We start from the raw sequence: 107930 nt of genomic DNA on the forward strand, positions 1-107930 counted from the left end.
GGTGGAACTCAGGCATTCATGATCGGAAAAGGCGGCATCGGGAACGATGCCGACATCGATGCCGAGTTCCGCCAGGGTCTTGCCGGCGAGGTCGCGTTGATCGCTTTGGACGAGGTCGGCGAAGATCTTGTTGGCATAGACGATGTAGCCATCGCGGTCGCGATGAATGACGAGGTCGCCAAGTGCGTCGATCAGGCCGCGAAAGCGCTCCTCGCTCTCCTGCATTTCCCACATGCGGTCGGCCAGCGTCTCGATCTCGGCGCGGCTGCGGGCGGTGGTCTCGTCGAGCAGGACCGCCGTGCGCTGTTCGCTCCGCCTGACGCGCAGATGCAGGGCAACGCCGGCTAGGCCGACTGCCAGCAATGCGACGCTGATAAAGATCGGTGCTCCGGTCAGATGCGCAAGGCCTGCCAGCACGACGATGGCGGCGAAGGCCAGCAACGGAAGGCCTTCGCGCCCGGCGGGTTCGGGCTCTGGCACCAGCGGCGGCGCGGCGACAAAGCGCCGCGTTGGCGTCGGCGCCGCATCGACGTCTTCGCCCGTGTCCACCTGTTGGCTGCCGGATTCCGCGATCATGCGAAACCCTTGCCAGATAGAGATTATGGAAAATTGCGGCGGATCGTTCGAATTTTAGCGGATGAGTGCTTTTCGCCCCGGCGGTGGTGGATTTGCCGGCACACGTGGCAATTCCGTCCGCCCTCTCAGGGCAGTCGAGCGGCTCACATATCCACGACGACGCGCCCGCGGATCTTGCCGTCGACGATGTCATGGGCGGCATCGATGATGCCGTCGAAACCGATGGTCGTCGCCAGGCTGGCAAGCTTCTGCAGATCGAGGTCGGTGCCGATGCGCCGCCATGCTTCGAGGCGGACTGCCTTCGGCGCCATCACCGAATCGATGCCCAGCAGCGAGACGCCGCGCAGGATGAAGGGGGCGACGCTCGCTGGCAGGTCCATGCCTCCGGCCAGGCCGCAGGCGGCGACCGCGCCGCCATAGGAGGTCATCGACAGGACGTTGGCCAGCGTGTGGCTGCCGACCGCGTCGACGCCGCCGGCCCAACGCTCCTTGGCCAGCGGCTTGGCCGGCTGGGCAAGCTCGTCACGCGATGTCACTTCGGCGGCGCCAAGGTTGATCAAATAGGGACTTTCGGCGTTGCGGCCGGTGGAAGCAACGACATGGTAGCCGAGGCTGGACAGGATCGAGACCGCGACCGAGCCGACGCCGCCTGCCGCCCCTGTCACCACCACCGGGCCGCGATCGGGCAGGATGCCGTGCCGTTCCAGCGCCATGACGCAGAGCATGGCGGTATAGCCGGCGGTGCCGACCGCCATCGCGTCATGCGGGCTCATCCCTTGCGGCAGCGGCACCAGCCAGTCGCCCTTGACGCGGGCGCGGCCGGCGTAGGCGCCGAAGTGGGTTTCGCCGACGCCCCAGCCGTTCAGGATGACCTTGTCGCCGGTGCGCCAGTCAGGATGGGAAGACGAGATGACGGTGCCGGCGAAATCGATGCCCGGCACCAGCGGCCAGCGGCGGATCACCGGCGCCTTGCCCGTGATTGCAAGGCCGTCCTTGTAGTTCACCGTCGTCGCCTCGACCGCGATGGTGACATCGCCTTCCATCAGGTCGGCCTCGGTGAGATCGGTCACGGCTACCGACTGCTTTTTCTCGGCGTCACGCGAAACGAGGATGGCTTTGAAGGTTTCGGGCATCTCTTTCTCCGCGATCTTGTTTGGCGACATGGACTGTGCGGCGATGGCCGCACGGGGTCAATCTTTGGAAGACTTGGCATTCGAAGGTCTGGGCTCGCGCCGCCAGCCGAACAGTTCGTCGAAGACGACCAGGGCCGCGCCCACCGAGATGAAGGCATCGGCCAGGTTGAAGACGGCGAAGGACCAGACCGGCGTATGGAACAGGATATAATCGATGACATGGCCGTATATGGCGCGGTCGATCAGATTGCCGAGGGCGCCGCCGACGATCAGAGCAAAGCCGGTGCGGGCAAGGATCTGGGACGGCGCGATCCGCGTCGCCAGGAACAGCACGAAGGCAACGACCGCCAGCGAGATGACAATCAGCCCGGTGTCGCCGAAGGTCGAGAACATCGAGAAGGCGATGCCGGTGTTGTAGGTGCGAAACAGCGCCAGGAACGGCACGAGATCGAGCTTTTCCTGAAAGGGCAGGCCGGTCTCGACCAGGTGTTTTATCCACTGATCGAGCGCTATGGCCGCGACGACGAGCAGCGCGTAGGGGGACCATGATCTCACGGGCGGGCAACCTTCATTGCTGGTCCACGATTGGTTCGAGCTTCAGCGCGCCGCGCCGGATCTCGAACAGCATTATGCCGGTGGCAACGGCAAGATTGAGCGAATCGGCGCGGCCAGCCTGCGGAATTCTAAACAGCCTGTCGCAACTCGCCGCCAGGCTTTCGGGCAGCCCCTGCTGCTCGTTGCCCATCATCAGCAATACCGGGCCGCGGGAAAAGTCGACCGAGCGGTAATCGACCGCGCCTTTCAGGTGGGTGCCGGCGACAAGGCCTGAAAATCCGCCTCGCCAGGCAAGGAAGGCCTCGGTCGTCGCCTTGGCCACCGGCACGGCAAAGATCGAACCCATGGTGGCGCGCACCGTTTCCACCGAAAAGGGATCGGTGGTGTCGCCGACCAGGATGACACCCTTGGCGCCGACAGCATCGACGGTGCGGATGACGGTGCCGAGATTGCCGGGATCGCGCACCCGGTCGAGCGCCACCCAGACATCGCCATTGTCGGCGCGGATATCCTTCAAGGCCAGGAATTTTTGCGAGAAGACCCCGACCACCATTTGCGGATTGTCGCGGCGGGTGATGGCGACGAGAACCTTTTCCGACACTTCGAGCACCGTGCCACCGGCGGCAACGGTGCGTGCAGCGACCTTCTCCACCGCGGCGTTGCCGCGCCCGGCCTTGGCGAAAACCAGTGTCCTGATCTGCCAGCCGAGATCGAGCGCATCGATGACCAGCTTCAGCCCCTCGGCCATGAAGGCATTCTGCTGGTCGCGGAATTTCTTCTGGGCGAGCGCCTTGATGTCCTTGACCAGCGGATTGGCGAGGCTGGTGACTTCCTTCACCAGCCCGGGTGCGCCTGCATGCCGCTCGTTCATTTCAGGCCACCCAACGCGAAAACAATGAGGTCGAAAGCGCCCGGCCGGCGGACTTTTCACGGATGATGAGCTCTCCCGATTCGACCGTGCCGCCCATGCCGGCAAAGGTGTCGCGCATCAAGGCATGGATGGCGAAGAAGGAGGCGCGGATCGAATAGGCGGTGAGCACCATGGCGAGTGGTTTCGGTGTCAGGATCGCGCGGCAAAGGTCGGTCAAGTCAGGCAGGTCCTCGAACAACTGCCAGACCTCGCCCTTCGGGCCGCGGCCATAGGCCGGCGGGTCGAACAGGATGATGTCATAGCGGCTGCCGCGGCGCTCCTCGCGCTCGGCGAATTTCACCGCATCGTCGACGATCCAGCGGATCGGCTTGCTGCCGAGCCCGGCCATTTCCTGGTTTTCGCGGGCCCAGCCGATCGCCTTCTTCGAGGCATCGACATGGGTGACCTCGGCGCCGGCGCGGGCCGCCACCAGCGAGGCAAGACCGGTATAACCGAACAGGTTCAGCACCTTGACCGGCCGCTTGGCCGCAGTGATCAGCCCGGCCATATGGTCCCAGTGCGAGGCCTGCTCCGGAAAGACGCCGACATGGCGAAACGAGGTGAAACGGCCGAGATAGTCGATGCCGTCATGCTTCATCGGCCAGGTTTCGCCGAGCGGCGTCTTCGGGAACCGCCAGCGGCCGATGCCTTCCTCGTCGGTATCGCCGGTAAAAATGGCGTCGGCTCGCTCCCAGTCCTTTGCCGGCAAGGCCTTTTGCCAGATTGCCTGGCCCTCGGGCCGCACGATGCGGTAGGGGCCGTATTGTTCGAGCTTCTGCCCGGCGCCGCTGTCGAGCAGCGCATAATCGGCATTCGGCGCCACTTCGAGGATCACGGGGAGGTGCTCGGTGGGCAGGGCGCCATCGCGCCGGGCAAGGATGCGCGGCGCCGATTTCGGCTCGGAGCGGTCGTCGGCTTTCGCCTCAAGCCGCTCGCGCGGCTGCGGTTCCGGTCTGGCGGGAGCGCGGCCGGCCTGCGGACGTGGCTGGTCCCCCGCACCCTTCGCGGATTGATGCGGACGGTTGTCGCGGCGTTTGTCGCGAAAAGACTTCAAGCGTGAGCAACTCCGAGCGGCGTGGCCGCTTTTGGCATGCGGACAGCGGCGGTGCAATAAGCGATGGCCGCAGGTCGATTGGCGCAGGCCTGAAGCCTTCGCGTTCGAAACAGTGCGGCGGGTGTTGCAGCATTGCGCTTGTTTTTCCACGCGCTTCGTTTATGAGGCCCGGATTGTTTTCTGGAATGGGAGCGAAAGATGACGAACATCTTCACCGCACACCCCTCGAGGGTTCCGGCGTAAGCCAGCATCTTGCTGACTGCCGCCGGTCGAACGGACGCCTGACGGCGTCCGATTTCTGACCTGTATCCAGAAGTGTTCCATCATGGGCAATTTGATTGGGGGCTCAGGCTCCTCTTCGCCGCGCGTTGTCGCGACGGCGCATATCCAGCATTGTTTTTCACCGCGTACCTGGATCGAAGGAGCAGCACTTCAGCAGCTGAAAACCGTTGCGGCTCTGCCCGGCGTTACCTCGGTTGCGGCGTTCCCCGACCTGCATCCCGGCAAATATGGGCCGACCGGGATTGCGGTGTTGTCGGAACGGCTGCATCCGCAGCTGATCGGCAATGACATTGGCTGCGGCATGTCGCTGTTCGAGCTCGATCTGCCGCTGCGCAAACTCAGGATCGACAAGGCCGTCGAATGCCTGCGCCAGATCGAAGCGGAGGATATCGACCCGCATGCGGCGCTCGCTGGCGCGGACCTGCCGCTGGATCTCTACCCCGATGCCTTGGGCACGATCGGCGGCGGCAATCATTTCTGCGAGCTGCAGGCGGTCGACCAGGCGATCGATGCGGCTGGTGAAAACCTGTTCGACCGCCAGAAGCTTTATCTACTGGTGCATTCCGGCTCGCGTGGGCTTGGTGCCTTTGTGTTCGGGCAGATGCTCGACCTTCAATCCGCGTTCATCGCCGGGCTTGATCCGCAGTCCGCCGAGGGAAGGAACTGGCGCCGCCAGCATGATCTCTGCGTCACCTGGGCATCGCTCAACCGCAGGCTGATCGCCGAGCGTGCGGCAAGCGCCTTGCGCAGCGAAGTTCGGGTGGTGGCTGATGTACCGCACAATCTAGTCCGCGACCGGGCCGATGGTTTCGTCCATCACAAGGGGTCGGCCGCGGTGCGGATGGGAGATATCGCGCCGATCGCGGGTTCGCGTGCCAACCTGAGCTATGTCGTGCGGGCGCTCGACGGAACGGGTCCATCGCTGGGCGGCATTTCGCATGGCGCCGGGCGCAAATACGACCGCGCCACCATGCATGGCCGCACGAGGCGCAACAGGTCGGAGCGCGACGCCTTGCTGAGGAACGTGTGGGGAGGGCAGCTGATCTGCGATGACCGTAACCTGGTCATCGAGGAAGCGGCTTCGGCCTACAAGGACGCTGGGCAAGTGGTGCAAGATCTCGCCGATGCCGGCTTGGTCGTGACGCTGGCGGCGATGAAACCGCTGGTGACTTACAAGAAGGCGATAGACGGCCCGCTCGACCGGACGCGCAAGAAGCCATCGCGTGAACGCGCATCGAGGAGGGCGGATCATGGCCGCGATTGACATGCTTCTCACATCGGGCAGCGGGCCGGTGGAATGCCGCATCGCCCTGATGGCTCTGGTCGACATAATCAAGAGCGAAGCCGGCAGGCTTGGCTATGCGATCGAAGTTACGCTTGGTCACGAACCGGACCGGCATGGCGCCAAATCCGCCATACTCAGCCTTGAGGGGCGCAACGCCGAGGCACTTGCCGAGGAATATTGCGGCACCGTCAAGTTCGTCTTCAAGAGCCCGGTGCGGCGGGGCCACAAACGGCAGAACTGGTTCGTCGGCGTGCAGACCGTGGATTTGGCGGTGGCCGCCGCCGTGTCGGTCGCACTGTCCGATGTCCGGTTCGAAACCTTGCGGGCTGGTGGTCCTGGCGGACAGCATCAGAACACCACCGACAGTGCGGTGCGTGCCGTTCACCTGCCGACAGGCATTGTCGTCACGGCACGCAACGAGCGATCGCAACACCGCAACAAGGCGATCGCACTGAGGCGGCTGGAGGCGATGTTGCGCGTCCTTGCCGACCGTGAAGTCGACATGTCGAAGACGCAGATGTTCGTCGCCAACAAGGCCTTGGAACGCGGCAACGAAGTCAAGGTATTCCATCTCTGATGTCGCGGCTTGGACCACTGCACACGTCCGAACGAGATGCATTATCGTGGAGACAACAAAGGCCGGAGAATCATGTCCCGCTCTGAACGCTTGCTCGACCTGATCCAGACGTTGCGCCGGCACCGCCGGCCGGTGAGCGGGCAGGCGTTGGCCGATGAACTCGGGATTTCGATCCGCACGCTCTACCGCGACATCGCCACGCTGCAGGGCCAGGGCGCACCGATCGAGGGTGAGGCGGGACTGGGCTATGTGCTCAAGCCCGGCTTCATGCTGCCGCCGCTGATGTTCAGCGACGAGGAGATCGAAGCCATCGTGCTCGGCTCGCGCTGGGTCGCCAAGCAGCCGGACCAGCGTCTGTCGGCGGCCGCCGCCAACGCGCTGGCCAAAATCGCCGCCGTGCTGCCGGATGATTTGCGCGAGGATCTCGATGCGAGCACGCTGCTGGTCGGGCCTCCCGCAGCAGTCATCGAGGGCATCGACCTCGGCCTGGTGCGGCAGGCGATCCGCAACGAGCGCAAGCTCGGCTTTTTGTACCGCGACGCAGGCGGCGCGGCCTCCGAACGGGTGGTCTGGCCGTTTGCGCTGGGGTTCTTCGACAAGGTGCGGGTCGTGGTGGCGTGGTGCGAGATGCGCCAGGATTTCCGGCATTTTCGCACCGATCGGATATCCGGCCTCAACGCCACCGACACGCGCTATCCGCGCCGTCGCCAGGCACTGCTCAAGGCATGGCGGGCAACGCTCGACAAGCCGCGCAGTTCGTGACCGCGTGGCTCGTGACGACTGCTGCCAGAATCTGACAGTAGCTCATTCTATGGTCGCCAAGTTGAAACACTGAACCTTGGAGAGCAGACATGATCGCCCCGAATTTCGTCATCCTCTATGTCGATCAGCCGCAGCGGAGCGGCACCTTCTATAGCGCGCTGCTCGGTCGCGAGCCCGTCGAAAGTTCGCCGACCTTCGTGCTGTTCGTGCTCGACGCGGGCTTCAAGCTCGGCCTCTGGTCGCGTCATACGGTGGAGCCGGCCGCAGCCGCGGCAGGCGGCGGCGCCGAAATCGTCTTTGCGCTGGATACGCCGGACGCAGTAGATGCCGCCCATGCCGACTGGGCCGGACGAGGGCTGAAGATCCTGCAGACGCCGACCGACATGGATTTCGGCCGCACCTTCGTCGCGCTCGATCCCGACAATCATCGCCTGCGCGTTTACTGGCCCTCCGATGGGGAACAAGCCAATGGGGGACAGAAATGAGTGCGCATTGGATTGCGGTGGCGTCGGCCGAACATGTCCGGCACGGGCGCCAGGGCGGCTTCATGCAGGTCAATCACGGCAAGGCAGCACCCCTGCGCCGCGTCAAGCCTGGTGACGGCATCGCCTATTATTCGCCAACCACCATTCTCGGCGAAAAAGACGGCCTGCAAGCGTTCACGGCAATCGGCACGGTGCGGGAAGGCGAGCCCTATCAGGGCGATATGGGCGCCGGCTTCACGCCGTTCCGCCGCGATGTCGCCTGGGCAGAGGCAGAGGAAACATCGATCAAGCCGTTGCTCGACAGACTGGACTTCAGCGCCGGCAAGTCCAACTGGGGTTATCAACTGCGCTTCGGCCTTTTCGAAATCAGCGCGCATGATTTTTCGCTGATCGCAGAGGCGATGGGCGCCAAACGGCTGCGGCGGTGAACTAAGCCACGAGCGCCTTGTAGACGGCAATGCCGGCGGCAAGGTCCTCGAGGGCTGCGCCAACCGACTTGAACAGCGTGATCTCACTGGCGCTCTCGCGACCCTTCTTCTGACCGCGCGTCAATTCGTGCAGGTCGGCGACAATGGCGTCCGGCTTCAGCACGCCGGAGGCCAGAGGCTGGACGATGTCGCCAGCCTCCTTGGTGGCGCCGGCGCGGGTGTCGACATAGACGCGGGCAAGCGCGATCGCGTCATCATCGCTTTCGCGCATCGTCGGGGTAAAGCCGCCGACCAGGTCGACATGGCTTCCCGGCTGCAACAATGCGCCCTTGATCAGCGGTGTCGTGGTGATCGTCGCCGAGGAGACGATGTCGGCCTGCCCAAGTTCGGCATCGAGATCGCTTGCCGCGCTGGCCGTGAAGCCTTCGGCGCGCAGGTCGGCTGCGACCTTCTCGGCATTGGCAGGGGTGCGGTTCCAGATGCGGATGGTCTTGATCGGCCGCACGGCGCAATGCGCCTTGGCGAGGAAGGGCGACAGCGCGCCGGCGCCGACCACGAGCAGCCGCGAGGCGTCCTCGCGGGCGAGATAGGAAGCGGCCAGCGCCGAGGCGCAGGCGGTGCGCCACTGCGTCAACCGTTGGCCGTCGATCAAGGCTTCGGGTTCGCCGGTGGCGCCATTGAGCAGCAGATAGAGCCCCATCACCGCAGGCTTGCCGATGGTGTTGTTGTCAGGCGAGACGGTGACGATCTTGACGCCGATGTGACCACTGGCCGATGTGCCGGCAGCGTTGAAGTCGGTCCATGCCGGCATCAAAAGCAGTGTCGAGGCGGCGCCGTCGGGCCGTTCGACCGAGTGATGATGTCTGACCGGCTGCACCGCACCGTCACGAAACGCGGCGCGCAGCGTGTCCACCAGTCCGGAAAAGGTCAGTGCATGATCGACCTCGGCGGCCGAAATGGTCAGCATGGAAAACTCCGCGGAAAGAAAGCTGCCGACCGGCGGTTCAAGTGGTCGGCTTTGGCAATGCCGATCCTTGGGCCGATCCTTGGGCAGATCCCTGTGGTGCCGCCGGCGCGCGGCTGACCGCCTGGCGCAGGTTCTCGGCTTCGACGCCACGCTGGCGCGCCAGCTTGCGGTAGCGGCCCTGCTTGACCCAGGTTGCCAGGCTGCCAACGACCATGCCGATGGCGAGCGCCAAAAACAGGAAGATGAACAGCGGCAAGGTCAGCGTCAGCTTTGGATTGCCGGGGTTGAACGGGTCCAGCGTGAAGGCGACCAGTTCGCGATTGGCGACGGCGAGCGCGATCAGGATGATCGCCAGGGGCACGAAGACCACGATGAGCATGAAGCGATTGAACATGATGTTTTCCGTCGGAAAGGCTGTCTGGCGCTGACGCGGCGCCTACTTGCCGCCGTTCAGCCTTTCGCGCAGCTCCTTGCCGGTCTTGAAGAACGGCACCCATTTCTCCTCGACCTCGACGGACTCGCCGGTGCGTGGATTGCGGCCGGTGCGGGCGGGACGGTTTTTCACCGAAAATGCACCGAAGCCGCGCAGCTCGACGCGATTGCCTTCGGCAAGAGCGTCGGTGATCTCATCGAAGATCGCGCCGACGATGTTTTCGACGTCGCGCAGGAAAAGATGCGGATTGCGCGTGGCAATAATCTGCACAAGTTCGGACTTGATCATCAGACGGGTCCCCGTGAAAGCAGTACGGTCAAAATTATGAGGATGATTTTATTTGCTTTTTCACTTGCCCCAAACGGCATCTCAAGGGTGCCAGACGGAAACGAGACCGTCAAGAAACAAGCGGTCGGCGCCGAGTTCATGAATGACATCGCCGCTGTAGGCGGGCAGGCCGAGCGCGCTGCCGATGGTTTGCGCCATCGCTTTCGAGAACAAAAAGCCGCCGCGCCGTTGCGTATCCTTCCACTCGACGACCTTCAGTTTGGCATCGACGCCCTTGGTCGCCAGCCAGCCGACCGCCTCGGTCTCGCCGCCGACAGCATCGATCAGCCCGTTGGCGACGCCCTGGCGGCCGGTGAAGATCGAGCCATCGGCGAGCGCCAGCGCTTGCTCGCGGGTCATCTTGCGGCGCTCGGCGACGATGCCGACGAACCAGTCGTAGCTGTCGAGGATGAGCTTGCGGACCATGGCGCGCTCGTCGTCATTGGTCGGCTTGAAGGGAGATGGCGAGGCTTTCAGCGGCGAGGATTTCACTTCCTCAAGCTTGACGCCGAGCTTGTCCATCAGGCCGCTGACATCAGGATACTGGATCAGCACGCCGATCGAGCCGACGATCGAGGTCTTGCGGGCAACGATGTGATCGGCGGCGCTGGCGATCATGTAGCCCGCCGATGCGGCAAGCGTGCCGACTTCCGCGACCACCGGCTTGTCGGCGGCCAGCTTGCGCACCTCCTCATAGACCGATTCACCGCCGACCGTGGTGCCGCCAGGCGAATCGATCGACAAGATCACGCCTTTCACCTTCGACGACTGGCGGATGGTTTCCAGCCGCTTGATGAGTTCCTCGTCCTCGGTGATGGTGCCTTCGATCTTGACCTTGGCGATATGGTCGACGGCCGAGCCGGTGAAATCGTCGCCATAGAACCAGGTTGAAAGTGCAATCACCCCAAGTGCCACGATGCCGATGGCGGCAATCCGCCAGAATGTCAGCTTGCGCCGCAAGCGGCGGCGGTCGATCAGGTCGTCGGCTCTCAGTGCCATGGTCAGCCTTTCAGTCGGCGGGAGGAGACGCTTTTAGACCATCATCTTCCCATCTGGAAGCAATTCTCTTTTCCGGCTCAACAAGACAATCCGCGCGGACAGTCGAGTTGGCCATGCCGGATGCGCCATCGGGCAGGTCAGGGCGGGCTCCGCCCCTCTCCAGGCACAGGTCTCTTCACGTATTTGTGCAATCGCCGCGAGGTCCGGCGGCGAAGATCGGCATCTGATAAATTTTACGCCGCGTGTCTGTTTCTGCTATGAAGAACGGGCAGTTGTGCGGATCTCATTTTCATCTGTACAAACGCGGCTGTCACATTTTTGCAGTTTTCATGGGCTTGTGCTTGCTTGCAGGCGGCGGCGTCCCACCTATAGGCGGTGCTCGCGGGTGGGCAAGGGGTTAGAAGAAAGCGTTGAATGTTAGCGCGACCGATTGAATCGACCAACGCCGAGACGGAGTTGGCTCCCCCGGCGGACGTCCGGATGCGTGGCGATGCTTTCGACCGCGCCCAGCGTCATTCGCGCCGCGTGCGCGTTCTCAAGTTTGCCGTGCCGCTGGCCGCGGTTCTGATCGCTGTCGCCTTCCCGGTCTATTCCTATCTGGCCGCGCCGGTCTCCGTCGCGGTCCAGGCGGAAGGCACCGCTTTTTCCAACGGCAAGCTGGTGATGGCCAATCCCAAGCTCAACGGTTTCACGAAGCAGAAGCAGCCCTATTCGATGACGGCACTGCGCGCCATCCAGGACGTCAGCACGCAAGGCATCATCGAACTGGAAGGCATCGACGCCAAGATCCCGGTCGGACCTGACAATATCGCGGCGATCAAGGCCTCGCACGGCACCTACGATCGCAACGGCAATACGATGAACCTGACCAGCGACGTTGACATCACCACAACTGACGGCATGCAGGCCAAGTTCAAATCGGTCTTCCTCGACATGGGCAAAGGCACTATGAAGACGGGAGATCCCGTCGATGTCAGCCGTGAGGGGTCACGGATCACGGCGGATTCGATGTCGGTCCAGGACAATGGCAAGGTTCTGGTTTTCGAGAACAAAGTGCGCGTCAACATCGATTCCGCCGCCTTGAAGACGGCAGAGGGAAACAGCGGAGAAATCAATGCGGCTCAGTAGTTCGACGCGGCTCGCGGCTGCAACTTCGGCGTTGCTGCTGCTCGGGCTGGTGCCGTCATTGGCGCAGTCCACCAGCCAATCAGGTCTGAAACTGTCCGGCGACAAGCCGATCCAGATCGAAAGCGACAAGCTGGAAGTCCGCCAAGCAGAAAATGTCGCCATCTTCACGGGCAATGTCAGCGTCGTCCAGGGGCCGACGCTGATGAAGGCCGGCAAGATGACGGTGTACTACGTCAAGGACCCCAATGCCGCGGCCAAGGGCACGGAAGCCGCGGGCGCGGCGATGACCGGCTCGGCCAACATCGACCACCTGGAGATCTCCGACAAGGTTTACATCAAGTCGGACGCGCAGATCGCCACCGGTGACCAGGGCAGCTTCGACATGAAGAGCCAGGTTCTGGTGCTTTCGGGCAAAAAGGTCGTCCTGTCGCAAAACGACAATGTGCTGGTCGGCTGCAAGCTCGTCGTGCAGATGAAAACCGGCCTGGCCCAGGTTGATCCATGCGCTGGGCAACGTGTCCAGATGTCGATCACACCGCCGCCGAAATCGGGAGCGGCGAACCCCTGATGGCCAGCCTGTCGTCGCTGACGGCGCGTCTTCCGGGGCGGGCCGCCGGCAAGCTTTCGGCACCGGCCACGGTGACCGTCGATACGGGAAAGTTCAAGGGGACCCTGATCGCAAAGGGTCTGACCAAGAGCTACAAGGGCCGCAAGGTCGTCAGCGGCGTCACCATCGGTGTGCGCGCGGGCGAGGCGGTTGGACTGCTCGGCCCCAACGGCGCCGGCAAGACGACCTGCTTCTACATGGTCACCGGCCTGGTGCCGGTGGACGAGGGCACGATCGAGATCGACGGCTTCGACGTCACCTCGATGCCGATGTATCGTCGTGCGCGCCTCGGCATCGGCTATCTGCCGCAGGAGGCATCGATCTTTCGCGGCCTGAGTGTCGAGCAGAACATCCGCGCCGTGCTCGAAGTGGTCGAAAAAAGCCGCAAGGAGCGCGAACGCAATCTCGACGAACTGCTCGAGGAATTCCACATCAGCCATCTGCGCAAGGCGCCATCCATGTCGCTTTCCGGCGGCGAGCGGCGGCGCCTGGAAATCGCGCGTGCGCTGGCAACGCGGCCGGCCTACATGCTGCTCGACGAGCCTTTTGCCGGCATCGATCCGATCGCCGTCGCCGATATCCAGCAACTGGTGCGTCACCTGACGGCGCGCGGCATCGGCGTCCTCATCACCGATCACAATGTGCGCGAAACGCTCGGCCTGATCGACCGCGCCTACATCATCCACGCCGGTCAGGTGCTGACCCATGGCCGGGCCGACGAAGTCGTGGCAAACCCGGATGTCCGCCGGCTCTATCTCGGCGAGGGCTTTACGCTCTGAGCGTGAAATTTGTTTCCTGACACGATTTTTGGTGCCTTCACCGCGCTATTTCTCCGATTTTGCCGCCAGATAACGCTCCGGTAAGTGAGTTTTGCTAGCTATTGCCTTGACAAGCAAAAGCTGGGCCAGTTTCTATGGCCCGCTGCAAAAATTCCTGTCCGGAAGCCCGGATGCGTAGACGAGGCGTTTGAAACCAGACAATGGCGTTGGCGGCGAAACTACAGCTACGACAATCACAGTCGCTGGTGATGACGCCGCAGCTGATGCAGTCGATTCGGCTGCTGCAATTTACCCATACCGAGCTTGAGCATTTCATCGATGACGAAATCGAGCGCAATCCGCTGCTGGAGCGTGCGGAGCCGCAGGACGATGCCGCCAGCGACCAGTCGCAAAAAATCGAGGCGGAACCACAAGCCGCCGCCGACGACGGCGACTGGTTCGAAAACGAGACGCAGTGGAGCGCCGAGGCGATCTCCGACAAGCTCGACACGTCGCTGGAAAACCTGTTTCCCGACGATCCGGGGACGAGCGAGCGGCTCGGTCCCGACCTGACGGCGCAATGGAAATCAGCTTCCGGCAATGGTGCGAGTTCCTCATCCGAGGGCATTGATGCCGGCGACATGGCGGCCGCGGCGATCACGCTGCGCGATCATGTCGGCGAACAGGTGGCGCTCGCCTTCGCCGATCCGGCGGCACGGCTGATCGCCGCCGACCTGGCCGACGGCCTCGACGAGACCGGCTATCTGCGCGGCGACCTGGCCGAGATCGCCGCCCGCCTCGGCACGGACGCCGCGGCGGTGAGAAAGGTGCTGGCGGTGTGCCAGACTTTCGAGCCGGCCGGCCTGTTTGCCCGCGACCTTGCCGAATGCCTGTCGCTGCAGCTTGCCGTGCGGGACCGGCTCGATCCGGCGATGAAGGCGCTGGTCGCCAATCTCGAACTGCTGGCACGGCGTGATTTCCATGCGCTGAAGCGGATCTGCGGCGTCGACGAGGAGGATCTGCTCGACATGCTGGCCGAGATCCGTGCGCTCGATCCCCGACCGGGCATGGCGTTCTCGGGCGGCGCTAGTGACGCCATCGTCGCCGATGTCGAGGTGCGTGCCGCCAATGACGGCAGCTGGACGGTCGAGCTCAATGCCGAAACGCTGCCGCGCGTGCTGGTCGACCATATCTATTTCGCCCAGGTTTCGCCGCAGGCGAAGAACCAGGCTGAAAAGGACTTCCTCGCCGAATGCCTGCAAAACGCCAACTGGCTGACGCGCAGCCTCGACCAGCGGGCAAAGACCATCCTCAAGGTCGCCTCAGAGATCGTTCGCCAGCAGGATGCCTTCCTCGTCCATGGCGTGCGCCAGCTGAAGCCACTCAACCTGCGCACGGTGGCCGATGCCATCGGCATGCACGAATCGACGGTTAGCCGGGTCACCGCGAACAAATACATGCTGACGCCGCGCGGCGTGTTCGAGCTGCGGTACTTCTTCACCGCTTCGATCGCTGCGTCGGGTGGCGGCGATGCGCATTCCTCGGAATCGGTGCGTGACCGCATCAAGCAGCTGATCGATGAGGAAAAACCCGTCGACGTGCTTTCCGACGATGCGATCGTCGACATGTTGCGCGAGAGTGGCGTCGATATCGCCAGGCGCACGGTCGCCAAGTACCGGGAAGGCATGAATATTCCCTCCTCGGTGCAGCGCCGGCGCGAGAAACGGGCGCTGGCCAGCGCCGGGCGCTGACACGGTTCAATTTTCCTCAGGCCAGCACTTCATTGACAAGCCGCGGCGAAGTGGCTAGAAGCCCGCCCGCATGAGTGGGGCTAGATGCCCGCGTGTGGATGGTCCGTCACGACGTTGGCCTCGGGACGGTCAAAAGGGCGGCTTGTGATCAACCGGAAAGTTCGGATTTAAAATCGGCGCGAGTGACGCCGCAAAGCTTGTGCGCACGGACCACGAGTATAAACTCGGGCGAGTTTGAAGCCTGAGCAAGGAAGGTCAGTTTTCAGATGAATCTGCGCATATCGGGAAAACACATGGATATCGGCGATGCGTTTCGTACACGCATCAACGATCGTGTCGGCGAAGCGATCGGCAAATATTTCGATCGCGGCTTTGCCGGACACGTCACAGTCATCAAATCAGGTTCGCGCTATTCGGCGGATTGCATGATCCGGCTGGATTCAGGTGCTTCGCTGCAGGCCACCGGCGATGCCCAGGATCCGACGGTTGCCTTCGAGGCCGCCGCCGATCGCCTGGAAACGCGCCTGAGGCGCTACAAGCGCCGGCTGAAATCGCACAATTCAGGCGCCGCCAATGGTGATCCGACCGACATTGCCTACACGGTGATGGCGCCGCTGGCCGATGACGACGAGGATATTCCGGATAATTTCGCGCCGGCCATCGTCGCCGAATCAACCATGACGCTGAAGACCATGTCGGTGGCTTCGGCCGTCATCGAGCTCGACACCAAGGACAGCCCGGTCTTCGTCTTCCGCAACGCCGGAAACGACCATCTCAACATCGTCTATCGCCGGCCCGATGGAAACATCGGCTGGATCGACCCGTCCACGACCAAGGTCGCACAAGGATAAGAGCCGGCCGCACGAGGGGTGAGGACTGGTGACGGCAGGCGAACAAGGGATTTTCAAGCATGGATCTGAGCGATCTTATCAACGTTCCGGCGATACTGCCGGCGTTGAAGGCGAACTCCAAAAAGCAGCTGTTGCAATTGCTTTCCGAACGGGCAGCCGCGATTTCGGGCATCCCGGAGCGGGAAGTGTTCGACACCATCCTGCAGCGTGAACGACTGGGCTCGACGGGCGTCGGCAACGGCATCGCCATTCCGCATGGCAAGCTGGCCGGCGTGAAGCGCATCGCCGGGGTTTTCGCCCGGCTGGAGACGCCGGTCGATTTCGAATCGCTGGACGATCAGCCGGTCGATCTGGTGTTTCTGCTGCTGGCGCCGGAAGGGGCAGGCGCCGACCATCTCAAGGCCTTGTCGCGCATCGCGCGGGTGCTGCGCGACGCCGACACGGTGGCCAAGATCAGGGGGACGCGTGACGCCGCGGCAATCCACGCGCTTTTGTCGGATACCCAGGCCTCGCACGCGGCCTGACATTTTCTGATTGGAACATCCAGCCAAGGGCCGCCACGGGCGGCCCTGTCCATTTTAAGCCCCGCGCGCCTGACTTAGTGAATGGCGACCGTGGTGAGGTCGTTTTCCATGGCGCCGGCCAGCGCGCGGTCACGCGCATCCGAAAGCAGGATCGGCTGGCCATTGGCGGCAAACAGCGCCCACAGTTCCATGCCGGGCGCGATTTCACCGAGGTTCGGGAAACGGCCGAGCAATTCGTCGCTCGAGACCTTGCGCAGATAGGCGACCGAGCCCTCGCCGAGATGGGCGAATTCGCCGCTGGTCATGGTGAGATTTTCATCAGTTCTGGTCATTTCAAAGCCTCCTTGGCGCGAGGACGCCGCTCAAGGCCATCCCGCATGAGAGCCATCGGTAAAGATCAGTCTTTCACCGATATGTTTATTTTCCGTACCAGCCGTTCGGACTCCGGCCGATCAAGATCGATCGACAAAAGACCGTTCTTCAGTTCCGCCGCGATCACCCGCATGCCGTCGGCCAGCACGAAACAGCGCTGGAACTGGCGCGCGGCGATGCCGCGATGAAGAAACTCGCGCTCGGTATCGTCGGTTTGACGGCCGCGCACGACCAGCTGGTTTTCCTCCGTGGTGACATCGAGATCGCTTTCGGCGAAACCGGCGACCGCCAATGTGATGCGCAACCTTTCGGTCTTGCCGTCGGCGCCGCTGAGGCGTTCGATGTTGTAGGGAGGGTAGCTGTCGCCGGACTTCGCCAGGCGTTCCAGAGTCTTTTCCATGGCGTCGAAACCAAGGAGAAGCGGGCTGGAAAAGGGCGTCATTCGGCTCATGTTACACTGTCCTCTGTAGAGCGACATAAAGTGGAAAAACCCAGATGGCATTTTTCCCGGTGGTCTTGATATGGTCCGCCCCGCGACCAAGTTCAAGCCATCAAAAGACCCGCCCAAAAAGACCAGGTCGTGGACTCACAGGAATGATCGACATGGCGCTTGAAACGGCCAGCAGATGCAAGGAGAAGCGCGCAGGTCGGGATTGTCTTCCCCGGTCGAGCGGTTCGACTTGGCAGCCCGCAGCCGCTTCGGCGTCATCCCGGATTCATCCCAAGTCCATGGCTTCGCCAAACAAGGAATTGAAATGCCTCAATTACGCAAGATCATCATCGACACGGATCCCGGCCAGGATGACGCCGTCGCCATATTGCTGGCGCTCGGCAGCTCCGAGCTGGAGATCGTCGGCATATCAGTCGTTGCCGGCAACGTGCCGCTGAAGCTTACCGAAAAGAATGCCCGCAAGGTCTGCGAGCTGGCCGGCCGGCCGGACATCAAGGTCTATGCCGGCGCCATCCGGCCGTTGATGCGCGAACTGGTCACCGCCGAGGAAGTGCATGGCAAGACCGGTCTCAACGGGCCGCAATTGCCCGAACCGACGATGAAGCTGCAGGACCAGTATGCCGTCGATTTCATCGTCGAGACGCTGATGAAGGAAGAGAGCGGCACCATCACGCTTTGCGCGCTCGGCCCGCTCACCAACATTGCGCTGGCGCTGATCCGCGAACCGCGGATCGCACCGCGCATCAAGGAAATCGTGCTGATGGGCGGTGGCTTCTTCGAAGGCGGCAATGTCACGCCGTCCGCCGAGTTCAACATCTATGTCGATCCGCAAGCCGCCGACGTCGTGCTCAAATCCGGCATTCCGATCGTGATGATGCCGCTCGACGTCACCCACAAGGCGCTGACCACCGCCAAGCGCACGCAGGCCTTCCGCGAACTCGGCACCAAGGTCGGCACGGCGACCGCCGACATGCTGGAATTCTTCGAGCGCTTCGACGAGGAGAAATACGGCACCGACGGCGGGCCGCTGCACGACCCCTGCGTCATCGCCTATCTATTGAAGCCGGAGCTGTTCAAAGGCCGCACCTGCAATGTCAGCGTTGAAACCACCTCGGAACTGACCATGGGTATGACCGTCATCGACTGGTGGGGCGTCACCAAGCGGCCGAAGAACGCCATGGTGATGCGCGACATCGACCATGATCGCTTCTTTGCGCTGCTGGTCGAGAGGCTGGGGCGGCTTTAGTTCCCTGTTCCAGATGCATATCATCCGCCCAAAAGCACTTGCGTTTTTGGGCGGCGTGCATCAGGCGATTACTCGCGAAGCAGGCGATATGTTTCGGTGTCATTCCGGCGATGCTGCCGTTCGACCGAAACCTCCGAACCGATGGCTCGCGGTGATGTTGCGTCGCCGTACGCGAACACCAGCAGATTATTTTCGTAAAGGCGGATTCCGTAGAGATAGCTGGGTCTGCCACCGACATAACCCTCTGGGTTCGGAGGCGCATTGAGGACGTTGACCACCGTGCCTGTTACGCGCTCCACATTGACGATCGGGCTGCTTTGCCTTGCAATCAAGGTGCCGATTGCCACAGCGCATGCGCCCACAACTAGGCTGGTGATGACTATGCCCCGAAGATTTTCGCGAAGGGTCATGAAGGCAAGGCCATACCGCGCTTTGGCCATGGTTCAATCCGCAAACCGGTAGAAAACGAAGCCACTGTCGCGTGTCACGCGCTCGATGCCAACGCGTGAGCCGATCAGGGGCGGGCGATCGTCGTCGACGAGAACTAACGAACCGCTCTCAAGGGATAGCACGTAGACGCTGCGACCCTTGCCCCACTGAGCACTTTTGATCGTTGCCTCGACTGCCTCAACCGAATGGATCGGGCTTGCGTCATTGGTCCATTTGTTCAGAGCCGAGGGAACCATCACCGCGAACAGAGAGCCAACCAGGATCACGCCAGGCGCGTTCCTTTTCAAATCAGCATAAGTCCAAGACATAGATATGAATCCCCGGCGCGGATTCATGTGGTGGCGAGAAGGCTGATTTTCAATCAGCCCTCATCAGCCGTAGGTCTGCGACTACTTCGACCGTGAAAACGCCAGCCACAGGCCGCCGCCGACCAGGAAGCTGCCGCTGATCCTGGACATGAGCTTGATGCGGCTGGCCGACAGCAGGCGCCCGGCGCGGCCGGCGGCCAGTGCATAGGTCGAATCCGAGATGGCCGCGAAGATCATGGCAGTGAGGCCCATGACCACGATCTGCAACGAGTAATTGCCCTGAGGCGCGATGAACTGCGGAAAGAAGGCGCCGAAGAACACCAGCGTCTTGGGGTTGCTGAGCGCTACCAGCAGGCCCTGCAGGAAGAAGCCGCCGCGCGGTTTCCTTGCCGTTCCGTCGGCGTTCAGCGTGCCCTTGGAACGGAACATCTGCACGCCCATCCAGATCAGATAGGCGGCGCCGATCAGCCGTACCCATTCGAACCAATGACCCATGCCCGAGATCAGCGTGTTGAGGCCGATGCCGACGATGGCGATCATCACGGCAAGCCCGGCCTGCGTGCCGGCGACATTGGCGAGCCCGGCGCGGGAGCCATGGCGGATGCTGTTGGCGATGATCAGCGTAACCGTTGGGCCGGGCACCAGGATGATGACGATGCAAGCGAGGACATAGGCGGCGTAGAGTTCCAGCGACATGATTTTTCCTCAAGGATGCCGCCAGAGCGGCGCGGGCTGACGGCAATCAATGCATGGCAGCGCAGCCGGCGCAAGCCGGCACGCCAAGCTCTGCGATACGCCAATGCACCGGTTCAGGCGCCGGTCTGCCACGGCAGCGTTGCCTCATAGGCGGCTGCCGCCTTGAGCACTGCAAGATCGCCGCGTGGCCGGCCGATCAACTGCATGCCCATTGGCCGGCCCTTGTCGTCGAAGCCGACCGGCACGTTGACCGCCGGGCAGCCGCCCAGGGTGGCGAATGCGGAAACCTGCATCCAGCGGTGGTAGCTGTCCATCGCCCGTCCGGCGACCTCGCGCGGCCAGGGCGTGCCGACATCGAAGGGGAAGACCTGCGCGGTCGGTAGCGCGATCAGATCATAGCGGTCGAAGATCGACAGCAGCGTGCGATGCCAGGACGTGCGGATGACCGAGGCCGCGCGGATCTGCGGCGCCGTCTGCCGCATAGCGTTCTCTACCTCCCAGACGGCTTCCGGCTTCAGCAGGCCGCGCTTCGAGGGATCGTCGTAGTGGGTTTTGAGCGCACAGCCGCTGCTGGCCTGGCGCAGTGTGACGAAAGCCTGCCACAGCGCTTCGAAATCGAAATTCGGCTGCAGAGGCTGCCAGGGGAAGGAGGATGCATCCGCCAACCGGCCGAGCGCTGTCTCGCAGAGATCGAGAATCCCGGCTTCGACAGGCAGATGACCGCCGAGGTCGCTGAACCAGGCGATGCGGCCGCCAGTAGTCCCTGTCGCAAGCCCGTCGAGGAACGAGCCAGGTTTCTCATAGGACAATGGCGCTTGCGGATGATAACCCGCCTGCACGTCGAGCAGCAGGGCCATGTCGCAGACGTTGCGGCCCATCGGCCCATCGACACCCATCTGCGCATGAAAGACCTCGACGTCGGGTCCGCCGGGAACTAGCCCTTGCGACGGGCGGAAGCCAAAAACATTGTTCCAGGCGGCCGGGTTGCGCAGCGAGCCGCCAAAGTCGCTGCCATCGGCGACAGGCAGCATATCCAGCGCCAGCGCCACCGCCGCGCCACCACTCGAGCCGCCGGCGGTCAGCGCCGGATCGAAGGCGTTCAGCGTGGGCCCGAACACATTGTTGTAGGTGTTGGAGCCAAGCCCGAATTCCGGAACGTTGGTCTTGCCGATGATGATGGCGCCGGCGTTGCGGATACGCTCGACGAAGAAATCGTCTTCCTGCGGCACGAAGTCGGCGAAGATCGGCGAGCCGAGCGAGGTCCTGAGGCCAGTGGTCGAGGCGAGGTCCTTGATGGCGATCGGCAGGCCGAACAACGAGCCGGTTTCGGCATCTGCCCGTCTGGCATCGGCAGCGTCGGCCTCGCGCAGGATGTCGCCACGGTCGCGCAAGGAGACAATGGCGTTGACCAGCGGGTTGACCGCCTCGATCCGGTCGAGGAATGCCGTCACCACCTCGCGGACGGAAAGTTTCCTTTGGCGGATCGCGTCGGCAAGTGCGACCGCGGACAGGCGACAGATGTCGCTGGCCGGCGCCACGGCATGTTTCGTCTGAGGGCGCAGCATTTCAACGCGTTTCCTGCAATGCCTGGTCGACATCCTTGGCCAGCGGAATTGCCGGCTGGGCGCCTGGCTTCAGGCAGGCCAGCGAGCCCGCCGCGCCGGCGCGCGCCAGCGCCTGTTCGAGCGCCAGGCCGGACGACAGGCCGGCGGCGAAGTAACCGCAGAACGTGTCGCCGGCGCCGACCGTGTCGACAGGCGTGATCTTCATTGCCGGAACGGTCAGGAAATCGCTTGGCGTCGCCGCCATCACGCCGTCGCCGCCGAGCGTCACGACGATGGTGCGGCCGGTCTTCCCGGCATAGTCTCGCATGCGCGCCGCCCGGTCGCGACCATTGAGCGACAGCGCCTCGCCATAGAGGTCGAATTCGGTTTCGTTGGCGACTGCATAATCGGCCTTGGCAAGAAAGGCCGCCGCTTCGCCCTGGAAGGGTGCGGTGTTGAGCACGGTGATGGCGCCAGCCGCCCTTGCCTGGTCGAGCGCGGCACCGACGGTCGCCAGCGGGACCTCATGTTGCAGGAGTACGATATCGCCCTTTTTGAAGAAGGCTTTTGAGAGGTCGCCAGGCAATACGGACGCGTTGGCGCCCGGCACCACGGCGATGATGTTCTCGCCGTCGTCGCCGACCATGATCAGGGCTGTGCCTGTCGACGCAAAAGTCTCGGCGACGCCAGACAGATCGACCTTGCCGTCGCGCAGCAATGCCAACGCCTCGGCGGCGAAGCTGTCCTTGCCGACGGCGCCGACCATGCGCACCGGAGCGCCGGCGCGTGCCGCCGCCAGCGCCTGGTTGGCGCCTTTGCCGCCGGGCGCGGTGGCAAAGGTCGAGCCGGCTACTGTTTCGCCAGGGCTCGGCAAGCGGTCGACATTGGCGATCAGGTCGAGGTTGATCGAGCCGATAACGATAATCAAGCAAGGCCTCCTGCCAGCACGAATTCAAAAACTGGAGTGTCTTTTGAGCGTCCGGGCGAACGCAGGTCGTTCCTATTGCGCGGGAAGCTAGCCTGTAAGGCCGCGGCTTGCCAGACCACGCGAATGGTCCAGCTCGATTTGTGCCTATTCACAGCGCACGGTGACCGTGCCCTGGTAGTTGCCGGCGGGAAAGATACCGCTCGACTTGGTGGCGGTGAGGTCGACCTGCATGGGGTGGGTGCCGTTGACGACACGCTGCGGCACGCTTCCGGAGGTGTCGACGCCGGTGCCGTCGAGGCGGTAGACGGTGCTGAAGTTGACGTTGGTACCGCCGCCGCTTGGCGCTGACGAGAACGAGGCGGGCGCCGGCGCGGAAACGGAATAACAGTCGAGCAGGTTGAGCAAGGTGCAAAGCAGCGAACTGGCGGTGATGGTGGCGGTCGCACTCGACCCGCCTGCCTGTTTGGAGCCCAGGATGCTGATGGCAGGATTTGCGGTCATCGTTCCCGACGCCCCGACCATGATGGTGCAGGTGCCGATGATCGCCGCTCGCGCCGGAAGGCAGAGGCCGGCAAGTGCCGCGGTCGCAAGCAGCGCGCGGCTATTTCTTCTTCTTTTTCTTGCCATCGCCATTTCCGGTCCTGATGCTCCAGCCCTCGTTGGCCCATCCGGGTGATGCGACCGCGGGAGCGGGAGCGCTGGTGGCCACGCTCGCCGTCGGGCCGTCGGCGCCGAGGCCCATTTTGAGGAGTTTCAGCTCCAGTTGCAGGCGCTCGACCTCAAGCTCGTAAAGACGGCTGCAATCGACGCGCTTGGGCGAGCGCCCGATCGGGATCACCACGCGGCCGTAGGTGGCGAGGTCATTGTTCGACCGGTTGTTGCCTCTGATGACGCCGAGGTCGACATAGGCGCCGGTACCCGATACCGCCGAACGGCAGGTGGTGCCGTCGGAAGCGTGGACCTCGTCCTGCCCCTGAGGCAAGGTTACGCCGGGCAGGTTGAAGCCGCTCTCATTCTGGTTGAGATTGTAGACATCCTCGGCCAGAACCGGCGAAATCCCCGCAGACATCGCTGCAAGTGCGACTGTCAGGATTTGCGGTGCCCAAAAAACTTGCCGCATATCTGTGCCTTTATCTGCGTCTGTTGATTGGGAAAGGGGATGCTTTCGGTACAGATACGCACTTTGCGCTCGGCAGCGCCGCCGAAGGGCACGACCACAAGGACAGGACGGGAAGCCTGGGAAGCCAATTGGAAGGAACTCGGAGAGATCCTGGCGGCCACCGGCTGAAAATCCTGATCGTAGACGTGGATTTCGACCCTGATCTTCTGGTCGTAGGGATTGGCCGGGAATACGCGGACCGCGAAGACGTCAGTGAAGCTGTTGACCTCGCCTCGCATCGGCGACATCGACTGGGCAGCGGCGGCAATGGGCATCAGGCCGACGGCCAGCGCCGTCGCCAAGGTTCGAGCATGTGTCAAAGGCCCCTCCTTCCGAGAGCTTATTCGCAGCGCACAGTCACCGTTGCCTGATAGTTTCCGGAGGCGAAGCGGTTGCTGCCGCCCTTGGTGCCGGCGAGGTTGACCGAGACGAGGTCAGCGCCGGGTGTGCCGAGGCTGGTGGCCGAGCCGGTCTCGGCGATGGAGTGCGTACCGGCGGCGGAGTAGGTCGGTGTCCAGGTGGTCGACGTCGTGTCGGCAGCCGGCACAGTGGTGATGGTGACCGGGTCTACGCTGAGCGATACGCCTCCAGTGGTGGTCAGCGTGACCGTTCCGGCCAAGCCGCCGCTGTTGTGCGAGCTTAGCGACTGAAGATCGGGGCTCACCGTCATCGTGCCGTTGGTGGCGACCACAAGCGTGCAGGTTGCGGTGATCGTGCCATTGAAAATGACATTTTGCGTTGTGGCCAATGCGGACTGTTCAATACAGGCGACCAGCAGGGCTGCGCCGAAGACGGCGCGAAACGATGTCATCGAGACCTCCCATTAAGCCGGATAGTCCGAATTAATATGGGTCATCATCACTTTATCGTAGTTAATTTAGAGTTAACTTGAACAATTGCTTAAAATAACAATCGCTAAACCAGAGGTTGCTTTTGGTTGCAATCAAGAAAATCCGATGCAATAATCGCACTTATACTTGATAAGTCCGGCATTTATAGATTCTGCGGGGGGGTTCTTGGAAAATCGACATTCACGACGACACTTGCCCTGCTTCCCAACCCAGAATGGCTCGCTTGCGGGTCAGACCCCAGTGATAGCCGGTGAGGTCGCCGGACTTGCCGATGGCGCGGTGGCAGGGAACCACGAAAGAGAGCGGGTTGGCGCCGTTGGCGGCACCGACGGCACGGCTGGCGCTCGGCGCGCCGATGCTGGCGGCGATCGAGGAATAGGTGCGGGCCTTGCCCATCGGTATGTTGAGCAGCGCCTCCCAGACGCGAACCTGGAAGTCGGTGCCGATCATGACGACATGCAGCGGCTGGTCGGGGCGCCACAGCGTCGGGTCGAAGATGCGCGCCGCATAGGGCCCCGTCGCGGCCATGTCCTCGACATAGATGGCGTTCGGCCAGCGGCTGGACATGTCGGCGAAGGCGGCGCGTTCCTCGCCCGGATCGCTGAAGGCGAGGCCGGCAAGCCCGCGGTCGGTAGCCATGATCAGGGCAGTGCCGAACGGCGAGGGGTGGTAGCCGTAGCGGATGGTGAGGCCTGCGCCGCGCGTCTTGTAGTCGCCCGGCGACATCGCTTCATGGGTAACGAAGAGGTCGTGCAGCCGGCCGGGGCCGGACATGCCCAGCTCGAATGACGTTTCGAGCAACGGCATGCCTGAATCCAGCAGCTTGCGGGCATGGTCCAGTGTCACCGCCTGCAGGAAGGCTTTTGGCGACAGGCCGGCCCAGCGGGTGAAGAGTTTCTGCAGGCCGGTCGGAGTCTCGCCGACCTCTTCGGCCAGTTCTTCCAGCGATGGCTGGTCGCGATAGTCGAGGCTGATCTTCTCGATGGCGCGGCGCACGATTTCGTAGTCGCTGCCTTCGGGCGTGATGTCCTTCTTGAGAACGGCCGTCTGTGTGCTCATGGAACTGTCTCCTTGGGCAGGAATATCGCCCCTTGGGGCGTCGATCGCCACCCGAAACTTGCCTTCTTGCGGCGCGTACCCAGATAGACTCGGGTTTTCGAGAGCCTGTTCCATCCCGATGAGGTCGGGATGGGGCTCTGTCTGTTTGTATAAGCATGATCTTTCCCGAAAACCGGATTCCACTTTTCGGGATCATGCTCTGACTAGGAATCGCACATGGCTGGCGAGAAGATACATCTGACCGGGGAAAAGGGGACGTTGCTGTTGACGCTCTACGGCAAGGCTCTGGAGAGCAGGTTGCCGGATACGCTGCTCGGGGATCATTTCGCCGACGAGGCGGTGCGCAAGATCGACTACGATTTCTCCAGGCTCAAGGTCGACACCAATCTCGGCGTCGGCCTGGCGATCAGGGCAAAGACGCTGGATGTCCATGTTCAGGACTTTCTCGCGAGAAATCCCGACTCCATCGTGTTGCATCTGGGATGCGGGCTCGATACGCGCATATTTCGTGTCGATCCGCCACAGGGCGTGGACTGGTTTGATGTCGACTACCCTGAAGTCATCGAGCTCAGACGCAAGCTGTACCCGTCCCGGGCCCATTGCCATCTGATCGCCTCGTCGGTGACCGAACCGGATTGGCTGGCCTCGGTGCCGCGCAATCGCCCGGCCATCGTGGTGGCGGAAGGCCTGACGCCCTATCTAGCTGCCAACGAGGGACCACGCCTGTTTGCGCGGCTGGTCTCGCATCTTGCCAGTGGCGAACTGATGTTCGACGCCTACAGCCGTTTTGGCCTGAAGCTGCTTCGCCTCAATCCGGCCATCAAGGCGACGGGTGCCCAAGTGTATTGGGCGATCGACGATCCGCACGACCTGGAACTGGCCATCCCAAAGCTACGGTTCGTCGATGACATCTCGGCCTACAAGCCTGAACACGCCGCCCGCATGGGCTGGGTCGCGAAGCTGTTCGTCCGCCTTTGGAGACACATTCCAGCCCTGCGCAAGGTCGGCAGGCTGTTGCGCTACCGGTTCTAGATCAGCGTGCCTTGGCGGTCGCCAGCGCCCGCGAAAAGGCGGTGGCGAAGGTCTCGCGATCGTCGGGATTGAGGAACCCGCCGATCGGCACGTTCTGTCCCTGTGCTTCCACTGTCATCCTGGTGATGCCGATCTCGGCGTGACGGGCGACCGAAAACCGCGCCCAGAACGGGTTGAAGCGATGCGCTTCCGATTTTCCGGATGGCGCGGTCTTGCGGATGTCGAGGCTGGTGCGCGAGACCGACACCTCCTCGCGGGCACGCGCGGCACGATAGTTGGCGCGGAAAGCGATGTAGACGGCGACCACGTCGAGGCCGAGGAAGCCGAACACCGGCCAGGCGCCACGCGACAGGAAAAAGGCGCCTGTCACCAGCCAGCCGAACAGCAGCGCGCCCATCAGCAAGGCAAAACCGGTTTTGCCCAGGGACCGGTGCGGGGTCAGCAGCGCCTGAAAGAATGGCTCGTCGGCCTGAAATGAGGCGTTTGTGTCGCTCATGGCGGGATATTATAGGAAGGAAATGGCGAGCCCCAAGTCCAAAGAATCATCCATGCCCAAAAATGAGCTGTTGCCCGGCCGGCGCGACGGGACGAACGCCAAGCCGCGTCCGCGGCCGGTGCGGCGTTCGTCGCGCTACAGCGCGGCCGAAGTGCACGAGATCTTCCGGCGTTTTGCCGCCCAGCGGCCTGAGCCGAAGGGCGAGCTCGAACATGTCAACGCCTTCACATTGCTGGTGGCGGTGGTGCTGTCGGCGCAGGCGACCGATGCCGGCGTCAACAAAGCGACGCGGGCGCTGTTCAAGGCAGCCGATACACCGCAAAAGATGCTGGCGCTGGGTGAAGCCAAGGTTGGCGACTATATCAGAACCATCGGGCTGTGGCGCAACAAGGCCAAGAACGTGATGGCGCTGTCGCAAGCGCTGATCCGCGACCATGGCGGCGATGTGCCTGACGACCGGGATCAACTGGTCAAGCTGCCGGGGGTCGGGCGCAAGACCGCCAATGTCGTGCTCAACATGGCCTTCGGCCAGCACACGATGGCGGTCGACACCCACATCTTCCGCATCGGCAACCGGCTCGGGCTGGCGCCCGGCAAGACGCCGGAACAGGTCGAGCAGGGACTGTTGAAGATCATCCCGGACGAATACATGCGCCACGCGCATCACTGGCTGATCCTGCATGGCCGCTATGTCTGCAAGGCGCGCAAGCCGGATTGTCCGGCCTGCGTCATCGCCGACATCTGCAAGGCGCAGGAGAAGACGACCGATGTGCCGGCACCGCTGGTGCCGATAGCTCCGCTAGAAACGGTTGCCTCCGGCGATTAGTAGCCGTAGCCGCGTGCCATCGCCGCGGCGAAGACCGGGATCAACAGGAAGATGAATGCCTCGGCGCGGACAAAGGTCTTGACGGATGCAAGCTCGGCTGCCGGCACCAGGAACGAGGGATTGGCGCCTGCCTGCCTGTTCCAGGAGATGAAGCGGACGGTCGGGATGATCGACAGCAGGCCGACGATGCCAAACGCCGCCATCTTGGCCCAGAACATCCAGTTGTAGACGTAGAATTCCCAACCCTTGAGGCCATAGAAGACGCGGCCGATCCCGACGATGATGATCAGCGCGGCGATGATCCCATAATGACGGTCGATGCCGGCGAGCCGCTTGAGCGTGGCGGCGGCCAGGTCGCCGCGGATCAGCACGAATTCGGCGCCGATGATCCCTGCCAGGGAAAAAACCAGCAGATGGTGGACGATGGCAAGCACGAGATCGGTGGTGTCCATGCTTTTTCCCTGGGTTTGACGGCACAAGCCCGTGCCTGAAAGGATTGCGCTTGCAGATGCTGAATCAGCCTGTCGCGAAAATAGCATCGTCGCGCCGAATTCCCATAGCCGAGCTTGAGACCAGGTTGCCCGCATGGGTGTCCGTCGTATTTGTGGCGCGGCTTAGCGCGATTTTCTCGCCTGGAAGATGACATGCCCTGCCTTGGCCCTTGTCTGGCCCGGGCAATTTGCTACGCGCCGGGTGGATAAGCGAGGCAATCCCATGAACAATCCGCGAGCGACCATCGCCCCTGTGATCGAGACGCAGCGAACCATCCTGCGGGCACACCGGCTGGGAGATTTCGACGCCTATGCCGTGATGTGGACCGATCCCGTGGTCACCCGTTTCATCGGCGGCAAGCCGCGCACGCGCGAAGAAAGCTGGATGCGCTTCCTGCGTCATGCCGGCCTGTGGTCGCTGCTCGGCTACGGCTTCTGGGCGATCGAGGAAAAGGCGACGGGCCGTTTCATCGGCGAGGCCGGGTTTCACGACCTGAAGCGCGATATGCAGCCGTCGATCGAAGGCATTCCCGAGGCCGGCTGGGCGCTCGCTCCTGCCATTCATGGCGCAGGCTTCGCCACCGAGGTGGTTGGCCGCGTCCTGGCATGGGGCGAAGAGACTTTCGGGTCCGCGAGGACCGTTTGCATCATCGATCCGGAAAACGCCGCGTCGCTGAACGTTGCGACGAAGTGCGGCTACCGGGAAGTGGTGCGGACCACCTACCATGACGCCCCGACCATTCTGCTGGAGCGGCTGCCCTGAGCGGCGTCATCGACTGGAGATCCCCGCGCTACCAAGCATAGATCGCAGTGCGCCTGTCGCCAGCAATGGCGACGAGGCGGGCCGTGCCAAGAACCGCCGTGTGGTTCTGGTCAAATTTGAACTGAGGCAGCTCCGGCTGCGGCGCCTTCGACCCCACTACGACACGGCGTCTGCGGCGAGGCTCGCCTGCTCGAGCATGGAGGCGTCCTCGCCGAAGGCGCGGGTGGCGCGCGCCGCCGCCTCGAGCAGCGGGCGTTTCATGCGCTGAAGGAACGCGGCGTCGACGCGCGAGCTGGGGCCGGCCAGCGTCAAGGCGCCGAGCAGGGCCCGGCCCGGACCGAACACCGGCGCCGACACGCCCGCCGTCTCTGGGTCGCGGTCGCCGACGGCGAGACAGTTGCAGGTCTTGCGGATGGTCTCGTAGGGTTCGCCCTGCTGGCCGGAAAACGCCGCAAGCACGCGGCCGCCCGACCCAACCAGCAGAGGCAGCACGTCGCCTTCCCGTATCGTGTAGCGGATCGGGTGCTTGGATTCGACGCGGTAGAGACACGTGCGGACGTCGCCCGAGCGAACATAGAAAGCAACGCTTTCCCAGCTTTGCTCGGATAGGTCGCGCATGATCGGCAGCAGGATGTCGACTGCCACCACCGAACGCTGATAGAGCGCGCCGAGCCGGAAGGCGGCGGGTCCAACGCGGTAGCGGCCATCGTCCAGGCGCTCGAGCAACTGCCCGCGCAACAGGGAGTGCGCAAGCCGCAGGATGGTGCTCTTGTAGAGGCCGGTACGGGCCGCGATTTCGGCCAGGCTGAGCGACCGGTCGGCGGTGGTGAAGGCGTCGAGGATGGCGATCGCCCGATCAAGCGCGGCAACCCCTTCGGTAGCCGCGTGCCGGATGTCTGGATCAGCCGATCTGCTTGATGAGTCCATTGCGGTTCCCAATTCGGAAGGTCCTAAGCAGACACCGCTGGCTTCGCCAACGCGTCGTCTGCTTAGGTTTCTTTGTTTGCCGCAGGTTCTTGTCGCAAAACCGCGGGACACTTTTGCGGAACCTGCTTAGCGGAGCCACTGTGTCGCGCTGCCGATGAGTTCTGTCTAGTAGAATATCGTTCCCGTTGACAGAACTCGGTAACATCTGCTTGAACTCGATTACGGGTCTGGATTCAGGCGCGTTTTGGCAGGCACCAGAGGAGGTGTCGTGATCTGGAGGAATCCCATGCTGAACAGACGCAGATTTTTGATGAGCACGGCCGCGGCAGGCGCTGCCGGCTTTGCAGGACTACATCTCTCTCCCGCTTTCGCCGAAGGCGCGCCGCAGATCCAGATTTTCGTGCCGGCGGCACCTGGCGGCGGCTGGGACCAGACAGGGCGCACGATGGATCAGGTGCTGCGCAGCGAAAAGCTGATCTCCGGTTCGCAGATCACCAATGTCGGCGGCGCCGGCGGCACGGTCGGGCTGCCGCAGTTCATCAACCAATGGAACGGCAAAGGCAATTCGCTGATGGTTGCCGGCATGGTCATGGTCGGCGCGATCATCGCCAACAAGGCTGCCAACAATCTGACGCAAGTCACGCCGATCGCGCGCCTTACCGGCGAGTTCGAGGCCTTGGTGGTGCCGGCGGAGTCGCCGTTCAAGACGGCAGCTGATTTCGTCGCCGCACTCAAGGCCGATCCGACAAAGGTTCCTGTCGCTGGCGGCTCGGCCGGCGGTTCGGATCACATCCTGTTTGGGCTGATTGCCAAGACCGTCGGCGTGCCGGCGACAAACCTGTCCTACGTGCCGTTCGCCGGCGGCGGCGAGGCACTGTCGGCGCTGCTCGGCAATCAGGTGGCGGCCGGCATCTCCGGCTTCGGCGAGTTCTCCGAGCAGGTCAAGGCGGGCGCACTGCGGCTGCTTGCCATCTCGGCCGACAAGCGCCAGGACGGCATCGACGCGCCGACGCTGAAGGAAGCCGGCATCGATGTCGAGCTGTTCAACTGGCGCGGGGTCTTCGCACCTCCCGGCGTTTCCGATGCCGACAAGGCGGCGATGATCACGCTGGTCGAGAGCATGGCCAAGAGCGACGCCTGGGCGACCGAGTGCAAGAACCGCAACTGGACGCAGATCCTGCTCACGGGCGACGATTATGCGAAATTCGTTGCCGAGGATACGGCCCGCATCGAGGCCATCCTGAAAGACCTCGGGCTCGCCTGATCTTCCCAAAAGGGGGCGGCGCTCGCCGCCCCTTCTCGCATGGAATGCAAAGCCGGCACTGCGGTGAGGACCGGCCGTGCGGTGCCGGGCATCTTGGCCAGCTATCCTGGCCAGTATTCTTGGGGAGGACAATCATGAGCAGCAGTGACCAGCAGGCGGCGTCGTCGCGCCTTGCCGTGCCGGAATTGTTGATCGGCGTCGGGCTTCTGGCCTGCGCCGGCGCTGTAGCCTGGCAGACGCTGGCGATCCCGGTGTCGCCGCTCTACTCCAAAGTCGGCCCGACCGTCTTTCCCTACCTCACCATGGTCGGTCTTGTGGTGCTTTCCCTGTTGCTCATCCTCGCGGCGCTTCGCGGCGGCTGGCAACCGGAGGAGGAAAAGGAAACGCCGACCGACTGGAAGGCGATGGGTTTCGTCGTCATCGGCCTCGTCGCCAACCTGCTGCTGATCCAGCCGCTGGGCTTCACGGCGGCATCCGTCATCATGTTCGTTCTCGTCTGCTACGGCTTCGGCAGCAAGCGCACGCTGCGCGACGTAGGGCTCGGCCTGATCCTGGCGCTGGCCGCCTATTTCGGCTTCGCCAGGGCGCTCGGCGTCAACATCGGCGCCGGCTTCATCGAGAACCAGCTGAACACGGTGATCGATGCGATCATCGGCACGTTTGGAGCCTGACGCCATGGAAACGCTCGGCCATCTCGCACACGGCTTCTCGGTAGCCTTCACCCCAGTCAATCTTCTGTGGTGCCTGCTCGGCACCACGCTTGGCACCGCCATCGGCGTGCTGCCCGGTCTCGGGCCGGCGCTGACCATCGCCCTGCTTTTGCCGATCACCTACCAGGTGGCGCCGGAGGCCTCTTTCATCCTGTTCGCCGGCATCTATTACGGCGCCATGTATGGCGGCTCGACAACGTCGATCCTGCTCAACACGCCTGGCGAAAGCGCCACCATCGTCACCGCGCTGGAAGGCAACAAGATGGCGCGGTCCGGCCGCGGCGGGGCCGCACTTGCCACCTCGGCGATCGGTTCCTTCGTCGCGGGCACCATCGGCACCTTGGGCGTCGCCTTCCTGGCGCCCGTGGTGGTCAAATTCGCGCTCGCCTTCGGCCCGGCCGAATATTTCTCGCTGATGGTGTTGGCCTTCATCACGGTTTCGGCGGTGCTGGGCTCCTCGTCGGTGCGCGGCCTCACCAGCCTGTTCGCCGGCTTCGTCATCGGCATGATCGGCGTCGACCTGCAGACCGGCCAGCCGCGCTTTACCTTCGGCATGACCGAACTGCTTGACGGCGTCGACGTCATCATCTGCGCCGTCGGCCTGTTCGCCGTCGGCGAGACACTCTACATGGCTTCGCGCCGCTATGCCGGCAAGGACGAGATCGTGCCGCTGAGGGGCTCGCTCTACATGACAACAGCCGAATGGGCGCGTTCGTGGAAACCCTGGCTGCGCGGTGCGGCGATCGGCTTTCCGATCGGCGCCATGCCGGCAGGCGGCGCAGAAATCCCGACCTTCCTGTCCTACGCAATCGAAAAGAAGCTGTCGAACCACAAGGAGGAATTCGGCACGGTCGGCGCCATCGAAGGCGTTGCCGGTCCCGAGGCCGCCAACAATGCGTCCGCGGCCGGCGTGCTGGTGCCGATGCTGACGCTCGGCCTGCCGACCTCGGCGACGGCGGCGATCATGCTGTCGGCGTTCCAGAGCTATGGCATCAATCCGGGGCCGCTGCTTTTGACGACGCAGGGCGACCTCGTCTGGGGACTGATCGCCAGCCTGTTCATCGCCAACGTCATCCTCGTCATCCTCAACCTGCCGCTGATCGGGCTGTGGGTGCGGCTGTTGAAGATCCCGGCGCCGCAGCTCTATGCCGGCATCCTGGTGTTCGCCACGGTCGGCACCTATGGCATCTCGCAATCGCCTATCGACCTCGTCATCCTCTATCTCCTGGGGGCGGCCGGGTTCCTGATGCGGCGCTTCGATTTCCCGACCGCGCCGGTCATCATCGGCATGATCCTGGGGCCACTCGCCGAAACCCAGTTCCGCCGGGCGATGACCATCTCGAATGGCGACTGGTCGGTGTTCTACAAGCATCCGCTGTCGCTGACGCTGCTGACGCTCGCCTTCATCGGCCTGGTCGGGCCGCATATCTGGGCCTATGTCGAGCACCGCCGGCGGCGTGGACCGGAGCATGTGCCGGGCGATGCCTGATCGATTTGAGCTGTCATGACCGAATTGCTTTCCGGTATCCGCGTCCTCGACCTGACCAACGTCCTGGCCGGGCCCTATTGTGCCTATCAGCTGGCGCTGCTCGGGGCCGACGTGATCAAGGTCGAGGTCCCGCAAGGCGGCGACCTGGCACGCCAGCTCGGCGGATCGCCAACGCTCAACAGCGCCGGCATGGGCGCCTCGTTCCTGGCGCAGAACGCCGGCAAACGATCGGTGGTGCTCGACCTCAAGAAGCCGGCCGATCGCGAACGCTTCCTCGATCTGGTCGCGAGCGCCGATGCGTTGGTGGAGAACTTCCGCCCCGGCGTGATGGATCGGCTCGGCCTTGGCTACGAGGCGCTCAAGGCGGTCCGCCCCGGCCTTGTCTATTGCGCGATATCCGGTTTTGGCCAGACCGGGCCGATGCGTGACAATCCCGCCTATGACCAGATCATCCAGGGCCTGTCGGGGATCATGAGCATCACCGGCACGCCGGAGACGGCGCCGCTGCGGGTCGGCTATCCCGTCGCCGACACGCTTGGGGGGCTGGTCGGGGCGTTCGCAATCGCCTCGGCGCTGGTGCGACAGAAGACGAACGGCGAGGGCGCCTTTCTCGACGTCTCGATGCTCGAATGCACGCTCTCGGCGCTCGGCTGGCCGGTCTCCAACTACCTGACGGCAGCGGTCGATCCGCAGCCGATGGGCAATGAGAACATGACAGCGGCGCCGTCCGGCGCCTTTCGCACCGGCGACGGACTGCTCAACATCGCCGCCAACAAGCAGGAGCAGTTCGTGGCGCTGTGCCGGCTGATCGGGCGGCCGGAGCTGGCGGTGGATCCGCGCTTTGCCGAGCGCGAGACGCGCAAGCGCAACCGTGCGGCGCTCAAGGTCGAGATCGAGGACGCCTTGGCGGGCGCCGCGGCGGCAGTCTGGGAAGAGACGCTCAATCGCGCCGGCGTGCCCGCGGGCAGGGTGCTGACGATCCCGCAAGTGCTGGCCGAGCCGCAAGTGCTAGAACGCCAGGTGACCGCGAATTTCGAGGGCGTGCCGGGCATGGACAGGCCGCTGACGGTTCTGCGCGGCGGCTTCATGGTCGATGGCGCGGCACCCCTGCCGACGAAGCCGCCACCGGCGCTGGGCGAGCATATGGACGAGGTTTTCGCCGATCTGCCGCCGCGCGCCAAGGCAAAGGCACGGGCATGAGCACCGAGAAGAAGACCGGCCGTGAGCGCGGCGAGGAATGGTGGCAGACCGATATCATCGAGATGCGGCCCGGTGTCATCCGGCTTCGCGGCTATGAGATCCAGGATCTGATCGGCCGCGTCAGCTTCCCGGCGATGATCTGGCTGATGTTGCGTGGCGAGTTGCCCAGCGAGGACCAGGCGGCGCTGCTCGGCATTGCGCTGGGCGCCGCCGTCGACCATGGGCCGCAAGCGCCGTCGATCGCGATTGCGCGCATGGCTGCAACCTGCGGCGTCGGCATCAACAGCGCCATGGCCTCGGCCATCAACGTGCTCGGCGACGTGCATGGCGGTGCCGGCGAACAGGCGTTGACCTTCTACGGTGACATCGCTGTCGCGCTCGACGGTGGCATGACGCTGAATCAAGCCGTCTCGACGCGTCTCGACCGGTTCTTCGCCGAGGAGAAGGGTTATGTGCCAGGGCTCGGCCACCGTTTCCATCCGGTCGACCCGCGCGCGCCGCGCCTGCTGGAACTGACCCGCGCGTTTGCCGCGCGTGGTGTCGTCAATGGACGCTTCGCCGACATCGCCGAGGCGATCGAGGCGGACGTCGCCCGGCGCAAAGGGAAAAAGATACCGCTCAACATCGATGGCGCCACCGCCGTCATCTATGGCGAACTCGGCTTTCCGCCGCCGCTGACGCGCGGGCTTTTCGTGCTGTCGCGCTCGGTCGGCATCCTGGCGCATGCCTGGGAACAGTCGCAGCAAGTCGAGCGAAACAAAGGGCCGCTGCCGCGCGAATGGTTGTGGGCCTATACCGGCGCGCCGGTGCGTCCCTTTCCCGAAGCGGGCGACACGAGCGAGTGAAGTCCAGCCTCAGGCGAGGTCGAGTGGCTCGGGCTTGGCAATCATCAAGTTCGCCACCAGGGTCGAAAGGTCCGGCTCATCGATGAGCGTGGCCGCATCTGCGGCCGGCAGCCAGGCCCGCTGCCGCCGTTTGGCTTCCTGCCAGTCGGCCAGTTCCTCGGTGACCTCCAGCAGATAGACGATGACGTCGACCCGGACGAAGCGGTTGGCCAGCCGTTTCCAGTAGGAGTAGGTGCCCGCCGGCTCCTTCAGCGTCTTGCCGAGCACGCCGGCTTCCTCTCGCGCTTCGATGGTGGCCGCCTTGCGTCCGCTCTTGCCCTTCATCGGCCAGCCCTTGGGGACGATGAAGCGTCTTGTGGTTCGCGATGTGACCAGCATCACCTCGACATCGCCACGCGCGTTCAGCCGAAACGGAATCGCCGCCACCTGACGGATGCTCTCGCCCTTCTTTGCCTTGCGTACGGCCTTCTTCTTGGTGGCTATCATTCGTGAATCCAGTCGATGCAATGCCGCATAGCGCGACAAGGCATCGTTGCAAAACCAAAACTTTCGCGTGTGCCGAGAGACACTCCGAATACATAAGTCGGCTAATAAATGAAAAACGCCGGCTTGTCAGCGGCAATTGCTCAAGGCGGTGACGCCGATTATCTGCGTCGTGCAGCTTGGCGTGTATTGTGGCACCACCGGCTGCGGTTGCTGGACGATCTGGCGGTCCTGGGCACGATACTGCTGCTGTTGCTGCTGGTAGAGCTGCCGCTGCACCCGGTTCTGCAGGATTTGCAGGTCGTTCTGCCGGATCAGCGCGTTGTTGCCGTTGAGGGAATTGACGGCTTGCGCGGAAGCCGGCAGGCAAGCGCCGGCCAGCACTGCCGTCGCCAGCATTGCCGATGTGAAAACCATCGATGGTCGAAACGCCGACATCCGCTCTTTCCCGCGTGAAGAACTCATGGCCTTAATATAGGGCGTCTGTGCGGCTGTGCCATATCTTGGGGCTGATCGAAAACAATATCGGGTTGTCGACCGGCGAGGGCCACCTCACGGCGGCAGAGAATCTGCCTGACAACCTCGCATTGCACTTGACGGAGGTCGTCGATTCGCCGCTCTATCGGTCGGCGCCCGTCGTGAACTGAGTGGCGTCAATGGGCGCCGGCCGTCAGCTATGACGGCGCCTCCGGCGAAACGGTTTAAACAGAACGCGATCGGCGCGTCTCTCAAGGTCAGCATCCAGCTGGCCCCAGGCGGAGCCGGGCGGGAGGAGTCTTGATGAGGAAGTACGCGTATTTCGTGGCAATGCTGGGTGTAGCCTGCGTCGTCGGTGTGCCGGCCGTGGCGGCGCAAACCAAGACCGCGGCGGCGCCGGCCGCCGATGCGCCGCAACTGCCCGGTGGCGCGTCGGCGCTGTCCGAGACTCATGGCGACTGGACGGTCAATTGCCAGATTTCCGGCGCGACCAAGACCTGCAGCCTGTCGCATCAGCAATTCAACAAGCAAAACAACCAGCGCCTGCTGGCGATCGAACTGTCGAGCAAGACCGGCGAGGATGCCGCCGGTACGCTCGCCCTGCCGTTCGGCCTGGCGCTGGCCAAGGGCGTCAGCCTGAGCATCGACGACCAGAAACTGGATGGCAGCCTGCCATTCAACACCTGCCAGGTCGTCGGCTGCCTGGTGCCGGTGGCGTTCGATGCGACCCTCACGCCGCTGTTGAAGTCGGGCACCACCCTCAAGATCGATGCCTTCGCGGCAGACACCGGACAAGCGGTGACCTTTTCCATTCCGCTCAACGGTTTTGCCGGCGCCCTTGCCCGAACCGCCGAACTTTTGTCCAATTGATCGCAGGGTCATGCAGAGCCAAATGACCTGAAGTACACCGTCGTTCCAGCGCCGCTGGTCAAACGACGGTCGTCTTCAGCCGTTCGGCGATCAGGGCCGCGAGCCGTGCCGCCACCTCGTCCTTACTCATCTCTGGCCAATCCTCGACGCCGGCCCTGGACACGATCCGCACCCGATTGCGATCACCGCCCATCACGCCCGAAGGACCGATGCCGCTTTCGTGCGACACGTCGTTGGCCACGATGAAATCGGCGCCCTTCTTGCGAAGCTTGGCTTCCGCGTTGCGCAAGAGATCCTGTGTCTCGGCGGCGAAGCCGACCACAAGGCCGGGTCGCTGGCTGTGATGGCCAACCCCGGCGAGAATGTCGGGATTCTCGACCATGCGCAGCACCGGCGGTCCTTCGCCGGGGACCTTCTTGATCTTCTCACCGGCCGAGTTCTCGCTGCGCCAGTCGGCAACGGCGGCGACGAACACCGCGGCGTCCGCTGGCAGAAGCTGCTCCACCGCATCGCGCATCTCTTGCGCCCGTTCGACATGGATGGTCTTAACCCCGGCGGGATCGGCGATGTTGACCGGACCGGAGACGAGGCGGACATCGGCGCCGAGCCTGGCCAGTGCCGCCGCAATGGCGTGGCCCTGCTTGCCGGACGAACGGTTGGCGATATAGCGCACCGGGTCGATCGGCTCATGCGTCGGGCCGGAGGTGACGATGATCCTGCGTCCCGACAGCGGCTTGGGACTGACATCAAGCAGCGCCTCGATGGCGGCCACAATCTCCAGCGGCTCGGCCATGCGGCCTTCGCCCGCCTCATTGCTTTCGGCCATCTCGCCCCTGGCCGGACCGACAAAAGCGACGCCATCCTTCTGCAACGTCGCGCGGTTGCGGCGTGTCGCCGGATGCGCCCACATTCTTGGGTTCATGGCTGGCGCCATCAACACGGGCTTGTCGGTGGCGATCAGCACCGTCGAGGCAAGATCGTTGGCATGGCCGTTGGCAAGCTTGGCCATTAGGTCGGCGGTGGCGGGCGCCACCACCAGAAGGTCAGCCTCGCGTGACAGCCTGATATGGCCGACATCGTGCTCGTCATTGCGGTCGAACAGTTCGGTGAAGACATGATCGGCGGAGAGCGCGCCCACCGATAGCGTGGTGACGAATTCCTGAGCGGCTGATGTCATGACCACCCGCACCGCGGCACCTCGCTCGCGCAACCGGCGAATGAGATCGAGCGCCTTGTAGGCGGCGATGCCGCCGCCGATGATGAGCAGGACGCGCTTGCCGGAGAGGCCGCGCGGCAAGACCTTGCCTGCCGGTGCGGCAGCGGGAGTCGCTACGCCCTGCGAACTGGTCAGCTGGCGGAGGGTTTTCTCGATTTGGTCGATGCGGCCCGCAGAACCGATCTGCCCGTCAACGGCGGCCCGGATCATCACCCGCGCTTGCTCCTCCATGGAGCGGTCGTTCTCCGCCGCCAATCGGCGCAGCAGTTCCTTGACCTCATCGTCCAGGTTGCGGATCGTAATGCTGGCCATATGATTGCACTCTGCCGCAGTTTCTGAATGCAATGATAGCAATGCAATCAGATCGCTGCAAGTTGCGGCGCTAAACCCTGATGTTGCTGGGCGCTATATGATCTTCCAGGCGATATAGACCAGCGTCAGCGCGATCACCCATAGCGCCAGGCGGCCGGAGCGGCTGTAGCGCGCCTCGGCCTTGCCGATGGCGCGGGCGGTGGTCTCGTCGAAGCGCAGGCCGTGCTCGGCCATCAGGTCGATCTCACGCGACAGGCGATCTGTGCGCGCTGCAAGCTCGGGCGCCTGGCGGGCCAGCGTCAGCAGCGCCTTGGCGCCATCGCGCGCATCGACCATCATGCCACGCGGGCCAAGATTGCCGGCGATCCAGCCACTGACCACCGGCTCGGCCGTCTTCCACATGTTGAAGGCCGGGTCGAGCGTGCGCGCCACGCCCTCGACCACCACCATGGTCTTCTGCAGCAGGATCAGTTCCGGCCGCGTCGCCATGTCGAAGAGTTCGGTCACTTCGAACAGCAGGGTCAAAAGCTTGGCCATCGAAATGGTCTCTGCCGGCTGGCCGTGGATCGGTTCGCCGATCGCCCGGATCGCTTGCGCAAAGGCGGCGACATTATGCTGGCGCGGCACGTAGCCGGCTTCGAAATGCACTTCGGCGACACGCAGGTAGTCGCGGGTGATGAAGCCGTAGAGGATTTCGGCGAGGAAGCGGCGCTCCTTCTTGCCGAGCCTGCCGGCAATGCCGAGATCGACGGCGACGATGGTGCCGTTTGCTTCGACAAACAGATTGCCCGGATGCATGTCGGCGTGGAAGAAGCCATCGCGCAGCGTGTGGCGCAGGAACGACTGGATGAGGTTGGCGGCGATTGTCTTCAGGTCATGGCCGGCAGCGGCAAGACCGGCAATGTCGTTCATCTTGACGCCGTCGACCCACTCCATGGTCAGCACGTCGCGACCGGTGCGCTCCCAGTCGACGGATGGCACGCGAAAGCCCGGATCATCCTTGGTGTTTTCGCCGAGTTCCGAAAGGGCTGCCGCCTCGAGCCGGAGGTCCATCTCGATCCTGGTGGTCTGCGCCAACGTCTCGGTGACCTCGACCGGCCGTAGCCGGCGCGACGACGGGATGTACTTCTCCTGCAGGTGGGCGGCGAGGAAATAACTTTCGAGATCCTGGAAGAAGTGGCGGCGCACGCCCGGCCGGATGACCTTTACAGCGACCTTGGTTGCAGAGCCGTCATGGACGGTTTCGGCAGCGTGGACCTGGGCGATGGAAGCGGCTGCGACCGGGTCGCCGAATTGCGCGTAGAGATCGGCGACCTTGCGCCCGAGCGAAGCCTCGATAGCCGCGATCGCCTCGGCTCTCGGGAAGGTGTGCATCTTGTCCTGCAACATGGCGAGATCGAGCGCCATGTCGTTGCCGACGACGTCGGGCCGTGTCGCCAGGAACTGGCCTAGCTTGACATAGGACGGTCCGAGCCGGACGACCGCCTTGGCCAGCCGGTCGCTGCGCTCGTAGGCCAGTGCGCGGCGGCGCGTGAACAGCCGCGCCAGCCGCCAGCCGAACTTCGGCAGGCCGGACAACTCCTCGCCCGGCAAGGCGGCGACGACGCCTTCGCGCACCAGCACCCAGCCCGCCCGTACGAGCCGAAACCCAGCGCTGACGGTGCTCATGGCCGTGCCCGTCCTACCGGTTCTTCGAACCGGCATGGCGCACGTCGACTGTGAGAAATGCGGTCCAGCCTCAAAGCTTCCAGCCCGAATGAAGTGCCGCGATGCCACCGGAATAGTTGCGGAAGGAGACGCGATCGAAGCCGGCGCGGGAGATCATCGTCGCGAAATTCTGCTGGTTGGGAAACCTGGCGATCGATTCGACCAGATAGGAATAGGGCTCGCCGTCGCCGGTGACCATCTTGCCGATCTTCGGAATAGCGTTGAACGACCAGGCTTCATAGGCCTTGTCGAGCAACGGCATCTCGACTTCGGAAAATTCGAGGCAGAGGAACCGACCGCCCGGCTTCAGCACGCGGAACGCTTCACTGAGCGCGACATCGATGCGCGGCACGTTGCGAATGCCGAAAGCGATGGTGTAGGCATCGAATGTGGCGTCGGGGAAGGGCAGTTCCTCGGCATTGGCCTCGACGAAGTCGGTGTTGCCGGACAGGCCTTTCTTCTCGGCTCGATCGCGGCCGACGTCGAGCATCGAGCCATTGATGTCGAGCACGGTGGCATGGGCATTGCCGTGGCTCGCATCGACGATCCGGAAGGCGATGTCACCGGTGCCACCGGCAACGTCGAGCACGCGCCAGCCCATTCTTTTGGGAGGATGGAGCCAGGTGACCATGGCATCCTTCCACAGCCGGTGCAGGCCGACCGACATCAGATCGTTCATCAGGTCGTATCGGTTGGCAACCTTGTGGAAAACATCGTTGACCAGGGACTGCTTGTCGCCAGCCCCTACACGCTTGAAACCATAGGAGGTTTCCATGCCGCCCGCGGCCGTGGTTCTCTCAACTGACATTTTTTTGATCCGTCATAAAACCGGCGGGACCATAGCCGATCGATGGTGCGGGCGCTATTGTTTAAGGCGCGGTGTTCAGCCGCGCTTCCAGGTGTTGGATTTTCAAGACTTGGACTGACCGACGGGATGATTGAATGCCTTTGAAAGCGGAATTGCACTGCCACATTGAAGGGGCAGCGGCGCCTGAACTCGTCATCCGCCAGGCGCAGAAATACGGCAAGGATACCTCGCCCTATATCCAGAACGGTTCATTCGTCTGGCATGATTTCACATCCTTCCTCGCGGCCTACGATTTTTCCGCCGATCTGTTCCGGACGGAGGAGGATTATGCGCGGCTGGCCGACCATTATCTGACCAGCCTCGCCCGCGACGGCGCTATCTATTCCGAGGTGTTCACTTCGCCCGACCACGCCACGAAGGCCGGGCTGTCGCCCAAGGCCTACACCGACGCGCTTGGCGAAGGCATGGCCCGCGCCAAGGCCAAGACCGGCATCGAGGGCCGCATGATCGTCACCGGCGTACGCCATGTCGGCGTCGAGTCGATCGAGCAGGCGGCACGCTTCGCGGCGCGCTGCGGGCACCCGCTGGTCACCGGCTTCGGCGTCGCCGGCGACGAGCGCATCGGCGACATGGAGGACTATGTCAGGGCCTTCGAGATCGCACGCGAGGCCGGGCTCGGCATTACCATCCATGCCGGCGAACTGACAGGCTGGGAGACCGTCAAGGCGGCGCTCGATCACATCCGTCCCTCCCGCATCGGCCATGGCGTGCGCGCCATCGAAAACCCGGACCTTGTCCGGCGCATTGCCGATGAGGGCATCGTGCTGGAGTGCTGCCCCGGCTCCAACATCGCGCTCAAGGTGTTCGACAGTTTTGCCGACCATCCCTTTCCGGCCCTGCAGGCGGCCGGCTGCAAGGTGACGCTCAATTCCGACGATCCACCCTATTTCTGGACCTCGCTGAAGCGCGAATACGATACCGCCGCCGAGCATTTCTCGATGACCGAAAAAGCGCTGACCGCCGTCACCAGAACGGCCATCGAGGCCGCTTTCGTCGACCGAAAGACCAAGACCGCGCTTCTTGCCCGCCTCAACGGCGCCTCTCGCTGATTTCTTCCGACAAAGCTGTGGTCGGTGCTGGCCAAACGGTTCCTTGGCCGGCGTATTGCCGCTAGGGTTCACTCAAGCAGCTTGAAGCGCGGCGCGTCCGAAAGGGACCATGCGCGCACATTCGGGCGCAGGCATCAGGAGAACACCATGCAGGGCGTCACCGTCGTCGACCATCCGCTTGTCCAGCACAAGCTGACCATCATGCGCAAGAAGGAGACCTCGACGGCCGGCTTCCGGCGGCTGCTGCGCGAGATTTCGCTGTTGCTCGGCTATGAGGTCACCCGCAACCTCGAACTGACGACGACGACGATCGAAACGCCGATCGAGACGATGGAGGCGCCGACGCTGGAGGGCAAGAAGCTGGTTTTTGCCTCGGTGCTGCGCGCCGGCAACGGCTTGCTCGAAGGCCTGCTAGACCTGGTGCCGGCGGCCCGCGTCGCCCATATCGGCCTCTACCGCGACCATGAGACGCTGGAAGCGGTGGAATACTTCTTCAAGGCGCCGAGCGACCTCGCCGACCGGCTGGTGATCGTCGTCGATCCGATGCTGGCCACCGCCAATTCGGCGATCGCGGCGATCGACAAGCTGAAAGGGCGCGGCGCCACCAACATCCGCTTCCTTTGCCTGCTGGCGGCGCCCGAAGGCATCGAGCGCTTCACCAAGGCGCATCCGGATGTTCCCGTCTTCACCGCTTCGATCGACCGCCAGCTGAACGAAAAGGGCTACATCATGCCTGGGCTCGGTGATGCCGGCGACCGCATGTACGGGACCAAGTAGTACCAGGCAAAGTTGCCTGGTACGATTTACCAAATGTTTACGCAAAGGCGTGGTTTTGGCGTGCGTTAAAGCGGCAATCACCATCCGGGCTTATGGATCGGCCGTCACGAAGGCCGATCCATGCTGCGCAAACTTCTCATCCTTGGCGTTTTCGCCGGCACATCGGCATCGATACCGATCGTGTATCAGTCGAATCCGCAAATCATCGAGAACCTGCTGAGATCGCCGATGACGGGCAAGGCCGCGGTCGAAGCCCAGCCGGACGTCAATCTGGCAGCGGTGCCCGACAAGCCGGTCACACCGCTGCTGCTTGGCCGAAAGGTCATCGTTACGGCTGACGAGCGCGGACATTTCTCGTCGGCCTTCAAGCTCAACGGACGTCAGGTCGACGGCATGATCGACACCGGCGCCACGCTGGTTGCCATCAACACCTCGACGGCACGCAGGATTGGCCTGTCGCTGAACCCTTCCGACTTCAGCCACGAGGTCAGCACCGCCAACGGCTCGATCAAGGCTGCGGTGGCAATGATCGACCGCCTGCAGATCGGCAGCATCACGGTCAATGACGTCCAGACCATCGTGCTCGACGACAAGGCACTGCAGACCAATCTGATCGGCATGAGCTTCCTCAATCGGCTTGGCAAATTCCAGGCCGAGAATGGGACGCTGCTGCTCGTTCAATAATCTGCCGCGCGGAAGAATTCGCAATCAGCCGCGTGGAAGAATCCGCCGGATGACCGACTTGTCGGCGGCCGGCTTCGAAGCACCAATCGCATAGGCCGAAATCACGGCGGCGGCGGCCGCCTCGGCATCGGCCAACGAGCGGGCATGGATCAGCGCCAGCGGCTCGCCAGCCCGAACCTCCGCGCCGACCGGCAGCAGCCTGGTGATGCCGACCGCGTGATCGACCTTGTCGTCCGGCCGCGTGCGTCCGCCTCCCAGGCCAACCACGGCGAGCCCGATGTCGCGGGTCGTTATGCCGGTGACGAAGCCGTCTTCGGTCGCCTTGACGGCAAACTCGGTCGCCGCCACAGCCAAGTATTTTTCCGGTTTCTCGATGAAATCGGCGGGACCGCCGAGCGCGGCGACCATGCGCGCAAAAGTGGCGGCAGCGCGGCCGCTGGCAAGCGTCTCAGTGGCGCGCCGCATGCCATCCTGGTTCGACGACACCAGTCCCGCCGATTGCAGCATCTCGGCGGCGAGCGCCAGCGTCACGTCCTCCAGCCGACGATCACGAAGACGGCCTGTCAGGAAGTCGACGGCGTTGCGCACCTCGACCGCGTTGCCGGCGGCCGAGGCCAGCGGCTCGTTCATGCCGGTGATCAACGCCGAGGCCTTCAGGCCGGCGCCATTGGCGATCTCGACAAGGCTGTTGGCAAGCGCGGTCGCGTCCCGCGACTTTTCCATGAAGGCACCGTTGCCGACCTTGACGTCGAGCACCAGCGACTGCAGCCCGGCCGCCAGCTTCTTCGACAGGATCGAAGCGGTGATCAGCGGCACCGATTCGACCGTGCCGGTGACATCCCGGATCGCGTAGAGCCGTCGATCTGCCGGCGCGAGGTCCGCGGTCTGGCCGATGATGGCGCAGCCGGTTTCAAGCACGGCCTTGCGAAACAGCGCGATATCGGGCTCGCTGGTATAGCCAGGGATCGCATCCATCTTGTCCAGCGTGCCGCCGGTATGGCCAAGGCCACGGCCGGAGATCATCGGCACATAAGCGCCGCAGGCGGCGACGATTGGCGCCAGCATCAGCGAGACATTGTCGCCGACGCCGCCTGTCGAATGTTTGTCGGTCACCGGGCCGGGCAGGTCCGACCAGTCGAGCACGTCACCGGATTCGCGCATCGCCAGCGTCAGCGCCACCGCCTCGTCGCGGCTCATGCCGTTGAAGAACACCGCCATGGCGAAGGCGCCGACCTGGCCGTCCGAAACGGCCCCTTCGGTGATGCCCCCGACGAAGCCGGCGATCTCCTGCGCCGACAGCTTCAGGCCATCGCGCTTGCGTCGGATGATTTCCTGGGGAAGCATCAGCTCTCCAGCAGTCCGTCGCGGAACACGCGCTGCAGGATCGTTGCCAGCCGCGCGCCGCCGACCGGCGCCATGTCCTTGGTCTCCTGGTGCGAAAGCTCGGCCCCGGTCATGCCGGCCGCCAAATTGGTGATGACCGAGCAGGCGGCGACCCGAAGTCCGAGGAAGCGGGCAAGAATGACCTCCGGCACGGTCGACATGCCGACCGCATTGGCGCCCATGATGCGCGCCATGCGGATTTCGGCGGGCGTTTCGAAGCATGGGCCCGAGAACCACATGTAGACGCCCTTGTGAAGTGCTGTGCCGGTCGCCTTCGCCGCCCGTTCGATCGCCTTGCGGATGCCGGCGTCATAGGCCTCGGTCAGGCCGACGAAGCGGCTGTCGCTGGGCTCGCCGATCAGCGGATTGGTGCCCGAGAAATTGATGTGGTCCGATATGAGCATGACCGAGCCCGGCGGCATGTCGGGATCGACCGAACCGGCGGCATTGGTGAGGATCAGCTTGGTGATGCCGATACCGGCAAGCACTTCCAGCGCCGGCCGCATCGCGGCCGCGTTGCCGTGCTCGTAGTAATGGGCGCGGCCGGACAGCATCAGCACCGGCACGCCGGCGAACAGGCCCGCCACCACTTGGCCAGCATGGCCGGTGACGCCACTTCTGGGAAAGCCCGGCAGGTCGGCGTAGGAAATGCGGATCGGATCCTCGATCTGGTCGACCAGCCCGCCCAGGCCTGAACCCAGCACCAGTGCGGTCGACGGCGCCAGGCCGTCGAGCCTTTCGACGAGATGGTCGAGCGCCTTTTCCTTCATCGCAGCCAACTCTTCATTGCAGCCAGTTCTTCGTTCAACCAGGTCTTCATTTCAAAATGTCGCCGCGGAAACCGTAGGGCAGCATGTCGCCCATGGTCACGGTCTCGGCCACGCCGGCATTGTCGCAGAGATAGAGTTTTGTTTCCGGCCGGCAAAATTCGGCCAGCCGCTGCCGGCAGCCGCCGCAAGGCGAGCATTTCGCCATGCGTTCGGCAAGGACGGCGATTTCCACGATCTTGCCGCCGCCACCCATGATGTAGTGGCCGAGCGCGGTGGTCTCGGCGCACCAGCCTTCCGGATAGGAGGCAATTTCGATGTTGGCGCCGGCAAAGACGCGCCCGTCCTCGGTGCGCAAGGCGGCGCCGACCGGGAACTTCGAATAGGGCGCATAGGCCTTGGCCATGGCAGCTTTGGCCGCTTCGAACAGATCATGCGACATTGGTTCGTTCTCTCCGACGATCGTGTCCAAAACCCGGCGCCTACGCCGGTCAGCGCTTCGACCTCAGCGTTCCTTGACGTAAGGCACGCCGCCGGCGCGCGGCGGGATCGCCTTGCCGATGAAGCCGGCGAGCAGGATGACGGTGAGGATATAGGGCAGCGCCTGCATGAACTGCACCGGCACCTTGCCGATGATGGGCAGCGGCGAGCCTTGCAGGCGGATCGCCGCCGCATCGAGGAAGCCGAACAAGAGGCAGGCGAACATGGCGTTGACCGGCTTCCACTTGGCGAAGATGAGCGCGGCCAGCGCGATGTAGCCCTTGCCGGCGGTCATGTCCTTCACGAAGCCGCCATTCTGCACCATCGACAGATAGGCACCGGCGATGCCGGTCAGCACGCCGGTGCAGATCAGCGCCCGGTAGCGCAGCCAGGCGACCGAGATACCGGCGGTGTCGACGGCGGCCGGGTTCTCGCCGACGGCGCGCAGCCTGAGGCCGAAGCGGGTGCGAAACAGCACCCACCAGGTGAACGGCACCATCAGGAAAGCGAGATAGACCAGGATCGAGTGGCCCGACAGAAGCTCGGCATAGATCGGTCCGATGATCGGCACGTCGTGGATGGCGTCGGCACCCGGCCAGGTGATGGCCTCGAAGCGCTCGCCCGGTTGCAACGCCGGCGTGCGCCCGCCTTGCTGGAACCACGCCTGGCCGAGGATGATGGTCGATCCGGCGGCGATGAAATTGATCGCCACGCCAGAGACGATCTGGTTGCCGCGGTGGGTGATCGAGGCAAAGCCGTGGACCATGGCAAAGGCGACGGAGATCAGGATGGCCATGCCGAGGCCGAGAAAGGCCGAATGGAACACGGAAGCGGCCGCGGCACCGGCGAAGGCCCCGACCAGCATCTTGCCTTCGAGGCCGATGTCGAAGATGCCGGCGCGCTCCGAATAGAGGCCGGCAAGGCAAGCGAGCAGCAGCGGGACCGAGAGGCGGATGGTCGAGTCCAATGTCTGGACGATTGCGTTGAACACATCCATCTCAGGCACCCTTCCCCTTGACCGCTTCCATGCCGACCGATCGCGGACTGAACGAAGCGAACAGCGCCTGGATGTACGGCCTGAACATGTGCTCGAGCGCACCGGCGAACAGGATGACCAGACCCTGGATGATGACGATCATGTCGCGGCTGATCGCCGGCATTTCGAAGGCAAGCTCGGCGCCGCCCTGGTAGAGCATGCCGAACAGGATCGCCGCCAGCACGATGCCGACCGGGTGCAGGCGGCCCATCAGCGCCACGGCGATGCCGACGAAACCGGCGCCACTGACAAAGTCGATCGCGACATTGTGCTGGTCGCCCATCACGGGGTTAAGCGCCATCATGCCGGCCAGCGCGCCGGAGATCATCATGGCGGTGATGATGATGCGGGTTTCCGAAATACCGGCATAGCGTGCCGCCTTCGGGCTGTGGCCGTAGGTGCGCATCTCGTAGCCAAGCTTGGTGCGCCAGATCAGCAGCCAGACCAGGAAGGCCATGACCAGCGCCAGCAGGAAGCAAACATTGAGCGGTGCCGAGCGGATCTTGGCGCCGAACAGTTCGATGATCCAGTTGAGCTTCGGCAGTTCCGCGCCGGCAAGGAAGTTGCGCGTCTGCGGCGCTTGCGACCCTGCCGGCTTCAAGGGGCCGACCAGCAGGTAAACCATGATCGAAGCGGCGATGAAGTTGAACATGATGGTGGTGATGACGATGTGCGAGCCGCGCTTAGCCTGCAGATAAGCGGGGATAAGCGCCCACAACGCGCCCACGACCGACGAAGCGACGATGGCCAGCGGAAATGTCAGCCACCATGGCAGCACGCTGTCGAAGGAAAGACAGACGACGGCGATACCGAGGCCGGCGATGTAGGCCTGTCCCTCGGTGCCGATGTTGAACAGGCCGCAATGCGCTGCCACCGCCACCGAAAGCCCGGTGAATATGAAGGTCGTGGCATAGAAGAGGGTGAAGGCAATGCCTGTGCCCTTGCCGAAGGCGCCTTCGACCAGGATGACCGCGGCGCGCAACGGGTTCTCGCCGACCAGAAGCACGACGAAACCGGCGACGACGAAGGCAACGAACAGGTTGATCAGCGGGATCAGGCCGTAGTCGGCCCAGGCCGGCAGTTTGGCGTAAGGCGTGCTCATTGGGCGGCCTCCTGGTGCTCGACACCGGCCATCAGCAGGCCAAGTTCGCCTTCGGTCGCTTCCGGGCCGCGCTCGCCAACGATGCGGCCGGCAAACATCACCAGGATGCGGTCGGAGAGCGAGCGGATCTCGTCCAGCTCGACCGAGACCACCAGCACCGCCTTGCCCTGGTCGCGCATGGCGATCAGGCGCTTGTGGATGAATTCGATGGCGCCGACATCGACGCCGCGTGTCGGCTGGCCGACGATGAGAACACCCGGGTCCTGTTCCATTTCCCGCGCCAGCACGATCTTCTGCTGGTTGCCGCCGGAAAAGTTCGCGGTCTTCAGCCGGCAGTCGGCCGGACGGATGTCGTATTTGGCGATCTTGTCCTTGGCATCGTTGCGGATGGCATCGATGTTGAGGAACGGCCCTTTCAAATAGCGAGGGTCGTCGTGATAGCCGAGGATGGAATTCTCGTTCTCCTCGAAGGCCAGCACCAGCCCGACGTGATGGCGGTCCTCCGGCACATGGGCGAGGCCGCGGTCGCGCAATTCGCCCGGATCGGCGGCACCCGTCAGGTCGATCGGCTTGCCGTCGAGCATGACCGAGCCGGAAACGGCGTGCCGGATGCCGGAAATCGCCTCAAGCAGCTCGGATTGCCCGTTGCCGGCGACGCCGGCGATGCCGACGATCTCGCCGGCGCGAATGTCGAAGGAGATGTCGTCGACCATGGTGACGCCGCGCGTATCCTTCACCGTCAGGTTCTTGACCGCGAGCTTGACGGCGCCAGCATCCGCCTCGCCCTTCTCGACCCTGAGCAGCACGCGCCGCCCGACCATCAGCTCGGCCAGTTCCTCGACGGTGGTCTTCCTGGTCTCGCGCGTCGCCACCATCGTGCCCTGGCGCATCACCGACACGGTGTCGGTGATGGCCATGATCTCGCGCAATTTGTGGGTGATCAGCACCACCGTCTTGCCCTGTTCCTTCAGCTGCCCGAGGATGCGGAACAGGTGGTCGGCCTCGGCCGGGGTCAGCACGCCCGTTGGCTCGTCGAGGATCAGGATCTCGGCGCCGCGATAGAGCGCCTTCAGGATTTCCACACGCTGCTGCAGGCCGACAGGCAGTTCCTCGATGATCGCATCGGGATCGACCTCCAGCCCATATTCGCGTTCGAGACGGTCGAGTTCAGAGCGCGCCTTGGCGATGCTCCGCTTCAGCAGCGCATCGCTCTCGGCGCCCAGAATGATGTTTTCCAGCACCGAGAAATTGTCGACCAGCATGAAATGCTGATGCACCATGCCGATGCCGAGCGCGATGGCGTCATTGGGTGTCTTGATCGAGGCCGGCTGGCCGCCGACGTGGATCTCGCCGCTGTCGGCCTGGTAGAACCCATAGAGGATCGACATCAGCGTCGACTTGCCGGCGCCGTTCTCGCCGACAATGCCATGGATGGTACCGCGTGCGATCTCCAGATTGATGTCGCGGTTGGCGCGCACGGCGCCAAAACTCTTGTTGATACCAATCAACTCGATTGCGGCTTGCGCCATGCAGCCTGTCCCACTCTTATTTTTTATCGCTTGGTCAAAACGCCTAGCATGACACTCCGCCCGTGCCAATTGGCGGAGCATTGGTCACTCTCGACAAATCCCGGTGTGCTTGTCAATTTCCAACGTGGCCGGGGCCTTCACATTCGCTACTATGGCAAAGGTGAAATTGACATCGCGGCGCAAGGCGTCGCCATGCACTGCGCTGCGAGGCATTATGCTGCCAGACTGGGGACTTTGAATGATCATGCCCGCCGACCGGCTGACGACGCTGGAGATCCGCGCCGCCGAACAGGAGAAGACGATCGAAGAACTATCCGGCCAGATCGCCGAGCAGTGGAAGGTGATCGAGCGCATGCAGCGCAAGCTCGATGCGCTGACGGACCGCTTCCTGGCGCTGGAGGAGCAGGCGGCGCCGGACGTGCCCATAACCAAGCCGCCGCACTGGTGAGGAAGAAGGGGAGGGGGAAGTCATGGCCAGTGAAAGCGATCGCGTCGCGCGGGCCGGCGACTATGTGCTCGGCCTGATGAACGATGCGGAACGCGAACGGGCCGAGCGCGACCTGGAGATCGACGCTGCCTTCCGCGATGCGGTCGTGCAACTTGCTGAACGCATGCACCTCTTCGACCGCGCCAAACCGGCTGATGGCGAAGAGCGTTGGACGGAGATCACGCAGCGCATTGCCGACCTGCCGCAGATGCGCACCTTCGGTCTGGGCGGCAGCGATGCCAAATCACCGACGGTGATCCGAAGCCTGTCGCAGGCGCCGCACGGCTTCGGCCTGCACGCGCTTGGCGGCCGTCGCGGATTTGCCGTTGCCGTCGGGCTGATCGTGGTCTTCGCGCTGGGTTATCTGGCGGGCAAGCTATAGCCAACGCAAAACCGCCGGGCTTGCGCCCGGCGGTTTGCAGATAATGGCTGTACGTCCGTGCCGATCAATACGGGCAGGCGTTGTCGGCGGTGTAGTCGTGCACTTCGAGCTTGCCGGCGATGATGTCGGCTTTGGCCTTTTCGACCGCCGCCTTCATCTCGTCGGTCACCAGCGCCTTGTTGTTGTCGTCCATGGCGTAGTCGACGCCGCCTTCCTTGAGGCCGAGATTCTCGACGCCACCCTTGAAGGTGCCGTTCTTGCCGTCCAGGAAGGCGGTGTAGACGGCAACGTCGACGCGCTTGAGCATCGAGGTCAGCACCTTGCCGGGCTGCAGGCCGTTCTGGTTGGAATCGACGCCGATGCCGAGTTTGCCGGCATCCGCCGCAGCCTGGAGCACGCCGACGCCGGTGCCTCCAGCCGCGGCGTAGACCACATCGGAGCCCTGGTCGATCTGCGTCTTGGCGATCTCGCCGCCCTTGGCCGGGTCGTTCCAGGCAGCCGGCGTGTCGCCGGTCATGTTCTGGATGACGTCCGTCGCGCCTGCCGACTTGGCGCCGCCGACATAGCCGCATTCGAACTTGCGGATCAGCGGAATGTCCATGCCGCCGATGAAGGAGACCTTCTTAGACTTCGAAGCCATCGCCGCCATGATGCCGACGAGGTAAGAGCCCTCATTCTCCTTGAATACCAGCGAGCGGACATTGGGCAGATCGACGGCATCGTCGATGATGGCGAAGTTGAGGTCAGGATATTCGGCCGCGACCTTCTTCAGCGCATCCTCCCAGGCAAAGCCGGCCATGACGATGGGGTTGCGGCCGTCCTCGGCGAAGCGGCGCAGCGCCTGCTCGCGCTGCGAGGCGTTGGACACTTCGAACTCGACATAGGCGACGCCGGTCTCGGTCTTGAATTTCTCGGCGCCATGAAAGGCAGCCTCGTTGAAGGATTTGTCGAACTTGCCGCCGAGATCATAGAGGATGGCCGGCTGGACATCCGCGGCGAAAGCCGGAAGAACCATTGCGGTTGCGGCCAGGAGGCCGAGAACGATACGTTTCATGTGATCCACACCCTGTCGGTTATTTTTTCCGTTACGCGCCGCATGCCGGCCCGGTTCTTCGGCAGGCATACGACATCAGCCAGGAGTGTATTCCCCTCCCGCTCGGCGGCAATCTGGCACGGCCCGAAACAAAATTCACGCGGAATTTTGACCTTTTGGAAAAGCATGGCGCGGGCAAGCCGCACTGCGGCTCGATCCTTGCGCCAAGGGCGTCAGGCGGAGATGGCAGCCGGGATCCAAGAGATGCCGGTGCCCTTGAGGTTGCAAGTGCCGTGGGGGTTCTTCGCGAGATATTGCTGGTGGTCGCCTTCGGCGAAGTAGAATTCAGGCGCCGGCGCGATCTCTGTGGTGATTCTGCTATGGCCGGCCGCGCGCAAAGCAGTTTCGTAGGCATCGCGCGAGGCGCTCGCGGCCCGTAATTGCGCATCCCCGAATGTGTAGATCGCGGAGCGGTAGGTGGTGCCGACATCCTTGCCCTGGCGCATGCCTTGCGTCGGGTCGTGGCTTTCCCAGAACAGCTTCAGAAGCGCGGCATAGGAGACGATTTTGGGGTCGTAGACGACCAGAACCACTTCGGCATGGCCGGTAAGGCCGGTGCAGGTTTCCTGATGGGTCGGATTGGGCGTGATGCCGCCGGCATAGCCGACCGCAGTGACCCAGACGCCTTCGAGCTGCCAGAACAACCGCTCCGCGCCCCAGAAACAGCCGAGCCCGAACAGCGCCCACTCAAAGCCCTCGGGATAGGGACCCTTGAGAGGCTTTTTCAGGACCTGATGCCTGGAAGTCGTCGGGATCGCCCGGGCGCGGCCCGGCAACGCCTCGGACGGCTTCGGCAGATTGAGCTTCTTGTTCAGCATGTCGCTGAGAAAGAACATGCGCGGTCTCCGATGGTGGGACACAAGAAGTGGTCTATCGTTCGAGCATCGGGTTTTCCCAAGAACCGGTGCCCGCTTTTGGGTCCGCCCCTATATCTCTTTGTTTTGACGCAATTCCGGACGGAAAACCGTTTCACACTTTTCCTGGAATTGCTCTAGGTGGCGGCGAACTGTCCAGGGCGTCGCTGCCGCCTGTAGCCGATCGCATAGAGCAGGAGGGCCAGCACCGCGAACACGGCGAAGCCCGGCTGGTTGAGCACCCAGGCGATGGCGACGTCCCACAGCAGCGGACCGGCCTTGGTTCGCACCAAGGTTTCGAAGGCGGCCCGCGTGTCGGGCGAGACCGCCAGCCAACTGGCGTTGAGCGGGGTCAGCACCAGCGCCGAAGCCGCCACGGTGCGCGTCGCGTCGAGCACCGCCATGATGACGGAAATCGACAGCGCGACCATCGAGGCAAGACGAAAGAGCAAGCGAAACATTCAGGAACCTTTTCCTTCCGGCCAGTCCTCAAGCTCCTGCCGAGGGTCGTCCGGTTTCAAACGAGAGATAGAATGCGCGTGCCAGGTTCGCAATCGCCATACGCGAATTTGAAGTCCGGCCTATGCCGCCGGCTTGCGTTTGCGCCGATGGACGCGCCAGACGGCGAAAAGGCCACCAGCGATGGCGCCGACGACCAGCCCGGCCATGCCGATGAACACGGCAAAATAGCCGCAGGCGCCCTCGAAGCAGCTCATGTCGGTGGCATCGGCAATCACCGAGCCGGCGAAGAATCCACCCACGGCGCCGATGACAGCGCCGAGGATGATGCCGAGCAGGGCGGCGACAACCGAGACGAAGACAGGCGGGCTTTCGGTTTCAGGATTGGCGTAGACGGTCCCGGCTTCGGAACCGCGGCGCAGCAGATAAATGCAGAGAACCCCGATGGCGATCTCGGCAGCTGTGACCACAAGCGCCTGGCCTGAGAAGACGAAATCGGAAATCGTCAGCACATAGGCCTGCCTCGCCAGCAGCCAGATGATGGTGGCGATCTGCCAGATGGTGAAATGACGCGGGAAGCGGGCGGAGCGGCCGAAGGCGAGGCCGAGCAGATAAAGCCCCCACAGGATGGTGATGATGTCGACGGCGAGCCCGCTATGGACGAGATAGAAGACCCTGTCCGGCAGGCCGTAGTCGCCGACCAGTCGCCAGCCGGAGATCAGGCCGTAGACCGACCATGCCATGACGAAGACGAGCCATCCCGGCGGCACGAAGGACAGGCCGCTGTCCGGTCGCCTCGCTGGCGTCTGTCCATTGCTCGATGTCATGTCCGGACGATGCCCCCGCAAAGTCTTTCCACCACGAGACAGGCGACCCCGGGCGAAGTCAAGCGCCGCCAGCCTTGCGGCCTTGCCTGTGCACATCATTCGGGTGGCGGCGCCTCAAAACGGGGGCGCCGGCAGGCTCGCGAAACGCTGTGTGGCCGGCAAAGCGAATAGACTGCCGTTATGGCTTGGCATTCGGCGCCGGATCGACTAGATGAGCCCCGCGCCTGTTGCTTCGACGGCTCAGGTGCAGGGGAGAGGCGTTCGCTGGTTGGCGGCGCCGGCGCGGAGTTCCACGCCATAGTCCCAAGGGAGGTGCATCTCCCCAACCCGCGCGGCGAAACCGGCCGGCGCGACATGCATGGACGGAGAGGTGGCCGAGTGGTTGAAGGCGCACGCCTGGAAAGTGTGTTTACGGGAGACCGTAACGCGGGTTCGAATCCCGCTCTCTCCGCCAGATTTCTCGCATAACAGGCTGATTTTGTAGGGTATTTGTCGACGTCCTTTGCCTCCTTCCCAATGCGTTTCCCAAGGAAAATGCAACCGAAGGAGACCGGATTATGCACCGCTTTTCTGACCAGCCTGAAAGCCCAATCCTCGGGAGACTCTCCCGTCGCGCCCTATTTGTTGGAGCAATCGCCTCCGTTCCGGCCATTGCTTCAGCGGCGTCGGCGTCGCCCGTCCTGCCGCGCGAATTGCCGGTCCAGCGGGTCAACCGCCTCGCTCGGGAACTTGCCGAGGCAATGGATGACTGGTTGACCGACATCAGCCACTCTGACCATCCACGTGCCTTGTGGAAGGCACACGTCTGGCCGGCCTCAACTGGCCTCGGCATCTACTATGAAAACCACGATAGGGGCTTGTCATGAACGCGCACAAGCCCATCCTGCAGCCTCTCGGCATGCCGAAGGGTATGGATCCCCGCCAATGGCGCCAGTCGGTCGAGAAGCGCCTCAACGACTTTCGCGCCATGTCGCTGATCACCGCGCTCGATCTCATGGAAGTCGATTGCGACCTGGAGGAGACAGCAGACGACGAGCCGTCGCTCGGCTGCCTCGATGATCTGGAGCTCGACCACTGCGACGACGAGGACGGCGGCGACTTGGAAGGGTACTGCCCGGGAGACTACGGCGAAACCGTCATGTGGCCCGACGATCTGGAATCTCAGGAAGTGCTTGCGAGGAGCGGCATATGACCCTGCTCGATCCAGGCGCCGTACCACGTGCGATCAAGCCGAGCAACGACATGATCGTTCTGCCGTTCCTCCACGCTTACCGCAACAACTTCGGAATGATCCCTGTGCGCACTCAAGACGATTTCATGCTCGTCTCGCCGTCGCACTACGACCCTGAGCGCTACCCGCCGGGCTTGCATTCAATAGGTCCGACGCCCACCATTTTAGCCCGCTGCCTCAACGGTGGCGGGCTTTTCATTTGGCGGTGGGGACTAGCGGGATTAGCGGGCAAAATGCCGTCGCTTTCGAGTGTCAGCAGATATGGTAAGGTTGATTGTCGGCGAGTAGCAGAGGTCCAGCAACAATGACTTTGAGACGAACCAGAGCTTACGGCGCATCCGGCTTGGTTCTAGCGGTTTGCATTGTATTTGCTTGGCAGAACGCCACTGCCGCTCAAAATTGCGACGCAGCCGCGACGCCTGGCGTCAATTGGCAGGACTGTGACAAAAAGCTTCTCATCCTAACAGGAGAGGACCTGAGCGGGGCGAACCTGTTCGGTGTTGATTTCACGTCGACCGACCTCAGGAACAGCAATCTCCTTGCGGCGAATTTTGAGAAGGCAACGCTTGTGCGTGCTTCCCTGGCCGACTCGACCGCCAAAGGCGCCCGGTTCGACAAAATCGAGGCCTACAGGACCGACTTCAGCCGTATGGACGCGCAGGGCGCTGTGTTTACGAGCGCGGAAGTGCAGCGCTCGAATTTCCAGGACGCCAATCTGACCAATGTTGATTTCACAAAGGCGGAATTGGGGCGAGCGCAGTTCCATGACGCCAATATCAGCGGCAGCCGCTTTTCGTTTGCCAATCTCGCGCGGGCGGACTTCCGAGGAGCGACGTTCACCGCGCCGATAGACTTTGACCGCGCTTTTTTCTTTCAGACCCGTATCGAGGGCCTCGATCTTTCCAATTCGGCGGGTCTGTCCCAGTGGCAGCTCAACATGGCTTGCGGAGACGCCCGGACCGAGTTGCCTTCTGGCTTGACGAGGCCTGAAGATTGGCCCTGTAGCGAGCCATAGGCTCGGCGCCGTGTCGCTGCCGGGGCTGAAATCGTCATGCGCGCCCTTGCGGGGGCGAAGCTTGCTAAATCCGTGTCTTGCGGGAGACGCCATATTCAATCAAGCGATCGCGCATTTCATTCAGAGCTCTTGCATATGGCGTCTATCTGCTGTTTCGCTAGGGTTGTCCGGCGGCGGCGCCGGGGTGCGGCCTAAGAAGGCTTAGGCTCAAGTTCAGGAGGCGGCGCGTTCGGGTCGGGGCAATCAGACGATTGCTCACACGGAGAGGGCCTATCGCCAACGCCGCCATAGCGTTCCACAAGTTTTGCGAATCCGTAGGCGAAGGCGGACAGAAGCGCCAGGATAACCACTATTCGGACGGCCATACGGGATTGTAGCAGGTCATCCCGCATCCCTCAGATATTCCTCTCGATATGAGCCTCGATCGGATTTGGGCGCCGTAGTTCAAATCTTTTAGCTGCCATAAATGTCAGCACGATAGCGGCAGCTATCGTTGCAATCACGGTGGCGGTGCTGGCTAGACTTCTCACCATCACTCAAAGCCTACCGCCCGCTTCGGCTTCGGCGTGATTTCCTCGATCCGCGCCTTAACGTCGTCCTGGGCCATCGCCTGTTCTAGCGCCTCTGCTTCGGCCTTGTCCTTGGTGGTCAGCACTGTCCGCCAATGCGGCTTCTCAAACACGCCAACGATGTAAGTGGTCCTTTCGGGCTCAGGTCCGGCTGGCATACTTCACCTTGCCCCACTGGCTGCATTGAGGACACAAAGGACGGAAATAGGCCAGCTTGTCGCCGGGAATATTTCCGCAACTGGTGATCGTCAGGCTGCCGCCATTGAACCCCTCCAGGCTGTAGGATTCCCAGGTCCCGCTGAGGGGCTGATGGTCTTCTCGTAGTTTCAGATAACCGGTGCGACCGCATTCGCACACCAGCTTTTCCCGTAAAACAGTTGAGAGCACTTGGGACTGCCTTCCACGATTCGGCAAACAAGCCCGACCGTCCGTGCGACCCGTTCTTGATACGATGGCCGGTGCGGCCTTGGGGCTATCTTGGGGATGCGAAAGCCGCACCGGTCACTGCGGGAAGGGGTTGCGTTCCCCGCGCTGCCAAAACTATGGGCATATTAGAAACTTCGCAATTAAGCCTATTGGCGGGACTAAGACTGAAGTCCCAGCCCGCGCGCTACTCAGCCGGGGGCATCGCACCGGACCCATCACATTCCATGGGATAAACTCGACTTCCTTCCCGTCACTTCCCGAACGGCCTTCAACAGCCCCTCATGCAAGACACGCGTAGCGCGGTAGTGCTCGCAGTGTGGCGATATGAACGGCTTCACGATGCTCCAATGCAGCGCTTCCGCTGCCACGAGAAAGCGCTCGATTTCAGCCTGCGATAATGCTTGGCCGGTTTCGATCTAGCCATTGGCGAGCTCCGTTTGAAGGGTCGCTGCAACGAAGGGATGGCAAGTGCCGAAATGTGCAACGATGCTCAATCGCGTGCGTCTTCGGGACGGTTGACCCCGGCGCCGATCACGGTCAACCTCTGGCAATTCGGGCATCGTAAAAGGTCGGAAAATGAGGCGCAGACATGAATCGATGCTCGTTATGAGAACCGCGATTGCTCTGCTCTCCTGCCTGGCCATTTCGGCCTGCGGTATGGCCAAAGCCGCGAGGGAAACCGGGCAGACGTTCGACAAGTATGGGTGCCTTGCTCGTGACTTCAAAGGCCAACCGCCTTGCAAACCTGAAACTGCAGCAGCGCCCTGACGAGGCAAGCGCCATGCATTGGTGAGCCATTTTCGGGCACGGACAACCGAGGAAACCTCCGCCTGGCCAAGCTCGGAAGGGCCTATGAACAAGTCGTTGCCGACGTGGCGAAGCAGTTCGATCCTTCCGCCGAGGTGAAGGTCGGCGAGTGGGTAAAAGGGCCGGATGGCCTTAGAGAGGTCGACGTACTGATCACAGGCACCGTGGACGGCGTGACGAGGCAGATCCTGATCGATGCTGCCGATTCAAAGCGTCGCGATCTTGCCGCGGATGTCACCTTGATATGCAGCAACGCGGGCTTTTCGAAGGACGCCATGCGAAAGGCAGGTCGGGTGGGAATCGGCTTGATCGGAGTTATGAGAGAGCCCGACCCTAGGATTCGCTATAAGGTGTTCGACGAGAAACGATTTCCGGTCATTCTAGAGCGCTTTAGCCTAGACATAGTGCCCATTTTCATCGTTCGTGGCCCGCCACCATCATTCGACGACGCGTTGAAATCGCTGGTGATTTCTGACTAGCTTAGGTCTCCCTGCTTCTTTCCCTGCTTGGCTGGCCTGCTCAAGCAGAAAAGTCCACACCGTAAGGGAGTGGGCCAATCTGAACGAAAATCACAAGCCGGAGGAACCAGGAGCGGGGTGGAGCGTTTCCTCGCGTGCTCAAGAAAATCGCCCTAGCTACCGTCCTGATCCAGGTCGCCGCCGTTGCGGCGCTCATAACTCAGACAGTGCTCTTCACCTCAACCACCGCTACCCAAGCCGCGAACGTGCAGCCTGGCGAAACTGTTGCAGTCACAGGGAAAGAATGCGCTGAGGCGACGTGGCCAGATATTCCGGAACATTGCCTGAAACGAACCAAGGCAAGAGTGCGCACGCTCGTCCTGAGCGCAGGGCAATAGAAAAGCCCGCCATCGTGGTCTCACTGTCATGGGGAAGAGATCTCCGTTGCAGGGTTCGTGGTAACCAAGACTCTATTCGTGATCTCGGTGCCAGGCCTCAACGGGGGAACGATCTGCTCCGTCATGAGTTAGCACTTCATGATGTACACCCCGGAGCACAGTGGACGCGGCGCAATGGCCGATCTCATGATCTTGGAACTGGCCAAGGCCAGACAGCGCGTCAAGCGGGCGGAGTCCGCCCTCAGGCGCGCCAAGGAAATGCTGGATGAAGACTGCGGAGTCGGGATCAATCTCGCGCTCTGCGGCAGAATACGGGCCGCTCAGCGGCGTGTGATCGAGGCCCGAGAGCGCCTGACGAAGATCGATCCACCGGCATCGTAGTGCTCCATGATTTTGGGATTGTTGCCATGATGATCGCGACCTTCAACCTTGAAACCGCGAGAAACGGCGACGTATATCGCGCCGCAAGGCTTGCGATGCTGACGCAGCAGGTGATGCGGCACATCGAGCGCACGGACGCCTCGGCGCAGAAAGTCGAGCAAGTGCTGGCCACATTGGCTGAAGCAAACGCGCTCGTGCGGCGATAGGGCCACACGTCAAGCGCAATCGGCCAACGCCTCCAGAATCCCCGATCCCGGTTGTCGTTGCGCTCGATGGCTTCGGTCAGGCAGGTCAGCGATTGTCCGGCTAGCCGCAGCGGGAAGCATCACGCGGATCGTGGCGAACGCTTGTGCCGGCGCTGGGCAAGGTTGCATAGTCCAACAGGGACTCAGCAGGCTGTGCGCATCGGCTCGGAGCAATCGTGATTGGACTTTATGATCTCTGGCCCGCCTTTGTGGTCGTCGCGCTGCTTTGGCCGCTAGCAGGCTTGCCGCTGTTTCAGCGTGTCGGCTTCGAAGCGACCGCGGCCAGGGTCCGGGCGATCGACGGAATGCGTGGCTATCTGGCGCTTGCCGTCGCACTCCACCACGCCGTCATCTACCATGAATTCCTGACGACCGGCACATGGAAGTATCCGCCCTCCGCTTTCTACGGCCTGTTGGGACAAATGGGGGTGTCCTTCTTCTTCATCATCTCCGCCTATCTGTTTTGGGGGAAACTGCTATCGGCAAAGGCCTCCGTGGATTTTCCGACCCTGTTGCTCAAGCGGGCTTTCAGGATCGGGCCGCTCTACATTTTGGCCGTCGGCGTGGCGATGGCCTTGGAGGTCGTTGACGGCCGGATCGATTATTCGACCTTCGCAACCTACGAGCGGGCATTTTTCAATCTGCTGTTTGGTGTCTTTGGCTATATCCCGCTTTCGAGTGCCCGCGTCTGCGTCTTGGCCTGCGTAACCTGGACCTTGCCCTATGAATGGCTGTTCTATTTCAGCCTGCCGATCGCAGCCATATTCAGCCGGCACCCGGTTACCCGCATAGGATTGCCGGCCGTTCTGCTGGCTTTTTCCATTGTCATGTCAATGAGTGGAGGCAGCGGCGCCTACAGCTATCTGGGACTTTTCGCAGGGGGCATGTTGTGCGCGACGCTTGAAGCAAACGCGCTGCTGGTGAAGGTGCACCGGCACGTCCTGTCCGCCATCGCCCTGGCGCTGCTGGTGTATGTTTTTGCCACCTATAGGGTTGCTTACGCGCCGGGACCGATGCTGCTGTGCACCGGTGCCTTCTTCCTGATCGTCTCGGGCGCCGATTTCTTTGGCCTTCTGACTGCCAACCGTTCAGTGCGACTGGGCGAGATCAGCTATGGCATCTTTCTCTTGCAGGGGCTTGCCTTCGTCGCGATATTTTCCATCGCGCCCGTGCGGATCTTCGCCCTGGACAACGCCACCCAGTATTGGCTTGTGATCGTGATGGCGATGGTGCTTCTGCTCCTCATGGCGCTGGTCGCGCACCTTTTTGTTGAAAAGCCCGGCGTCTCGCTGGGAAACAGGCTTGCGGCAGTTCTTCGCCTGTCGAAGCAGCGTGAGACACGCGAGGCTCCAGTCGCGAGTGAAGCAAGGTCCTGGCGGATGCCGACCAGCCTCACACGACAATCCGCCGATCGCTCATAGCGCTTGTGCGGGCATCGCGATCCAAGGATGACCGCCGCCTTCATATAAAAGCGCACGGTCTGGAACCTCCTGCCACGCGGCGCGTTTCACCGCGTCCCGTTCGTGGACCAGCCCGGATATCTCTCCTGGCGCTGCGATAAATCAGGAGCCCGTTTCATGCACGACAAGCTGTTTCATTCACCGGTCGCACTGACCGTCGGCCTTGGCTTCAAGCGCGAGATTGCCTCGCTGGCCGAAATGCACGATTTCCTGACCAATTGGACGACTTCCCGCCGCGGCCCGCTTTATCGCAACGCGATGAAGGCATGTGATCTCGCGGTTCCGGGTTATGTGACCATCGAGCAGGCGCGCCGTGCGCTGGTCGAATTTGCCCAGGCTTCCGGCATCCTGTGGCCGGATCTCGAGCCGACCGCGGGTGTGCACGCAGTTGCCCGTGGTTATGGCGGTTACGCCGCCTGACGCGACCTCCCATCCTGGTGGCTAGTCTACACCAGCCATCGCAGGAAGCCCGGCTCGACCCAGCCGGGCTTTCGCTTTTTTACGAGCTATAGGAAATCACAGATGCGGGCTGTGTATGTTGAGCGACAATTATTACGTCGAACGTGCGCGTCGCCGTGGCGGCTTGGGGCCTGCCGACGCCGGCTCGTCCGCCGACTGCGCGGCAAGGCGCAGAGCTCTCAGCCTGGCCGTCTTTTCCTCTCGCGCCGCTCGCTCGGCGGCGGTCACGATCAGCGACTCATGCTTGGCGCGTTCGTCGCGCTCCGTATCGACTTTCGCGCGATTCATATGTCGGTCCTTCCGCTGCTGGGACGTCGGTTTCGGAACCGTTGTCACCTCAATCAGTCTCCGCATGGTGCAGCGGTGCGGCGGCGGTGACGATTACAAATGATGACCAGTGGAATCTTTCGGTCCGAGCCTTGGGCCGAGGCTCTCAGTCACACCACCCCGACGAGACGACCAGCGATGCTTCGAAGACATGGCGCCCGCTCTCGTCCCGCACTTTCACGGTGATGACCGTGCGATCGTTCTCGATCATCTCGTCGCGGACGATGTCGGGCAGTATGCGAATCGCCTCTCGCCGCAGGCGTTCGCGCGTTTCGAACACCTGCCCGTCATCGTCGACCGTCAGACCATCACCATTGTAGAGGTCGAGGTAGTATCTGGGCATGATGCGCTGGACCTCCTGGTGATGACGTGCGCGAGAGATTCAACCGACAATTCACGGACCGAACTGTTGTTCCACCTGAGGTGGCGTTTGCCGGTGAATAAGTGCACTCTAACAAATGTTAATGCCTGGCCCCGTCCGAAGACCTAGTGCTTCCGCAGCCGCCCCATGCTTGCGCCAAACGAATTGGCGATCGGCTCTGAGCCCCTTCGCTGGAGATAGCGGTGCTTGAATCCCTTTATCTGAACCTTGGCCAACACGACGCGCTCTCCGACGGCGAGAAAGCGTTGCTGGCCGGTGCCATGACCTTCGAAAGGCATTTTGCGACCGGACAGGACATTGTCGCCTCGGGATCGCGGCCGACTTACTCGACTTTGATCCTCGACGGCCTGGCGGCACGCTACAAGGTGCTGGAGAATGGCGGCCGACAGTTCACCTCATTGCAGGTGCCTGGCGACTTCGTCGATCTCCACGCTTTCCTGCTGAAGACTATGGATCACGGCATCGTTGCCCTGTCGCCTTGTCATGTCATGTTCGCCGATCACAGCCGGCTGCGTGCCATCACCGAGGAGGCACCGCATCTGACCCGGCTGTTGTGGCTGGACACGCTGGTTGATGGCGCCATTCACCGCGAGTGGATCGTGGCGATGGGACGCCGCTCCAAGACCTCGCATCTGGCCCATCTCGTCTGTGAACTTTTCGTGCGCTTGCAGGTGGTGCAACGCACCAACGGCATGAGCTTTCATCTGCCGCTTTCACAGGCCGAACTGGCCGACGTGCTTGGCCTCTCGGTTGTGCATATGAACCGCGTTATCGGCGCCTTGCGCAAGGTCGGCGTCGTCAACTGGGCGAACCACACGGTGACCATTCTCGACTGGCACCGGCTGCAGGAAATAGCCGAGTTCGACCCGACCTATCTCAGCATGATGCGGGAACCGCGCTAGCTCGTTCCTGGCGCGGCTCACCGATCATGAGTTTTGGGTTACGCCGCTTCGGCTGCAACGTTCACAGCCGATACCGCGATCTGCGTCAGGGCTTCGTCGGTGGCCTTCTCCTCCTTCAGCGTGGCTTCGAGAAGCGTCACCGCATCATTCAGGCCGAGTTCGCCGGCCCAGGTCCTAAGCGTGCCATAGCGCGAAATCTCGTAGTGTTCGACCGCTTGCGCTGCCGCGAGAAGGCCGGCGTCGAGCGCCGGAGATTCCTTGTATTCCTCCATGATCTCGGCGCCTTCCTCGGTGATGCCCATGATGGCCGCACACGTCTTGCCGACCGCCTTCTTGCCGATGACGCCGAAGACCTTCTCCAGCCTTGCGACATGGCCCTCGGTCTCGGTGCGATGCTTTTCGAAGGCCGCTCTCAGGTCGGCGCTTTGCGCGGCCTTGGCCATTTTCGGCAGCGTCGCCAGGATCTTCTTCTCGGCGAAATAGATGTCCTTCAGGGTGTCGTGAAACAGATCGTCGAGCATTTTCTGCTTTGCCATGGTCGTCTCCTGTGGTGAGCCCTCAGGTCGACAATCTCGCATTGGAAGTTTTGTTCCGCTCGTTCCGGCAATGACGTCCCCAGCGACCCAAATTTGTTGGCCCGGGGCCGGCCATGAGTCGGGCGAAAAACCTTTATAAAATTCCTATTTCTTTCCTTCCCGCCCCGTCTCGAACCTTTATGGCGATCGGGTCCATATTCCGCCTTGAGCAAAAGTTGGCGCCGTCACACCTGAAGTATGGCGGGCCGCTTTTTACGCAATCGCCGACCTGTTTACGCAATCGCCGACCTGCCTGTGGCAGGCGCTACGGTCGAAAGTAGAAGATCGGAAGCAAGGAACAAGCACAATGGACATCGTCGTTCTCGGGATCGGGATTTTGTTTTTTGCCCTGTCCTTCGCCTACATCAAAGCCTGTGACATTCTCTAACGCGAGGATCGCGAAATGCTCGTCGACTATATTCTCGGTGGCAGCGTGACGCTGTTCCTGCTCGTCTACCTGACATACGCCCTCGTTCGTCCAGAACGCTTCTGACGGCAATAGACGCAAGGTCCGGAAAGCTACAATCATGACACTCAACGGATGGCTACAGATCCTCGTCTACTGCGGGATCGTCGTTTTGCTGGTGAAGCCGCTCGGCGGCTACATGTACCGCGTCTTCAACGGCGACCGGACATTTCTTTCGCCGGTTCTAGGCCCGATTGAACGCGGGCTCTATCGCATCGCCGGCACCAGTGAACGCGAGGAGCAACACTGGACCGCCTATGCGGCAGGCATCATGCTCTTCAGCGTTGCCAGCTTCCTGGTGCTTTACGTTCTGCAGCGGCTGCAAGGCGTCCTGCCTTACAATCCCGCGGGCATGACCGCTGTCGAACCCAACCTTGCCTTCAACACCGCCGTCAGCTTCGTGAGCAACACCAACTGGCAGAACTATGGTGGCGAGAGCACGATGTCCTACCTCGTGCAGATGGCTGGCCTCACCGTGCAGAACTTCCTGTCGGCGGCGGTCGGCATCGCCATCGCGGTCGCGCTGATCCGTGGTTTCGCCCGTGCCTCGGCCAAGTCCATCGGCAATTTCTGGGTCGATATGACCCGCTGCACCCTCTATGTGCTGTTGCCGCTCTGCATCGTCCTGACCCTTGTCTACGTCTATCTCGGCATGCCGCAGACGCTCGGCCCGTACGTCAACGCCACCACGCTTGAAGGCGCGCAGCAGACGATCGCGGTCGGTCCGGTCGCCTCGCAGGTGGCCATCAAGATGCTCGGCACCAATGGCGGTGGCTTTTTCAACGCCAATGCCGCGCACCCGTTCGAAAATCCCGACGCGATCTCCAATCTGATCCAGATGGTGACGATCTTCGCACTCGGTGCTGCCCTGACCAACGTCTTCGGCCGCATGGTCGGCAACCAGCGCCAGGGCTGGGCGATCCTGGCCACGATGGGCGTCCTGTTCATCGCCGGTGTCGCCGTCTGCTACTGGGCGGAAGCTGGCGGCAATCCGCTGGTGCACGCGCTTGGCATCGACGGCGGCAACATGGAAGGCAAGGAGACGCGCTTCGGCATCGCCATGTCGGCCCTGTTTGCAGTCGTCACCACCGCCGCATCCTGCGGCGCGGTCAATGCCATGCACGACAGCTTCACGGCACTCGGCGGCTTCATCCCGATGATCAACATGCAGCTCGGCGAAGTCATCGTCGGCGGCGTCGGTGCCGGCTTCTACGGCATCCTGATGTTCATCGTCGTCGCCGTCTTCGTTGCCGGACTGATGGTTGGCCGCACGCCCGAATATCTCGGCAAGAAGATCGAAGCCAAGGAAGTCAAGATGGCGATGCTGGCCATCCTCTGCCTGCCGCTGGCGATGCTGGTCTTCACGGCCATCGCCGTGGTCCTGCCGAGCGCTGTGGCATCCATCGCCAATGGCGGGCCGCATGGCTTCTCCGAGATACTCTACGCCTATACCTCGGCGGCAGCGAACAACGGCTCGGCCTTTGGCGGCCTCAGCGGCAACACGCCCTGGTACAACATCACGCTCGGCATCACCATGCTGATGGGACGTTTCCTGGTCATCATTCCGGCGCTGGCCATTGCCGGCTCGCTGGTGGCCAAGAAGACGGTCCCGGCCTCGGCGGGCACGTTCCCGACCGATGGCCCGCTGTTCGTCGGCCTGCTGGTTGGCGTCATCCTGATCGTCGTCGGCCTGACCTTCTTCCCGGCACTGGCGATCGGGCCGATCGTCGAACACCTGGCAATGATCCATGGGCAGACATTCTGATGCCGCCCCGTCTTGGATAGAAGTCATGTCCTGGTTCAACACCACGCGTCGCAAGGCTCGGCCCAAGGCCGATAATGAGGGGGAGGCAACTCCCCCTCCCTTCCCGAGCGTATCCACGTTCCTGGGCATTGCGGCGGTCATGATCGTGATCTGGCTGCTGGTCTATGGGCCGCCCTTTTCGGCATCCGATCGATCGGTGCCATCCAACAACAGCGAAGCCGGAGCTCCAAAATGAGCCACTCAAAATCCGCGAGCATCATGGATGCTAGCATCCTCTTGCCCGCTATCGGCGGGGCCTTCAAGAAATTGAACCCGCGCACCCTCATCAGAAATCCGGTGATGTTCGTCGTCGCCGTCGTTTCGGCGCTTACGACCGTGCTGTTCGTCAGGGATCTGATCACCGGCGGTGGCGATTTCAGCTTCACGCTGCAGATCATCATCTGGCTGTGGTTCACCGTGCTGTTCGCCAATTTCGCCGAAGCTGTCGCCGAAGGCCGCGGCAAGGCCCAGGCGGATTCGCTGCGCAAGGCCCGCACCGAAACCCAGGCCAAGCTTTTGACCGGCGAAGATCGCACGAAATACAAACTCGTGCCCGGCACCAGCCTCAAGGTTGGCGATGCCGTGCTGGTCGAGGCCGGCGACATCATCCCGTCGGACGGCGAAGTGATCGAAGGCGTCGCTTCCGTCAACGAAGCGGCGATAACAGGCGAATCCGCGCCAGTCATCCGCGAATCCGGCGGCGACCGTTCGGCGGTCACCGGCGGCACACAGGTGCTGTCCGACTGGATCCGCGTGCGCATCACCGCGGCATCGGGCCATACCTTCCTCGACCGCATGATCTCGCTGGTCGAAGGCGCGGAACGCCAGAAGACGCCGAACGAGATCGCGCTCAACATCCTGCTCGTCGGCATGACGCTGATCTTCGTGCTGGCGACGGCGACGATCCCGAGCTTCGCTTCCTATTCGGGTGGCTACATCTCGGTAACCGTGCTGGTCGCGCTGTTCGTCACCCTGATCCCGACCACTATCGGCGCATTGCTGTCTGCCATCGGCATCGCTGGTATGGACCGCCTGGTGCGCTTCAACGTGCTGGCGATGTCCGGACGCGCCGTCGAGGCGGCCGGCGACGTCGACACGCTGCTGCTCGACAAGACCGGCACCATCACGCTCGGCAACCGCCAGGCGACCGAGTTTCGCCCGGTCAAGGGCGTCACCGAGCAGGAACTGGCCGACGCCGCCCAGCTCGCTTCGCTTGCCGATGAAACGCCGGAAGGCCGTTCGATCGTCGTGCTGGCCAAGGAGAAATACGCCATCCGCGCCCGCGACATGGCAACGCTGCACGCCACCTTCGTGCCCTTCACCGCGCAGACCCGGATGAGCGGCGTCGATATCGACGGCTCCTCGGTGCGCAAGGGCGCGGTCGATTCCGTGCTCGCCCATGTCAGCCAGTCGACGGTCGCAGCCCACGCCACACGGCCCGGCAGCGATACCGTCAGGGACCTCCAGGCGATCGCCGACGAGATCGCGAAGTCGGGCGGCACGCCGCTGGCGGTCGAGCGTGACGGGCGCTTGCTGGGCGTCGTCCATCTCAAGGACATCGTCAAGGGCGGCATCCGGGAGCGCTTCGCCGAACTGCGCAAGATGGGCATCCGTACGGTGATGATCACCGGCGACAACCCGATGACGGCCGCGGCGATCGCCGCGGAAGCCGGCGTCGACGACTTCCTCGCCCAGGCGACGCCCGAGGACAAGCTGAAGCTGATCCGCGACGAGCAGGCCAAGGGCAAGCTTGTCGCCATGTGCGGCGACGGCACCAACGACGCGCCGGCCCTTGCCCAGGCCGATGTCGGCGTCGCCATGAACACCGGCACGGTCGCCGCGCGCGAGGCCGGCAACATGGTCGACCTCGACAGCGATCCGACCAAGCTGATCGAGATCGTCGAGATCGGCAAGGCGCTGCTGATGACGCGCGGTTCGCTGACCACCTTCTCGATCGCCAACGACGTCGCCAAGTACTTCGCCATCATCCCGGCGATGTTCGCCGTGTTCTACGTCGCGCCGGGGCAAACGACCGGCCCGCTGCAGGCGCTCAACATCATGCATCTGGCGACGCCGCAAAGCGCTATCCTGTCGGCCATCATCTTCAACGCGCTGATCATCATCGCGCTGATCCCGCTGTCGCTGAAAGGTGTCAAATATCGTGCCATCGGCGCCGGCGCGCTGCTCAGCCGCAACCTGCTTGTCTACGGCCTCGGCGGCATCATCGTCCCCTTCGTCGGCATCAAGGCGATCGACATGATCGTCACCGCCCTCGGCCTCGCTTAAGGAATACGTCCATGCTCACCCAGATAAGACCCGCGATCATCATGATCGTCTTCTTCACGGTGCTGACCGGCCTCATCTATCCGATTGGCATGACCGGCATCGCCCAGGCGCTGTTCCCGCGCCAGGCCAATGGCAGCCTGATCGAAAAAGACGGCAAGGTCGTCGGCTCCGAACTGATCGGCCAGGCCTTTGCCAGCGACAAGTACTTCCATGGCCGCCCTTCGGCAGCAGGCGACGGCTACAACGCCGCTGCCTCCAGCGGCAGCAACCTCGGCCCGACCAACCCCAAGCTGATCGACCGCATCAAGGGCGATGCCGAAAAGCTGAAAGCGGAGAATCCGAATCAGCCCGTACCGATGGACCTGGTGACGACGTCCGGCAGCGGCCTCGATCCGCACATCAGCCCGGAAGCGGCCTACTTCCAGGTGGCCCGGGTGGCCAAGGCCAGGGGCGTCGATGAGGCCAAGGTCAAGGCGCTTGTCGACAGCCAGGTCGAGGGCAGGGAACTCGGCTTTATGGGAGAACCGGTGGTCAACGTGCTCGGTCTCAACCTTGCGCTGGACGCCGCGAAATAGTGAATGGTGGGTGCCGGGGATCGACACTACCCCCGGCGCCATCCATGATCGATGCTGATGCCGGACGACAGCCGCAACGAAACCAGACCTTCTCCCGACGCGCTGCTCGATCATGCCGAGCGGGAGGAACGCGGCCGCCTGAGAATATTCCTGGGTGCGGCACCCGGCGTCGGCAAGACCTACGAGATGCTGATGTCGGGCCGCGCCAGGCTGGCCGACGGCGTGGACGTGGTGATCGGCGTCGTCGAGACGCATGGTCGCAAGGAAACACTGGCCCTGGTCGAGGGCTATGAGGTCATTCCCCGCCGCAAGGTCGACTACAAGGGGCGCGTCCTCGACGAGATGGATATCGACGCCATCCTCGCCCGGCGTCCGGCGCTGGTTCTCGTCGACGAACTCGCCCACACCAACGCGCCTGGCAGCCGCCACCCCAAGCGCTACCTCGACGTCCAGGAAATCCTGACGCGAGGCATCGACGTCTACACGACGCTCAATATCCAGCACGTCGAAAGCCTGAACGATGTCGTCGCCCAGATCACCAAGGTCAGGGTCCGCGAGACGGTTCCCGATTCCATCATCGACCAGGCCGACGATGTCGAGATCATCGATCTCACCCCCGACGACCTGATCAAGCGGCTCGAGGAAGGCAAGGTCTATTTCCCCAACACTGCCCAGCGCGCCATCGAGAACTATTTCTCGCCCGGCAACCTGACGGCGCTGAGGGAATTGGCGCTGCGCCGCACCGCCCAGCGCGTCGACGACCAGTTGCTGATCCATATGCAGGCGCATGCCATTCCCGGGCCGTGGGCTGCAGGCGAAAGGGTCCTCGTCTGTCTCGACGCGCGCCAGGGAGGCTCGGCCCGCGTCCGCTATGCACGCAGGCTGGCCGACCGGCTTCGCGCGCCGTGGACGGCGCTGCATGTCGACAGCCCTCGCTCGGCCAGCATGCCGGAGGAGGACAAGGACCGACTCGCCACGAACCTGCGCCTCGCCCAACAGCTTGGTGCCGAGGTGACGACCATTCCGGGTCAGAATTTGGCGCAGGACATCGTGCGTTATGCGACGGCGAACAATTTCACCCATATCGTGGTCGGCAGGCCGACCCGGTCGCGCTGGCGCGAATTGATCGAAGGCTCGCTCACCTACGATCTCATCCGCAATGCCGGTGACATCAGCGTCCATGTCATTTCTGGAAACGAACGCAACACCGAGGCGACGTCGAGGAACGTCAGGGCGGCGGACGAGCAGTGGCAGTTCCAGATATGGCCCTATCTCAAGGCCACGGCCTATGTCATGGGCTCGCTCGCCTTCGCCGTCCTTCTCGACCAGTTCCTGGACGTTCGCAACCTCGCCATCATCTTTCTCGTCGGGGTGCTGGCATCGGCGGTGACCGGCGGATTGTGGCCGGCTCTCTATGCCTGTCTCGCCAGCGCGCTCGCGTTCAACTATTTTTTCCTGGAGCCGCGCTACACACTGACGATCCGGGATCCGGAGAGCATCGTTGCGCTCGGCGTGTTCCTGGTTGTCGCCGTCATTGCTAGCAATCTGACGGTGCGCGTCCAGCGTCAGGCGATCGCCGCCCGCTCGCGGGCGCGGGCCACCGAGGACATCTACCTCTTTTCAAAGAAGCTCGCCGGCGCCGGCACACTCGACGACGTTCTCTGGGCCACCGCCTTCCAGATCGCCTCGATGCTGAAGCTGCGGGTGGTGTTGTTGCTGCCGGAAGACGGAACGATCACCGTCAAGGCCGGCTATCCGCCCGACGACACGCTGGCCGAGGCCGACATCGCAGCCGCCCGCTGGGCCTGGGAGCATGACCGTGCCGCGGGACGCGGCGCCGACACGCTTCCGGGCGCCAAGCGCCTCTATCTTCCCTTGCGCACCGGGCGCACGGCAATCGGCGTCGTCGGCCTCGACAACGACAAGCAGGGTCCGTTGCTGACGCCCGAGCAGCAGCGCCTGCTCGATGCGCTGGCCGACCAGGCGGCGGTCGCCATCGAGCGCATCCAGCTCGTCGCGGACGTCGACCGCGCCAAGCTCGCGGCCGAGGCGGACAGGCTGCGCTCGGCACTTCTCACGTCCATCTCGCATGATTTGAAGACGCCGCTCGCCGCCATCATGGGCGCGGCCGGCACGCTGAGGGAATTCGCACCGGCACTTCCCGAACAGGACCGGGCGGAGCTGCTGACGACCGTGCTAGACGAATCCGAGCGGTTGAACCGCTTTATCGCCAATCTGCTCGACATGACCAAGATCGAGTCCGGCGCGATGGAGCCGAACTATGCTTTCCATTATGTCGGAGACATCGTCGGTTCCGCCCTGCAGAGGGCCAGGAAAATCATCGCTGAGCACAAGACCGAGATCGACATCCCCAGCGATTTGCCGATGTTGAAAGTCGACCCCGTGCTGTTCGAGCAGGCGCTGTTCAATCTCCTCGACAATGCAGCGAAATACGCGCCGCCCGGCTCGACGATCCGGATACAGGGCTGGACCGACAATGGTTCCGTTATCCTGCAGGTCATGGATGAAGGGCCGGGCATCCCTCCCGGCGACCTGGAAAGGATTTTCGATACGTTCTACCGAGTGCGCAAGCGCGACCAGGTCCGCGCCGGCACCGGGCTCGGCCTGTCGATCTGCCGCGGCTTCATCGAGGCGATGGGGGGCACGATCACGGCGGCAAACCGAACCGACCGTTCGGGCGCGGTCTTCACCATCAAGATGCCGAAACCGGCGAACCAGCCCGATCTCGATGCCGCCAATACGGACGACAACGAAATGGGTGACTTGGCATGACAAACTCGAACGTCAGGATATTGGTTGTCGACGACGAGCCGCCGATCCGCAAGCTGCTTCGTGTCGGGCTCGGCAGCCAGGGCTACGCGATCAGCGAGGCGCCGAACGCCAAGGCAGCGATCGAACTGATGGATGCGGAGAAGCCGGATCTCGTCCTGCTCGATCTCGGCCTGCCCGGCATGGGTGGCCACGAGCTGTTGCGCAAATGGCGCGACGACGGCCTCGACATTCCGGTGGTCATCCTGTCCAGCCGCACCGACGAGGCCGGCATCGTCCAGGCTCTGGAACTTGGCGCCGACGACTATGTCACCAAGCCGTTCGGGATGAATGAGCTGGTTGCGCGCATCCGCGTGGCGCTGCGCCACAAGTTCCAGCAGCAAGGTGAAAAGCCGGTGTTCCAGACCGGCGACCTGTCCGTCGATCTGGTCAAACGCATCGTCAAGGTCGAAGGCAAGGACGTCAAGTTGTCGCCGAAGGAATACGAGATCCTGCGTATCCTCGTGCAGCACGCCGGCAAGGTGCTGACCCATCATTTCCTTTTGAAGCAGGTCTGGGGCGATTCGACCGACGTGCAGTATCTCAGGGTCTATGTGCGGCAGCTCAGGCAGAAGATCGAGAAGACCCCCGACCAGCCGCGCTATATCACCACCGAGACCGGTGTCGGCTATCGACTGCGAGAGGTCGAATAGAGGCCGTTCGACGTGACGCTCTATCTCTTTGTTTCAAAGCAATTCCCTTAGGGAAAGCGCCAATCGCTTTTCCCGGGTTTCACACTTTCCTCGAATTGCTTTAACCAACAGCCTCCTGCAGGTGGTTTGCCGTCGACGATGTCCGCAAGGCCGCGAGGCAGCCCACAACGCCGAGCGGCACGAAGGCAAGAAACAGCCAGGACGCGACATTCGCGGCCGCGTCATGATTCAGTCCTTCTGAAAAGCCGCTGGCATTGGCAACGATCCCGGCAAGTGCTGCGCCCACAGCGTAGCCGATGCGCTGCATGGTTGGCACGGCCGCCGAGGCGATGGTCTGCTCGTCCTCCGGGGCGGAGGCAACGATGACGCGCGTCAGGAACGGCCAGGCGATGCCGAAGCCGCCACCCTGCAGCAGGGCGCAAAGCAGGATCAGCGGAATGGAGCCCAGCGGTATCGTATAGGCAAAGCCGGCGATGCCTGCCGCGATCATCAGCGCGCCGCCAACGATGATCAACCGCTCGCGGTGCGGTGGCGCATTGGCGACGAGGATCGACAGGATCGACCAGGCGATCGATTCGGCGGCGATGATGTAGCCGGTGGTGAGCAGCGGGATGTTGTGCAGGCTGGTCAGGATCAGCGGCCCGTAGACGCCGAAGGAACAGGTCGCCACCGAAAAGGCGGCGACCATGGTCATGCCTGCGCCGACCGGTGTACGCCAAGAGAACAGCCGCGCCGGAAAAAGCCGGGAGCGCGGCTTCAGCGCGTCGATGTAGAAGAACAGCACCAGGCCGATGAGGCCGAGGGCCATCAGCACCGACGAGCGCAGCAGGGCGATGTCAACGCCTGCCGAGGCGATCAGCACCACGGCGACGGCAAGGCAGCCAAGCGCGGCGAATGGGAAGGGCGGCGCCTTGCCCGCGGTCGCCTGCGGCCTGGTGGCCTCGGGCGTGTTGAGGACAATCAGGCTCGCCAGCGCCATCGCAGTGCCGCCGAAGGTGAAGATACCAAAGGCCCAGCGCCATGACAAAAGCTCGGTCATGATCGCGCCGAGAAGCGGGCCGCTGAAGGCGGCGACGCCCCAGATCGCCGACATGATGCCGAAAAGCTGCGGCCAGATGGCGCGCGAGAACAGCCGTTCGACCGAGACGAAGGCCAACGACACCAACGCGCCGCCGCCAAGCCCCTCGATCAGGCGGCCGGCAAGGAACAATTGCATGGAAGGCGAGATGGCGCAGATCAGCGCCCCGGTGGCATAGAGGAGGGCGGCAACCACCATGTTGGTGCGCAGCGCCACATAGCTCACCAGCCGTCCCGCCGCGGCGCCGGCGACGATGGCGCCGAGTTCATAGATGGCCAAAGACCAGCCGACGAGCTGGACGCCGGCCAGTTCGCCGACCATGGCCGGCATCACCGTCGCCACCATCGTCTCGTTGGTGGCGTGCAGCAGGATGCCGAGGCTGATGAAGCAGAAACGCGCCAGGTCGCCGCTTGCCCACAAAGCGCGCCAGTCGACCCTGTTTGTGCTGATTCCGGTCATTTCCACCCCTGCCTTCCATATCTCGATGCCAGCGCATGGCGCCAGAAGCCAGTATGGGTTTCCGGCAGGACCATGCGCAGGCGGGAGCGTGCATCGCGCGCCGCGTCGAGGGCGCCGCTCCAGTCGGGGCAGGCTTGTAAAACCTCAACCGGGGTTGAGCTCAAGCGAAATTTTCGAGATTTTTTCGGGAGGCGACCGGGCGATCAATTCTCGGTGCTGCGCAACTGGAACTGACTGACGCCGATAGCGAGGTTGATGCCGGTCTGCGTCTGCAGGCTGAGTGGCTGCAGGGTGAAGGCCTGCGAGGAGCCGCCGACCAGCAGATTGGCGCCGGCGCCGACGGCGGCCGTTACCTCGGCGCTGGCGCCGATATAGTCGCCGGCCAGCGCGCCCGGCGCGTAGATGTTCTTCAGCGGTGTCAGCACGATCCACTGCATCACCGTCTGCTTCGTGGTGCCGATGTCGAGGCCGTATTTGTTGACGGCGCCGAAATAGGCTTCCGGTGCAAAGGTCTTGTCGGCGGGGTTGAAGGTGCAGCTCAAATCCTTGCTCGAGCCGAAGATGAAGCCGGTGCCGCCGCCGATGGCGCAATCCAGGACGCCGAGTTCGATGCCCTTGTCCTGTGCATGCGCCGCTCCGGCAAGCGTGGTGGCGAATATGGCAGCAGCGATGGCTGTCTTTGGCATGCAGTCCCCCCAGCGGTTCGGAACCGCTCTATCTCTTTGTTTTGACGCAATTCCCTAGGGAAAGCGCCACGCGCTTTTCCTGGCAAAACCGTTTCACCTTTTTCCCGGTATTGCCTAAGAATCAAACGGCGCGGAACCATCCTATCTGGTTCCGCGCCGTAAATAGAGGGTCGTGGGAGCGCATGGCTCCATGCAATTACTTGAGCGAGTGGATCAGCTCCAGCGAGGTCACGGCCACGGCGAGGTTGACGCCGGTCTGTGCTTGCACGCTGAGCGGCTCCAGCATGAAGGCGCTGTTGAAGCCACCGACCAGCAGGTTGGCGCCACCGCCTGTCACCACGCTGGCCTCGGCATTGACACCATAATAGCTGCCGGCGAGATCGCCCGCATCACGTTCGCGCGTTGCCGCCAGCACGGCCCAGACGAGCTGGCCCTGATGCGTCTGGCCGACATCGACGCCGATCTTGGAGATGACGCCGGTGTAAATCTCCGACGGTCCGTGGTGGTAGGGGCGGAAGACACAGGACACGCCCTTGTTGGAAGCGACGATGTAAGAGGTGCCGCCATCAATGGTGCAGTCGAGCGTTCCGAGCTGCAGCTTGCCGGCGCTGGCAGGGGCGGCGGCGAACACCGTCGTGGCGAGGGCCGCGGCGCAGGCGAGTTTCTTGATCATGGGAGGGTCCTTTCGCAAATTGCTTGGAATAACGGCTTGGGTGGCCAGACCGTTCCCCTGAAAACTTGGCGCGAACAAGGCACGCGCCAACACCTTGCCGCCGGGGTTAATGCGCGGTTGCCGGATTGATGGGTTTTCAAGAGCCGCGCGCTAGTTCGGGCGCACAACGGGCAGCGCTTTGATTGGCGCCTAAGTCGCACCGCTGACGCGGGCGAGGCCATCCTTGGCCGGCTGGTAGGTCGGATCAAGATGCACGGCTTCGCGGTAGGATTTCCCCGCCTTGACCTTGTCGCCGCGCCGCTCGTAGATCAGCGCCTGATTGGCCCAGGCCTCGGCGTTCTTGCCGTCGAGCTTGATCGCCATGTTGAAGTCGGCAAAGGCGTTGTCTTCGTCGTTGGTGGCCAGATAGGAAAGGCCGCGGCCGTTGTAGGGTTCGGCGGCGTCCGGCGCTAGCGAGATGGCGGTCGAGAAATCCTCGATGGCGAATTTGTGCTGGCCCTGGCTCTGATAGATCAGGCCGCGATTGTGATAAGCGCGCGCATCGGTGGTGTCGAGCTGGATTGCCTTCTGGAAGTCGTTGAAGGCATCCTGGGTGCGACCCGCCTTGCGGTAGAGATTGCCGCGGCCGATATAGGCGGCGTCATAATTGCTATTGATCTGGATCGAACGGTTGTAGTCGTCGAGCGCGGCCTTCTGATTGCCGAGGAAGCGCTGAATGAGCGCACGGTTCGAGTAGGCCTGGTAGAAATTCGGGTTGAGCTGGATGGCGGTGTTGAAATCCTGGAGCGCCGCCTGGTACTGGCCGCCACGGCCATAAGCGGAGCCGCGCACATTGTAGCCTTCGGGATCCTTGGGATTGCGCTGAATCACCGCCGACAGCGAGGAGATGTTCTCGCTCGAGCCTTGCGCCTTGTCGATGTTGTTGAATTCGCCTGTAGGGCCCGCCGTCTGGCAGCCGGCCAGCGCCAGCCCGGAAAGCAGGGCTGCCGTCAGGGCAAAGCCGCGCAATTGGGTTCTGCGCTCCACGCTGATTGCGTTCATGTCTGCCCTGTCCTCACTTCAGTCGCGTCACTCGGGTCCGGGTCCCCCCTCCGGGCCGGGTCAAAATTGTCGTAAAGCGTTAGAGCGTCTTTTGAGCGTTCAAGTGGACGCATGTCGCCCTAAACAAAAAGGTGGCGGCGATTCCGCATCGCGCCACCTCTGGTATCCTTCGAAAAGGACGAAAAATTGGCGTTAGAACCGCGGCGGGCGCGGAGCACCACCTGCACCGCCGGCGGCGCCAGCAGCAACCGGACGCGGCGTCATCGGCAGCAGGCCTTCGCGCTGTGCGCGCTTGCGGGCCAGCTTGCGGGCGCGGCGCACGGCTTCGGCCTTTTCACGGGCGCGCTTCTCGGAAGGCTTCTCGTAATGGCCGCGCATCTTCATTTCGCGGAAAATGCCTTCGCGCTGCATCTTCTTCTTGAGCGCGCGAAGCGCCTGATCAACGTTATTGTCGCGGACGAGTACCTGCACGGGCAATCCTGTCTTTCGGGTTTGATATCAACAGGCAAGCGGCCATAGCCACAAGCCTCCGCGGCGATCTACACCACGAATTGTGGCGGCTGATAGCAGAATCAGGCCGCGCTGTCCACAGCCGAAATGAACATCAGCGGCAAACCGCAGCCGGTTTGCCGCTGGATCGGGAGCCGACTACGCCGTAGCGAGGTGAAGCCGCTCGAAATCCTCGAAGAACTCACCATAGTCGCACGTGATCTCCTCCCCGGCCGCGATGTCGCGGGTAGCGATGGCGCCGCCATACTGCGAAAAATCCGTATTCGGCCGTTCGGCGTGATTCATGAAACGCCCATTGTCGACCTCATAGACCATGAAACCGGGACGGTCCGGGCTTGGATAGGCATAGCGGTCGAGCAATTCCCTCAGATGCGAGGGGGCTGCCTCGTATTTTTCCATCGGAATCAATCGGTCGAAATCCGGATCGAGCCGCCAGATCGAGGCGCCTTTCCTGATCGGTTCGGCGGCGAACACGCCGACGCCTTCGATTGCACTCGCAGCCACGTAGGTTCTGATCAGCATCATGGTTCCAGGACCTGTATTGGCAAAAGACCCGTTTCGACAGGAAACGGCATCGCCAAATCGCACGGAAAAAGCAAGACCGGCCGTCCACCTTGCGACAATCAACATGCATCCTGGCGGGGAAAAGCCTTCACGTCCGGTTGATCGACACGCCGCCATCGGCAAACAGCGCGGCTCCCGTGGTGAAGCTCGATGCGTCGGAGGCAAGGTAGAGGGCCGAACGGGCGATCTCTTCCGGTGTCGCGATACGCTTCAACGCATGCAGGTTTTCGACGAAAGCTCGCGACTCAGGGGTCTTGAAGGTCGCTGCCGGCGTGTCGGTGCCGCCGGGCAGCAGCGCGTTGACCCGCACGCCCTTTGGGCCATATTCAGCGGCCAGCACCTGAGTCAGCCCGATCAGCCCGGCCTTGCTCGCGGCATAGCTGGTCATGCCGGGCATGCCAACGGTGTTACCGACGAAGGTGGAAGTGAAGATCAGCGAACCACCGCCGCGCTCGATCATCGCCGGCACCTGATACTTCGCGCCGAGAAACGCGCTGGTGAGGTTGGTGTCGAGCGTCTCGCGCCATCCATCCAGCGACAGTTCCGAAATCGGACCCATCAGGCCGACGGCGCCGGCGTTGTTGAAGGCGATGTCGAGCCCACCGAATTTTTCGACAGCCAGATCGACAAGGGCTTTCGCATAGGTTTCGTCGCGGACATTGCCGGCAAGGGCGACGGCCGTGCCGTCGGCGTCGGCTATCTCGGCCACCAGCGCATCGAGCTCGGCCTGACGGCGGGCAGCGACGATGACCTTGGCGCCTTCCTCGGCGAACAGTTTCGCGGTGGCGCGGCCGATGCCGGAACTGGCGCCGGTGACGATGGCGATCTTGTTGGCGAGTGCAAGCATCTTCTGCATCCTTTTCTTCGCCAGCGGCGCCGGCAATCGGGATGTTGATCGCAAGTTGGGCGCGCGCGAGCCACCCGATACGTGCGAAGGCATCTGCTAAGATTTCTTGACGCCGGGCGGACGCCAAGCTACCAAGCCGTCATTCAACATTGCGGGTGGACGCGCCACCCATTCCAATGACCCCCCAAGACATCATGAGCAAGTTGCTGGAGCCCGGCTTCGAAGGCGACAGTGCGTTGACGTTCGCTCTTCAATCGGAATTTCATAGAGGCTTTCCGTTCGAAAATCTTCGGCCGCTGCTGACGTCCGACAATCTTCATACCCAGGCCGCCGCCGCTTTCTTGGTGGCCGAGATCAGTTCCAAAATAAGCTACAAAATGAATTGCGTCGTCGCGGAGATAGCCGATCTGCTCGACAGTGAAGTTTCGGGCATCCGGTTCGACGCAATCGAGGCGCTTCTGGGATGCACGACGCCTGCGGATGGCGCCATTCTCGGTCGCGTCATGCTGCGGCTGGATGACGAGCATGCCGGCGTTCGATGGAGAGCAACCGAGTTCATCCGGTTCGCGGGCCGGTGGCAGTTACGGCTCGCGGTGGAAAATGCTGCCACGCTGCGTCCGGACTCGGCCTTCCCGATCCTGGCAAAGGCTCATGGTCAGCACTTCAGGGCAACGACCAAGGGGATACGGTGGCTGCTCGATCATCCGGACGCGCTTGTGCGGCGCTTCGGTGCAGCCGTCGCAGTCAGGCCACGCTATGTGGTCGACGAGCAGCTCCTGGCAATGGCCGAAGGGTCGGATGATGCCGAAGTCAGAGAGATCGCGGCCAGTTGTTATCATAGCCATCTGACACCGATCTACGCCGTCTGGTCGTCTGCACTGTTCAGGCAAGGCATGTCATCCGCGTGACTTGCTGAGTCGCATCGAGAGTCTGGCGATATAGGCCCCTGTATCGGCCCGAACTATTGCTTCAGCAGCCATCCTAGGCGATCGAGCGAGAACGCGTAGCTGATGACGATGAGCAGGGCGAGGATGATGCCCGTGGTCGTGTAGCCGGCCACGTAGAATCCGACGGCACCACCGAACAGGATCGTCAGTTCAAGCACCAGACGCACCGCACCCGGTACCGGCACAGGGGCGCGGCCCGACCGGCTGGGATCGTCGAGCACGGCGAAGGTCCCCCACAAGGCAGCGGCAATGAGGGGCAAGGCCAGGGCCAGGAGCCAGCGCCACAATCCATCGGAGAGACCCCAGCCCGACAAGCCGAAGCCGAGCAAGGCGGCAAGCTCCAGCAGGAAGCGCAACGTCAAATTCCACCAGGCGTTGCCCATGATCGTCCTCCAGAGTGTCGCGACGGCAATGTGACTGAAGGCAACCATGGCCACCAGATCGCGTGCGTCATTTTCGGCGCGGCGCAAAACGGCAAGCGCCGTCGCAAACAGCGCAAGGGTGGAAGCTGCGTTTCGCTAGTGATACACCTCGCGCGCCGGGGTCGATAGAATGCCCTGCCGCCATTTGCGAGGCTGGAACGTTGAAGAAATATTCGGTATTCGCCATCGCCCGGGAGGCCATGCGCGGCCACAAGGGCTGGGAGGAACAGTGGTCCTCGCCTGAGCCGAAGAAGGAATACGACGTCATCATCGTCGGCGCCGGCGGTCATGGCCTGGCCACCGCCTATTACCTCGCCACGGTGCACGGCATCACCAATGTCGCGGTGCTGGAAAAGGGCTGGCTCGGCGGCGGCAACACCGGCCGCAACACCACCATCATCCGCTCGAACTATCTCTATGACGAGAGCGCCGGCATCTACGACCATGCGCTGAAGCTGTGGGACGGGCTCAGCCAGGAGCTCAACTACAACGTCATGTATTCGGCGCGCGGCGTCATGATGCTCGCCCACAACGTGCACGACATCCAGGTGCTGAAGCGTCATGTCCACGCCAACCGGCTGAACGGCATCGACAATGAATGGCTGACGCCGGAGCAGGCGAAGGAATTCTGCCCGCCGCTAAACACCTCCAAGGATGCGCGCTATCCCGTCGTCGGTGCGGCCTTGCAGCGCCGCGGCGGCACGGCGCGCCACGATGCCGTGGCCTGGGGCTATGCCCGCGGCGCCTCGGCGCGCGGCGTCCACATCATCCAGAATTGCGAGGTCACCGGCGTCAAGCGGGCGGCCAATGGCGCAGTCATGGGCGTCGACACGACGCGCGGCTTCATCGGCGCCAAGAAGGTCGGCGTCGTTGCCGCCGGCCACTCGTCCGTCATCATGAACATGGCCGGCGTGCGCATGCCGCTGGAAAGCTATCCGCTGCAGGCGCTGGTGTCGGAGCCGGTCAAGCCGGTGGTGCCTTGCGTGGTGATGTCGAACACGGTGCATGCCTATATCTCGCAGTCCGACAAGGGCGAGCTGGTCATCGGCGCCGGCACCGACCAGTACGTCTCCTATTCGCAGACCGGCGGCCTGCACATATTGCAGCACACGCTCGACGCCATCTGCGAGATGTTCCCGATCTTCACGCGCATGAAGATGCTGCGCTCATGGGGCGGCATCGTCGACGTCACACCCGACCGCTCGCCGATCCTGGCCAAGACGCCGGTGCCCGGCCTCTATGTCAATTGCGGCTGGGGCACGGGCGGCTTCAAGGCGACGCCGGGCTCCGGCCATGTCTTTGCCCACACCATCGCCAAGGATGATCCGCATCCGATCAACGCGCCCTTCACCATCGAGCGCTTCCGCACCGGCCGACTCATCGACGAGGCGGCGGCGGCGGCGGTGGCGCACTGATGATGGCGCAGATGGCTGTCGCCATGCCGCTGATGCTGGCGGGGGAACAGGGCATGTTCCATTTTCCCTCGGCGGACGAAGTGCGCACGCAGCCGATCAGCCGCGCCGGGAACGAGGCCAACTGGCCGTTTTCCGTCGATGACGGCATCCTGGCCTGCGTGTGGAGCGGCGGCCAGAAGGTGGTCATGTTCCTGGAGAACATGCCTTCCGACCAGGATGAGGACGACACATTCGAGCCGCGCCGCGTCATCGTCACGACCGATCCGATGCAACTCACCATCGGCAACATGGCGTACCGCGACCTGTTTCGTCCGGCCGCAAGCGTGGAGGAGCGCATCCGGCTCGTCGCGCCTTTTGCCGCCATGGGCCAGAGGCTTTGCGACCAACCCGCCGGCGCTCATGTCGGCAACGGCGAATTGTAGGAACGAACCAAATGCTTCTCATCCGCTGCCCCTATTGCGAGGAAGAGCGCCCGGAACTCGAGTTCCGCAACGCCGGCGAGGCGCATATCGCGCGCTCGGCCAACATGGCTGGCGAGAGCGACGACGATTTCGAAAAGTTCTTCTTCATCCGCTCGAATCCCAAGGGCATCATCTATGAGCGCTGGCGGCACATGCATGGCTGCGCGCGCTTCTTCAATGCGGTGCGCGACACCGTCACCGACAAGTTCATCATGACCTACAAGGCCGGCGAACCGAAGCCGTCGAAGCTGCCCATAATCTCTAACGAAGTGGTTGCCAAATGAGCGGCGCGTTCCGCATTCCCGGTGCCGGTCGCCTCAAGCAGGCGAAGACCGCGCGGTTCAACTTCGATGGCCAGTCCTACACCGGTATCGAGGGCGATACGCTGGCCTCGGCGCTGCTTGCCAATGGCGTCCATCTCGTCGGCCGCTCGTTCAAATATCACCGCCCGCGCGGCATCCTGTCGGCGGGCGCGGAAGAGCCCAACGCGCTGGTCGAGATCAAGCGTGACGCGGCGCGCAAGACGCCGAACGTGCGGGCCACCGTGCAGGAGCTCTATGACGGGCTTGAAGCACAGTCGCAGAACCGCTGGCCGTCGCTGTCCTTCGACGTCGGCGCGGTCAACGACATCGCGTCGCCGCTGTTTTCTGCCGGTTTCTACTACAAGACCTTCATGTGGCCGAAAGCGGCCTGGAAGAGCCTTTACGAGCCGAAGATCCGCGCCGCGGCCGGCCTTGGCATTTCCCCGGATAAACCTGATCCCGACCATTATTCGTCGCGCTATGCGCATTGCGACGTGCTGGTGCTGGGCGGCGGTGCCGCCGGCATCGCGGCAGCACTCGCCGCGGCCGAGACCGGCGTGCGCGTCATCCTCGCCGACGAGCAGGCAGAGTTCGGCGGCAGCCTGCGTTTCGAGACCGGCGCCGGGATCGATGGCCAGGACGGTTTTGCCTGGGCGCAGGCGGCGATTGCTAGGCTTCAAGGCATGGGCAATGTCCGCGTGCTTCCGCGCACCACGGCCTTCGGCTACTACGCGCAGAATTTCGTCGGCTTGGTCGAGCGCGTCAGCGATCATCTCTCCGCCCCCGGCCACGACCTGCCGCGCGAGCGGCTGTGGCAGGTGCGGGCCAAGCGCGTGGTGCTGGCCTCCGGCGCTATCGAACGGCACATGGTCTTCGCCCACAACGACCGGCCGGGCATCATGCTGGCCGGTGCGGCGCGCACCTATCTCAACCATTATGGCGTCGCTGTCGGCAAGAATGTCGGCGTCTACACCGCCAATGATTCCGCCTATGCGGCGGCGATCGACCTTAAGAAGGCCGGCGTCAACGTGGCGGCGATCGTCGACCTGCGCGACCATCCGACCGGACCGGTGATCGACGAGGCGAGGGCGCTCGGCATCGAGGTCAATTTCGGCCGCGCGGTGATCCGCGCCGGTGGCAAATTGCGGGTGTCGTCGATGACCGTGCAGCCGAAGAATGGCGGTGGCGAACGCACCATCCCGGTCGATGCGATCCTGATGTCGGCCGGCTGGACGCCGTCGGTGCATCTGTTCTCGCAGTCGCGCGGCAAGGTCGCTTTCAACGACGAGACCAAGCGCTTCGTGCCGGGCACCTATGCGCAGGATTGCGTCTCGGTCGGCGCCTGCAACGGCACCGACGGGCTGTCGGCGACGATCGACGAGGCTTATGCGGCCGGCGAGAAGGCAGCGAAAGATGCCGCTGCTAAAACCGCCAAGAGCAACAAGCCGAAGGTCGACGCCTCAGAGAGCTGGTCGCGCGGCATGCTGGGGGCTGCCCCCGGCGCCGGGCCGGACACCACGGTCAAGGCCTTTGTCGATTTCCAGAACGACGTCACCGCCAAGGATATCCGCCAGGCGGTGCATGAAGGCATGCGCTCGATCGAGCACGTCAAGCGCTTCACCACCAACGGCATGGCGACCGACCAGGGCAAGACCTCCAACATGCACGGCCTAGCGATTGCTGCCGAAGTACTTGGCAAGCCAATCCCGGAAGTCGGCCTGACCACGTTCCGGGCGCCCTATACGCCTGTCACCTTCGGCGCGATCGTCAGCCACTCGCGCGGGCCGCTGTTCGACCCGACGCGCAAGACGGCGATCCATCCGTGGGCCGAGGCGCAAGGCGCCGTGTTCGAGGATGTCGGACAGTGGAAGCGCGCCTGGTATTTCCCCAAGGGGGGTGAAGACATGCACGCCGCGGTCGACCGCGAATGCGTCGCGGTGCGAAAGACGGCCGGCCTGTTCGATGCCTCGACGCTCGGCAAGATCGAAGTGGTCGGGCCGGATGCGGCCAAGTTCATGGAACTGCTGTACACCAATCCGTGGGAGAAGCTGGAGCCAGGCCGCTGCCGCTATGGCATCATGCTGCGCGAGGACGGCTTCATCTATGATGACGGCGTCGTCGGCAGGCTGGCGCCAGACCGCTTCCATGTGACGACGACGACCGGCGGCGCGCCGCGCGTCATGAACCACATGGAGGATTATCTCCAGACCGAGTTCCCGCAACTCAATGTCTGGCTGACCTCGATCACCGAGCAATGGGCAGTCATCGCCGTACAGGGACCGAAGTCGCGTGACATCATCGCGCCGCTGGTCGAAGGCATCGACATGTCCGACGAGGCGCTGCCGCACATGTCGGTGCGCGAAGGCAAGATCTGCGGCGTGCCGACCCGGCTGTTCCGCATGTCGTTCACCGGCGAGCGTGGCTTCGAGGTCAACGTGCCGGCCGACTACGGCCAGGCAGTCTGGGAAGCGCTGTGGGCCGAGGGCCAGAAGCATGGTGCGGCCGCCTACGGCACCGAGGCGATGCACGTGCTGCGCGCCGAAAAAGGCTACATCATCGTCGGCCAGGATACCGACGGCACGGTGACGCCGAACGATGCCGCTCTCGACTGGGCGGTCGGCAAGAAAAAGGCCGATTTCGTCGGCATCCGCGGCATGGCGCGGCCGGATCTGGTCGCCAAGGGCCGCAAGCAACTGGTCGGCCTCAAGACCAAGGACCCCAAGGTGGTGCTGGAAGAGGGCGCTCAGATCGTCGAGGATCCAAAGCAGGCGATCCCGATGAAGATGATCGGCCACGTCACCTCGAGCTATTGGTCGGAAAATTGCGGCCGCTCGATTGCCCTTGCGCTGGTCGCCGGCGGCCGCGACCGCATGGGTGACACTCTCTACGTGCCGATGCCGAACGGGGTGATCGAAGTGGAGGTTTCCGGCATGGTGTTCTTCGACGAGACGGGAGGGCGCCTCAATGGCTAAAGCCGCTGCAAAGAAGACGACTTCGGTTGCATCGCCTTCGGTCGAGCGCCGTCCGGCGCTAGCTGGACGCAGCACCGCCGCGACTGGCGCCAAGGTCGAGGTGCTGCCGCCGGCCGAGCGCATCTCGCTGCGCGCGCCGGAGGCTTCGACTGCCGCCCTTTCCAAGGCGCTTGGCGTGACCTTGCCGAAAAAACCGAAGACCTCGGCCACGAAGGCCGGCCGCACCGCTCTGTGGCTTGGTCCCGACGAATGGCTGGTTATCGATGAGGCCAGCAACGATCCGCTCGCCGACTGCGCGGCGGTTTCCGCCCTCCATTCGGCCGTCGGTATCTCGCATCGCAACATCGCGATCGGAGTGACGGGCGCCGGCGCGGCCGCGGCGATCAATTCTGGCTGCCCGCAGGATCTGTCGCTCGATGCCTTCCCGGTCGGAGCGGCTTCGCGCACGATCCTGGGCAAGGCCGAGATCGTGCTGTTGCGCACGGCGGCCGATGGCTTCAGGGTCGAGTGCTGGCGTTCCTTCTCGGACTATGTCTTTACTTTCCTGTCCGAGGGATCGCGAGACGCAGCGGTCTGAACTCGGAACGTTTTGCAGGGCACGCTCGTTCTGCATCCGCACGCCGAGGGAGAATGCCGATGCCGTCGAATTCCGCGCCGAAGTCGCCGGTCAAGAAGAGCCCTGCCGTTCGTTCGCTCGAACATGAGAAGCACGAGGGCTCGAGCGCCGAAGAAGAACTTGAGGAAGGCCTCGAGGACACCTTTCCGGCCAGCGATCCGGTGTCGATAACCGGGACGGCCATCCCCGGCGGTCCCGCGAAGCCGGGCAAGGCCAAGACCGTGGCCGGCCGCAAGAAGCGGACGAGGTAGTTTCCATCGGACCAGGCCGGATCGGGCCTTCTCAATCCCATCGGGCATGCTATTTAAAGCGCTTTGGGAGAGAAAAATGCCGACAAAAGCCATCGTTTGGGGCGAGAACGTCCACGAGCAGACCAATGCCGCCGTGCGCGACCTTTATCCCTTGGGCATGCATGGCACAATCGCCGCGGCGCTCAACCAGGACAAGGGTATCGAGGCGACCACCGCCACCTTGCAGGAACCCGAGCACGGCTTGAGCGAACAGCGCCTGGCCACCACCGATGTCCTACTGTGGTGGGGCCACAGGTCGCATGGCGAGGTCAAGGACGAGATCGTCGAGCGCGTGCAGAAGCGGGTGTGGGAAGGCATGGGGCTGATCGTGCTCCATTCCGGCCACTACTCGAAGATATTCAAGCGGTTGATGGGCACGCCCTGTTCGCTGAAATGGCGCGAGGCGGGCGAGCGCGAGCGCGTCTGGGCGATCAACCGCAGCCATCCGATCGCGCAGGGCATCGGCGAGTGCCTGGAGATTGGCGAGACGGAGATGTATGGCGAGCCGTTCGCGGTGCCGGAGCCGCTCGAGACGGTGTTCGTGTCCTGGTACGAGGGCGGCGAGGTGTTCCGGTCCGGGCTGACCTACCAGCGCGGCGCCGGCAGGATATTCTACTTTTCGCCCGGCCACGAAACCTACCCGATCTACCACAATGAGGGCGTGCAGCAGGTGCTGCGCAACGCCGTGCATTGGGCGCACAACCCGGCGCCGGCCTGGTCCGGCATCACCAATGCGCCGAACGTGCCGACGGACGCCGCCAAGGAGAAGATCGTCCAGAAAGGGCTGCGCCTGCATGCCGACGGTGACAAGGGCCTGAGTTGATGGGCCAGGCCGGGCTACGCGTCAGCGTTCGACTGGGCCAGTCCGGTGCCGCCAACCGAGGTGGCGTCGCTTAGACCAAACTGCTCGCCAGGCCGGCTTTCAATTTGCGCCGGCCTCGGCGTTTGATTTTGTCTCAAAATGTGCTGGGCACGATCCACGGATTGATGCTGATGCCGAGCCGCGGGCCCTTGCCGTCAGCGGTGTTTTCCGTGGAACCCTGCTTCTCGACCGAGCCGGTCGGAGCGCAATCGAGCTTCACATGGGTCCTAGTGTCGACGCAGGTCGCAGCCGGTGCCTGCTTGACCGGATGGGTGGCGCCGGCGGCGAAGGCCGAGCCCGAAAGTGCCAGCACGGCGGCGAGGGTGAGGAGTGTCGTTTTCATCGTCAGTCTCCGTTTTCGACCGTTGAATTTTTTCCGTACGTGTACGATACGGCGTACATATACGTCTGGCGATGCCGTCGTTCAAGTCAGAAACGTACATGTACGAATGAATTTTATTGAACTTTTATTGAACGCCAAAAATCGCGGCGTTCTGGCGCAGCCGAGCACTCCAACCGGACGTTGGTCGTGTTGTCAGAGCCTGTGAAGGATGCCGCTCAGCACTTGACCGGCGTTTCGGTCAGCGGCGGCACGGTCTGCGTGCTCAGCGTGGCAAGCGTGAAATCGCACATCCGCTTCACGAAAGCCTGCGGGTCGCCGAACGGATAGAACGGAAAGGTGATCAGCAGCGAGATCGTGCCGTGGCCGACCGCCCACAGCATGGTGGCGATGGCGCGCGGGTCGCCCTGCAGCTTGCCGGCGGCGACACAGGCCTCGACCCTGCTGATCAGCGCGTTCATCGCAGGGTTGCTCTCTTCCATGTCCTCGTAGCTCCTGCCTTCCGGCAGCTTGGTCTTTTCGGTCATGAATACGGTGCGGTATTCGTTGGGATTGCCGAGCCCGAAAGCCGCATACTCGGTCATGACCGCCTGCAATGCCTCGATCGGATCGTCGGACGAATGCTCCTCGATGCGGCGGGCAAGCGTCTCGAATGCATCCTCGGCCAGGGCGAACAGGATGTCCTGCTTGTCGGCGAAATAGGAATAGACCGACATCGGCGCGTAGCCGACCCGCTTGGCCAGTTTGCGGATGGTCAGGCCTTCATAGCCTTCTTCCTGGACGAGCTTGTGCGCGGCTTCGACCAGCTCGGAGCGCAGTTCGGCCCTTTGTTTCTCGCGGCGTGTCTGGACGCTCGGCGGCAAGATCTCGTGCCTTTGGTTGGTTGGTACCTGGCTAAATTATATACGCTGTACGAAAACGGACAAGGGCGCGACAGGTTCCCAAACGGCATGCTTCAGATCGCACCGATGCCGCCGTCGACGGCCAGCGCATGGCCGGTCATGAAGGAGTTTGCCGGATCGGCGGCAAACAGGATGGCGGTGGTGATTTCGTCGACTTCCGCCACCCGCTTCATCGGCACGCCACGCGTCAGCTCCGCCAACGCCTCCGCTTCCGGCGCGCCGGAGACGCGCACGAAGCTGTCGACCATCGCCGTCCTCGTGTGGGCGGGGCAGATGGCGTTGATGCGCAGGCCCTTGGTGGCGTATTCGACCGCCGCCGAGCGGGTCAAACCGATGACGCCGTGCTTGGCGGCGGAATAGACCGAGAGTTTCGGCGCGCCGGACAGGCCGGCGGCCGAAGCGATGTTGACGATGGCGCCGCCCTTGCCGGTCGCCTTGAACTGCCGCTCCATCTGCGGGATCTGATGCTTCATGGCATAGAAGACGCCGAGCAAATCGACCTCCAGCACGCGGCGGGCCTCGTCCGAGGGGACCTGCGGCAAGCGCACGAAGCTCTGGACGATGCCGGCATTGTTGATGGCGACATCCAGCCGTCCGAATTTCTCGACCGCCAGCCTGACCAGATCCTCGGATAGTTTTTCGTCGGCGATGTTGCCGGCAAGGGTCGCCGTTTCGGCCTGCAGCGTGGCTGCAAGTTCGGCCAGCGCCCTTTCGTCGATGTCCGACAGCACCAGCCGCGCACCTTCAGCGGCAAAGCCCTTCGCCGCACCCCGGCCAAGCCCGCCGGTCGCACCGGTGATCAGCACGGTTGCTCCCGCAAAACGGCCCATCACGCCTCCTTGCCGATCAATTTCGCGGCGAGATGCGAAAGCAGTTTTACCGCCTCGCCATAGGTTCTGGCCTTTTCGGGATTGGAGGCGTTGCCGTCCAATGCCCGCTTGAAAACGCCCTGGCATATCGCCGCCAGCCGGAAGAAGGAGAAGGCCAGGAAGAAGGTCCAGTCGCCGATGCCGTCCAGCCCGCGTCGCCGGCAGTAGGCGACGACATAGTCCTCTTCGGAGGGCAGGCCGAGCGCGCGACGGTCGATGCCGCCCAGGCCACGAAAGCCCGAGGCGTGGGGCAGGCGCCATTGCATGCATTGATAGGCGATGTCGGCAAAGGGGTGACCGAGCGTCGACAATTCCCAGTCGAGCACCGCCAGAACCGTCGGCTGGTCGGCGGCAAAAATCAGATTGTCCAGCCGGTAGTCGCCATGCACCAGAGAGACGCGGCCGTCGTCGGCGGGCCTATGCGTCTCAAGCCAGGCAATCAGCCGGTCCATATCGGCGATGGTACCGGTTTCCGAGGCGCGATACTGGGCGGTCCAGCGGGCCAGCTGGCGCTCGAAATAATTGCCCGGCCGACCGAAATCGACGAGACCCGCAGCCCCGACATCGACATCGTGCAGCGCCGCAAGCGTAGCGTTCATGGCATCGTAGATGGCGGCGCGTTCGTCGTTGTCGCGGGCCTCCGGCAGCGCCGGATCCCAGAGGATGCGGCCGTCGACGAAATCCATGACGTAGAACATACGACTGATCGGCGAGTCCTCCGCCGACAGATGCAGCATCCTGGGCACCGGCACGGCGGTGCCGGCAAGGGCGCTCATCACGGTGAATTCGCGGTCGACCTGATGGGCCGATTTCAGCAGTTGCCCGGGCGGCTTGGCGCGCAACACGTAGCGGCCGCTTTGCGCAGTCAAAAGGTAAGTCGGGTTCGATTGGCCGGATTTGAATTTTTCGATGGAAAGGAGCCCGGTGAAGCCGGGGATGCTGGCCTCGAGATAAGGCGCCAGTGCTGCCTGGTCGAGAACGTTCGGATCGTTCATGCCGTCTCGGGCTGGCGTTCGATCAGGGTCAGCGTGAGCCAGCGAGCGGTCAGTGCCGGTTTCTTGGAGCCTTCGATCTCGATCGTCACGTCATGCGCGGTCTGTACCCAGCCCGACGGCCTGACCTTGACGTCGGCCAGCACGAAACGGGTGCGGATGCGCGCGCCGGTCTTCACCGGCGCCAGGAAGCGCAGCGAGTCGAAGCCGTGGTTGACGCCCATCTTGCCGTTTTCCAACGGCGGCATGGTCTCGAAGGTCATCGCCGACAACAGCGACAGCGACAGGAAGCCATGCGCGATTGTGCCGCCGAACGGCGTCTCGCGCATGGCGCGCTCCGGATCGCAGTGGATGAACTGGTGGTCGTCGGTGGCGTCGGCGAACTGGTCGATCATGCGTTGCGTGACTACCCGCCACGGCGACACGCCAACTTCCTTGCCGACACTGGCCAGAAGTACATCGAGACTGATCGGTTCCACGCGGATGTCCTCCAGTTCACCCCCGGCTCCGGCCGGAAAATGTTATTCCTTGAACAAGGTCAGCCCATGCTGCACCGACTGTCCGCCGTCGATCGGCAGGATGGCGCCGGTAACATAGCTGCCTGCACGGCTGCACAAATAGAGTGTTGCGCCGGCAATGTCATCCGGTGCGCCGATACGGCCGATCGGAACGTGGTTGCCGACATGTGCGGCCTGTTCCTGCGTGCCGGTGGCAAAAGCCGTCATGCGGCTCTGGAAGGGGCCGGGGGCGAAGGCGTTGACAGTGATGCGGCGGGCGGCGAATTCGAGCGCCAGGGTACGCGTCAGATGATGAACCGCGGCCTTCGACGCCGTATAGGAATAGGCGTCGTCGGCCAGCGGCTGCGTGCCCATCACCGAACCAAGATTGATCACCCGGGCCGGATCGGCATCGCTGGCGGCGGCATCGAGCAGCGGCAGCAATTCGCGCGTCAGATGGAAGACCGCGGTAACATTGACACCGAGCACCTTCGCCCATGCGGAATAGGGAAAGCTCTCCAGCGGCGCGCCCCAGGATACACCGGCATTGTTGACCAGGATGTTCAGGTGGTCGGTCCGCGCCTTGACCTCGGCGACGAGTGCGGCAATGCCGGCTTCGCTGGAGACATCGCCGGCGAAGCCTTCGGCCCGGCCCGGTGCGCCAAGCCCGTTCAGTTCACCGGCGACCTTGATGCAATCCTCGCCCTTGCGCGAGGCGATCATGACGCTCGCTCCGGCCCTCACCAGCGCGGTTGCCGCCATGCGGCCGATGCCGGTCGCCGCTCCCGTCACCAGCGCGGTCTTGCCGGCCACCGAAAACAGCTCGTCCAGATAGCTCATCACAATCCTCCGCGCCCTACCTTGGTATGCGGGCCTCGGTGTGCAGGCAAAACAGTTCGCGTTGACAAGGCTATCCGAAGTACGGTCATCCTTGCCACGTGTAAAATGCCTGGCCTGCATGAAGGTTTAGCGATGACGGAGATGAATCTCGGCATGACCGAGCGGTTGAAGCCGATCCACGCGCGCGTCGCGGCCATGGTGCGCGACGAGATCATGCCGCTCGACAAGGAATTCCTCGGCGAAGTGGGCAAGCAAGGCGACCGCTGGGTCCATAGCGCGCGCCAGAGTGAAATCCTCGAAGGGCTGAAGAAGACCGCACGGGAGCGCGGCCTGTGGAACTTCTGGCTGACCGGCTCGGAGCGCGGCTACGGCCTGTCCACCGTCGAATACGCCTATCTTGCCGAGGAGATGGGCAAGGCGCATCTCGGCGCCGAGACCTTCAACTGCTCGGCGCCCGACACCGGCAACATGGAGGTGCTGGAACGGTATGGATCGGCCGACCACAAGAAGGCGTGGCTCGAGCCGCTGCTAGACGGCAAGATCCGCTCGGCCTACCTGATGACCGAGCCGGATGTCGCCTCGTCCGACGCCACCAACATTGCGATGCGCTGTGAGCGCCAGGGCGGCGACTATGTGCTCAACGGCGAGAAATGGTGGGCTTCCGGCGCCGGCGATCCGCGCTGCGCCATCTACATCGTCATGGTTAGGACCGGTGCCGACGAAGAGCCGAAACACAGGCGGCATTCCATGATCCTGGTGCCTTCCGACGCAAAGGGCGTGACCAAGGTCCGGGCCATGCAGGTCTATGGCGACGATGATGCGCCGCACGGCCACATGCATCTTCGCTTCGACAATGTGCGTGTGCCCGCATCGAACCTGATCCTCGGCGAGGGCAGGGGTTTCGAGATCGCGCAGGGCCGGCTCGGCCCCGGCCGCATCCATCACTGCATGCGCGCCATCGGCCAGGCCGAGATGGCGCTGGAGCTGCTGTGCCAGCGTTCCGTGCGCCGCGAGGCCTTCGGCCAGCCCTTGGCAAAACTCGGCGCCAATTTCGACATCATCGCCGAATGCCGCATGGAGATCGAGATGGCGCGGCTGCTCTGCCTGAAGGCGGCATGGATGATCGACCAGGGCGATGCGCGCGCCGCAGCACCCTGGATCAGCCAGATCAAGGTGATTGCGCCGCGCGTCGCGCTCAAGGTCACCGACGAGGCGGTGCAGATGTTCGGCGCGCAAGGCATCAGCCAGGACACGCCGCTGGCGCGCTCATGGACGCATCTGCGGACATTGCGCCTTGCCGATGGGCCTGACGCCGTGCATCGCCGCCAGGTGGCGCGGACGGAACTGAAGAAATACACGCAAGAAAAGGTTTGAGCGCCGGCATTCGTCACCCGGCGACGCCGGCAGGTCCGAGCAAGGAGTGTTCCGATGACCGTCCCCTCCGAAATGAAGGCGCTGCTGCTTGTCGGCGACGGCTACACCAGGACGCCTTCCGGCAGTGCGCTGGAAGCGATGGAGCCCTATCTCGAGCCGGGCAGCATCGCGGTGCCGATGCCGGGGCCAACGCAGGTGCTGATCAAGGTCAGCCTCGCCTCGATCAATCCGTCCGATGTCATGTTCATCAAGGGCCAGTACGGCCAGCCGCGCGCCAAGGGCCAGCCGGCCGGCTTCGAGGGTGTCGGCACCGTCGTCGCCGGTGGCGATGAGCCCTATCCCAAGAGCCTCGTCGGCAAGCGCGTCGCTTTCGCCACAGGCGTCAGCAACTGGGGCTCATGGGCCGAATATGCCGTTGCGGAAGCGGTGGTCTGCATCCCCCTGCTCGACACCGTTCGCGACGAGGATGGAGCGGCGATGATTGTCAACCCGCTCACCGCGCTCGCCATGTACGACATCGTCACAGAAGAGGGCGAAAAGGCCTTCGTCATGACCGCCGGCGCCAGCCAACTCTGCAAGCTGATCATCGGCCTGGCCAGGGAAGCGGGTTTTCGACCCATCGTCACGGTGCGCCGCGACGATCAGATCGCGGCTCTGAAGGAGCGTGGCGCGGCGTACGTCCTCAACGAAAAGGCGCCGGATTTCAAGACGGCGCTACGCGAGGTGATGAAGGCCGAACAGCCGCGCATCTTCCTCGACGCGGTCACCGGGCCGCTTGCCTCTGCCATTTTCGACGTCATGCCGAAGCGCTCGCGTTGGATCATCTATGGGCGGCTCGATCCCGAAGCCACGATCATCCGTGAACCCGGCCAACTGATCTTCCAGCACAAGCACATAGAGGGTTTCTGGCTGAGCGAGTGGATGCGCCAGTTTCGCGACCGCCGCGGCCCGGCGATCCTGGAAGCGCAGAAACGGTTCTCCGATGGGCGCTGGTCGACCGATGTGACGGCGGTGGTGCCGCTCGCCGAGGCAATGGCGCGGGTGCCGGCGGAACTGGCCAAGCCCAACGGCAAGGTGTTCATCCGGCCTTAGCATGAAGGTGCCCGAAGCTCGAACACGAAGCCTCCAGACGCTCTCGACGCCAAAAAAGGCGATGTCCGGCTGCCGCCGGTGCCGTCGGGGCACCATCCACTCTTTCAGCCCTCTATGCCGCGCCGCTTTGTCCGTGATATGCCGCCGCCATCGAATGCCTGACGGCGCGGGCAAGGGCCTGTTTCGGGGTGGTGTGGAGTGACTTGATGACGATTGCCAACCCGGTTTTCGACCGTTTGGGACTTAGCATGTGGATCGGAGCGTTCCTGATCGTTCTTGTCATGGTCCTGTGGTCGCCGGACACGCATTCGGTGCTGGGGGCCTACAGATTTGGCAGCGAGGAATTTCTGGCCGGCCGGCCGCTCTACAATCTTGGCTCCCAGATGGGGTATCTCTACGCGCCGGCTTTTGCCGCGCTCTATGTTCCGCTGCTGAAGCTGGGCCCCCATCTGGGCGGCCTGGTGTGGCATGCCCTCGGCTTCGCGGTGCTGACCTTTGCCGCAATGCGGCAGGTTCGCAAGCTCGGCGGTCAGCAACTGACCTGGCTGCTTTCATTCGGTCTCTTCCTCGCTCTGCCGTTGGCGCTCGGCGCGATCCGCAACGGACAATCGACAATACTGCTGACCGGCGCCTGCTGGCTCCTTACGCTTTCGGCGCTTGAAGGTCGGCGCGCCGAGACCTTCTTCTGGGCTTCGCTGGCCGTCATCGCCAAGCCGACCGCTATCATCATGCTGCTGTTGGCAGGAGGGCTGCGCCCCCGGCTGATCCCGGTGCTGGTGCTGGCGGTGCTGGTCGTGCTCGCCATACCTTATGCTTTCGCGCCAGCCAGTTATCTGAACGGCCAGTATCTTGATTTCGCCCGCATGCTGACCTCGATGGCGGTCGACAAGACCAGCCGCTTTGTTGCCTCCGATTTCACCGCGCCTTTTGCGGCGGCGGGGATGCCCATCGCGGAATCCGGCGCCACGGCGGTGCGCTTCGTGGCCGGCCTGTTGACGCTCTCGACCGTGCTCTGGTTCGATCGCAAGCTCGAACGGGGGACGGCCGGGCTGGCGATCTTCCTGACAGCCACTTTCTACATGTGCGTCTTCAATCCGCGCGTCGAGCCCAACACCTATGCGATGATCGCCGTGCCTGCCGGGCTCGCCATCGCCCTTTTGTGGCGCGAGGAACGAGGCGGAGTCCTCGCCTCGGTGCTGTCGACGGCGCTGTTCGCGACCGGGCTGACCGGCGTCGAGCAACATGTGCATGCTTTCCTCTACCCCTGGTTCAGGCCGATCGCGATTGCTTTCATCGCCTGTTCCCTGATCTGGTGGTTCTGGGCCAAGGCGGGAGAAAAGGTGGTGAATGCGGGGGTCGCAAATGGCTGAGTCGCGGCCGGTACTCGATATCGTCGCGCCGTTCCTCAACGAGGCGCCGTCGGCATTGGCCTTCGCCGAGTTGCTTGCCGCGCTGGAGGCAGCGGTGGCAGAGCGCTTCGGCATGGACGTGCACAAGATCCTGGTCGACGACGGCAGCCGCGACGATGGCGCCAAACGGTTTTCGCAGGTGCTGACGGGGTCATGGGAGATCGTCCGCCTCAGCCGCAATTTCGGCAAGGAAGTGGCCGTGCTCGCCGGCCTCGACCAGTCGCGCGGGGACATGGTGCTGATCATGGACGCCGACCTCCAGCATTCGATGGACATCAGCCTGAAGATGATCGCCGAGTTGGTGGAGCATCCCGACATCGATGTCGTCTACGCGCAGAACGACAGGCGTGAGGCCAGTTGGCGACGCAGTCAGCTGGCGCGGCTTTTCTACAGCCTGATCAACAGCAGCCAGCGTTTCGACATTCCCGAAAATGCCGGCGACTTTCGCGTCATGCGCGGTGCCGTGGCGCGTGCGCTGACCAGCCTGCGTGACAAACGACGCTTCAACAAGGGCCTGTTTGCCTGGGCCGGCTTCCGCCAGAAGGCGTTGCCCTATTCGCCGGAGAACCGCGCCAGCGGCACGTCGAAATGGAGCCGGCTCAACCTGATCGCCTTCTCGTTGGAAGGTTTCACCTCCTTTTCCGTCATTCCGCTACGCTTGATCAGCCTCAGCGGGCTGCTTGCCGCATTTGCCGGCGCGGTCTACGGCGCCAAGGTGTTCTTCGAGGTGATCTTCTACGGCATTGCCGTTCCCGGCTATCCCAGCCTGCTGGTCGCCGTCGTCCTGCTCGGCGGCCTCAACCTGACCCTTCTCGGGCTGATTGGCGAATATGTCTGGGTCACGCTCAGCGAAAGCAAGGATCGGCCGGTCTATATCGTGCGCGATGTCGTACGCAGCGACGTCGCTCCCGACAGGTTGGCACCGGGCGCTCGCGAGGCATGACGCGGCGCATCCGCCTGATCGCCGACGATTACGGCCTGGCGCCAGGCGTTTCCGCCGCGATCCTTGACCTGCTCGATCGTGGGCGCCTGACCGGTACCAGCTGCATGACCGGCTTTGCGCAATGGGCGCAGGAGGCTGAGCGCATAAAGCCCCTGTGTGGCCGTGTCGCGGTCGGGCTGCATCTTACCTTGACCGACCAGCCAGCCGTCACCGGCCGGTCGAGCCTGGCGCCGGAAGGCCGGCTGCCACCACTCCGCTCGCTGGCATTGCCTGTTCTGCGCGGCCGCATCGACGACCGCGATGTGCATGCCGAACTCGACGCCCAGTACAGCCGCTTCGTCGAAGCACTCGGGCGCCGCCCCGATTTCGTCGACGGGCATCAGCATGTGCATTTTCTTCCCGTCGTGCGCACATGGCTGCGCGCGCGTCTGCACGACGAAGCCGACAGGCCGGCGCTGCGCGGCGCGCCGGCACTGGCCGGCACGGCGCCGAAAGTCGCCGCGATCGCAGCGCTCGCCGTCGGGTTCAACCGGTCCATGCAGCATGCCGGCTTCACCGTCTTCGAACCGCTCGCCGGCATCTATGACTGGCGGCGGCCCGAAAAGTTCGCATCCGTGCTGCAGGCCGCCGTCGAGGCATTGCCGGAACGGGGGCTGTTCATGTGCCACCCCGGCCATGTCGACGAGACGTTGCGCGCGCGTGACCCGATGCAAAGCGTGCGCGAGGTCGAATTCGCGGTCCTGGCATCGGACGATTTCGGCGCCAGCCTGGCCCGCGCCGGTGTCGCAATCATGGATGGCAAGGGATGAGCGGCGCCGACCAGCCCCGGCGTTCGACCGGCAACAAGATCGTCCGCTTTGCCATCGTCGGACTTGCCAACACGGCCATCGACCTTGCCAGCTTCTACCTGCTGCTCAAGCTGCAGATGCCGCCGGTGCCCGCCAACATCGTTGCCTGGTTCATCGCCGTCAGCTTTTCGTTCGTGGCGAACGGCTTCTGGGCGTTCGAGCGCAATCAAGCCATTCGGCTGCGTGACGCCTTCCTTCGTTTCGCCTCGCTAGGGGCGCTGATTTCGCTCGGTGTCTCCAGCCTTTCGATCGCGCTGTTTGCCGCTACCGTCGGAGTTTGGCCGGCAAAGATCGGCGGCGTCGTGGTGGCGGCGGTGCTGAATTTCCTCGCCGCGCGCTGGTCGATCGAAGGCCGGTTCTTGAGATAGGCACTGCGTATTCACGGGCGGAAAACCGCGACACACTTTCTTGGGATTTCTCTATTCGGCCGGTTCAACATTGGCATAGGCGGCTTCCTCGAGCTCGCGCTTCAGCCGCGCTTCCTCATGGGTCTTCGGCGTGACGAAGCGGCCCAGCAAGAGATAGGCGACCGGCGTCAGGAACAGCGTCGAGACGGTGGCAAGGCCCAGTCCGCCGACGATGACCCAGCCGAGCGCCACGCGCGCCTCGGCACCGGCGCCGCTCGCCAGCACCAGCGGCAAGCCGCCGAGCACGGTGCAGATCATCGTCATCATCACCGGCCGCACGCGGATGACCGAGGCCTGCTCGATCGCTTCGCGCACGCCAAGCCCGCGATCGCGCAGCTGGTTGGCGAATTCGACGATCAGGATGCCGTTCTTGGCCATGACGCCGACCAGCAGCACCAGGCCGATCTGGCTGTAGGCGTTGAGGCTGGTGCCCGAGAGCAGCAGCGCGAAGATGGCGCAAGCAAGACCCAGCGGCACCGTGGCCATGATGATGACGGCGCTGACGAAGCTTTCGAACTGGGCGGCCAGCACCAGCAGGATGATGACGAGCGCGAAGCCGAAGATGGTCACCATGCCGCTGTTGGTCTCGCCCAGCGTTGCCGCCTCGGCCAGCGGCAGGATGCGGCTGCCCGCCGGTAGCAGCGGCGTGGCGATTTCCTCGGCGCGGGTCAGCGCATCGCCGAGCGCGAAATCGCCGTTGAGGTTGGAGGTGATCGCCACCGACGGCTGCTGCTGCTCGCGCGATAGTGACGGCGGCACCGCACGCTCGGTCAGCGTGGCAATGGTCGACATCGGTACGAAGCGGCCGTCTGATGTCTTCAGGAAGATGTTCTCCAGGTCGGTCGGGTCGTTGATCGGGTTGGTGGTCGAGACCAGCTTCACGCCGTAGCTACGGTCGGCGATATAGACGTCGACGACGTCGTTGCCGTCGAGCATGGCCTGCAAGGTGTTGGCCATCCCGGTGATGTCGATGCCGAGGTCGGAGGCGCGCTCGCGGTCGATGGCCACGGCCAGTTGCGGCTGCGTCGGATCGATCGACAGGCGCGGTGTCTGGAAACGCGGGTCCTTCTGCATCCCGGCGATGATCTTGACCGCCGCGTCGCCGAGCGCCTTGCGGTTATTACCGACCAGGGCGAACTGCAGCCCGTTGCCGGCACCGCGAATGCCGAGGCTGTTGGGCTGCACCGGGAAGATGCGCACGCTCGGCACTTGTTTGGTAAGCTGGCTGATCTCGGCCATGATCTCTTGCTGGCTGCGGCTGCGCTCGTTCCACGGCGCCAGCGTCATCACCATGAAGCCTGAGTTGTAGGAGCCGTTCTGGCCGGCGTTCTCGAACGTGCTGCGGATCTCGCCAGACTCGCGCATCGGCTGGATCAGCTTCTCGATCTTCTGCATCTGCTGCGTCGTGTAGTCGAGGCTGACACCTTGCGGGGCGCTGATGCGCAACAGCACGGCGGCGCGGTCCTCGGTCGGCGTCAGTTCCTGGCGGATGGTGCCGAACAGCGCGAAGGCGGTGCCGGCAAACAGCACCGCGACCAGAAGCACGATCCATGGCGCGTCGAGGCAAGCGTGCAGGGCGCGCTTGTAGGCTGAATTCAGCGCGCCGCCGATGCGAGCGCCGATGCCGTGGCCACTGTCATGGTGGAGCGAGGCGCTCGACAGCATGCGCGAGGCGAGCATCGGGCACAGCGTCAGCGCCACCACGCAGGACAAAAGCACCGACATGGCGAGCACGAAGCCGAATTCGCGGAAAAGGCCACCGGTCTGGCCGGGCAAGAACGAGATCGGCACGAAGACGGCGACCAGCGTCAGAGTCGTGGCAATGACGGCGAAGAACACTTCCTGAGCGCCGAGCACGGCGGCGGCGCGCGGGCCCATGCCTTCATTGCGTCGTCGCACGATGTTTTCGAGCACGACGATGGCGTCGTCGACGACCAGTCCCGTCGCAAGCACCAAAGCGAGCAGGGTCAGGATGTTGACCGAGAAGCCGGCCAGATAGATGGCGGCGATGGTGCCGATCATGGCAACAGGCATCGACAGTCCCGGGATCAGCGTTGCGCGCCAGTCAAGCAGAAACACATAGATGACGATCAGCACCATGGTCACGGACAGGCCGAGTGCGATCTCGACCTCGTGCACCGCGCCGTTGACGAAAACCGCGTCGTCGCTGGTGATCTTGATCGACATGCCCTTGGGCAGGTTCTCCTGCAACTTGGCGACGGCGGCCTGAACGCCGGTCGAGATGTCCAGCGTGTTCGATTCCGCTTGGCGGATGATGCCGATGCCGATGCCGGTCTTGCCGTCCGAACGCAGCGTGGTCTGGCCGACATCGGGGCCCAGCGTGACGGTGGCGACGTCGCGGATGCGCGTCGTGCCGCCGATGATGATGTTTTCGAATTCCTCGGGCGTGGTCACGTCCGCTGTCGTGCGGACGATCAGGTCCTGGTCTGTCGTGGTGATCGAACCGGCCGGGGAATCGAAAGCGACTGAGGCAAGCGCCGTCCTGAGGTCGGCGACGGTGAAGCCGAGGCTGGCGAGCTTGTTCTGGTCGACGTCGATCCGGAAAATCTTGTCGCGATAGCCATAGATCTGGACGTCGGCAACGCCGGGCACGGCGGCCAGTTCGTCCTCGATCTGGTCCTGGACCACCACCGTCATGTCCTGGATCGACATGTTGTCCGAAGTTACCGCCAGTCGCATCACCGGGTCGGAATTGGCGTCGGCCTTGACGATGCGCGGTGGATCGGCCGTGTCCGGCATCAGGTTGGCGACACGGCCGACCGCATCGCGCACGTCCGAGGCGGCGACGTTGAGGTCGACGCCGTCGTTGAACTCGATTGTGACGCGGCTCGAACCGAAGGAGGAAGACGACGAGATCGACTTGACGCCGGAGACGCGGGCGACAGCGCCTTCGATGGTGTCGGTCAGTTCACGGTCGACGGTTTCGGCCGCCGCGCCTGCGAAGGCGGTCGAGACCGTGACGACCGCGCGGTCGACGTCAGGCAGTTCGCGGATCTCGACGCCATAGAAGGCAGCCAGGCCGGCGACTGCGATCAGTGTGTTCAGCACGAAGGCCATCACCGGCCTGCGGATGAACAGGGCGGTAAAGCCGGTGTCGCTGGCGGCGTTGACAGGGCTGGTCATGAGCCTTGAGCGGCGTCCTCGGCGCGCTGCTCTTCGCCGGCGATGTGCACAGCACCGCCCTCACTGACGCTCTGGGTGCCTTCGGTCACCACCATGTCGCCGCTGTCGATCTCCGCGTCGATCAGCACGGTTTCGGTGTTGCGCTGGATGATGCGCACCGGGACCCGCCTGGCCTTGCCGTCCTCGATCTGCCAGACATAGGCGCCGTCCGAGCCCCAGAGGATCGCCAGCGGGCTGACGGCCGGATAGGTCTCGCCGGCGAACTTCATGGTGATGCCGAACGACATGCCGGCACGCAGCGAATCGGCCGGGTTGGCGATCTTGGCCTTGACCAGAAGGGTGCGGCTCTTTTCATCGATGTGGTTGTCGATGGCCGAAACGGTGCCGGTGTAGGCTTTGCTGGGATTGGCAATCGGCGTCGCCGTCAATTGCGCGCCGACCTTGACGGCGGCGGCGAAGCGTTCGGGCACGAGGAAATCGACAAGGATACTGGAGCGGTCGTCGAGCGTGGCGATCGCCGACTGGTTGGTCACATAATTGCCGGCGGCGATTGGAAGGATGCCGACGGTTCCGGCGATCGGTGCGATGATGGAGCGGCGCTGCAGGGCAAGTTCGGCATCGCGAAGTACCAGTTTGGCGACCGCCAGCACCACTTCGGCATCGGCGACGGCGACCGGTGTCGCTGCGTTGGAAGCCCGCAGCGATTTCACCCGGTCGAGCTTGTTCTGCGAGTCCTGTAAGACGAGCTTGGCACGATCCTGCGCGATCACCTCGGTCTCGGAATCGAGGGTGGCAATGATCTGTCCCTTGTCGACATGGCTGCCGGATTCGACCAGCAGTTCGGCAAGGCGGCCGGAACTGTATGGATTGACGGTCACCGAGGCATTGGCACGGCCGGTGCCGATCGCCTGAAGGCGGTCGTTGATGGTCGCCGTAGTGGCGGCCAGGGCGACCACGTTCACCCGCCGGTTGCCGCCATTGCCGCCGTTCGCCTGCTTCGTGCTGGCGGCACCGGTTTCAGCTGGGGGCGTTGCCGCATATACCCAGTCTATCCCCCAGCGTGCCAGCACCTCGGGTGCGCCCGGAAAAAAGCGCAGCCAGGCGGCTGAAGCCACGACCAGCACCACAAGCGCGAAAAGTATCTGTTTCCAGGCGGCCATCGGCACTCCGGTAGGCAAAACAATCCTTCCGTCTAAAGCGCGTCGCGTCGAAACGGATTCATGTGACGCGCTTTAGGTCTTTTGTTTATGCATGTCGCTATCTCAAAACCGGGGCCACTTTTGAGCGACATGCATTGCCGGTTTCCCGAAAGGAAGCAGACGCAGCGAGGCTATTCTAAGGCAAGAAGACGCCCCGATATCGCGCCTTTATGACAACTCGCCAGTGTCAGCGCACATTAAATCTGTGTAACGTTGACGGTCTAACGCAGACCTTCCATCTCGCGGATGCGCTTGGCGCCTTCTGCTTCCAGTTGCCTTGTGACGGCTCCGATCAGTGTTTCGGCGACGACGAAGAGGGCTGCCGAAGAGTCCCATGCCGACGGCACCGCGGTTCGTCCGGCAATGACGTGGCGGGCAAAGCGGGCGATCGGCGACAGCCACTGGTCGGTGAACAGCACGATCTGAACGCCGCGCTGGTGTGCCTTTTCGGCGAAGCGGAGGAGGCTGTCCTGGTAGCGCCTGATGTCGAAGATCACCAGCACGTCGCGCTTGCCCATGTCGATCAGCCGGTCGCGCCACATGCTTTCCTGGCCGGCGAGGTGAAAGACCTCGGGCTGGATGATGGCGAGGTGGGCGGCCATGTAACGCGCCAGCGGATCGGTGAAGCGACCGCCGATCAGGAAGGTCTTGCCGCGTCGGTCGGCAAGGCGGGCGGCGATGTCGGCAAGCTGCTTGTCGGACAGGTGCCTGAACGTCTCGCGCATATTGTCGAGCGTCGCTTCCAGCATCGGTGACGCGGTGCCGCCGCCGGGCGAGGGCGGGTTGAGCGTCCTTATGGCCGGCGATTGCAGCTGCGCCGCCAGTTCGTCCTGCAGGCTCGACTGGAATTCGGGGTAATTCTGGAAGCCGAGCCGGGCAACGAAGCGCAGGATCGTCGGCGACGAGACGCCAGCCGCGGCCGAGAATTCGGCAACCGTCTTGAGGCCGATCATCGGATAGCTGGCGATCAGGGTCTGGGCCGCGCGCCTTTCACTGGCCGGCATCGTGCCAACGCGGTCGGCGATCAGTTCGGCAATGCTGGAAATCATCTTTCCCCCGCCCCCGGACCGGAATGGCTAAACCCATCCGGCTCCGTCTGTTTGTCTTGGCCGCATTTTTGCGACGTCAGGTGATTCCACCTGGCTGCAAAATGCTTCGGCCCTGTCCACTGTCTTTTCCGAAATCGCATTTGACAAAACCGGGTAAACTGTATGAAATCATCCATAGGGACGCAATGAGACAAAATACGTAACATACGATACAGCGCTCCCCGGGGACGGCAGACTATGGAGCAAGCACGGCCCGCCAGCCTTGCATCGTCTGATACCGTGAGGGTGACCAACCCCGGCGGATCAAGCCCTTTCGTGCTGACCTGCGATCATGCCTCGAATTTCCTGCCGGCCGAATTCGGCACGCTCGGCCTTGCCGCCGAGGACCTGTCCCGTCACATCGCCTGGGATCCCGGCGCGTTGCCTGTTGCCCGCCGCATGGCCGAGGCGCTCGACGCGACGCTGGTCGAAACCCGCATTTCGCGGCTCGTCATCGACTGCAACCGTCCGCTGGATGCGCCCGATCTGGTGCCGCCGGTCAGCGAGACCACGACGATACCCGGCAATGCCGGCCTGTCGGACAAGCAGCGCGCGGCCCGCGTCGCGCTGTCGTGGCAACCGTTTCATGCCGCCATCGAGGAGATTGTCGACGGCAGGCTGGCGCGCGGGCAGGAAACCCGCCTGGTGTCCGTGCATTCCTTCACGCCGATCTACAAGGGCCGCAACCGGCCCTGGCATATCGGCATCATTCACGACGAGGACCGCCGGCTGGCGTCGCCTTTGATTGGGGCGCTGAAGCGGCTTGCCGGCGTCACCGTCGGCGTCAATGAGCCCTATTCGCCGGCCGACCGCGTCTATTTCACGCTGGAGCGCCACGCACGTTCGCGCGGCCTGCCGTGCGCGATGATCGAGATCCGCAACGACGAAATCGCCGGCGAGACCGGGCAGCGGAAATGGGCGGATCTGCTCACGGGCATTTTTTCGGATCTGGAGCCACAGGAGGCCGGATACACCAGATCGCATTCAGTCGGAAAGTCAGTTCAATCGGCCAGCTAAGAACCAACAGGGGACTTCCAATGGCAGCACCGGGTTACACTGAAGTTGACAAGGCGGAGGACGTAAAGGCCCTCCACAGCATGGGTTACGCCCAGGAACTGGAGCGGCGCCTCAGCCGCTTTTCGAATTTCGCCGTTTCCTTCTCGATCATCTGCATCCTTTCGGGCGGCATCAATTCGCTGGCCCAGGCAACGTCCGGCGCCGGCGGCATCGGCATCGGCATCGGCTGGCTGGTCGGCTGCTTCGTTTCACTGACCTTCGCGGTCGCCATGTCGCAGATCAGCTCAGCCTATCCGACTGCCGGCGGCCTCTATCACTGGGGTTCGATCCTTGGCAACCGCGGCACCGGCTGGGTCACGGCCTGGCTCAACCTGCTCGGCCTGATCACCGTGCTCGGCGCCATCAATGTCGGCACCTGGACGTTCTTCGTCGGTGCCTTCGGACCGGCGCTCGGCATCGAGGGCACGCTGACCAACCAGATGATCTTCCTGGTCATCATCACCGGCGCCCAGGCACTGATCAATCATCTCGGCATCAAGCTGACGGCGAAGCTGACCGACTTCTCGGGTTATTTGATCTTCTTCGGTTCGATCCTGATCGCGGTCGTTTGCCTTCTCTCCGCCGAGACCTGGGATTTCAGCCGGCTGTTCACCTTCCACAACTACTCCGGCGATGCCGGCGCCAGCGTCTGGCCGTCGGTTTCGAATGCCTGGGTGTTCGCACTTGGCCTCTTGCTGCCGATCTATACGATCACCGGCTACGATGCTTCCGCGCACACCTCCGAGGAAACCATCAAGGCAGCCTCCTCGGTGCCGCGCGCCATGGTCATGTCGGTGATCTGGTCGGCCGTCTTCGGCTACTTGTTCCTGGCCGCCTTCGTGCTGATGATCCCGAACATGGATGACGCCGCCAAGCAGGGCTGGAACGTGTTCTTCTGGGCCTTCGACCAGCGCGTCAGCCCCGGCATCAAGGAGTTCGTGTACCTCGTCGTGTTCGTCGCGCAGCTTCTGTGCGGCCTCGCAACCGTGACCTCTGCCTCGCGTATGATCTTCGCCTTCTCGCGTGACGGCGGCCTGCCGGGCTCATCGGCACTCGCCAAGGTCAGCCCGACCTATCGCACGCCGGTGGCGGCGATCTGGACGGCGTCGATCCTGTCGGTGCTGTTCGTCTGGGGTTCGACGCTGGTCTCGGTCGCCGGCACCTCGGCCTACACCATCGTCGTGTCCTGCACCGTCATCTTCCTGTTCCTGTCCTTCACAGTGCCGATCGTGCTCGGCATGCTGGCCTGGGGCACGCCGAAGTGGGACAAGATGGGTCCGTGGAACATGGGGCGCGGCGTGTTCATGCTGTTCGCGTTCCTGTCGATCGTGTCGATGATCCTGATCTTCGTCATCGGCATCCAGCCGCCAAACGATTGGGCGCTCTACATCACCGTCGGCTTCTTCATCTTGACGGCGATCGTCTGGTTCGCCTTCGAACGGAACCGCTTCCAGGGTCCGCCGCTCGGCGACATCATCGCGGCGCGTCAGGCAGCCATCAAGGCGGCGGAACAGGCCGTCGGCGAAACTGGTCACTGACATCAACCATCCTGGCCATGGCCGGCATCGCGCCGGCCATGGTTTTGTTTAACCCGTTCAAAAGCTCAAGCGCTGGAGTGCCAAAGGAATGGCCGGAAATTTCTCGTTCGATCAGTTGAAGAAAGCGGTCTCCAGCGGCGAGATCGACACGGTGCTCGCCTGCATCGTCGACATGCAGGGGCGGCTGGCGGGAAAGCGGTTCCTGGCACAGTATTTCGTCGATTCCGCGCATGACGAGACGCACGGCTGCAACTATCTCCTGGCCGCCGACATCGATATGGAGCCGGTGCCCGGCTACAAGGCGGCGAGCTGGTCGAAGGGCTATGGCGATTTCGTCATGAAGCCGGATCTGGCGACGCTGCGGCGCATTCCGTGGCTGGAGAAGACGGCGCTGGTGATCTGCGACGTGCTCGACCACCACACGCATGACGATCTGCCGCATTCGCCACGCGCCATCCTGAAGAAACAGGTCAATCGGCTGACGGAGCGCGGCTATATCGGCTATTTCGCTTCCGAGCTCGAATTCTATCTGTTCAACGAGACCTACGATTCCGCCCGCAAGAAACACTGGCAGGGTCTCGATACCGCCTCGCCTTACATCGGAGACTACCAGATCGGCATCACCACCAAGGAAGAAGGCGTCATGCGCCGGCTTCGCAACGAGATGGAAGCGGCCGGCATCCCGATCGAGAATTCCAAGGGCGAGTGGGGCCCAGGCCAGGAAGAGATCAATGTGCGCTATGCCGAAGCGCTCGACATGGCGGACCGCCACGTCATCCTGAAGAACGGTGCCAAGGAGATTGCCGAGTCCGAAGGCAAGGCGATTTCCTTCATGTCCAAGTACAATTACGGGCTGGCCGGCAATTCCAGCCATATCCACAATTCGCTGTGGAGCACCGACGGCAAGACGCCGCTGTTCTTCGACAAGAAGGCCGACTGGACGCTGTCGACGCTTGGCCAACAATGGGCGGCGGGACAGCTGAAATACGCCAAGGAATTCACCTGGTTCCTGGCGCCCTACATCAACTCCTACAAGCGCTTCCAGGCCGGCACCTTCGCGCCGACCAAGATCATGTGGAGCGAGGACAACCGCACCGCAGGCTTCCGGCTGTGCGGCGAGGGCACCAAGGGCATCCGCATGGAATGCCGCATCGGCGGCGCCGACCTCAACCCCTATCTCGCCTTTGCGGCGCTGATCGCCGCCGGCCTTGCCGGCATCGATGAGAAGCTGGAACTGCAGAAGCCGTTCGTCGGCGATGCCTACCAGGCGTCGCGTTTGCCGGAGATCCCGAAGACGCTGCGCGACGCCACCGAGACGCTGGCGAAGTCGAAGATGCTCAAGCAGGCGCTCGGCGAGGATGTGCTCGAACACTATGTCCACACCGCAAAGTGGGAGCAGTTCGAATACGACCGCCGCATAACTGATTGGGAACTGCACAGAGGGTTCGAGCGGTATTAAACTAGTTCGCGAACGTCGGCGCCGCCTCTCTCCGTACCCCTCCCGTGAAACACGGGCAGGGGATGCCCGCGCCGGAGCACTTCCCTTCTCCCCTTGACCATACGAGGCGAAGGTGCAGGGCGGGCAGATGAGGGGCGGCGCCAAGCCATAAGATTTTGTTGTAGAATGCGAGGACTTACAAAATGACCGAGACGGTCAAACTCAAATCCCCCATTGATGGCTCGATCTATGCCGAGCGGCCCGTGGCAACGGACCAGGCGATCAATGCCGCGGTCGAGCGCGCCAAGGCGGCGCAAGAGAAATGGGCCGAGACGCCGATCGTCGAGCGCGGCAAGTACATGCTGGCGATGCTGGAAGCGCTGGTCGCGATGACCGACGAGATCGTGCCGGAGATCGCCTGGCAGATGGGGCGCCCGGTGCGCTATGGCGGCGAGTTCGGTGGCGTCAAGGAACGCACCAACTACATGGTTGAGATCGCCGAGGCGGCGCTCAAGGCCGTGCCGGCTTCCAACCTGAAGGACGGCTTCAGGCGCTATGTGAAGAAGGACCCGCTCGGCGTGGTCATGGTGATCGCGCCGTGGAACTATCCCTATCTCACCGCCGTCAACACCATCGTGCCGGCGCTGATGGCCGGCAACGCCGTCATCCTCAAGCATGCGGCGCAGACGCTGCTGGTTGGCGAGCGCTTTCAACAGGCTTTCGACAAGGTTGGCCTGCCCAAGGGCGTGTTCCAGAATGTCGTGCTCAACCACGCGCAGACCGAGAAGCTGCTCGGTTCGGGCAAGATCGACCACGTCAACTTCACCGGTTCGGTCGGCGGTGGCCGCGCCATCGAAAAGGCGACGGCAGGTACCTTCATGACACTCGGCCTCGAGCTTGGCGGCAAGGATCCGGCCTATGTGTTGCCTGATGCCAAGATGGATCATGCGGTCGCCAATCTGGTCGACGGCGCCTTCTACAATTCCGGCCAGTGCTGCTGCGGCATCGAGCGCGTCTATGTGCACGAAAAGGTCTATGACGAGTTCGTCGAGGGTTTCATCGCCGAGACCAAGAACTATGTCGTCGGCAATCCGCTCGACCAGGCAACGACGATGGGGCCGATGGCGCAGGCGCGTTTCGCCGACTTGATCCGCGAGCAGAAGGCCGAGGCTCTGCGCAAGGGCGCGGTGGCGCACATCAACATGAAGGTGGCCAACGAC

General features: G+C 63.2%; 123 protein-coding genes, 1 tRNA gene and 1 pseudogene (2 of these 125 cut by a window edge). 63 read left to right on the top strand and 62 right to left on the bottom strand.

Annotated features, from left to right (window positions below):
- The 5 genes from AC1D08_RS18850 to AC1D08_RS18870 all read right to left on the bottom strand — a co-directional run.
- A protein-coding gene (locus AC1D08_RS18850; RefSeq protein WP_457151037.1) for an ATP-binding protein crosses the window boundary here: on the bottom strand, positions 1–576 show its 5' end (the start). It extends 1707 nt beyond the left edge of the window; only the first 576 of its 2283 coding nucleotides appear in the window; the start codon lies at positions 574–576; the stop codon falls past the left edge of the window.
- 143 nt (positions 577–719) lie between these two features.
- A complete protein-coding gene (acuI, locus tag AC1D08_RS18855) occupies positions 720–1709 on the bottom strand; it encodes an acrylyl-CoA reductase (NADPH) (protein ID WP_457151036.1) in 990 nt (329 codons plus the stop codon).
- 57 nt (positions 1710–1766) lie between these two features.
- Complete coding sequence (gene lspA / locus AC1D08_RS18860) at positions 1767–2264, bottom strand: signal peptidase II (protein WP_457151035.1); 498 nt, start codon at positions 2262–2264, stop codon at positions 1767–1769.
- 13 nt (positions 2265–2277) lie between these two features.
- Positions 2278–3135 (bottom strand): TrmH family RNA methyltransferase, encoded by an 858-nt coding sequence (locus tag AC1D08_RS18865; RefSeq protein WP_457151034.1) that lies wholly within the window; start codon positions 3133–3135, stop codon positions 2278–2280.
- Position 3136: 1 nt separating this feature from the next.
- On the bottom strand, positions 3137–4228 hold the full coding sequence (locus AC1D08_RS18870; protein WP_457151033.1) for an RsmD family RNA methyltransferase: 1092 nt from the start codon (positions 4226–4228) through the stop codon (positions 3137–3139).
- A 325-nt stretch (positions 4229–4553) separates the two neighbouring features.
- On the opposite strand from AC1D08_RS18870, the gene AC1D08_RS18875 reads away from it, so the two are divergent.
- The 5 genes from AC1D08_RS18875 (at position 4554) to AC1D08_RS18895 (ending at position 8047) form a co-directional block, all read left to right on the top strand.
- Entirely contained in the window at positions 4554–5774 is a 1221-nt protein-coding gene (locus AC1D08_RS18875) for an RNA ligase RtcB family protein (protein WP_477423741.1), read from the top strand.
- Positions 5761–6372 (top strand): peptide chain release factor H, encoded by a 612-nt coding sequence (gene prfH, locus AC1D08_RS18880; RefSeq protein WP_457153723.1) that lies wholly within the window; start codon positions 5761–5763, stop codon positions 6370–6372. The genes AC1D08_RS18875 and prfH overlap by 14 nt, the downstream gene beginning before the upstream one ends.
- 72 nt (positions 6373–6444) lie before the next feature.
- Positions 6445–7134: a helix-turn-helix transcriptional regulator gene (locus AC1D08_RS18885; RefSeq protein WP_457153722.1), complete on the top strand. Its 690-nt coding sequence runs from the start codon at positions 6445–6447 to the stop codon at positions 7132–7134.
- Positions 7135–7223: 89 nt separating this feature from the next.
- Positions 7224–7619, top strand: coding sequence for a VOC family protein (locus AC1D08_RS18890; RefSeq protein ID WP_457153721.1), 396 nt, complete (start codon positions 7224–7226; stop codon positions 7617–7619).
- Entirely contained in the window at positions 7616–8047 is a 432-nt protein-coding gene (locus tag AC1D08_RS18895) for an EVE domain-containing protein (RefSeq protein WP_457153720.1), read from the top strand. Before AC1D08_RS18890 ends, AC1D08_RS18895 begins: the two co-directional genes overlap by 4 nt.
- Position 8048: 1 nt before the next feature.
- Here AC1D08_RS18895 and lhpI read toward each other — a convergent pair whose 3' ends face one another.
- The 4 genes from lhpI to sppA form a co-directional block, all read right to left on the bottom strand.
- On the bottom strand, positions 8049–9014 hold the full coding sequence (gene lhpI, locus AC1D08_RS18900; protein ID WP_457153719.1) for a bifunctional Delta(1)-pyrroline-2-carboxylate/Delta(1)-piperideine-2-carboxylate reductase: 966 nt from the start codon (positions 9012–9014) through the stop codon (positions 8049–8051).
- Between the two features lie 37 nt (positions 9015–9051).
- Positions 9052–9408, bottom strand: a complete 357-nt coding sequence (locus AC1D08_RS18905) for a DUF1049 domain-containing protein (protein WP_457153718.1) — start codon at positions 9406–9408, stop codon at positions 9052–9054.
- Between the two features lie 42 nt (positions 9409–9450).
- Entirely contained in the window at positions 9451–9735 is a 285-nt protein-coding gene (locus AC1D08_RS18910; RefSeq protein ID WP_006200394.1) for an integration host factor subunit beta, read from the bottom strand.
- Between the two features lie 81 nt (positions 9736–9816).
- Positions 9817–10773, bottom strand: coding sequence for a signal peptide peptidase SppA (sppA, locus tag AC1D08_RS18915; protein ID WP_457153717.1), 957 nt, complete (start codon positions 10771–10773; stop codon positions 9817–9819).
- A gap of 414 nt (positions 10774–11187) precedes the next feature.
- Here sppA and lptC point away from each other — a divergent pair, with 414 nt between their 5' ends.
- The 6 genes from lptC (at position 11188) to ptsN (ending at position 16392) form a co-directional block, all read left to right on the top strand.
- On the top strand, positions 11188–11901 hold the full coding sequence (gene lptC, locus AC1D08_RS18920) for an LPS export ABC transporter periplasmic protein LptC (RefSeq protein ID WP_457154470.1): 714 nt from the start codon (positions 11188–11190) through the stop codon (positions 11899–11901).
- The gene (locus AC1D08_RS18925) at positions 11888–12469 is read left to right on the top strand and encodes an LptA/OstA family protein (RefSeq protein ID WP_095084711.1); all 582 of its coding nucleotides are present in this window, start codon (positions 11888–11890) and stop codon (positions 12467–12469) included. The genes lptC and AC1D08_RS18925 overlap by 14 nt, the downstream gene beginning before the upstream one ends.
- A complete protein-coding gene (gene lptB / locus AC1D08_RS18930) occupies positions 12469–13287 on the top strand; it encodes an LPS export ABC transporter ATP-binding protein (RefSeq protein WP_095084710.1) in 819 nt (272 codons plus the stop codon). Before AC1D08_RS18925 ends, lptB begins: the two co-directional genes overlap by 1 nt.
- A gap of 200 nt (positions 13288–13487) precedes the next feature.
- Positions 13488–15017, top strand: a complete 1530-nt coding sequence (gene rpoN / locus AC1D08_RS18935) for an RNA polymerase factor sigma-54 (protein WP_477423745.1) — start codon at positions 13488–13490, stop codon at positions 15015–15017.
- A gap of 266 nt (positions 15018–15283) precedes the next feature.
- A complete protein-coding gene (gene hpf, locus AC1D08_RS18940; RefSeq protein ID WP_095084708.1) occupies positions 15284–15868 on the top strand; it encodes a ribosome hibernation-promoting factor, HPF/YfiA family in 585 nt (194 codons plus the stop codon).
- Between the two features lie 59 nt (positions 15869–15927).
- Positions 15928–16392 (top strand): PTS IIA-like nitrogen regulatory protein PtsN, encoded by a 465-nt coding sequence (ptsN, locus tag AC1D08_RS18945; RefSeq protein WP_013529589.1) that lies wholly within the window; start codon positions 15928–15930, stop codon positions 16390–16392.
- 74 nt (positions 16393–16466) lie between these two features.
- Here the strand turns inward: ptsN and AC1D08_RS18950 are convergent, their stop codons facing one another.
- Together AC1D08_RS18950 and AC1D08_RS18955 are read right to left on the bottom strand one after the other, a co-directional pair.
- Positions 16467–16724 (bottom strand): BQ00720 family protein, encoded by a 258-nt coding sequence (locus AC1D08_RS18950; protein ID WP_095084707.1) that lies wholly within the window; start codon positions 16722–16724, stop codon positions 16467–16469.
- A 65-nt stretch (positions 16725–16789) separates the two neighbouring features.
- Positions 16790–17215 carry an Hsp20 family protein gene (locus tag AC1D08_RS18955; RefSeq protein ID WP_023760739.1) on the bottom strand — a complete coding sequence of 142 codons (426 nt, stop codon included), beginning with the start codon at positions 17213–17215 and terminating at the stop codon, positions 16790–16792.
- A 304-nt stretch (positions 17216–17519) separates the two neighbouring features.
- On the opposite strand from AC1D08_RS18955, the gene AC1D08_RS18960 reads away from it, so the two are divergent.
- Positions 17520–18461 (top strand): nucleoside hydrolase, encoded by a 942-nt coding sequence (locus AC1D08_RS18960; protein ID WP_457151902.1) that lies wholly within the window; start codon positions 17520–17522, stop codon positions 18459–18461.
- A gap of 68 nt (positions 18462–18529) precedes the next feature.
- Here the strand turns inward: AC1D08_RS18960 and AC1D08_RS18965 are convergent, their stop codons facing one another.
- The 10 genes from AC1D08_RS18965 to AC1D08_RS19010 all read right to left on the bottom strand — a co-directional run bounded on the left by AC1D08_RS18965 (position 18530) and on the right by AC1D08_RS19010 (position 25456).
- Complete coding sequence (locus AC1D08_RS18965) at positions 18530–18901, bottom strand: hypothetical protein (protein WP_457151903.1); 372 nt, start codon at positions 18899–18901, stop codon at positions 18530–18532.
- Between the two features lie 3 nt (positions 18902–18904).
- Positions 18905–19177, bottom strand: a complete 273-nt coding sequence (locus AC1D08_RS18970; protein WP_457151904.1) for a hypothetical protein — start codon at positions 19175–19177, stop codon at positions 18905–18907.
- A gap of 123 nt (positions 19178–19300) precedes the next feature.
- Positions 19301–19915, bottom strand: a complete 615-nt coding sequence (locus AC1D08_RS18975) for a LysE family translocator (RefSeq protein ID WP_095084705.1) — start codon at positions 19913–19915, stop codon at positions 19301–19303.
- Between the two features lie 113 nt (positions 19916–20028).
- Positions 20029–21480, bottom strand: a complete 1452-nt coding sequence (locus AC1D08_RS18980; RefSeq protein ID WP_457151905.1) for an amidase — start codon at positions 21478–21480, stop codon at positions 20029–20031.
- A 1-nt stretch (position 21481) separates the two neighbouring features.
- Entirely contained in the window at positions 21482–22387 is a 906-nt protein-coding gene (locus AC1D08_RS18985; protein ID WP_457151906.1) for a ribokinase, read from the bottom strand.
- Positions 22388–22531: 144 nt separating this feature from the next.
- Positions 22532–23014, bottom strand: coding sequence for a hypothetical protein (locus tag AC1D08_RS18990; protein WP_457151907.1), 483 nt, complete (start codon positions 23012–23014; stop codon positions 22532–22534).
- Positions 22989–23507, bottom strand: coding sequence for a hypothetical protein (locus AC1D08_RS18995; RefSeq protein WP_457151908.1), 519 nt, complete (start codon positions 23505–23507; stop codon positions 22989–22991). Before AC1D08_RS18995 ends, AC1D08_RS18990 begins: the two co-directional genes overlap by 26 nt.
- Positions 23474–23866: a hypothetical protein gene (locus tag AC1D08_RS19000; RefSeq protein WP_457151909.1), complete on the bottom strand. Its 393-nt coding sequence runs from the start codon at positions 23864–23866 to the stop codon at positions 23474–23476. The genes AC1D08_RS18995 and AC1D08_RS19000 overlap by 34 nt, the downstream gene beginning before the upstream one ends.
- 20 nt (positions 23867–23886) lie before the next feature.
- On the bottom strand, positions 23887–24357 hold the full coding sequence (locus AC1D08_RS19005; protein WP_457151910.1) for a hypothetical protein: 471 nt from the start codon (positions 24355–24357) through the stop codon (positions 23887–23889).
- Positions 24358–24577: 220 nt separating this feature from the next.
- On the bottom strand, positions 24578–25456 hold the full coding sequence (locus AC1D08_RS19010; RefSeq protein WP_457151911.1) for a methylated-DNA--[protein]-cysteine S-methyltransferase: 879 nt from the start codon (positions 25454–25456) through the stop codon (positions 24578–24580).
- 216 nt (positions 25457–25672) lie between these two features.
- On the opposite strand from AC1D08_RS19010, the gene AC1D08_RS19015 reads away from it, so the two are divergent.
- On the top strand, positions 25673–26488 hold the full coding sequence (locus tag AC1D08_RS19015; RefSeq protein WP_477423748.1) for a class I SAM-dependent methyltransferase: 816 nt from the start codon (positions 25673–25675) through the stop codon (positions 26486–26488).
- 1 nt (position 26489) lies between these two features.
- Here the strand turns inward: AC1D08_RS19015 and AC1D08_RS19020 are convergent, their stop codons facing one another.
- The gene (locus AC1D08_RS19020) at positions 26490–26984 is read right to left on the bottom strand and encodes a DUF2244 domain-containing protein (protein WP_095084698.1); all 495 of its coding nucleotides are present in this window, start codon (positions 26982–26984) and stop codon (positions 26490–26492) included.
- A gap of 22 nt (positions 26985–27006) precedes the next feature.
- On the opposite strand from AC1D08_RS19020, the gene nth reads away from it, so the two are divergent.
- A complete protein-coding gene (gene nth / locus AC1D08_RS19025; protein ID WP_457151913.1) occupies positions 27007–27810 on the top strand; it encodes an endonuclease III in 804 nt (267 codons plus the stop codon).
- Here the strand turns inward: nth and AC1D08_RS19030 are convergent.
- Positions 27807–28262 carry a DUF2214 family protein gene (locus tag AC1D08_RS19030; protein WP_457151914.1) on the bottom strand — a complete coding sequence of 152 codons (456 nt, stop codon included), beginning with the start codon at positions 28260–28262 and terminating at the stop codon, positions 27807–27809. The two genes, nth and AC1D08_RS19030, sit on opposite strands and share 4 nt — an antisense overlap.
- A gap of 262 nt (positions 28263–28524) precedes the next feature.
- On the opposite strand from AC1D08_RS19030, the gene AC1D08_RS19035 reads away from it, so the two are divergent.
- Positions 28525–29064, top strand: a complete 540-nt coding sequence (locus AC1D08_RS19035) for a GNAT family N-acetyltransferase (protein ID WP_457151915.1) — start codon at positions 28525–28527, stop codon at positions 29062–29064.
- A gap of 156 nt (positions 29065–29220) precedes the next feature.
- Here AC1D08_RS19035 and AC1D08_RS19040 read toward each other — a convergent pair whose 3' ends face one another.
- Entirely contained in the window at positions 29221–29991 is a 771-nt protein-coding gene (locus AC1D08_RS19040) for an IclR family transcriptional regulator (protein WP_457151916.1), read from the bottom strand.
- A 286-nt stretch (positions 29992–30277) separates the two neighbouring features.
- Here AC1D08_RS19040 and AC1D08_RS19045 point away from each other — a divergent pair, with 286 nt between their 5' ends.
- The 5 genes from AC1D08_RS19045 (at position 30278) to AC1D08_RS19065 (ending at position 35499) form a co-directional block, all read left to right on the top strand.
- A complete protein-coding gene (locus AC1D08_RS19045) occupies positions 30278–31255 on the top strand; it encodes a Bug family tripartite tricarboxylate transporter substrate binding protein (protein ID WP_457150941.1) in 978 nt (325 codons plus the stop codon).
- A 134-nt stretch (positions 31256–31389) separates the two neighbouring features.
- Entirely contained in the window at positions 31390–31926 is a 537-nt protein-coding gene (locus AC1D08_RS19050; RefSeq protein ID WP_095084692.1) for a tripartite tricarboxylate transporter TctB family protein, read from the top strand.
- Positions 31927–31930: 4 nt separating this feature from the next.
- A complete protein-coding gene (locus tag AC1D08_RS19055) occupies positions 31931–33454 on the top strand; it encodes a tripartite tricarboxylate transporter permease (protein ID WP_457150940.1) in 1524 nt (507 codons plus the stop codon).
- Between the two features lie 15 nt (positions 33455–33469).
- The gene (locus tag AC1D08_RS19060) at positions 33470–34654 is read left to right on the top strand and encodes a CaiB/BaiF CoA transferase family protein (RefSeq protein WP_457150939.1); all 1185 of its coding nucleotides are present in this window, start codon (positions 33470–33472) and stop codon (positions 34652–34654) included.
- The gene (locus AC1D08_RS19065; RefSeq protein ID WP_457150938.1) at positions 34651–35499 is read left to right on the top strand and encodes a citryl-CoA lyase; all 849 of its coding nucleotides are present in this window, start codon (positions 34651–34653) and stop codon (positions 35497–35499) included. The genes AC1D08_RS19060 and AC1D08_RS19065 overlap by 4 nt, the downstream gene beginning before the upstream one ends.
- A gap of 9 nt (positions 35500–35508) precedes the next feature.
- Here AC1D08_RS19065 and AC1D08_RS19070 read toward each other — a convergent pair whose 3' ends face one another.
- A complete protein-coding gene (locus tag AC1D08_RS19070; protein WP_457150937.1) occupies positions 35509–35985 on the bottom strand; it encodes an NUDIX hydrolase in 477 nt (158 codons plus the stop codon).
- Positions 35986–36111: 126 nt separating this feature from the next.
- A complete protein-coding gene (locus AC1D08_RS19075) occupies positions 36112–36420 on the bottom strand; it encodes a hypothetical protein (RefSeq protein WP_457150936.1) in 309 nt (102 codons plus the stop codon).
- A gap of 342 nt (positions 36421–36762) precedes the next feature.
- Between AC1D08_RS19075 and AC1D08_RS19080 the strand changes: the two genes are divergently transcribed.
- Positions 36763–37329 carry an invasion associated locus B family protein gene (locus tag AC1D08_RS19080; RefSeq protein ID WP_457150935.1) on the top strand — a complete coding sequence of 189 codons (567 nt, stop codon included), beginning with the start codon at positions 36763–36765 and terminating at the stop codon, positions 37327–37329.
- Between the two features lie 58 nt (positions 37330–37387).
- Here AC1D08_RS19080 and coaBC read toward each other — a convergent pair whose 3' ends face one another.
- The 3 genes from coaBC to ubiE all read right to left on the bottom strand — a co-directional run bounded on the left by coaBC (position 37388) and on the right by ubiE (position 41372).
- Entirely contained in the window at positions 37388–38857 is a 1470-nt protein-coding gene (coaBC, locus tag AC1D08_RS19085; RefSeq protein WP_457150934.1) for a bifunctional phosphopantothenoylcysteine decarboxylase/phosphopantothenate--cysteine ligase CoaBC, read from the bottom strand.
- Positions 38858–38950: 93 nt separating this feature from the next.
- The gene (gene ubiB / locus AC1D08_RS19090) at positions 38951–40525 is read right to left on the bottom strand and encodes a 2-polyprenylphenol 6-hydroxylase (RefSeq protein WP_457150933.1); all 1575 of its coding nucleotides are present in this window, start codon (positions 40523–40525) and stop codon (positions 38951–38953) included.
- Between the two features lie 70 nt (positions 40526–40595).
- Entirely contained in the window at positions 40596–41372 is a 777-nt protein-coding gene (gene ubiE, locus AC1D08_RS19095; protein WP_457150932.1) for a bifunctional demethylmenaquinone methyltransferase/2-methoxy-6-polyprenyl-1,4-benzoquinol methylase UbiE, read from the bottom strand.
- Positions 41373–41506: 134 nt separating this feature from the next.
- Here ubiE and AC1D08_RS19100 point away from each other — a divergent pair, with 134 nt between their 5' ends.
- The 3 genes from AC1D08_RS19100 (at position 41507) to AC1D08_RS19110 (ending at position 43942) form a co-directional block, all read left to right on the top strand.
- A complete protein-coding gene (locus AC1D08_RS19100) occupies positions 41507–42481 on the top strand; it encodes an adenosine deaminase (protein WP_457150931.1) in 975 nt (324 codons plus the stop codon).
- A gap of 147 nt (positions 42482–42628) precedes the next feature.
- Complete coding sequence (upp, locus tag AC1D08_RS19105) at positions 42629–43258, top strand: uracil phosphoribosyltransferase (protein ID WP_095084682.1); 630 nt, start codon at positions 42629–42631, stop codon at positions 43256–43258.
- A 120-nt stretch (positions 43259–43378) separates the two neighbouring features.
- Complete coding sequence (locus AC1D08_RS19110) at positions 43379–43942, top strand: TIGR02281 family clan AA aspartic protease (RefSeq protein ID WP_457150930.1); 564 nt, start codon at positions 43379–43381, stop codon at positions 43940–43942.
- Between the two features lie 24 nt (positions 43943–43966).
- Here AC1D08_RS19110 and deoA read toward each other — a convergent pair whose 3' ends face one another.
- The 6 genes from deoA to AC1D08_RS19140 form a co-directional block, all read right to left on the bottom strand.
- A complete protein-coding gene (deoA, locus tag AC1D08_RS19115; protein WP_477423754.1) occupies positions 43967–45286 on the bottom strand; it encodes a thymidine phosphorylase in 1320 nt (439 codons plus the stop codon).
- Positions 45286–46095 (bottom strand): purine-nucleoside phosphorylase, encoded by an 810-nt coding sequence (locus tag AC1D08_RS19120; RefSeq protein WP_184876839.1) that lies wholly within the window; start codon positions 46093–46095, stop codon positions 45286–45288. The genes deoA and AC1D08_RS19120 overlap by 1 nt, the downstream gene beginning before the upstream one ends.
- Before the next feature lie 46 nt (positions 46096–46141).
- Positions 46142–46534 carry a cytidine deaminase gene (gene cdd, locus AC1D08_RS19125; RefSeq protein WP_184876837.1) on the bottom strand — a complete coding sequence of 131 codons (393 nt, stop codon included), beginning with the start codon at positions 46532–46534 and terminating at the stop codon, positions 46142–46144.
- Between the two features lie 63 nt (positions 46535–46597).
- On the bottom strand, positions 46598–47569 hold the full coding sequence (locus tag AC1D08_RS19130; RefSeq protein WP_095084677.1) for an ABC transporter permease: 972 nt from the start codon (positions 47567–47569) through the stop codon (positions 46598–46600).
- A 1-nt stretch (position 47570) separates the two neighbouring features.
- The gene (locus AC1D08_RS19135; RefSeq protein ID WP_095084676.1) at positions 47571–48710 is read right to left on the bottom strand and encodes an ABC transporter permease; all 1140 of its coding nucleotides are present in this window, start codon (positions 48708–48710) and stop codon (positions 47571–47573) included.
- A complete protein-coding gene (locus tag AC1D08_RS19140; RefSeq protein ID WP_477227934.1) occupies positions 48707–50239 on the bottom strand; it encodes an ABC transporter ATP-binding protein in 1533 nt (510 codons plus the stop codon). The genes AC1D08_RS19135 and AC1D08_RS19140 overlap by 4 nt, the downstream gene beginning before the upstream one ends.
- A 241-nt stretch (positions 50240–50480) precedes the next feature.
- Here AC1D08_RS19140 and AC1D08_RS19145 point away from each other — a divergent pair, with 241 nt between their 5' ends.
- Both AC1D08_RS19145 and AC1D08_RS19150 read left to right on the top strand, forming a co-directional pair.
- Positions 50481–50687, top strand: a complete 207-nt coding sequence (locus AC1D08_RS19145; RefSeq protein ID WP_184877134.1) for a SlyX family protein — start codon at positions 50481–50483, stop codon at positions 50685–50687.
- A gap of 22 nt (positions 50688–50709) precedes the next feature.
- Entirely contained in the window at positions 50710–51108 is a 399-nt protein-coding gene (locus AC1D08_RS19150; protein WP_095084673.1) for a hypothetical protein, read from the top strand.
- Between the two features lie 64 nt (positions 51109–51172).
- Here the strand turns inward: AC1D08_RS19150 and AC1D08_RS19155 are convergent, their stop codons facing one another.
- The 4 genes from AC1D08_RS19155 to AC1D08_RS19170 form a co-directional block, all read right to left on the bottom strand.
- A complete protein-coding gene (locus AC1D08_RS19155; protein WP_095084992.1) occupies positions 51173–52162 on the bottom strand; it encodes a BMP family lipoprotein in 990 nt (329 codons plus the stop codon).
- Between the two features lie 212 nt (positions 52163–52374).
- Positions 52375–53037, bottom strand: a complete 663-nt coding sequence (msrA, locus tag AC1D08_RS19160; RefSeq protein WP_457154672.1) for a peptide-methionine (S)-S-oxide reductase MsrA — start codon at positions 53035–53037, stop codon at positions 52375–52377.
- A gap of 155 nt (positions 53038–53192) precedes the next feature.
- Positions 53193–53516, bottom strand: coding sequence for a hypothetical protein (locus AC1D08_RS19165; RefSeq protein WP_457154671.1), 324 nt, complete (start codon positions 53514–53516; stop codon positions 53193–53195).
- A 120-nt stretch (positions 53517–53636) separates the two neighbouring features.
- Positions 53637–54341, bottom strand: a complete 705-nt coding sequence (locus AC1D08_RS19170; protein ID WP_457154670.1) for a hypothetical protein — start codon at positions 54339–54341, stop codon at positions 53637–53639.
- Between the two features lie 364 nt (positions 54342–54705).
- Here AC1D08_RS19170 and AC1D08_RS19175 point away from each other — a divergent pair.
- The 5 genes from AC1D08_RS19175 to AC1D08_RS19195 all read left to right on the top strand — a co-directional run bounded on the left by AC1D08_RS19175 (position 54706) and on the right by AC1D08_RS19195 (position 56587).
- A tRNA-Ser gene (locus AC1D08_RS19175) sits at positions 54706–54795 on the top strand.
- Positions 54796–54898: 103 nt separating this feature from the next.
- Positions 54899–55207, top strand: a complete 309-nt coding sequence (locus AC1D08_RS19180) for a hypothetical protein (protein ID WP_457154669.1) — start codon at positions 54899–54901, stop codon at positions 55205–55207.
- Entirely contained in the window at positions 55204–55533 is a 330-nt protein-coding gene (locus AC1D08_RS19185; RefSeq protein ID WP_477423755.1) for a hypothetical protein, read from the top strand. The genes AC1D08_RS19180 and AC1D08_RS19185 overlap by 4 nt, the downstream gene beginning before the upstream one ends.
- Positions 55530–55880, top strand: a complete 351-nt coding sequence (locus tag AC1D08_RS19190) for a hypothetical protein (protein ID WP_477227953.1) — start codon at positions 55530–55532, stop codon at positions 55878–55880. Before AC1D08_RS19185 ends, AC1D08_RS19190 begins: the two co-directional genes overlap by 4 nt.
- Entirely contained in the window at positions 55877–56587 is a 711-nt protein-coding gene (locus tag AC1D08_RS19195; protein WP_095084655.1) for a pentapeptide repeat-containing protein, read from the top strand. The genes AC1D08_RS19190 and AC1D08_RS19195 overlap by 4 nt, the downstream gene beginning before the upstream one ends.
- A gap of 532 nt (positions 56588–57119) precedes the next feature.
- Here the strand turns inward: AC1D08_RS19195 and AC1D08_RS19200 are convergent.
- From AC1D08_RS19200 to AC1D08_RS19210, 3 genes and pseudogenes are all read right to left on the bottom strand, one after another.
- Entirely contained in the window at positions 57120–57314 is a 195-nt protein-coding gene (locus AC1D08_RS19200; protein WP_095084654.1) for a hypothetical protein, read from the bottom strand.
- A complete protein-coding gene (locus tag AC1D08_RS19205) occupies positions 57298–57543 on the bottom strand; it encodes a hypothetical protein (protein WP_457155054.1) in 246 nt (81 codons plus the stop codon). Before AC1D08_RS19205 ends, AC1D08_RS19200 begins: the two co-directional genes overlap by 17 nt.
- Positions 57544–57777: 234 nt before the next feature.
- A pseudogene (locus tag AC1D08_RS19210) lies at positions 57778–58006 on the bottom strand (hypothetical protein); the annotation flags it as partial.
- 448 nt (positions 58007–58454) lie between these two features.
- Here AC1D08_RS19210 and AC1D08_RS19215 point away from each other — a divergent pair.
- From AC1D08_RS19215 to AC1D08_RS19240, 6 genes are all read left to right on the top strand, one after another.
- Positions 58455–58868, top strand: a complete 414-nt coding sequence (locus AC1D08_RS19215; protein ID WP_477423757.1) for a hypothetical protein — start codon at positions 58455–58457, stop codon at positions 58866–58868.
- A gap of 134 nt (positions 58869–59002) precedes the next feature.
- Entirely contained in the window at positions 59003–59245 is a 243-nt protein-coding gene (locus tag AC1D08_RS19220) for a hypothetical protein (protein WP_477227955.1), read from the top strand.
- Positions 59246–59419: 174 nt separating this feature from the next.
- Positions 59420–59626 carry a hypothetical protein gene (locus AC1D08_RS19225; RefSeq protein WP_457155682.1) on the top strand — a complete coding sequence of 69 codons (207 nt, stop codon included), beginning with the start codon at positions 59420–59422 and terminating at the stop codon, positions 59624–59626.
- Between the two features lie 26 nt (positions 59627–59652).
- Positions 59653–59832, top strand: a complete 180-nt coding sequence (locus AC1D08_RS19230) for a hypothetical protein (RefSeq protein ID WP_095084649.1) — start codon at positions 59653–59655, stop codon at positions 59830–59832.
- 248 nt (positions 59833–60080) lie between these two features.
- A complete protein-coding gene (locus AC1D08_RS19235; protein ID WP_477423758.1) occupies positions 60081–61292 on the top strand; it encodes an acyltransferase family protein in 1212 nt (403 codons plus the stop codon).
- Between the two features lie 156 nt (positions 61293–61448).
- Positions 61449–61751, top strand: coding sequence for a DUF982 domain-containing protein (locus AC1D08_RS19240; RefSeq protein ID WP_457154663.1), 303 nt, complete (start codon positions 61449–61451; stop codon positions 61749–61751).
- 132 nt (positions 61752–61883) lie between these two features.
- Here the strand turns inward: AC1D08_RS19240 and AC1D08_RS19245 are convergent, their stop codons facing one another.
- On the bottom strand, positions 61884–62078 hold the full coding sequence (locus tag AC1D08_RS19245; protein ID WP_457154662.1) for a hypothetical protein: 195 nt from the start codon (positions 62076–62078) through the stop codon (positions 61884–61886).
- A gap of 145 nt (positions 62079–62223) precedes the next feature.
- Complete coding sequence (locus AC1D08_RS19250; protein WP_095084645.1) at positions 62224–62460, bottom strand: DUF6894 family protein; 237 nt, start codon at positions 62458–62460, stop codon at positions 62224–62226.
- Between the two features lie 221 nt (positions 62461–62681).
- Here AC1D08_RS19250 and AC1D08_RS19255 point away from each other — a divergent pair, with 221 nt between their 5' ends.
- The gene (locus tag AC1D08_RS19255; RefSeq protein ID WP_477227958.1) at positions 62682–63401 is read left to right on the top strand and encodes a Crp/Fnr family transcriptional regulator; all 720 of its coding nucleotides are present in this window, start codon (positions 62682–62684) and stop codon (positions 63399–63401) included.
- A 38-nt stretch (positions 63402–63439) separates the two neighbouring features.
- On the opposite strand, the gene AC1D08_RS19260 is transcribed toward AC1D08_RS19255, so the two are convergent.
- Positions 63440–63937, bottom strand: a complete 498-nt coding sequence (locus tag AC1D08_RS19260) for a YciE/YciF ferroxidase family protein (protein WP_477227959.1) — start codon at positions 63935–63937, stop codon at positions 63440–63442.
- A gap of 442 nt (positions 63938–64379) precedes the next feature.
- Between AC1D08_RS19260 and AC1D08_RS19265 the strand changes: the two genes are divergently transcribed.
- The 7 genes from AC1D08_RS19265 to AC1D08_RS19295 are packed head-to-tail and all read left to right on the top strand — an operon-like array spanning position 64380 to position 72589.
- The gene (locus AC1D08_RS19265; protein ID WP_095084642.1) at positions 64380–64469 is read left to right on the top strand and encodes a K(+)-transporting ATPase subunit F; all 90 of its coding nucleotides are present in this window, start codon (positions 64380–64382) and stop codon (positions 64467–64469) included.
- 34 nt (positions 64470–64503) lie between these two features.
- Positions 64504–66207, top strand: coding sequence for a potassium-transporting ATPase subunit KdpA (kdpA, locus tag AC1D08_RS19270; protein WP_477227960.1), 1704 nt, complete (start codon positions 64504–64506; stop codon positions 66205–66207).
- Between the two features lie 25 nt (positions 66208–66232).
- Positions 66233–66442, top strand: coding sequence for a hypothetical protein (locus AC1D08_RS19275; protein WP_095084640.1), 210 nt, complete (start codon positions 66233–66235; stop codon positions 66440–66442).
- On the top strand, positions 66439–68532 hold the full coding sequence (gene kdpB / locus AC1D08_RS19280; RefSeq protein ID WP_095084639.1) for a potassium-transporting ATPase subunit KdpB: 2094 nt from the start codon (positions 66439–66441) through the stop codon (positions 68530–68532). Before AC1D08_RS19275 ends, kdpB begins: the two co-directional genes overlap by 4 nt.
- A gap of 11 nt (positions 68533–68543) precedes the next feature.
- Entirely contained in the window at positions 68544–69107 is a 564-nt protein-coding gene (gene kdpC / locus AC1D08_RS19285; protein WP_457154564.1) for a potassium-transporting ATPase subunit KdpC, read from the top strand.
- 57 nt (positions 69108–69164) lie between these two features.
- Positions 69165–71900: a DUF4118 domain-containing protein gene (locus AC1D08_RS19290; protein WP_477423760.1), complete on the top strand. Its 2736-nt coding sequence runs from the start codon at positions 69165–69167 to the stop codon at positions 71898–71900.
- The gene (locus tag AC1D08_RS19295; protein ID WP_457153126.1) at positions 71897–72589 is read left to right on the top strand and encodes a response regulator transcription factor; all 693 of its coding nucleotides are present in this window, start codon (positions 71897–71899) and stop codon (positions 72587–72589) included. Before AC1D08_RS19290 ends, AC1D08_RS19295 begins: the two co-directional genes overlap by 4 nt.
- A 100-nt stretch (positions 72590–72689) precedes the next feature.
- Here AC1D08_RS19295 and AC1D08_RS19300 read toward each other — a convergent pair whose 3' ends face one another.
- The 7 genes from AC1D08_RS19300 to AC1D08_RS19330 all read right to left on the bottom strand — a co-directional run bounded on the left by AC1D08_RS19300 (position 72690) and on the right by AC1D08_RS19330 (position 78447).
- The gene (locus tag AC1D08_RS19300; protein WP_457153125.1) at positions 72690–74126 is read right to left on the bottom strand and encodes an MFS transporter; all 1437 of its coding nucleotides are present in this window, start codon (positions 74124–74126) and stop codon (positions 72690–72692) included.
- A 203-nt stretch (positions 74127–74329) separates the two neighbouring features.
- The gene (locus AC1D08_RS19305) at positions 74330–74812 is read right to left on the bottom strand and encodes a DUF992 domain-containing protein (protein WP_457153124.1); all 483 of its coding nucleotides are present in this window, start codon (positions 74810–74812) and stop codon (positions 74330–74332) included.
- 196 nt (positions 74813–75008) lie between these two features.
- Positions 75009–75485, bottom strand: coding sequence for a DUF992 domain-containing protein (locus AC1D08_RS19310; protein WP_095084635.1), 477 nt, complete (start codon positions 75483–75485; stop codon positions 75009–75011).
- A gap of 189 nt (positions 75486–75674) precedes the next feature.
- Positions 75675–76526, bottom strand: coding sequence for a tetratricopeptide repeat protein (locus AC1D08_RS19315; RefSeq protein ID WP_457153123.1), 852 nt, complete (start codon positions 76524–76526; stop codon positions 75675–75677).
- Positions 76527–76718: 192 nt separating this feature from the next.
- A complete protein-coding gene (rpsU, locus tag AC1D08_RS19320; RefSeq protein ID WP_023810129.1) occupies positions 76719–76997 on the bottom strand; it encodes a 30S ribosomal protein S21 in 279 nt (92 codons plus the stop codon).
- Between the two features lie 177 nt (positions 76998–77174).
- Entirely contained in the window at positions 77175–77561 is a 387-nt protein-coding gene (locus AC1D08_RS19325) for an SET domain-containing protein (protein ID WP_457153128.1), read from the bottom strand.
- Positions 77562–77688: 127 nt separating this feature from the next.
- On the bottom strand, positions 77689–78447 hold the full coding sequence (locus AC1D08_RS19330; RefSeq protein ID WP_477414581.1) for an SDR family oxidoreductase: 759 nt from the start codon (positions 78445–78447) through the stop codon (positions 77689–77691).
- 155 nt (positions 78448–78602) lie between these two features.
- Here AC1D08_RS19330 and AC1D08_RS19335 point away from each other — a divergent pair, with 155 nt between their 5' ends.
- Complete coding sequence (locus AC1D08_RS19335) at positions 78603–79355, top strand: hypothetical protein (RefSeq protein WP_477423762.1); 753 nt, start codon at positions 78603–78605, stop codon at positions 79353–79355.
- A 53-nt stretch (positions 79356–79408) separates the two neighbouring features.
- Here AC1D08_RS19335 and AC1D08_RS19340 read toward each other — a convergent pair whose 3' ends face one another.
- Entirely contained in the window at positions 79409–79777 is a 369-nt protein-coding gene (locus tag AC1D08_RS19340; protein WP_457155708.1) for a YrdB family protein, read from the bottom strand.
- A 200-nt stretch (positions 79778–79977) separates the two neighbouring features.
- Between AC1D08_RS19340 and AC1D08_RS19345 the strand changes: the two genes are divergently transcribed.
- The 7 genes from AC1D08_RS19345 (at position 79978) to AC1D08_RS19375 (ending at position 86695) form a co-directional block, all read left to right on the top strand.
- Positions 79978–81231 carry a sarcosine oxidase subunit beta gene (locus AC1D08_RS19345; RefSeq protein ID WP_095084630.1) on the top strand — a complete coding sequence of 418 codons (1254 nt, stop codon included), beginning with the start codon at positions 79978–79980 and terminating at the stop codon, positions 81229–81231.
- Positions 81231–81653: a hypothetical protein gene (locus tag AC1D08_RS19350; RefSeq protein ID WP_095084629.1), complete on the top strand. Its 423-nt coding sequence runs from the start codon at positions 81231–81233 to the stop codon at positions 81651–81653. The genes AC1D08_RS19345 and AC1D08_RS19350 overlap by 1 nt, the downstream gene beginning before the upstream one ends.
- A gap of 11 nt (positions 81654–81664) precedes the next feature.
- Complete coding sequence (locus AC1D08_RS19355; protein ID WP_457150381.1) at positions 81665–81976, top strand: sarcosine oxidase subunit delta; 312 nt, start codon at positions 81665–81667, stop codon at positions 81974–81976.
- Positions 81973–84966: a sarcosine oxidase subunit alpha gene (locus AC1D08_RS19360; RefSeq protein ID WP_457150380.1), complete on the top strand. Its 2994-nt coding sequence runs from the start codon at positions 81973–81975 to the stop codon at positions 84964–84966. Before AC1D08_RS19355 ends, AC1D08_RS19360 begins: the two co-directional genes overlap by 4 nt.
- The gene (locus AC1D08_RS19365) at positions 84959–85543 is read left to right on the top strand and encodes a sarcosine oxidase subunit gamma (RefSeq protein WP_457150379.1); all 585 of its coding nucleotides are present in this window, start codon (positions 84959–84961) and stop codon (positions 85541–85543) included. The genes AC1D08_RS19360 and AC1D08_RS19365 overlap by 8 nt, the downstream gene beginning before the upstream one ends.
- A gap of 59 nt (positions 85544–85602) precedes the next feature.
- Positions 85603–85833 carry a hypothetical protein gene (locus AC1D08_RS19370; RefSeq protein ID WP_457150378.1) on the top strand — a complete coding sequence of 77 codons (231 nt, stop codon included), beginning with the start codon at positions 85603–85605 and terminating at the stop codon, positions 85831–85833.
- Between the two features lie 76 nt (positions 85834–85909).
- Entirely contained in the window at positions 85910–86695 is a 786-nt protein-coding gene (locus tag AC1D08_RS19375) for a ThuA domain-containing protein (RefSeq protein WP_457150377.1), read from the top strand.
- Positions 86696–86828: 133 nt separating this feature from the next.
- Here the strand turns inward: AC1D08_RS19375 and AC1D08_RS19380 are convergent, their stop codons facing one another.
- From AC1D08_RS19380 to AC1D08_RS19405, 6 genes are all read right to left on the bottom strand, one after another.
- Entirely contained in the window at positions 86829–87077 is a 249-nt protein-coding gene (locus tag AC1D08_RS19380; RefSeq protein ID WP_457150376.1) for a DUF680 domain-containing protein, read from the bottom strand.
- A 215-nt stretch (positions 87078–87292) separates the two neighbouring features.
- Entirely contained in the window at positions 87293–87937 is a 645-nt protein-coding gene (locus AC1D08_RS19385) for a TetR/AcrR family transcriptional regulator (RefSeq protein WP_457150375.1), read from the bottom strand.
- Positions 87938–88029: 92 nt separating this feature from the next.
- Positions 88030–88806, bottom strand: coding sequence for an SDR family NAD(P)-dependent oxidoreductase (locus tag AC1D08_RS19390; protein ID WP_457150374.1), 777 nt, complete (start codon positions 88804–88806; stop codon positions 88030–88032).
- On the bottom strand, positions 88806–89840 hold the full coding sequence (locus tag AC1D08_RS19395) for a phosphotransferase family protein (protein WP_457150373.1): 1035 nt from the start codon (positions 89838–89840) through the stop codon (positions 88806–88808). Before AC1D08_RS19395 ends, AC1D08_RS19390 begins: the two co-directional genes overlap by 1 nt.
- Positions 89837–90322, bottom strand: coding sequence for a MaoC family dehydratase (locus AC1D08_RS19400; RefSeq protein ID WP_378922604.1), 486 nt, complete (start codon positions 90320–90322; stop codon positions 89837–89839). The genes AC1D08_RS19395 and AC1D08_RS19400 overlap by 4 nt, the downstream gene beginning before the upstream one ends.
- 36 nt (positions 90323–90358) lie before the next feature.
- Positions 90359–91174: an SDR family oxidoreductase gene (locus AC1D08_RS19405; RefSeq protein WP_457150372.1), complete on the bottom strand. Its 816-nt coding sequence runs from the start codon at positions 91172–91174 to the stop codon at positions 90359–90361.
- Positions 91175–91306: 132 nt separating this feature from the next.
- On the opposite strand from AC1D08_RS19405, the gene AC1D08_RS19410 reads away from it, so the two are divergent.
- The 6 genes from AC1D08_RS19410 (at position 91307) to AC1D08_RS19435 (ending at position 97208) form a co-directional block, all read left to right on the top strand.
- Positions 91307–92548, top strand: a complete 1242-nt coding sequence (locus tag AC1D08_RS19410) for an acyl-CoA dehydrogenase family protein (protein WP_457150371.1) — start codon at positions 91307–91309, stop codon at positions 92546–92548.
- Positions 92549–92602: 54 nt separating this feature from the next.
- The gene (locus AC1D08_RS19415; RefSeq protein WP_457150370.1) at positions 92603–93640 is read left to right on the top strand and encodes a zinc-binding dehydrogenase; all 1038 of its coding nucleotides are present in this window, start codon (positions 92603–92605) and stop codon (positions 93638–93640) included.
- Between the two features lie 206 nt (positions 93641–93846).
- Positions 93847–95010 (top strand): glycosyltransferase 87 family protein, encoded by a 1164-nt coding sequence (locus tag AC1D08_RS19420; RefSeq protein ID WP_457150369.1) that lies wholly within the window; start codon positions 93847–93849, stop codon positions 95008–95010.
- Complete coding sequence (locus AC1D08_RS19425) at positions 95003–95992, top strand: glycosyltransferase family 2 protein (protein ID WP_457150368.1); 990 nt, start codon at positions 95003–95005, stop codon at positions 95990–95992. Before AC1D08_RS19420 ends, AC1D08_RS19425 begins: the two co-directional genes overlap by 8 nt.
- A complete protein-coding gene (locus AC1D08_RS19430; protein ID WP_457150367.1) occupies positions 95989–96801 on the top strand; it encodes a ChbG/HpnK family deacetylase in 813 nt (270 codons plus the stop codon). Before AC1D08_RS19425 ends, AC1D08_RS19430 begins: the two co-directional genes overlap by 4 nt.
- Positions 96798–97208 (top strand): GtrA family protein, encoded by a 411-nt coding sequence (locus AC1D08_RS19435; RefSeq protein WP_095084614.1) that lies wholly within the window; start codon positions 96798–96800, stop codon positions 97206–97208. Before AC1D08_RS19430 ends, AC1D08_RS19435 begins: the two co-directional genes overlap by 4 nt.
- Positions 97209–97259: 51 nt before the next feature.
- On the opposite strand, the gene AC1D08_RS19440 is transcribed toward AC1D08_RS19435, so the two are convergent.
- The 3 genes from AC1D08_RS19440 to AC1D08_RS19450 all read right to left on the bottom strand — a co-directional run bounded on the left by AC1D08_RS19440 (position 97260) and on the right by AC1D08_RS19450 (position 102639).
- Positions 97260–100391: an efflux RND transporter permease subunit gene (locus AC1D08_RS19440; RefSeq protein WP_477227974.1), complete on the bottom strand. Its 3132-nt coding sequence runs from the start codon at positions 100389–100391 to the stop codon at positions 97260–97262.
- Complete coding sequence (locus AC1D08_RS19445) at positions 100388–101551, bottom strand: efflux RND transporter periplasmic adaptor subunit (protein ID WP_477423766.1); 1164 nt, start codon at positions 101549–101551, stop codon at positions 100388–100390. The genes AC1D08_RS19440 and AC1D08_RS19445 overlap by 4 nt, the downstream gene beginning before the upstream one ends.
- Positions 101552–101811: 260 nt before the next feature.
- Complete coding sequence (locus AC1D08_RS19450) at positions 101812–102639, bottom strand: MurR/RpiR family transcriptional regulator (RefSeq protein WP_457150364.1); 828 nt, start codon at positions 102637–102639, stop codon at positions 101812–101814.
- A gap of 237 nt (positions 102640–102876) precedes the next feature.
- On the opposite strand from AC1D08_RS19450, the gene AC1D08_RS19455 reads away from it, so the two are divergent.
- The 4 genes from AC1D08_RS19455 to AC1D08_RS19470 all read left to right on the top strand — a co-directional run.
- Positions 102877–103695, top strand: a complete 819-nt coding sequence (locus AC1D08_RS19455) for an N-formylglutamate amidohydrolase (RefSeq protein ID WP_457150363.1) — start codon at positions 102877–102879, stop codon at positions 103693–103695.
- 20 nt (positions 103696–103715) lie between these two features.
- Positions 103716–105272 (top strand): amino acid permease, encoded by a 1557-nt coding sequence (locus AC1D08_RS19460; protein ID WP_184876729.1) that lies wholly within the window; start codon positions 103716–103718, stop codon positions 105270–105272.
- A gap of 88 nt (positions 105273–105360) precedes the next feature.
- Positions 105361–106731 carry a glutamine synthetase family protein gene (locus AC1D08_RS19465; RefSeq protein WP_477423768.1) on the top strand — a complete coding sequence of 457 codons (1371 nt, stop codon included), beginning with the start codon at positions 105361–105363 and terminating at the stop codon, positions 106729–106731.
- Between the two features lie 182 nt (positions 106732–106913).
- A protein-coding gene (locus AC1D08_RS19470) for an aldehyde dehydrogenase family protein (protein ID WP_457150360.1) crosses the window boundary here: on the top strand, positions 106914–107930 show its 5' portion. It continues 372 nt past the right edge of the window; only the first 1017 of its 1389 coding nucleotides appear in the window; its start codon is at positions 106914–106916; its stop codon lies off the right edge, out of view.

Source organism: Mesorhizobium sp. P2_E6 (genome assembly GCF_056403835.1).

Excerpts from the sequence above, each read along its gene's own strand:
- acuI (WP_457151036.1), bottom strand. The coding sequence starts at position 1,709 with ATGCCCGAAACCTTCAAAGCCATCCTCGTTTCGCGTGACGCCGAGAAA.
- AC1D08_RS18865 (WP_457151034.1), bottom strand. The coding sequence starts at position 3,135 with ATGAACGAGCGGCATGCAGGCGCACCCGGGCTGGTGAAGGAAGTCACC.
- AC1D08_RS18875 (WP_477423741.1), top strand. The coding sequence starts at position 4,554 with ATGGGCAATTTGATTGGGGGCTCAGGCTCCTCTTCGCCGCGCGTTGTC.
- prfH (WP_457153723.1), top strand. The coding sequence starts at position 5,761 with ATGGCCGCGATTGACATGCTTCTCACATCGGGCAGCGGGCCGGTGGAA.
- AC1D08_RS18885 (WP_457153722.1), top strand. The coding sequence starts at position 6,445 with ATGTCCCGCTCTGAACGCTTGCTCGACCTGATCCAGACGTTGCGCCGG.
- AC1D08_RS18890 (WP_457153721.1), top strand. The coding sequence starts at position 7,224 with ATGATCGCCCCGAATTTCGTCATCCTCTATGTCGATCAGCCGCAGCGG.
- AC1D08_RS18895 (WP_457153720.1), top strand. The coding sequence starts at position 7,616 with ATGAGTGCGCATTGGATTGCGGTGGCGTCGGCCGAACATGTCCGGCAC.
- lhpI (WP_457153719.1), bottom strand. The coding sequence starts at position 9,014 with ATGCTGACCATTTCGGCCGCCGAGGTCGATCATGCACTGACCTTTTCC.
- AC1D08_RS18905 (WP_457153718.1), bottom strand. The coding sequence starts at position 9,408 with ATGTTCAATCGCTTCATGCTCATCGTGGTCTTCGTGCCCCTGGCGATC.
- AC1D08_RS18910 (WP_006200394.1), bottom strand. The coding sequence starts at position 9,735 with ATGATCAAGTCCGAACTTGTGCAGATTATTGCCACGCGCAATCCGCAT.
- sppA (WP_457153717.1), bottom strand. The coding sequence starts at position 10,773 with ATGGCACTGAGAGCCGACGACCTGATCGACCGCCGCCGCTTGCGGCGC.
- lptC (WP_457154470.1), top strand. The coding sequence starts at position 11,188 with ATGTTAGCGCGACCGATTGAATCGACCAACGCCGAGACGGAGTTGGCT.
- AC1D08_RS18925 (WP_095084711.1), top strand. The coding sequence starts at position 11,888 with ATGCGGCTCAGTAGTTCGACGCGGCTCGCGGCTGCAACTTCGGCGTTG.
- lptB (WP_095084710.1), top strand. The coding sequence starts at position 12,469 with ATGGCCAGCCTGTCGTCGCTGACGGCGCGTCTTCCGGGGCGGGCCGCC.
- rpoN (WP_477423745.1), top strand. The coding sequence starts at position 13,488 with ATGGCGTTGGCGGCGAAACTACAGCTACGACAATCACAGTCGCTGGTG.
- hpf (WP_095084708.1), top strand. The coding sequence starts at position 15,284 with ATGAATCTGCGCATATCGGGAAAACACATGGATATCGGCGATGCGTTT.
- ptsN (WP_013529589.1), top strand. The coding sequence starts at position 15,928 with ATGGATCTGAGCGATCTTATCAACGTTCCGGCGATACTGCCGGCGTTG.
- AC1D08_RS18950 (WP_095084707.1), bottom strand. The coding sequence starts at position 16,724 with ATGACCAGAACTGATGAAAATCTCACCATGACCAGCGGCGAATTCGCC.
- AC1D08_RS18955 (WP_023760739.1), bottom strand. The coding sequence starts at position 17,215 with ATGAGCCGAATGACGCCCTTTTCCAGCCCGCTTCTCCTTGGTTTCGAC.
- AC1D08_RS18960 (WP_457151902.1), top strand. The coding sequence starts at position 17,520 with ATGCCTCAATTACGCAAGATCATCATCGACACGGATCCCGGCCAGGAT.
- AC1D08_RS18965 (WP_457151903.1), bottom strand. The coding sequence starts at position 18,901 with ATGGCCAAAGCGCGGTATGGCCTTGCCTTCATGACCCTTCGCGAAAAT.
- AC1D08_RS18975 (WP_095084705.1), bottom strand. The coding sequence starts at position 19,915 with ATGTCGCTGGAACTCTACGCCGCCTATGTCCTCGCTTGCATCGTCATC.
- AC1D08_RS18980 (WP_457151905.1), bottom strand. The coding sequence starts at position 21,480 with ATGCTGCGCCCTCAGACGAAACATGCCGTGGCGCCGGCCAGCGACATC.
- AC1D08_RS18990 (WP_457151907.1), bottom strand. The coding sequence starts at position 23,014 with ATGGCAAGAAAAAGAAGAAGAAATAGCCGCGCGCTGCTTGCGACCGCG.
- AC1D08_RS18995 (WP_457151908.1), bottom strand. The coding sequence starts at position 23,507 with ATGCGGCAAGTTTTTTGGGCACCGCAAATCCTGACAGTCGCACTTGCA.
- AC1D08_RS19005 (WP_457151910.1), bottom strand. The coding sequence starts at position 24,357 with ATGACATCGTTTCGCGCCGTCTTCGGCGCAGCCCTGCTGGTCGCCTGT.
- AC1D08_RS19010 (WP_457151911.1), bottom strand. The coding sequence starts at position 25,456 with ATGAGCACACAGACGGCCGTTCTCAAGAAGGACATCACGCCCGAAGGC.
- AC1D08_RS19015 (WP_477423748.1), top strand. The coding sequence starts at position 25,673 with ATGGCTGGCGAGAAGATACATCTGACCGGGGAAAAGGGGACGTTGCTG.
- AC1D08_RS19020 (WP_095084698.1), bottom strand. The coding sequence starts at position 26,984 with ATGAGCGACACAAACGCCTCATTTCAGGCCGACGAGCCATTCTTTCAG.
- nth (WP_457151913.1), top strand. The coding sequence starts at position 27,007 with ATGGCGAGCCCCAAGTCCAAAGAATCATCCATGCCCAAAAATGAGCTG.
- AC1D08_RS19030 (WP_457151914.1), bottom strand. The coding sequence starts at position 28,262 with ATGGACACCACCGATCTCGTGCTTGCCATCGTCCACCATCTGCTGGTT.
- AC1D08_RS19035 (WP_457151915.1), top strand. The coding sequence starts at position 28,525 with ATGAACAATCCGCGAGCGACCATCGCCCCTGTGATCGAGACGCAGCGA.
- AC1D08_RS19040 (WP_457151916.1), bottom strand. The coding sequence starts at position 29,991 with ATGGACTCATCAAGCAGATCGGCTGATCCAGACATCCGGCACGCGGCT.
- AC1D08_RS19045 (WP_457150941.1), top strand. The coding sequence starts at position 30,278 with ATGCTGAACAGACGCAGATTTTTGATGAGCACGGCCGCGGCAGGCGCT.
- AC1D08_RS19050 (WP_095084692.1), top strand. The coding sequence starts at position 31,390 with ATGAGCAGCAGTGACCAGCAGGCGGCGTCGTCGCGCCTTGCCGTGCCG.
- AC1D08_RS19055 (WP_457150940.1), top strand. The coding sequence starts at position 31,931 with ATGGAAACGCTCGGCCATCTCGCACACGGCTTCTCGGTAGCCTTCACC.
- AC1D08_RS19060 (WP_457150939.1), top strand. The coding sequence starts at position 33,470 with ATGACCGAATTGCTTTCCGGTATCCGCGTCCTCGACCTGACCAACGTC.
- AC1D08_RS19065 (WP_457150938.1), top strand. The coding sequence starts at position 34,651 with ATGAGCACCGAGAAGAAGACCGGCCGTGAGCGCGGCGAGGAATGGTGG.
- AC1D08_RS19070 (WP_457150937.1), bottom strand. The coding sequence starts at position 35,985 with ATGATAGCCACCAAGAAGAAGGCCGTACGCAAGGCAAAGAAGGGCGAG.
- AC1D08_RS19075 (WP_457150936.1), bottom strand. The coding sequence starts at position 36,420 with ATGTCGGCGTTTCGACCATCGATGGTTTTCACATCGGCAATGCTGGCG.
- AC1D08_RS19080 (WP_457150935.1), top strand. The coding sequence starts at position 36,763 with ATGAGGAAGTACGCGTATTTCGTGGCAATGCTGGGTGTAGCCTGCGTC.
- coaBC (WP_457150934.1), bottom strand. The coding sequence starts at position 38,857 with ATGGCCAGCATTACGATCCGCAACCTGGACGATGAGGTCAAGGAACTG.
- ubiB (WP_457150933.1), bottom strand. The coding sequence starts at position 40,525 with ATGAGCACCGTCAGCGCTGGGTTTCGGCTCGTACGGGCGGGCTGGGTG.
- ubiE (WP_457150932.1), bottom strand. The coding sequence starts at position 41,372 with ATGTCAGTTGAGAGAACCACGGCCGCGGGCGGCATGGAAACCTCCTAT.
- AC1D08_RS19100 (WP_457150931.1), top strand. The coding sequence starts at position 41,507 with ATGCCTTTGAAAGCGGAATTGCACTGCCACATTGAAGGGGCAGCGGCG.
- upp (WP_095084682.1), top strand. The coding sequence starts at position 42,629 with ATGCAGGGCGTCACCGTCGTCGACCATCCGCTTGTCCAGCACAAGCTG.
- AC1D08_RS19110 (WP_457150930.1), top strand. The coding sequence starts at position 43,379 with ATGCTGCGCAAACTTCTCATCCTTGGCGTTTTCGCCGGCACATCGGCA.
- deoA (WP_477423754.1), bottom strand. The coding sequence starts at position 45,286 with ATGCTTCCCCAGGAAATCATCCGACGCAAGCGCGATGGCCTGAAGCTG.
- AC1D08_RS19120 (WP_184876839.1), bottom strand. The coding sequence starts at position 46,095 with ATGAAGGAAAAGGCGCTCGACCATCTCGTCGAAAGGCTCGACGGCCTG.
- cdd (WP_184876837.1), bottom strand. The coding sequence starts at position 46,534 with ATGTCGCATGATCTGTTCGAAGCGGCCAAAGCTGCCATGGCCAAGGCC.
- AC1D08_RS19130 (WP_095084677.1), bottom strand. The coding sequence starts at position 47,569 with ATGGATGTGTTCAACGCAATCGTCCAGACATTGGACTCGACCATCCGC.
- AC1D08_RS19135 (WP_095084676.1), bottom strand. The coding sequence starts at position 48,710 with ATGAGCACGCCTTACGCCAAACTGCCGGCCTGGGCCGACTACGGCCTG.
- AC1D08_RS19140 (WP_477227934.1), bottom strand. The coding sequence starts at position 50,239 with ATGGCGCAAGCCGCAATCGAGTTGATTGGTATCAACAAGAGTTTTGGC.
- AC1D08_RS19150 (WP_095084673.1), top strand. The coding sequence starts at position 50,710 with ATGGCCAGTGAAAGCGATCGCGTCGCGCGGGCCGGCGACTATGTGCTC.
- AC1D08_RS19155 (WP_095084992.1), bottom strand. The coding sequence starts at position 52,162 with ATGAAACGTATCGTTCTCGGCCTCCTGGCCGCAACCGCAATGGTTCTT.
- msrA (WP_457154672.1), bottom strand. The coding sequence starts at position 53,037 with ATGTTCTTTCTCAGCGACATGCTGAACAAGAAGCTCAATCTGCCGAAG.
- AC1D08_RS19165 (WP_457154671.1), bottom strand. The coding sequence starts at position 53,516 with ATGTTTCGCTTGCTCTTTCGTCTTGCCTCGATGGTCGCGCTGTCGATT.
- AC1D08_RS19170 (WP_457154670.1), bottom strand. The coding sequence starts at position 54,341 with ATGACATCGAGCAATGGACAGACGCCAGCGAGGCGACCGGACAGCGGC.
- AC1D08_RS19180 (WP_457154669.1), top strand. The coding sequence starts at position 54,899 with ATGCACCGCTTTTCTGACCAGCCTGAAAGCCCAATCCTCGGGAGACTC.
- AC1D08_RS19185 (WP_477423755.1), top strand. The coding sequence starts at position 55,204 with ATGAACGCGCACAAGCCCATCCTGCAGCCTCTCGGCATGCCGAAGGGT.
- AC1D08_RS19190 (WP_477227953.1), top strand. The coding sequence starts at position 55,530 with ATGACCCTGCTCGATCCAGGCGCCGTACCACGTGCGATCAAGCCGAGC.
- AC1D08_RS19195 (WP_095084655.1), top strand. The coding sequence starts at position 55,877 with ATGACTTTGAGACGAACCAGAGCTTACGGCGCATCCGGCTTGGTTCTA.
- AC1D08_RS19200 (WP_095084654.1), bottom strand. The coding sequence starts at position 57,314 with ATGCCAGCCGGACCTGAGCCCGAAAGGACCACTTACATCGTTGGCGTG.
- AC1D08_RS19225 (WP_457155682.1), top strand. The coding sequence starts at position 59,420 with ATGGCCGATCTCATGATCTTGGAACTGGCCAAGGCCAGACAGCGCGTC.
- AC1D08_RS19230 (WP_095084649.1), top strand. The coding sequence starts at position 59,653 with ATGATGATCGCGACCTTCAACCTTGAAACCGCGAGAAACGGCGACGTA.
- AC1D08_RS19240 (WP_457154663.1), top strand. The coding sequence starts at position 61,449 with ATGCACGACAAGCTGTTTCATTCACCGGTCGCACTGACCGTCGGCCTT.
- AC1D08_RS19245 (WP_457154662.1), bottom strand. The coding sequence starts at position 62,078 with ATGAATCGCGCGAAAGTCGATACGGAGCGCGACGAACGCGCCAAGCAT.
- AC1D08_RS19250 (WP_095084645.1), bottom strand. The coding sequence starts at position 62,460 with ATGCCCAGATACTACCTCGACCTCTACAATGGTGATGGTCTGACGGTC.
- AC1D08_RS19260 (WP_477227959.1), bottom strand. The coding sequence starts at position 63,937 with ATGGCAAAGCAGAAAATGCTCGACGATCTGTTTCACGACACCCTGAAG.
- AC1D08_RS19265 (WP_095084642.1), top strand. The coding sequence starts at position 64,380 with ATGCTCGTCGACTATATTCTCGGTGGCAGCGTGACGCTGTTCCTGCTC.
- kdpA (WP_477227960.1), top strand. The coding sequence starts at position 64,504 with ATGACACTCAACGGATGGCTACAGATCCTCGTCTACTGCGGGATCGTC.
- AC1D08_RS19275 (WP_095084640.1), top strand. The coding sequence starts at position 66,233 with ATGTCCTGGTTCAACACCACGCGTCGCAAGGCTCGGCCCAAGGCCGAT.
- kdpB (WP_095084639.1), top strand. The coding sequence starts at position 66,439 with ATGAGCCACTCAAAATCCGCGAGCATCATGGATGCTAGCATCCTCTTG.
- kdpC (WP_457154564.1), top strand. The coding sequence starts at position 68,544 with ATGCTCACCCAGATAAGACCCGCGATCATCATGATCGTCTTCTTCACG.
- AC1D08_RS19290 (WP_477423760.1), top strand. The coding sequence starts at position 69,165 with ATGCCGGACGACAGCCGCAACGAAACCAGACCTTCTCCCGACGCGCTG.
- AC1D08_RS19295 (WP_457153126.1), top strand. The coding sequence starts at position 71,897 with ATGACAAACTCGAACGTCAGGATATTGGTTGTCGACGACGAGCCGCCG.
- AC1D08_RS19300 (WP_457153125.1), bottom strand. The coding sequence starts at position 74,126 with ATGACCGGAATCAGCACAAACAGGGTCGACTGGCGCGCTTTGTGGGCA.
- AC1D08_RS19305 (WP_457153124.1), bottom strand. The coding sequence starts at position 74,812 with ATGCCAAAGACAGCCATCGCTGCTGCCATATTCGCCACCACGCTTGCC.
- AC1D08_RS19310 (WP_095084635.1), bottom strand. The coding sequence starts at position 75,485 with ATGATCAAGAAACTCGCCTGCGCCGCGGCCCTCGCCACGACGGTGTTC.
- AC1D08_RS19315 (WP_457153123.1), bottom strand. The coding sequence starts at position 76,526 with ATGAACGCAATCAGCGTGGAGCGCAGAACCCAATTGCGCGGCTTTGCC.
- AC1D08_RS19325 (WP_457153128.1), bottom strand. The coding sequence starts at position 77,561 with ATGATGCTGATCAGAACCTACGTGGCTGCGAGTGCAATCGAAGGCGTC.
- AC1D08_RS19330 (WP_477414581.1), bottom strand. The coding sequence starts at position 78,447 with ATGCTTGCACTCGCCAACAAGATCGCCATCGTCACCGGCGCCAGTTCC.
- AC1D08_RS19340 (WP_457155708.1), bottom strand. The coding sequence starts at position 79,777 with ATGGGCAACGCCTGGTGGAATTTGACGTTGCGCTTCCTGCTGGAGCTT.
- AC1D08_RS19350 (WP_095084629.1), top strand. The coding sequence starts at position 81,231 with ATGATGGCGCAGATGGCTGTCGCCATGCCGCTGATGCTGGCGGGGGAA.
- AC1D08_RS19355 (WP_457150381.1), top strand. The coding sequence starts at position 81,665 with ATGCTTCTCATCCGCTGCCCCTATTGCGAGGAAGAGCGCCCGGAACTC.
- AC1D08_RS19360 (WP_457150380.1), top strand. The coding sequence starts at position 81,973 with ATGAGCGGCGCGTTCCGCATTCCCGGTGCCGGTCGCCTCAAGCAGGCG.
- AC1D08_RS19365 (WP_457150379.1), top strand. The coding sequence starts at position 84,959 with ATGGCTAAAGCCGCTGCAAAGAAGACGACTTCGGTTGCATCGCCTTCG.
- AC1D08_RS19370 (WP_457150378.1), top strand. The coding sequence starts at position 85,603 with ATGCCGTCGAATTCCGCGCCGAAGTCGCCGGTCAAGAAGAGCCCTGCC.
- AC1D08_RS19375 (WP_457150377.1), top strand. The coding sequence starts at position 85,910 with ATGCCGACAAAAGCCATCGTTTGGGGCGAGAACGTCCACGAGCAGACC.
- AC1D08_RS19380 (WP_457150376.1), bottom strand. The coding sequence starts at position 87,077 with ATGAAAACGACACTCCTCACCCTCGCCGCCGTGCTGGCACTTTCGGGC.
- AC1D08_RS19390 (WP_457150374.1), bottom strand. The coding sequence starts at position 88,806 with ATGGGCCGTTTTGCGGGAGCAACCGTGCTGATCACCGGTGCGACCGGC.
- AC1D08_RS19395 (WP_457150373.1), bottom strand. The coding sequence starts at position 89,840 with ATGAACGATCCGAACGTTCTCGACCAGGCAGCACTGGCGCCTTATCTC.
- AC1D08_RS19405 (WP_457150372.1), bottom strand. The coding sequence starts at position 91,174 with ATGAGCTATCTGGACGAGCTGTTTTCGGTGGCCGGCAAGACCGCGCTG.
- AC1D08_RS19410 (WP_457150371.1), top strand. The coding sequence starts at position 91,307 with ATGACGGAGATGAATCTCGGCATGACCGAGCGGTTGAAGCCGATCCAC.
- AC1D08_RS19415 (WP_457150370.1), top strand. The coding sequence starts at position 92,603 with ATGACCGTCCCCTCCGAAATGAAGGCGCTGCTGCTTGTCGGCGACGGC.
- AC1D08_RS19420 (WP_457150369.1), top strand. The coding sequence starts at position 93,847 with ATGACGATTGCCAACCCGGTTTTCGACCGTTTGGGACTTAGCATGTGG.
- AC1D08_RS19425 (WP_457150368.1), top strand. The coding sequence starts at position 95,003 with ATGGCTGAGTCGCGGCCGGTACTCGATATCGTCGCGCCGTTCCTCAAC.
- AC1D08_RS19430 (WP_457150367.1), top strand. The coding sequence starts at position 95,989 with ATGACGCGGCGCATCCGCCTGATCGCCGACGATTACGGCCTGGCGCCA.
- AC1D08_RS19435 (WP_095084614.1), top strand. The coding sequence starts at position 96,798 with ATGAGCGGCGCCGACCAGCCCCGGCGTTCGACCGGCAACAAGATCGTC.
- AC1D08_RS19440 (WP_477227974.1), bottom strand. The coding sequence starts at position 100,391 with ATGACCAGCCCTGTCAACGCCGCCAGCGACACCGGCTTTACCGCCCTG.
- AC1D08_RS19445 (WP_477423766.1), bottom strand. The coding sequence starts at position 101,551 with ATGGCCGCCTGGAAACAGATACTTTTCGCGCTTGTGGTGCTGGTCGTG.
- AC1D08_RS19450 (WP_457150364.1), bottom strand. The coding sequence starts at position 102,639 with ATGATTTCCAGCATTGCCGAACTGATCGCCGACCGCGTTGGCACGATG.
- AC1D08_RS19455 (WP_457150363.1), top strand. The coding sequence starts at position 102,877 with ATGGAGCAAGCACGGCCCGCCAGCCTTGCATCGTCTGATACCGTGAGG.
- AC1D08_RS19460 (WP_184876729.1), top strand. The coding sequence starts at position 103,716 with ATGGCAGCACCGGGTTACACTGAAGTTGACAAGGCGGAGGACGTAAAG.
- AC1D08_RS19465 (WP_477423768.1), top strand. The coding sequence starts at position 105,361 with ATGGCCGGAAATTTCTCGTTCGATCAGTTGAAGAAAGCGGTCTCCAGC.